Raw genomic sequence first — 112,723 nt, forward strand, 5'->3', positions numbered from 1 at the left:
CCGGTCCCGGGGAGGGACGGACTATACGGACCGGCGCGAATTCAAAGTTTCCACGAAAACCTAAACGGCAAAGTTTCCACGAAAGCCTGAACGGCAAGAACAAAGCTGCCAGTCGCGATTATTCGCGAAGCGCAAATACCGTAATCGCCCCACCACCGGTTGTTCCCACCCCGCTACGCTCCTAAAGTGAAACCCAACGACACTTCAATAACGTTCCAGGAGACAGCAATGACCGAGTCCTCATTCCACACCTTCTTTGGCTCGCTAGACGCCTACGACAAAGGCGAGATCGAAATCACGAGCGGCGAAGCCCGCCACTATGTCTTCTCCAATGTCTTCGAAGTGGCCTCACAGTCGGCGCCCTATGAAAAGGTCGTCGTCGGCAAGAACCTCGAATACGTGATCGAGACGCTGCGCACGGAAGGGCAGTCCGAATGGTTCGCCTGTGCGCACGATGAGTTCGTCATCCTCATGGACGGCGAGCTGCGCGTCGACTTCATCAAGCTCGATGCGCCGCCAAAGAGCGGCACAGGCACCGTCCGCGCTGGCGACGAGCCAGAGGGCAGGCCAATGGGCCATGTCGTGCTGCGCCGCGGTCATCAGGCGCTACTGCCGGCCGGCTGCGCTTACCGCTTCAGCGCGCGGAAAGCGGGCGTGGCGCTCGTGCAGACGATGCTCGGCGAGCTCTCCGTGCAGAAGTGGGCCGACATCTGCCTGCACTGAAACACGGAAACACCAGATCACTTATCCGCTGAGGGCCTGGAGTAAGCGCTAAAGCGCTAACTCCAGACAACCTCAGCATGGGGCCAGAGTAAGCGCTGAAGCGCTAACTCTGGCCGACAGGAGACACAACATGGCAACCCTTGAGTCCTTCGACCTGACAGGCGGCTTCGCCGCCGACACCGTGCGCGCGAGCGAGCCCGATGCCGTGACCGGCTATCGCCGCTTCACGCTCGGCGAGTTCGAGTTCACACGCGACGAGTACTTCGTCAAGATCCACTGGCCCGCGAAAGGCCAGACGCGCACCCACGCAATCCCCGCCGACGCGTTTCTGCGCGCGATGATGCGCGACGTCGCATGGGGTTTCTTCTACGGCTGGGTCAACTTCGACCACGTGTTCGGCACGCGCAATCACTACGGCAAGGTCGACGCGTACGCCGGTTCGTTCAACGGCATCATGAAAGAGGCAGGCGTCGATTACACGGAGACGTTCGAGACGCCGACGATCATGGCGACCTTCAAGGCGATCCTGCACGACTGGACCAACGAAGGCTTCGACCCGTTCGCGGCGCCCGAGGAAACCGGCACGGCATTCGGCCGCAAGCATGGCGAGAACGACGCCGCGATCGAGCGCACGCGCATCGCGACGCGCCGCATGCCGGGCCTCGAAGGCGACTCGCCACTGCGCGACGACCTGCCCGTGAATCGCGCGTTCGCCGATGTGCAGCAGGACGAGCCCGAAGTGCACGTCGAGCCCGGCTTCGAGGGCCAGCTGCACGCGTTCAGTCTGTTCAAGTATCTGTCGCGCTCGGACGTCACGTGGAATCCCTCGGTGACCTCGGTATGCGGCCAGAGCCTGTTCTGCCCGACCACCGAGGAATTCATCCTGCCGGTCTTTCATGGCAACGATCGCGTCGAGTGGTTCCTGCAGCTCTCCGACGAAATCGTCTGGGACATCGGCGACAAGAACACCGGCGCGCCGCGCGCACGCATCACGATGCGCGCGGGCGACATCTGCGCGATGCCGGCAGATATCCGTCACCAAGGCTATTCGACGAAGCGCTCGATGTTGCTGGTCTGGGAGAACGCGACGCCCGGCCTGCCCAAGCGCTACGAGAGCGGCGAGCTGAAGCCGTATCCGGTCGAATTCTGAAGCCGCCTCGCCTGCCCGCATCTACCAAGGTCCATCTATGCAAACCCAACTTTTCATCGACGGCCGCTTCATCGATGCCGTCGAAGGCGGCACGATCGACGTGCTCAATCCGCACGACGGTTCGCTGATCGCGAAGATCGCCGCAGCCACCGCCGCCGACGTCGATCTCGCAGTGAACGCCGCCGCGCGCGCGTTCCCGAAGTGGTCCGCGCTGGCCGCCGCCGAGCGCGGCCGTCTGCTACTGCGTCTGGCCGATGCCATCGAAGCAAACGCCGAAGAGCTCGCGCAGCTCGAATCGCTCGACACGGGCCATCCGATCCGCGACTCGCGCGCGCTCGACGTGCCCCGCACGGCCGCCTGCTTTCGCTACTTCGGCGGCATGGCCGACAAGCTGCAAGGCTCGGTGATTCCCGTCGAAACGGGCTTTCTCAACTACGTGCAGCGCGCGCCGATCGGCGTGGTGGGCCAGATCGTGCCGTGGAATTTTCCGCTCATGTTCACGAGCTGGAAGATGGGCCCGGCACTCGCGGCCGGTAACACGGTCGTGCTGAAGCCGTCCGAGATCACGCCGCTTTCCACGCTGCGCATCGTCGAGTTGATGGCCGAAGTCGGTTTTCCGGCGGGCGTCGTCAATATCGTTCCGGGCTATGGGCATACCGCGGGTCAGCGGCTCGCGGAGCACGAAGGCGTCGGCAAGATCGCGTTCACGGGTTCGACGGCGACGGGGCGGCGCATTGTCGAGGCGTCCCAGGGCAATCTCAAACGCGTGCAGCTCGAACTGGGCGGCAAGGGCGCCAACATCGTGTTCGACGATGCCGATCTCGACGCGGCGATCAACGGCGCAGCCTGGGCGATCTTCCACAACCAGGGCCAGGCGTGCATTGCCGGCTCGCGCCTCATCCTGCACGAGCGCATCGCCGACGCATTCCTCGAGCGTTTCACTTCGCTCGCTTCTTCGATCCGAGTCGGCAATCCGCTCGACCCCGAGACGGAGATGGGCCCGCTCACCTCGAAGCAGCATCAGGACCGCGTGCTGGCGTTCGTCGACGTGGCGCGCGAAGAGGGTGGCCGCGTGCTCGCGGGCGGCAGCGCCCCGCATGATGCGGCGCTGGCGAACGGCTACTACGTGCGCCCGACGGTGGTCGAAGCCGCCGGCCCGAACGACCGCGTGGCGCAGGAGGAAGTGTTCGGCCCGTTCGTGACGGTGCTGCGTTTTCGCACCGACGAGGAGGCGTTGGCCATTGCCAACGGCACGGCATACGGTCTCGGCAGCGGCCTCTGGACGCGTGACCTCTCGCGCGCGCATCGGATGGCCGGTCAGATTCATGCGGGCATGTGCTGGATCAACTGCTACAAGCGCGTCAATCCGGGCAGCCCGTTCGGCGGCGTGGGTCAGTCGGGCTATGGCCGCGAAATGGGCTTCGAGGCCATGCACGATTACACGGAAGCCCGTTCGGTCTGGGTCAACGTCGACGGCCACGTGCCGCCGCACTTCAAGCGCTGAGGCCGTCGATGGAGCACTTCGTCTATCAGGGCATGCCTTCGCGCGTGGTCTTCGCCTGGGATTCGCTCGCCACGCTGCCGGCGGAAGTCGAGCGGCTCGGGGTGCGGCGCGCGCTGATCCTGGCGACGCCCGAACAGCGTGCGCTGGCCGACCGGGTGGCGGATGTGCTCGGCGCGCGCGCAGCGGGTGTTCACGCGCAGGCCGTCATGCATGTGCCGATCGAGGTGGCGCGCGCTGCGCGCGACGCTGCAGCGGCACTCGATGCGGACTGTTGCATCGCCGTGGGCGGCGGCTCGACGATCGGGCTCGGCAAGGCGATCGCGCTCGAGTCGCCGCTGCCGATCGTCGCGGTGCCCACGACCTACGCGGGCTCGGAGATGACGCCGATCTACGGCCTGACAGAAGGGCGCCTCAAGCGGACCGGCCGCGATATGCGCGTGTTGCCGCGCACGGTGATCTACGATCCGTCGCTCACGCTTTCGCTGCCGGCCGACATCTCGGCGGCGTCGGGTGTGAACGCCATGGCGCACGCGGTGGAAGCGCTCTACGCCGAAGATGCGAATCCGGTTATCAGCCTGATGGCCGAGGAGTCGATTCGCGCGCTGGGCGAGGCGCTCCCCGCCATCGTCCGGGCGCCGGACGATGCGGCGATGCGAAGCCGCGCCCTGTACGGCGCATGGCTCGCCGGAGTGTGCCTCGGCGCGGTCGGCATGGCCCTGCACCACAAGCTTTGCCATACGCTCGGCGGCACGTTCAATCTGCCGCACGCGCAGACACACGCGGCGATGTTGCCGCATACCGCGCACTACAACCACACTGCGGCGCCGCAAGCGCTTGCGCGCGTGGCGCGCGCGCTGGGCGGCAGCGACGCCCCCGAGGCGGGGGCACGGCTCTACGCGTTGAACCGCGCGCTCGGCGTTCCGACGTCGCTTGCGGCGCTCGGTATGCCGGAGCAAGGGCTCGACGAGGCTGCGGATATTGCATGCAAAAGTCCGTATGCCAACCCGCGTCCGGTGGAACGCGAGGCGATCCGCGCGCTGCTCCAGCGGGCATGGCAGGGTGTGGCGCCAGCGTGAGCGCCGCGCCGATTGCATAGGAGAAGTCATGTCGACGAACGTCGTTCTGGATCGGAGCTGAAAGCGATGGGACGCTACTTCGCGGTTTTCGCAACCGACAAACCCGGCATGCGCGATGTGCGCGAGCGTGTCCGTTCAGTGCATCGCACCTACTTGCGGAGCGCTTTGAAGCACGGCGTGTTCGTCCGTCTCGGCGGACCCACGCTCGCACCGCAATGCGACGCGATGAACGGCACCTTGCTCGTGATCGAAGCGGAAGCCATCGACGACGTCATGGCGTTCGTCAGCAATGACCCGTACATGCAGGCGGGATTGTTCGAGCGGGTCGAAGTCCGCCCGTGGGATTGGAGCCTTGGCAATCCCGAGGGGAGGGTGTGAGGCGATGGACGCAATACCGTTGTGCCGTGTCGACGACGTTCCCGACGGTGGCGCGCGGGTCGTCGCGCGAGCGGAGGCGGAGCGCTCGATTGTGGTCGTGCGGCGGGGCGAGCAGGTGTGGGCTTACGTCAACCGTTGTCCGCATTTTTCGGTGCCGCTCGACTTCGAGCCTGGGGAGATATCGTGCTATCGGGCCCAAGTCTTGATGTGCGCGCATCATAGCGCGCTGTTTCGTTTCGAGGATGGGCACTGCATAGAAGGACCCTGTGCCGGGGCGAAGCTTGAAACGGTGACCGTCGAGGTGGATTCGGACGGTGAGATTTACGCCTAGGTTTCAAAGCCGGCCACGATCTCGTCGATCATCGCGCGGATGCGCGCGGTGTGGCGTAAGTCCTGATGCGTGACGAGCCACACCTCATAGGGCACGTTGCGTGTATGGCCCGGCCAAAGGTGCACGAGGCCGTCGCGCTCGCCGAGCGGAACCGGTATTTCGCCGATGCCGAGCCCCGCCTTGATCTGCGAGCGCAGCATCAGATTCGAATTGACGGCCGAGACGATCCGGCCCGCGTGGATCGGCTCGCCCGCGAGCGTCGGTGCGCGGTTGCCCGTCATGTACGGGTGATACATGACGAGTTCATGGCCGGCGAACGCGGTTCCAGGCTCCGGCTCGCCGTGCTTCTTCAAGTAGCTCTTTGATGCAAAGAGCCCCGTCGGCCAGCGCGCGAGCCGCCGCGCGATCAGATCGGGATTCTCGGGCTTCATCGTTCGCACCGCGATATCGGCCTCGCGCTTCGCGAGATTGAGCACCTGCGTCGACGTGCTCATCAGGACCCGCACATCGGGATGCTTGGCATGTAGGCGCGTGATCGCTGGAATCAGGAATTCGAGCGCGAGAGAATCTGTGGTGGTCACGCGGACATCGCCTTCGAGGCGCGTGTCGACGCCTTGCGTCTGGCGCACGAGATCGTGCGCAAACTGCTCCATTTTCTCGGCCGCTTTTAGCGCGAGCTCTCCGGCGGGCGTCAGCACGTAGCCGTCCGAGGTGCGCAAAAACAGTGTCGCGCCCAATACGCTCTCTAGCGCGGCGATGCGGCGTCCAACGGTGGCTTGATCGATATCGAGGGTTTTGGCGGCGCCTCTGAGCGTGCGTTCGCGCTGCACGGCGAGGAAGATGCGGGTGTCGTCCCAGTTCATGAGGGGGTCTCCGTGGGTGATGCGAATTTGCATCGATCAATGGGAGTATTGCAGCATAAATTCATCCTCTTGCGAACCTTTGCTTGCATCCCCTGCCGGAAGCAGCAATCGACGCTGCCCGAGTTTTTACCCAGCTTAACTTTACGATTGAATTCTGCTCCTGGGACAACCTCGGAGGCGAGCGTTTGATCAGTTTTCCTTTAGAACGGAAAGCAACGAATGCACACCGGCGGAGAGATTGTCACCACGCCACGCTGCGGCAATCTTGAGTTCGAGGTGCTCGGAATCATTGTCGAGATCCTTGTACACGACACCCGGGTTCGGGCTGTTTCGCACCTGTGCGGGCAGCAACGCGACACCCATCCCCGCAGCGACCAGGCTCACCATACTCGCCATTTGCCACGCCTCGTGAGCGATCCGTGGGCTGAATCCGGCTTGGTCGCAAGCCATCAGGAATTTCGCGTGGAGGCTCGGACTCTTGTCCGCTGGGAAAATCATGAACGGCGCATCTGACAGGTCCTCCAGGCGCAACGATCGGCAAGCAGCAAGCCGATGATCTCGCGGCAGGACCGCGATGAAACGCTCGACCTCGATGATGCGCATGTTGAGGTCGGCCGCGTTGACGAGCGGCACCCGGACAAGGCCAAGATCGAGCTTGCCGGCGTGCAGGCTCTCTATCTGTTCAACCGAGGTCTGTTCGCGCAGATCCACATGTATCGCCGGGAACTGTGTCCGGAACTCGCGCAGGATTCGCGGCAGTAACTCATAGCTCACCGATCCCATGAAACCGATCGCGATTCTGCCCGTGAGCCCTTCGCTTGCGCGCCGGGCGATATCGATCGCCCGCTGTCCGTGTGCGATCAATTCTCGTGCTTCCTCCAGGAATGCTCTCCCAGCCGGTGTCAGCGACACAGCATGTTTCGAGCGGGCGAGAAGTTGCACCCCGATCATTTCCTCCAGATTCTTGATCGCCTGACTGAGGGGAGGCTGCGCCATATGCAGTCTCGCGGCGGCGCGCGCGAAGTGCAGTTCTTCGGCGACGGCAATGAACTGGTTGAGCAGGCGGCCGGGAATCATGGTGAGATAAAAAAAATATTAAAAACTAGAAATTACGTATTGGACGAATCTTACCAGCTATCCGACACTGCAGTTCATCGAAACCCCATCAACGCTTCAAGACGCTTCCCGCGCCTTAGCCAGGGCAGCCGGAAACGCAGCGAGCAAAGGAGACCGTCCATGACATGCCGTTCCCTCACCCAGCCATGCATCGAACCGGAGTTCAGGCCATGAAGACCGGGCGTGGCGGGCCGCTCGCCGGCATCAGGATTCTCGACCTCACCACGGTGATCATGGGCCCATTCGCCACCCAGATCCTCGCGGCGCTCGGTGCCGAGGTCATCAAGATCGAGTCCCCCGAAGGCGACAACATGCGTCATGTCGGGCCGATGAATCACGCGGGCATGGGGCACCTCTTCCTGCACGCCAACCAGGGCAAACGCAGCGTCGTGCTGGATCTCAAGCAGCCAGCGGCGCATGAAGCGATGTTGAGGCTGGTAGACGGCTGCGATGTACTGATCTCGAACATTCGCCCCAAGGCGCTGGCACGTCTTGGCCTCGACTACGAGTCGGTGCGGGCTCGCAATCCTCGCCTGGTCCACGTGTCGTGCTGTGGCTTCGGGCAGGATGGCCCGTATGCGGCCCGGTCTGCGTATGACGACCTGATCCAGGGTGCGACGGGGTTGCCCTGGCTGATGAGCCAGTACGGCGCCGACACGCCTTGCTATGCGCCGGTGACACTGGCGGACCGCGTGACCGGCTTGCATGCGGTCTATGCGGTGACTGCTGCGCTTTACGAGCGCGAACGCTCGGGCATCGGGCAGTCGATCGTGGTGCCGATGTTCGAGGCCATGGCGCAGTTCGTACTCGGCGATCACCTTGGAGGGCTCAGCTTCGATCCGTCGAACGGCGACCCTGGTTACGCCAGGCTGCTCACAGCAAATCGTCGACCCTACGAGACGAAGGATGGCCATCTTTGCGTGCTGATCTACAACGACAAGCACTGGAAAGCCTTCTTCGCTGCAACCGGCCAGAGTGAACGTTTCGAGTGCGATACCCGCTTCTCGAATCACACGAATCGGGCCCAGCACATCGACGAGATCTATGCGCAGGTGGCCGAGCTGATGCGCACGCGCACGACGCACGAGTGGCGGCAACTGCTCGATGCCGCGGATATTCCCAACATGCCGATGAATACGCCGCTCGACCTGCTGGACGATCCGCACCTGAACGCGGTGGGATTCATCAAGCGAGTCGAGCATCCGACGGAGGGGTGCTTGCGCACCCCCGGCAATCCGACAGCATGGTCGCGCAGCGCGTGCCCCGACGTATCACCCTCGCCACGCCTTGGCGAGCACTCGATCGAGGTGCTCGAGGAACTGGGCTACTCCGCCGCACAGATTGCCGAGCTTCAGGCCTCTGGAGTGACCGGAGAGCGGACCTCAACCATGACCTCAGCATTCACTGAAGCACAGGAACAGAGATGAACTTCGAACTGACTGAAGACCAGGAACAGATCTGCGACGCAGTTCTGCGCGTGTGTGCCCCCTTCGACGCCGACTACTGGCTGCGCAAGGACCGTGAAGGGGGATTTCCGGAAGACTTTCACCGCGCGCTGGCCGACGCTGGCTGGCTCGGCATCGCGATGCCGCAGGAGTATGGGGGCGCCGGGCTGGGCATCACCGAAGCAGCGCTGATGATGCAGACCATCTCGGCGACGGGTGCCGGCCTGTCTGGCGCCTCAGCCGTTCACATGAACATCTTCGGCTTGCACCCTGTCGTCGTGTACGGCACGGACGAACAGAAGCGGCGCTGGCTGCCGCCACTCATCGAGGGCAGAGACAAGGCCTGCTTTGCGGTGACGGAACCGAATACCGGCTTGAACACGCTCAAGCTCAGGACACGAGCGACGCGGCGCGGCGACCACTACGTCGTGTCCGGTCAAAAGGTGTGGATCTCCACCGCGCAGGTGGCAAACAAGATATTGCTGCTGGCGCGCACGACCCCGATCGAGGAGGCGAGTGGGACACAAGGCTTGTCGCTTTTCTATACCGATCTCGATCGCGCTCGCATCGAGGTTCGGGAAATCGAGAAGATGGGCCGCAAGTGCGTCGACTCGAACCAGGTGTTCATCGATGAACTGATCATCCCGGTCGCCGACCGGATCGGCGAGGAAGGCAAGGGATTCGAGTACATCCTGCACGGCATGAATCCCGAGCGCATCCTGATTGCTTCCGAAGCGGTAGGACTCGGCCGTGCGGCTCTTCAGCGGGCCGCGCAGTATGCGAACGAACGCGTTGTGTTCGACCGTCCGATCGGAAAGAACCAGGGCATCCAGCATCCCCTCGCGCGCTCATGGATCGAGCTGGAAGCAGCGAACCTGATGGTGCTGAAGGCCGCGTCGCGATACGACGCTAACAGGACCTGCGCCGCCGAAGCCAACGCCGCCAAATTCCTGGCCGGGGAAGCCTGCTTCGACGCTTGCCAGAACGCGATCCTCACGCACGGCGGCATGGGATACGCGAAGGAATATCACGTCGAACGATACATGCGCGAGGCCTGGATTCCGCGCCTTGCGCCCGTCAGCCCGCAACTGATCTTGTGCTTCATTGCCGAGAAGGCATTGGGGCTGCCGAAATCTTACTGAGACCGTGTCATGAGCTATAGAAGCGCACAGCCACATGGGCTTGTCTTTGAATGGCAAGCAAAGGAAATCAAATGAAGGTGTTAGTTCCCGTAAAGCGGGTTGTCGACTTCAACGTGAAGGTCCGCGTGAAGTCGGACAACACGGGTGTCGACATTGCGAATGTGAAGATGTCGATGAATCCGTTCGACGAAATCGCGGTGGAAGAGGCGGTGCGCCTGAAGGAAGCGGGCGTGGCGACGGAAGTGATCGCGGTGTCGGCGGGCGTCGCGCAATGTCAGGAAACGCTGCGCACGGCGCTGGCGATCGGCGCGGACCGCGCGATCCTGATCGAATCGAATGAAGACCTGCAGCCGCTGGCTGTCGCGAAGCTTCTGAAAGCGCTGGTCGACAAGGAGCAGCCGCAACTGGTGATCCTCGGCAAGCAAGCAATCGACGACGACTCGAACCAGACCGGCCAGATGCTGGCTGCGCAGGCGAATCTGCCGCAGGCGACGTTTGCATCGAAAGTCGTCGTGGCTGACGGCAAGGCGACCGTGTCGCGTGAAGTGGATGGCGGTGCGGAAACGCTGTCGCTGACGCTGCCCGCAGTGGTCACCACCGATCTGCGCCTGAACGAGCCGCGCTACGTGACGCTGCCGAACATCATGAAGGCGAAGAAGAAGCCGCTGGAAACGCTGAAGCCTGAAGACCTCGGCGTGGACGTGAGCCCGCGCCTGAAAACGCTCAAGGTGGTCGAGCCGCCCAGGCGCAGCGCCGGTGTGAAGGTTGCCGACGTGAAGACGCTGGTCGAGAAGCTCAAGACGGAAGCCAACGTGCTGTGATTTTTCGGGCACACGGAGACGAATGAAATGACGATTCTGGTAATTGCTGAACAAGACAATACGGCGCTCAAGGCAGCGACGTTGAATACGATTGCTGCTGCACGGAAGATCGGTGGTGACGTGCACGTGCTGGTGGCTGGCCACAATGCGCAAGGCGCGGCTGACGCGGCAGCGAAGGTGGCAGGTGTGTCGATGGTGCTGCTGGCTGACGCGCCGCAACTGGCTGAAGGCCTTGCGGAAAACGTCGAGGCGACGGTGTTGAACGTAGCGAAGGATTACTCGCACATCCTCGCGCCGGCTACTGCCTACGGCAAGAACATCGCGCCGCGTATCGCAGCCAAGCTCGACGTCGCGCAGATCAGCGAGATCACGGCTGTCGTCAGCGCCGACACTTTCGAACGCCCGATCTACGCGGGCAATGCAATAGCGACGGTTCAATCACAAGACGCGATCAAGGTCATCACGGTTCGCGCAACTGGCTTTGATCCCGTCGCGGCCGAAGGCGGCAGCGCAGCCTTGGAGAAGATCGAAGCAGCGGCTGACGCAGGCATCTCGCAGTTCGTGAGCCGTGAAGTGACGAAGCTCGACCGTCCGGAACTGACGTCGGCGAACATCATCGTGTCGGGTGGCCGTGGTCTCGGCAGCGGCGAGAACTACACGCGGGTGCTCGAGCCGCTGGCGGACAAGCTCGGCGCCGCGCTGGGCGCATCGCGCGCAGCGGTGGATGCTGGCTACGTGCCGAACGACTATCAGGTCGGCCAGACGGGCAAGATCGTCGCGCCGCAACTGTATATCGCCGTCGGTATCTCGGGCGCGATCCAGCATCTGGCCGGCATGAAGGACTCGAAGGTGATCGTCGCGATCAACAAGGACGAAGAAGCGCCGATCTTCAGCGTGGCCGATTATGGGCTGGTAGGCGACCTGTTTGCCGTGGTCCCTGAACTGACGGCGGCACTGGGGGAGTAACAGGATGCACAGGAACGAGATAGTACGGATCGTGGAGGCGGGTCCCCGCGATGGACTGCAGAACGAGCCAAACCGCCGTTGAACTTTGGAAACGGCCATTGCTTTCATGAAGACTCGAACGACGTCAAGGAGTCTGCGAGGCGCCCGACAGATTGATGTCCCTTTGTCTGGTCTAGGTCTTAGGCGCTTAGCTGTTGTTTGAATGGCTGTACGTCAGCTCGCCGACCAAGCGTGGGTCCAGTTCGACGCTCGAGCGATTCCTTGCGTTTTTCTTCAGCGTTCGCAATGAAGTCGGACAGTTCGCGCTCCATGGCCGAATCTTTGACACCTGGCTTCCATGTCGCAGCTCCGTGCCGTCGGCGCGTGGTCCGAGCCAGTGCTAACGCTGCCATCGCGGCTTTCGCACATTCGTATTCGACCTGACCGCAAAGGTCGATCGGCTCACCGAATTCGCGGAATGCTTCCACATATTCCCGGGCGGCATGGGCCATTGCCGGGTATTCGCGCAACTCGGAGATCACTTTGCGGCTCAGGACATCCCACTGCAACTTGTCCGGGTAGGCAAAAGCGGGAATGGACACGCTCTTGCAGGCTTCGCCGCTCGCCGTGCCGACCGGCTCCGACGCCGCCCAAGCGGCCTTATGCATCATTGTCCGGCAGGTTCTGGCGTAGCTCTCGAGCGATAGCGCCAGCTCCAGTGCCGTGTGGTGTCGGCACCGCTTGCGCGCCCGGGCATCCCGCGCGGCGATCCAAAACAGCGTGACAACCGAGCCGACCGTCGCTGACGCTAGCGCCAAGGCTATCGGGGTGTTCCAGCTCAGTTGCCGGAGATATTCAAGCCATTCCTGCCGCATACGATGCGCCTCGAAAAGAGAGGTGCACAGAGTATAAGCAATCGTTTGCGGGCGTTCTCGGATCAAAAATGCGGCGTGTATTTTCGCCACAAACGCGTCAGTCGGGCGGCGCCTATCTTGACAGATCGGGCCGAACCGAGGCACTCGTCCGCCCAGCACCGAGGCACGAGTCGTCAAAGGTTTTAGGTTGATTCGCTGCTAACGCAGGCGGGTAGGCGACGTTGGCCCAGACGGCGGCAACGGACCCACCTGGTTAGGATAAGTTTTCCTGCCGGAACTTAGACATCGGAGTATTGAAGCGGAGGCCGTAGTTTCGTTCACCTGTCAGAGTTCCCAGTTACGTGTTTGGAACCGCCAAGTTGTAATGGCGCGAACTTATAACACGCCTTTAAGCCTTGCTACCGGGTCGTTCCCCAGTCGTATCCGGCAATCTGATCGACTGGGCGGAGCATTGTGCAATACAACGGTAAGTCAGAAATAAAAACGTAATAAGACATACCTGCATCCGTAATCGAGTTTAAACGCGGCATGGCCAATCGACGCGCGCCGCGGCAATTGCGGGAAGTGCATTCCATTCGGGGGACGTGATGGCAAGCGAGTCTGATGGGCAGCAATCGCGCTGGGCGCGCGACTACGTATTCGATGCACTGCGTGAGCTGGGCATTCACTACATCTTCGGCGTACCCGGGACCAACGAGATCCCGATCATCGACGGTACGTCTTATCCAGAGAATCAAGTCGAGTACATCGAGTGCCTGCACGAAAACATCGCCATCGGAGCGGCGATGGGTTCGGCGCGGATGACGAACAAGCCCGGCGTGGTGGTCGTCCATGTCACGCCCGGCATCGCGCATGCTGTCGGCAATCTCTTCAATGCGGCGCGCTCCCAAGTGCCGCTCGTGATCCTCTGCTGCCAGCAGCAGAACGAGTTGGTGACCCAGGAGCCGCTGCTCGCGTCCAATCTGGTCGATATCGCGCGGCAGTACACGAAGTGGGCCCACGAAGTGCGGGCCGCCGAAGAATTGCCGCTGGTGCTGCAGCGGGCCTTCAAGGAGGCGATGGCGCCGCCCGCCGGGCCGGTATTCGTGTCGATTCCGTGGGAGTTCACGATGCGCCGCATCGGCGACGCGGACCGCTTGCCCGGCATCACGCAGATCTCGCCGCGCTTCACCGCGGACGCCGAGGCCATCCGCGAGGCGGCGACGCTGCTCGCCCAGGCCAAGAATCCGCTCATCGTCGGCGGCGACGCGGTCGGCTATGCCGGCGCATGGCGCGAACTGCAGCAACTGGCGGAGCTGATCGGCGCGCCGGTGGTGCTGCAAAGCTTCAGCAGCCTCGCCAACTATCCGAACGACGACTTCCACTGGCAGGGCGAGCTGCCCGGCACCCAGCTGGGCGTCCAGCAGACCTTTGCCAAGCACGACGTCGCGTTCCTGGTCGGCTTCAGCAACCAGGCGCAGGTGACGATCTTCAAGTATTCCGACGGGCCGTTGATCCCGCCGAGCGTCAAGCAGGTCTACCTGACCAACAACACGTGGGACATCGGCAAGAACTATTTCGGCGAAGTAGCGCTGTTCGGCGACATCAAGAGCACGCTGCCGCTCCTCAACGATATCGTGCGCAGGAATCCGCCGCCCGGCGCCGGCGCGCGTAACGACCGGCTGCGCGAGCTGGACGCCGAGCGGCGTGTCAAATGGGACCGGTATCTCTCGCTCGCCATGCAGCAGGACGAGATCTGGGCCGTCGTCGTCGCCGATGCACTGCGCCGGGAGGTTCAGGCTCGCGGCCTCGGCAGGAAGTTCGTCTATGTCCACGAAGCCGTCTCCGATCCGGCGCCGTTCCAGTACCTGCTGCCGCTCGGCACCGAAGGGGCCGAGCCGATCAGCTACTACTGTGTCGGCGGCGGCTCGCTTGGCTGGTCGATGCCGGCCTCGCTCGGCATCAAGCTCGAGCGGGACGGCTGGCAGAGCATCGAGACAAGCCTGGTGGTGAACGCGATCGGCGACGGCTCGTCGCTGTTCTATCCGCAGACCTGGTGGACCGCCGGCCATCGCGAGCTGGGCGTGCTCTACATCGTCACCAACAATCACGAGTACCACACGCTGCAGCTGGGACTGCAGCAGGTGGTGCAGGCGTACGGCTCGGCGCCCGACTATGGCTGGAAGCCGAAGACGAACGATCCCGACTACTTGCGGATCCAGCGGCCCGCTCCCGACTTCGTGTCGATCGCGCAAGCCATGGGCGGCGTCGCCGGCGAGGTCGTCAAGCACCCGGAGAGCGTCCATGCCGCCGTGAAACGCGGCATCGACCACGTGCTGCAGTCGCGCCGTCCGTACGTGCTCGACGTGCGCACCGCCGGCGATCCGCCGCCCACGCCACCGATCCAACAGCAGGCCTACGCCAAGGCGCTGCGGCGCTTCATCGCCCAGCCGCCCCTCGACGTGTTCCACGAACAGGCGTCGTTCGCTCTGTCCGCGAACAGCGAAGGGTCGCAGCAGCTGCCGAACCTGCACTTGATCTTCTGACCGCCGGGCGCCCCCGCACGCGCCGTTCGGCGCCGGGGCGCAGTGCGCGCAATCGTCCGGGATCGGCGCCGGCCGGCTATCGAAGCACCCTCAATCAGGTTCCGACAATCAGGAGGCAGGACCATGGCTGACGAACATATCGACATCGCTATCGTGGGCGGGGGCGTATCGGGCGTCTACAGCGCCTGGCGCCTGCAGCAGGCCGATTCGAAGCACAAGATCGTCGTGTTCGAACAAAGCGAGCGCATCGGCGGACGGCTCCTCTCGGTCGCACCGCCGGATAATCCGCACATGGTGGCGGAGCTCGGCGGCATGCGCATCCTGCCGGCGGTGCAGCCGCTCATCAATAAGCTGCTCGATACGCTGAACCACACGCTGCCCCCGAGTCAGCAAATCGAAACCTACAAGTTTCCGGTCGACGAGGGGGTGAACCTCGCGTATCTGCGTGGCGTGCATCTGCGGCTGTCCGACTTCACCAATGAACCGTTCAAGGTCCCGTACCAGTTGTCCTTCCTCGATCGCGGCCAAACTGCGGGCGCCATCATCGTCAATGCGATCGAGCAGATCGTGCCGGGCATCACCGACGCGGGGCTGACCGAAGAGAAGCGCAGAGAGATGGCCCAGCAGGCGAGCTTCGACGGGGTGCCGCTCTACAAGCAAGGGTTCTGGAACGTGCTGATGCGCGTGATCGACGGCGAAGCGTATCAGCTCGGCGTCGATGCGGGCGGCTACAACACGACGCTGACCAATTGGAACGCGGCCGACGCGATTCCCTGGTTTCTGTCCGACTTCGGCGTCAATCCGGAGTACAGAGGGTTCAAGAAGGGCTTTCAGGAAGTGCCGACGACCGTCGCCGGGCTGTTCGTGAAGGCGGGCGGCGAGGTGCGGCTCGGCGCGTCGGTGTCGTCGCTCGAGTGGGTGGATGGCGCATTCGAGTTCAAGGCGAAGGGCAAGCGGGTGCGTGCGCGCAACGTCATCCTGGCCATGCCGCGGCGCGCGCTCGACCTGCTGGCGCAAAGCAGCCCCGTGCTCGGCGACGTGCAGGGGCTCACGTCGAGCGTGACGCCACGGCCGTTGTTCAAGCTGTTCACGACCTACGCCAACCCCTGGTGGCGCGCGGCGGGCGGCAATCAGACGGATGACAAGGGCAAGACGAGTTACGTTCCGTTGGAAGCGGGCAGGTCGGTGACGGACTTGCCGGTGCGGCAGGTTTATTACTGGCCGAAGTCGGACGGTCTCCCCTCGACAGGTGGACCGTCGATGCTGCTCGCGAGCTACGACGACGGCACCAACATCGGCTTCTGGGACGGCTTGCGGCCGCAGCGCCGGCAGCCCAAGCCGGACAACCGGGAAGTGGCGGAGCTGGCGGATCCATTCATCGGCGCCGACGGCGGCGACAGCGGCAAGCGCACGGAGTTGCCCTGGTTCGAGTACGCGGCGCCTCGGCCGATGGTCGCGGAAGTGGCGCGGCAATTGGCGACGATGCACGGCTTGTCGTACACGCCCGAGGTCAGGAATGCCGCGTTCCGCGACTGGGGCGACGATCCGTACGGTGGTGGATGGAACAGCTGGAACATCGGCGTGAAGAGCTGGGAAGTGAAGCAGCAGATCGTGCAGCCGATGGGGAACAAGCCGCTCTACATTTGCGGGGAAGCGTATTCGGATGCGCAAGGCTGGGTCGAAGGTGCCTTGCAGACGGCGGACCTCGTGCTGCGCAAGTTCGGCATCGGCGCGCTGTGATCGGCTTGACCAGGTGCTGATTTTTGCAATCGCGATAGCCCTCTGGTCCGATGCCGGGGGGCTCCGTCGCGGCGGCCACTACTGCCCACAGGAGGAGACGATGGCGCTGTTGCCAAGATTAGTATTACTCGCGTCTAAAACGGAGAATAGCCCTTCCTATTGGATTTCCTCGTACTAACGGATTCAGCATCCAGGCCGTACTGACCTCGAGTGTGTCTCCGTCAAGCTTGTAGAAGCGTTCCTGCTCAGTGCCGTTCCAGGCTTCATTCCAAGATGAGTCAATCTTTGTGATGAACCGATCCGCCTCTATCCGATAGCGTCCTGTATAGGCCATCGCCGTACGGAAAAGCGCCACCAGCTTCTCATCTGTATTCCCTGGCTCCCGCGCCCTTGCGGTAACCAGGACCATCATTCGCCCATCAGAGCCGAAAATAAGGTACCCGTTGGGGTCAGCGCCCCACGGTTGAGTGCGCTCCTTTGAATCCTGAAGCTCGGTATCAAAGGAAACCAACCGCCAGCAACCGTGGAGCTTTGTCGCGCGCTCAGACATATTCCCTCCTGTGATTGATGAACTCCCCTCATGAGTCTTAGCGCATTTTAGCGGCTAGTCGTCCGGCACCGTCGGCCGCACAATTTTTCGTCGTGTCATCCGCCATTTCGAAGCAAGGAGAAGTGCAGTCCAAGAAGCCTACCGCCGCGCGCCAGTTTATCTTCAGGAAGCGTTTTCGGAAGACAAGAGCTTGCATGTGCCGCGGGAGGCATTGGACCCTTATATCGCGTGAGGTGGGTTCATCCGGACCGATTGAGATGAGGCGGAGCCATGACTATCCACAAGCTGAGGGTTCGCACACTCGCGCTCTGCGTGACGCTCGCGTTGCTGGGCCAGAGCGCGGCATTGGCAGGCGAAGTCAAGGTAATGATCTCGGGCTGGTTTGCGCCAGCGTATCGCGAACTGGGACCGCAATTCGAGGAAGCGACCGGCGATACACTGGTCACCATCTGGGGGCCCGCGGTGGGCACGGCCGTGAATGCCTTCCCCGTGCGGCTTGCGCGTGGCGAGTGGGCCGACGTGCTAATTGTGGTCAGTTATGCGCTCGACGATCAGATCAAGGCCGGCACGGTGGCGCCTGACAGCAAGGTGGACTTTGCGCGCTCGCCAATCGGCATGGTGGTTCGCGAGGGGGCGCCGAAACCGGACATCAGCTCTGCCGATGCATTGCGCCGCACGCTGCTCGCGGCGAAGTCAATCGTCTATCCGGACAGTGCGAGTGGAGTCTATATCGGCAGTGAACTGTTTACGCGTCTTGGCATTGATGGGCTTGTAAAAAGCAAGAGCCGCATGGTTCCGGACGAGCGGGTGGCTATTATTGTGGCGAACGGCGAAGCGGAGCTCGGGCTTCAGCAGGTCGTGGAACTGTTGCCGGTGAAGGGAGTGACGGTGGTCGGCAGTTTGCCCGCGGAAATACAAAGCTACACGGTGTTCTCCGGGGGCATCGCCACCTCTGCGAAAAATCCAGCCGGCGCAGAGGCGCTGATCCGGTTTCTGTCGTCGCCGGAGGCGGCGCCGGCGATTGCGAGGACCGGGCTCGAACCGCTCACGGCAGCGCCTGCGAACTAAGCGAAGCAGCAGGGCTGCCGACAAGCGAGCACCGAAAGGGCTGCCGCCATGGGATAGATCAGCTTTTTCCGTCGGCGGCCGCACATTCTTCTGCGCTCGACTGCAGACAGTATGTTTGCACGATCATGGTGGGTTGACCACCAAACAGGGAGCGCTTCATGAAAACGAATTACAAAGTAGCTATCGCACTCGTCGCTGGCGCTGCTATCGGGGGCGCTGCGATCCAAGGACTTCATGCTCAGGCTAAGCCAATCGCCTACGTCGTTGCAGAAGTCGACGTAACAAACTCAGAGGGTTACGCGAAGGAGTTTCTTCCACTCGCGACGAAAGCACTTAGCGACGGCGGGTCCGGTTTCAAGGTGGTTGCTGGAGGGAAAAACGTCACGATTGAAGGCACACCGCCCAAGGCGCGCTATGTGATCGTCAGCTACGAAAACATGGACAAGGCTATCGCTGCCTACAATTCGCCGGCCTTCAAAGAGGCGAGAAAGATTGGCGACAAATATGCTTCCTCGTTCCGCGTCATCGCCGTAGAAGCCCCGCAATAGTTCGCGTTAGTCGCACTGCAGCTCGGCATGGTGATGCAAATCTGCATCAGTCAGTATGAAAATTGAAGCATAAATTCATCCTCTTGCGAACCTATACTTGCGTCCATGCATCAGCCGATGCTTTTAACGGTCACTTTAAGTAAGAGGATTCCATGTCGCAAACCTACAACCTGCCGTCCTCGATGACGGCAATCGAGATCAGTCAACCCGGTGGTCCCGAAGTGCTCACGGCAGTCACGCGCAACGTGCCGCAGCCGGGGGCCGACGAAGTGTTGATCCGCATCCACGCCGCAGGCGTGAACGGACCGGACGTCCTGCAGCGCAAGGGTCTCTACGCGCCGCCTCCCGGGGCCTCCGATATTCCCGGGCTCGAAGTGGCGGGCGAGGTGGTGGCCGTCGGCAGCGGCGTCACGCGCTTTCAGCCGGGCGAAATCGTGTCCGCGTTGATTACGGGCGGCGGGTATGCCGAATACACCGTGGCGAATGAAAATGCCACGTTGCACATTCCCAAGGGATTGAGCGTGGTCGAAGCGGCCGCGATGCCCGAGACCTTCTTGACGGTGTGGCTGAACTTGTTCGAGCGCGGCCGGTTGCAAAAGGGGGAAACCGTCCTGATTCACGGCGGCGCATCCGGCATCGGCACCACGGCGACGATGCTCGCCAAGGCGTTCGGCGCATCGAAGATCATCACGACCGTGGGCTCGGAAGCGCACCTGCAAGCGAGCCTGCGCCTGGGCGCGGACCTGGCGATCAACTACCACGAGGCGGATTTCGTCGAAGAGGTGAAGCGCTTCACCGATGGCAAGGGTGTCGACGTGATCCTCGACATCATCGCGGGCGACTACGTCGCGCGCAACTATCAGGCCGCAGCGATGCACGGGCGCATCGTCCAGGTGAGCGCGTTAGCCGGTCCTGCGAAGGACTTGAACATCTGGCCGCTGATGCAAAAACAGCTCACGCATATCGGCTCGACGCTGCGTGCGCGCAGCTACGCGGAGAAGGCGCGCATCATTCGCGATCTGGAGCAGAACGTGTGGCCGTTCATCGAAGCGGGGACGGTCAAGCCACAAGTCTTCAAAGCGTTCTCGCTCGAAGATGCGCGCAGCGCTCACGAGCTGATCGATTCGTCGCAACATATCGGCAAGATCGTGCTGACGACGAGCGCGTATCGCGCTGCGTGATCAGGGCCTGATTTGCCAATCAATGCGCGCCGCTCAATGCGGCTTGCCGAAAAAGGCCGTGGCCCCTTCGCTCGGCGTGAGGCCGACGCTGTAATAGCCTTCGAGCTTGGCGGCGGCCTCGTCTTTCAGCACGAACGGTGGCCGGACAAACCCCACGGCCACAGCATGATCGAACCACGCGCTCATCCACGCGCGCAGATTGGCCTCGTGCTCGCTGGAGGGAGCGGATGAATCGGCGAGTTGAGCGGACATGGACTCTCTCCTTCGCTGGGTGAGCGTCAGCAGGCGCTCATGGCAGGCCTTGTCGTCTCGGGCGGAATGACATGCCACGAACCGTCGTCGTGGCGAAAGAAAAATAGCATGAACATGCCGGCTGGCCGTTCGAGGTGAATGCAGACGCAGCGTCTTCGCCTGACTGACCCATGCACCATCAGCGATACGCGCACCGATGTCGCTCCCGTGCTGCCGATCCATTTGTCGATCAGCATGCGCAAGGACCTTTCCGCGACTGCCATCTCCGTCTCCAACCTGCCTAATGGGCCATGGAATCATCGTAGTCACGCACAATCCAAGTGCGAAGTCGGGGCAGGCGGAATGTCCCCTCGGAATAGCTTGTATCCGCTGTCAGGAAATCCTGACGGCGAATGTCAGCGTTCTGGCCCGTTATTCCGCGACGAGCCCGTGCTTGATTGCGTAGCGAATCAACTCAGCGTTGTTGCCGAGATTGAGCTTCTGCATGAGCCGCATTTTGTGCGTGCTGATGGTCTTGGCGCTCAATGCGAACGATTCGGCGATGTCGTTGATGCTCTTGCCGGCGGCGAGCATCTGCAAGACCTGGAACTCGCGGTCCGACAGCACCTCGTGCGGCGGCGCCTCGCCCGCATGCGTTTCGAACACGATCGCATCGACAAGTTTCGGATCGATGAACCGTCCGCCTGCCGCGAGCTTGCGGATCGCCGCGAGCAGGATCTCGGGGTCGCTGTCCTTGGTGACGTAGCCCGTTGCGCCGGCCCGCAACGCACGCGACACCACCTGTGCCTCGTTGTGAATGCTGAGCACGAGTATCGGCAGCGCGGGCTGTTCGGTGCGCACGCGCCGGATCAGCCCGATGCCGCTGATGCCCGGCATCGTCATGTCGAGCAGCAGGATGTCGACTTGCAAGATCCGCAGCTTGTCGATCACTTCGGCGCCGTGCGCCGCTTCGCCGGCCACGACGATGTCGGTCGTGGTGGCGATGATTTGTTTGAGGCCGCCGCGAACGATGGCGTGGTCGTCTGCAATGAGAATATGGATCATGTCGTAGAGCCGCCTGTGAGCGGCATATGGATCGAAACTACCGTGCCCGTGCCTGGCGCACTGTCTATTTGCAGCGAAGCCCCGATGAGCCGCGCGCGCTCCTGCATGCCGAGCAGGCCGTAGGAGTACCCCTTCTTCGCTTCGTCGGGATCGAAACCGCACCCGTCGTCGCCGATTTGCAGCGCGAGCGAGGCGCCGTCGTTGTCGAGCGTCACGTCGACGCGCGAGGCGCCCGCGTGGCGCGCGACGTTGGTGAGCGACGCCTGCACGATGCGGAACACCGCGGTCGCATGCGCGTCGTTCAGCGCCGGTTCGCCGCCGCGCACCCGGACGCGGCATGCGATGCCCGTGCGCCGGCCGAAGTCTTCGGCGAGCCATTCGAGCGCCGACACGATGCCGAAATTGAGCGCGGCGGGGCGCAGATGGCTCGCCACGTTGCGCACCATCCAGATCGTTTTTTCGACGAGTTCGCGCATGTCGTCCGATTTGCGTTTCGCCTCGGCGTCGCCGTCGCCCAGACGCATGCGCATGAGCGCCACGTCCATCTTCAGCGCGGTCAATAGTTGGCCGAGTTCGTCATGGATCTCCATCGCGATGCGCTTGCGCTCTTCCTCGCGAATGCCTTCCATGTAGTTCGAGAGTTCGCGCAACTGCTCGCGCGATTCGATCAGCTCCTGTTCGATGCGCTTGCGTTCGGTAATGTCCTGAATCGTGCCGACGAGCTTCGACGGCCGTAGTGTTTCGTCTGGCGCGTATAGCGCTTCGGCCTGCAAGCGCACGATGCGGATCGCGCCGCCTGGGCAGACGACGCGAAGATCGATGCCCTCCGCGCGGGTGCCGCGAACGAGCGCGCGCAGCGTCTGCCGCAACGCGTTGCGATCGTCGGGATGCACGGCGGAGACGAAGGTGCGATAGCTGGGCCGCGGCTTGTGCGCTTCATTGAGCGTCTCATCGAGCGTTTCAGTCAGGCCGAGAATGTTGTAGACCTCGTCGGACCAGTGCGTCATCCCCAAGCGCGCATCCCATCCCCAATCGCCGAGATGCGCGAGCCGCTGCGCGTTCGCCAAGCTCGCCGCGCTCTTGCGCAGCGCTTCGTCCTGCGCGCGGCGCGCGGTGACGTCGTTCATGCCGACGTAGATCGCCGGGGCGTCGTCGTAGGTCGCGACGCGCGCCGTGACGGTCGCCCAGAACATCGTGCCGTTCGGACGCTTGAACTGCACTTCGAAATTGCGAAACGCGCCTTCGCGGCGCAAGTGCTGCACAAGTTGATCGCGCAGCGCCGCATCGACGTAGAAATCGCCCATGTTGATGCCGCGGCTCGTCGTGTCTTCGAAACCGAACAACTGCCGCATCGGCTCATTGCTGAAGAGCAGCTCGCCACAGGGCATCGACGTGATGCAAAACGGCACCGGGCTCGTCTCGACGATCGTCCGAAAGCGCGCCTCGCTCGCCACGCGCTTCGCTTCGACACGCCGCCGTTCGTCGATTTCGAGCGTGAGGCTGGCGTTCGCGCGCGCAAGCTCCTCGGTGCGCTTGACGACGCGTGCTTCGAGTTCGTCGCGCACGCGCGAGAGCGCGATCTCGGCTCGCTCGCGCACGGCGATTTCGTTTTGCAGTTGCTTGTTCTGCGCGACGAGTTGCTTGTACATGGCGCGCAGCGCGAGATGCGTGCCGATGCGCGCCATCATCTCGGCGACTTGCACGGGCTTCGTGATGTAGTCGACGCCGCCCGCCGAGAAACCTTCGAGCAAATGCGCCGTGCCGGTCAGCGACGTCATGAAGATCACGGCGATATCGCGCGTGCGCGGATCGGCCTTGAGACGCCGGCAGGTTTCGAAGCCGTCGATGCCGGGCATCTTCACGTCGAGCAGAATCAAATCGGGCTGCGAGAACTGCGCGCGCTCGAGCGCTTCGTTGCCGTCGAGTGCGACCAGCACGCGAAAGCCCTTGTCGGCGAGGCTGTCCATCACGACGCCGAGGTTCGCGGGGGTATCGTCGACGATGAGGATCGACGGCGGTTCGGTCGTCACGTCGACCGCGATCGCTTCCACGGTGTTCATGATGTGTGCCCCTCATCGAGATGCCGCTCGACAAGCTGGAGGATCGCTTGCGATTGATAGCCCTTGGCGAGCGCGCGCAATTGCGAGGCGAACGGAAGATAGCGTTCGTCGAGCGACGCGACGCGGTCCGCCCATTGCTGGATTTCGCGCATGTTGCCGAGGCGCGCGAGGCGATGCAGCGTCTGCATCTCGGCGCCCGGAACGGTGTAGTGCTCGGTTGCGGGACGCGGCGCGTTCGAATCGGCGAGCGGCGCGTGCGTCCAATCCAATTGCAGCAGCAAGCCCATTTGCGCGACGAGCTTGTCGAAGTCGACCGGCTTGGAGAGGAACGCGTTCGCGCCCGCTTCGAGGCTCTTCTGCTCGTCGGCGCCGGAGGGGCTCGCCGAAACCGCGATGACCGGCACTTCGTCGAACCCGGGCAGGCGTCGCAGCCGCCGTGTCGCATCAAGGCCGTCGAGCACGGGCATCACGATATCGGTCAGCACGAGCGCCGGTTTTTCGGCGAGCGCCTGATCGAGACCTTCGAGACCGTTGACGGCTTCCGTCGTGACGAAGCCGAGCCCGTTCAGAAAATCGCGCGCGACTTTGCGATTGGTCGCATCGTCGTCGACGATCAAGACTTTCACGCGAGGCCCCTCGTAGCCGATGACGGTGCGCTCGGGTAGTTCGGCGGAGCCGGTGGAGACCTTCAGCGCCGGCATCAGCCGGAACCAGAACGCGCTGCCGCTGCCCACTTCGCTCTCGACGCGAATCTCGCCGCCCATTGCGCGCACGAGCTGGCGGCTGATCGCGAGGCCGAGGCCGGTGCCGTCGACGCGATGCCCGGGGCCGCGCGCCTGCTCGAACGGTTCGAAGATCGTCTCGAGTTGATCGGCGGCAATGCCGATGCCGGTATCGCGAACCTCGAAGCGCGCCGTGCCGAACGACGAGCGCGTCACGCGCAGGGTGATGCGGCCGCGCTGCGTGAACTTCACCGCGTTCGCGAGCAGATTGAGCAGCACCTGACGCAAGCGCCGCTCGTCCGCGCGCACGCCGAGCGGGGCATCGTCGGCGAGTTCGCACACGAATTCGAGCGCCTTTTGCTCCGCCTTCACGCCGATGATTTCGCGGATCATCGGCAACAGGCTCGCGAGCGGCACGTCGGACATCTCCAGCCGCAGCTTGCCCGCTTCGATCTTCGCGAAGTCGAGAATGTCTTCGATCAGCACGAGCAGATGCTCGCCGCTTTTTTGAATCACTTCGATGCCGTCACGCTGTTTCTCGCCCAGCGTGTTGTCGCGCCGCAGGATCTGCGCGTAACCGAGGATGCCGTTCAACGGCGTGCGCAATTCGTGGCTCATGCTCGCCAGGAATTCGCCCTTCGCGCGATTGGCCGCTTCCGCGAGACGCCGCGCCTCGCGCTCGGCCGCGGCCTCCTGCTCGTCGAGATAGGCGCGATAGAGCCGCGAGCCCATGCCGTTGAACGCGGTGACGACGCGATCGAGTTCGTCCGGCTGATGGTGCGCGGGCCGCTGCAGCGCCAGCGTTTGCGGCGGCTGGCGGAAGTCGTAATGGCCGACGAAGCGCGCGATCGTCGCGAGGTGGCGCGTGACGAGCACGTAGACGATCGAGATCGTGAAGAGCGAGACGAGAAACGTATTCGCGGCCTGGCTCATCAGGATCACGAACGCGGTGCGCTTGAGTCCGGCGTACAAGTCGGCGAGCGTCGCTTCGACGTGAAGCGTGCCGATCTGCTGCAGCTTGCCCGCCACGCGATAATCGAGCGGAAACTCGCGGACGATCGCCGCGCTCGTTGCACGCTGCCCCGCGGTGACCACCATCGGCGTCTCCGAGCCGGCCTCGCGTACCTCTGCTGCGCGGACGTCCGCGAGGCGCAAGATACCGTCGAGCTCGAGCTGCAGCTGGTCGCGGTCGAGCCGCCAGAGCGCCTCGCTGAGACTGTCGCGATAGCTGCGGTCGATATCGACGAGCTGGTTTTCAATCCGCGCCGCGCCGCGGTGATAATCGCGGTAGAGCTGCACAGCAGTCAGCAGCAGCGTGACGACGACGCTGAACAGCAACACGGTCGCGAGCAGCCGCAGCAGCACGCTATGGCGCGAGCGCTGGACCGGATTCCACAGCACGCCGAACGTATTGAGCGTCATATCTTCCCGCGAGTGTCCGGGTTATTTTTGCCATTATGTGCCACCTGCAAGCCGACTATCATGCGCAAAATGCTTTGCGGACTGTTGTTCTGGTCTCTCCTGAGTTCATCGGTGTTCGCGGCCGACGTGGTGCGTCCGCTGAAATCCGAGGAATACCGCGTTCGCTACGCGTATCCCTTCGAGCTGCTGACGGAGGTGCTGAAAGTCACCACGCCAACTTACGGCCCCTACGTCGAGATCCCCTATACCGATCCGATTTCGATCGCGCGCTCGCACACCGAAGCGCTAAAGGGGGATCGCATCAACATCATGATCAGCGACGCCGGCCATGAAGACTTCGACGAAGGGATGATTCCGATTCCCTTTCCGATCGACCGCGGCTTGCTCGGCTATCGCGTCGCGCTGATCGACAGGCACAGCCAGGCGAAGATCGACACCGTGACGACGCTCGAGCAGCTACGGTCGCTTTCCGTCGGCCAAGGCAGCAATTGGGGCGACGTGCGCGTGTATCAGTACAACCGCGTCCCCGTCACGACTGCCGAAACCTACGACTCGCTTTTTCTGATGCTTCTTCATGGCCGTTTTGATCTCTTCCCCCGCGGCGTTCTCGAGGCACCGGAGGAAGAGCGGGCTTACGGGCCCCGTTATCCGAATCTGGCGATCGACCGGCATCTCCTGATCAAGTACCCGTTCGCGCAGTTCTTCTATGTCAGCAAATCGCAGCCTCGTCTCGCCGCGCGAATCCGTGACGGGCTCGAACTGATGCAAAAAAACGGCAGCTTCCAGGCGTTTTTCAACCGGCACTTCGCCGGCCAGTTGTCGGACCTCGATCTGCCCCATCGGACCATCATCGAACTTCAAAACCCCTATCTGCCGGCTTGGGTGCCGCGCGAGCGCAAGGAACTGTGGTTCGATCCGGCCTCTTTGCGCTAGGCCCCAATCCGTTCACCTGTTCAGGCGTTCGCGGTGCGCCGCGTGCGCTCGGGCAAATAGACGAGGACCTCGTTCGCTCGGTCGACCAGTTCGGCAAGCGCCGGCGCCAGCCCTTGATCCAGCGTTTCAGGGTGGAATTTCTTCAATTCGGACAGCGTTTCGACGAGCCGCTTAATCGACGCCGAGTCGCTGTCGAGCAGCGGCCAGCAATGCATCAGGTAAACCAGCGGCGTCACGCTTCTGGATTCGCACCAGCTATCGAACAGACGCAGGCAGATGCCGTTGATGTGTTCGAGAGCCTGTTCGCGCTCGGACGGATGGAGAGTCATGGGGGCGACCGCGGATCAAGAGTGACCGTACCCGAATGGGCCAATCCCGACGGACCGTGCCGAGGCGCGGTCCGTTCAGGGTTGCATTCCATGGTAGGCGCGCTGGTATACGAATGCCGTCGGGAAACGCGGAAATCGGTTGAGGGGCATTCTGCAATTGAGGTCAGGAAATCCTGACACGCCGCCGCGAAAGTTGTTAACCGAGATGTTGCTGATAATGTCGTTGTTTGCCTTACAATCCAGTACTACCGTGACAAGTGGGCGTCTCCCCGTGATAACGACCGAACGCAAATCGCCCGGCATGCCGGGGCGCATCTACAGCGACATCCTGAACCGCATCATCGACGGCGAATACAAGGAAGGGGATCGCCTGCCGACCGAGCATGCGCTCGCCGAGCGCTTCGCCACCTCGCGCCCGACCGTGCGCGAGGCGCTCGCGCAACTGCGCGCCGACGGCATCATCGCGACGCGCCACGGCTCGGGCACGACGGTCGTGCGCCGCCCGGACCCGAACGTGAAGCGCTTCGCGCCGCTCGAAAGCCTGTCGGACATCAAACGCTGCTACGAATACCGCGTGGTGACCGAATCGGGCGCCGCGGCGCTCGCGGCCGAGAAGGCCGACGACGACGACATCGCCGCGATCCAGCATGAATGGGACAACCTGCAGACGGTGGTCGAAACCGAAGGCATCGGCGCGAAGGACGATTTCGCGTTTCATCTGGCCATTGCGCGCGCGTCGAAGAACCAGTTCTTCATCACGGCGATCTCGTTCATTCAGGAGCAGGTCGTGTTCAGCATGAACCTTTCGCGCAATTTGTCGCTGGTGAAATCCGTCGAGCGCCAGCGGCTCGTGCAACAGGAGCATCTCGCGGTGCTGGAGGCGATCCGCCAACGCGATCCGCAAGCAGCCGCGCATGCGATGCGCCAGCATCTCGAACGGGCGGTCGAGCGGATGTTTGGGTCCTGAGCGGGCCGGACCGCAGAAGTTGTAAGGGGGAGTTGCGCAGATGGTTGGATGTTGTTTGACGACATGGAATCGGCGGTGCTACCTTGAGGGCCGTCGCCCGCTCGACCTCCAGGCAACATGAACGGTTTCCCGATTGTTGAACAAGAAGCAGGCGAGTGAGACGAAGGCAATAAATCCAAGAAGATTTCCATCACGAGAAGTGAGGAGACGAAATGTCTTTTCCAGGCAGGTTGTCAGTCAAGCTGGCGGCCCTCGGCGCCGTCTTCGTTGCGGTGCTCGGCAGCGTTGCCGCCCACGCCGACCCGGTCACACTGAACATCGTCGACGTCGCGGGCAATCTGCAGCTCACGCAAAAGGGCTTCGAGGCGTTCAAGGCGAAGTATCCGAATCTTGTCTCCAACATTACGTATACCAATGCGCCAGCGCCGCAATTGCCGGGCAAGATCAAGGCGATGCAGGCGGCCGGGCGCTCCGATATCGATCTCGTCCTGACCGGCACCGACGCGCTCGCGGCCGGCATCGAACAGAACCTGTGGCTCAAGCTCTTGCCCGATAACGCCGGCGCGTTTCCGGGCCTGCTCGACAAATACGCGCCCGGTCCGCGCAAGATGCAGGACCTGGCGCAGGGCTACGGGATCGAGGTCGCGTATATGCCGGCCGGTCCGCTGATCGAGTACAACCCCGCCAAAGTCAGCGATCCGCCAAAGACGCCCGAGCAACTGCTGCAATGGTGCAAGGCGCATCCGAACAAGCTGATCTATGCGCGTCCGGCGAATTCCGGCCCGGGCCGCACGTTCCTGATGGGCCTGCCTTACGTGCTCGGCGACAAGAACCCACAGGACCCGATCAACGGCTGGGACAAGACCTGGGCGTTCCTCAAGGCGTTGAACGAGTGCATCCCGTACTACCCGGGCGGCACCTCGGCGGTGATGAAGGAGCTGGGCGAGGGCACGCGCGACATGACCGTGACGGTGACGGGCTGGGACCTCAATCCGCGCGCGCTCGGCATCGTGCCGGCCGACTTCAAGGTGCAGGCGTTCGACAACATGACGTGGGTGAACGACGCGCACTACATGGTGATTCCGAAGGGCGTGCCGAAGGACAAGGTTGCGGTACTCCTCAAGCTGATGAACTTCATGCTCGAGCCCGCGCAGCAGGCGTTGACTTACGACGACGGCTACTTCTATCCGGGGCCGGCTGTGAAGGACGTCACGCTGGCCCAGGCCTCCGCGCATAGCCAGGACGTGATCAAGAAGTACGGCCGTCCGGAGTACGACAAGTGGATCGCCGATCGTCCGCATCAGGTACCGCTTTCCGCGCAGGCGATGGTCGCCGCATTTCAGAAATGGGACCGCGAAATCGGCGCGCAGAAGACGAAGTAGGGCCATCACCATCATGAAGCATTCCTTCGAGCGGTTGCGGCTCGACTCGGTATGCCGCAGCTTCACGAATGCGGAAGGCGAGCCGGTCGCCGCGCTCTCCAATCTCGATCTGGAAATCGGGCGCGGCGAGTTCATCGCGCTGCTGGGGCCGTCCGGCTGCGGCAAATCGACGGCGCTCAATTGCATCGCCGGATTGCAGCCGCTCACGGCAGGCGGCATCTGGCTCGACGACGAACGCATCGACGTGCTGCCGCCCGAGAAGCGCGGCTTCGGCATGGTGTTCCAGAACTACGCGCTGTTCCCGCATATGTCGGTGCTGAACAACGTCGGCTTCGGCCTCAAGATGCGCGGCGTGCCGAAGGCGGAAGCGCATCGGCGCGCGCGTGAAGCGCTGCAACTCGTGCAGCTCGTCGGACATGACAACAAGCTGCCGGGGCAGTTGTCCGGCGGGCAGCAGCAGCGTGTCGCGATCGCGCGCGCGATCGTCATCGAGCCGCCGCTCGTGCTCATGGACGAACCGCTGTCGAATCTCGACACGAAGCTGCGCATCGAAATGCGCGCCGAGATCCGGCGCATTCACACGAGCCTCGAGCGCGCGACGATTTATGTGACGCACGACCAGGACGAGGCGCTTTCGATGGCGGACCGCATCGTCGTCATGAAGGAGGGCATCGTGCAGCAGGTTGGTATACCGCAGGCGGTATACGGTCGACCAACGAACCTGCATGTCGCGCGCTTCATGGGCTATCGCAACGTGGTGCCGTTCACGCTCGATGGGACGCTCGGGGAATACGTCACGATGTCGGCACAGGGCGTGCGGCTCGCCGGCGTGGCGATGGCCGGCTACGATCGCAAGGCGGTCGCGCTGGCGATGCGGCCCGACGACTTTGAACTCGCCGCGACCGGCGACGAAAACGCGTTCGACGTGCAAATCGAAACCGTCGAATATGGCGGGCGCGATTCGCTCGTGCTCGCGAATGCGCCGTTCGGCAAGCTGTGGGCGCGCATGCCGGGGGAATTCAGCGAAGGCGAGTGTGTGACGCTGAGAATCGCACCGTCGCGTGTGCTGGTCTACGAGACGGAAGCGCAACGATGAGCACGCTGCCCGTATCTCGCTCGCGGCGCGACGCGAAAGGCTGGCTCGTCGCACCGGCGCTCGCGTTCATCGTTGCGCTCTTCATCTATCCGTTCGCATACGGATTGATGTTGTCGTTTCAGCCGATGAACGGCGGTGGCGCGCTCGCGAACTACGTCACGTTCTTTACTGATACGTCGATGTGGCCGACGATCTTCGTCACCTTGAAGCTCGCGGTGCCCGCGACGCTCATCAACGTCGGCGCATCGGTGCCGGTCGCGTTCGCGCTCCGGCGCAAGTCGCCGTATCAGAAGCTCGTGACCACGCTGCTCGTGATTCCGGTCACGCTCGGCACCGTGCTGATCGCGGACGGCATGCTCACGTACTTCGGCCCGAACGGCTGGTTTTCGCAAGCGGTGACGGGACTGCATCTGGTGTCCGACGAGGTGCGGCTCACGCACAACTATTGGGGCGTGTTGATCTCGCTCGTCGTATCGGGTTTTCCGTTCGCGTTCTTGCTCATGCTCTCGTATGTGACCGGTATCGATCCGACGCTCGCGCGCGCCGCGGCGACGTTGGGTGCGAGCCCGTGGCAGCAGTTCCGGCAGATCTATTTGCCGCTCCTGGTGCCGGGGCTGACGATGGCCGCATGCTTGTCGTTCGTGCAGGCCTTCTCGGTGTTTCCGTCGGCGGTGCTGCTCGGTGCGCCGGCGGGGCCGACGCGCGTGATGTCGATTGCGGCGTCCGAGGCCGCGTTCGAGAGCTACGACTACTCGCTGGCCTCGACGATCGCGATCGTGATGGGCTTCGTGCAGTTGCTCGTCGTCGTGGCGATGCTCGGCGCGCGGCGCTTCTTCTACGCGGGTCCGGTGAGCGGAGGGAAGGGCTGATGGCGATCGACGGCCTCATCGACCGAGCGTGGAAGACGCTGGTCTGGGCCGCGGTGGTGTTCTTCCTGCTGAACATTCTGATGTTGATCGCGACGGTCGCGGTCAATTCCGTCGCCACGCGCTGGTTCGGCACGCCGCTGCCCGAGGGCTTCACGCTGCACTGGTACGGGCAGGCATGGAGCGACTTCCAGCTCGCGAGCGTGCTCTGGGTGACGCTCGAAGTGGTGGGCGCGGTCGTGGTGCTATCGATCGTGCTCGGTGTGCCGGCTGCTTATGCGCTTGCGCGCGTCCGGTTTCCCGGCAAGCGGCTTGCGATGCTCGTATTTCTGCTGCCTTTGATGGTGCCGCCGGTCACCTACGGCATTCCCATGGCGACGGCGATGTACAAGTTCGGTCTCGCAGGCACGCTGCCCGGCGTGATTCTCGCGAACCTGGTGCCCGCGCTGCCGTTCGTGGTTCTCGTGATGACGCCGTTCATCGAGCAGATCGACCCGAATCTCGAATCGGCCGCGCGCATTTTTGGCGCGAATACATTCCGCTATTTCATTCATGTGCTGCTGCCGCTGCTCGTGCCCGGCATGCTCGCGGCGGGCTTGCTCGTGCTCGTGCGCACGATCGGCTTGTTCGAACTGACCTTCTTTACCGCCGGGCCGACCACGCAGACGCTCGTGGTCGCGCTGTACTACGCCGCATTTTCGACCGGCGTGCGCGCCCCGCAATCGATTGACGCGATGGCGATGATCTATATGGCGATCACGCTGATCTGGGTGCTGATCGCGCTGCAATTCGTCAGCCCGACGCAGCTCGTGTCGCGAGTCAACGAACAGCGCTGAGGGACGTATTGCGCGCACGTCGCGCCCGAGTCGTTCAGCGCGGATCGCCGCCTCTTGTCCAAAACGGCCACGTGAATCAGAGCCGCACGCGTAGTACAGCGTGCGGCTCTTGCCGTTTGCAGCCAGCACTCGACGCCGCCTTGCGCCGCCGCTCATGTGCGGTTGCAACAACTTGGCGGAATCGATCACGAGCGTGACGGAATTTGACATTCACGTTCCCGTACGCTTCCAGCCTGACAGAACTGTTTGCGGCAAGTGATGCAAGCGCTTGAAATAAGGCGCTTTCGTGACTTGCGGAAATTCCGATTCGCCTCGCACGAACGCGTGACGAGGCGGACTCCAAAGCGTCGCCGCACCGCACGCGAATCAGCGCGCTGGTCGCCGGACGGCCGCGCGAGTGCTTCGCGCGGTCGCGATAACAGCATGCATAGGAGTACAGAAATTGAGCCAAGAGATCGAGAATGTTCAGACACGCGCTGACGGGCATGCGGACGCGGCATTGCGCATCGCGCCGGTCGTGCTTGCCGGCGGCTCCGGAAGCCGCTTGTGGCCGATGTCACGCGAACAGTTTCCGAAGCAGTTGATCGGGATCGTCGGCCCGGCATCGCTGCTGCAATCGACGGTGCAGCGTATGCGCGATTTCTCGGGCGCACGTGATGTCGTGGCCGCGCCGATTGTGGTCTGCGGCGACGACCATCGTTTCGTGACCGCCGAGCAGCTTCAGGCGAGCGGCGCGCAGGCCCGCATCATCGCCGAGCCCGCGCGGCGCGGTACGGCGCCGGCATTGACGCTGGCGGCGTTGGCGGCGTGCGCGAGCAGCGGCGATGCGATTGTGGTGGCGATGCCCGCCGACCACGCAATTTCGGATACGCCCGCATTCCAGCGTGCGATCGAACGCGCGGCGGACCACGCCGAACGAGGTGCGGTCGTGACGCTCGGGGTGCCGCCTGCGCGTCCCGATACGGGTTTCGGTTATATCCGGCTTGGCGCGGCGCTGGACGGCGGAGCGCACTGCATCGAGCGCTTCGTCGAGAAGCCCGCCGAAGAGCTGGCGGCGCAATACGTCGAATCGGGCGAGTACTGGTGGAACAGCGGCATTTTTGTCGTGCGGGCGAGCATCTGGCTGGACACGCTCGAGCGGCTTCAGCCGCAGATGCACGAGGCGTGCGTCGCCGCGTTTGCGAACGGCCAGGGTGACGGTCCCTTCTTCCGTCCGGCGCTCGAGGACTTCGAGCGCTCGCCGTCCGACTCGATCGACTACGCGGTGATGGAACACCTCGGCTCGAACGCGGCGCCCGCGCAAGGTGTGGTTGTGCCGCTCGAAGCGGGCTGGTCGGATCTCGGGTCATGGGACGCCGTGTGGGACGCGCTCGACAAGGACGCCGACGGCAACGTGGCGCGCGGCCGCGTCGTGTTCGAAGGGTCGACGGCAAGCCTTGCGCATTCCGAGGGACGCCTGGTTGCGTGCGTTGGCGTGACCAACGTCGTGGTGGTCGAGACAGATGATGCGGTGCTCGTCGTCGACCGTTCGCGCGTGCAGGACGTGAAGGGCGTGGTCGAGCGCATCAAGGCAGGCCACGGACCGGAAGCGAACGCGCATCGCAAGGTACGGCGCCCCTGGGGCTACTACGACTCGATCGATCAGGGCGAGCGCTTTCAGGTAAAGCGCATCGTGGTTCAGCCAGGTGCGCGTCTCTCGCTGCAGTTGCATCACCACCGTGCGGAGCATTGGATCGTCGTGCGCGGCACCGCGCTCGTCGTTCGCGGCGAAGAGCAGTTCCTGCTGAGCGAAAACGAATCCACGTTCATTCCCCTGGGCATTCAGCACCGGCTCGAGAACCCCGGCAAGGTGCCGCTCGAGATCATCGAAGTGCAGTCAGGCTCGTATCTGGGTGAAGACGACATCGTGCGTTTTGACGATACCTACGGGCGCGCGTGACGCACGAACGTTGCGGCACACGTTTCCAACCTTGTCAAAGGACAACGGAAAAATGCACGGACCTCGAGGGTTGATGACGCGCGTCCTGGACGTCGTCTTGGTGGTCGGCGGCGCGGTGGCGGCGTCCCAGGTTCGCTTCGAGGACCTGACCGAAAGCCATTTCGATGCGGCGTTCATTGCGTTTGCCGCCGCGTTCGCGCTCGTGCTGTTTCCGGCGTTCGGCGTCTACCAGTCGTGGCGAGGCCGTTCGAAGCTCCGGCTGACCGGGCAAATTTCGCTGGCCTGGCTCGTGGTCCAGGGGTGCGGCTTGGCGCTGATGTTCGCGCTGCACCGGACCGACCTGATTTCGCGGCTGTGGTTCGCGTATTGGACCGGCACGACCGGCGGCGCGCTGATCGTGTCGAGGCTGACCGCGCATACGGTTCTGGCTCGCATTCGCTACGCGGGCTTGAATTTGCGCAAGGTCGCGATCGTTGGCTGCGGTGCGCATTCGGCGCTCGTCATGCACAAGCTCGACGCCTCGCCGGCGAGCGGTTTTCGTGCCTGCGCGATTTTCAACGTGCGCCCTGAGGCTTGCGTCGCGAAGAAGGACGTGCCGGTGTTCGACGACCTTGGCGCGTTCGGCGCGCACGTACGCGCTGAAGGCATGCAGGAGCTTTGGCTGACGTTGCCGCTTTCGGAAGAAAGCACGATCTTGCGCGTGGTCGACGAGTTTCGAGACGACCTCGTGAATATCCGCTACATGCCGGACGTCAGCAGCGTGGCGCTCTTCGACAGCAGCATGACGGATCTGATCGGCGTACCCGCGATCAACTTGGCCGCATCGCCGTTGCCGCATCACGCGATGCTGAAGAAAGAAACGTTCGACCGCGTATTTGCCGCAGTCGCGTTGATGTTGCTGACGCCGCTGCTGATTGCGATTGCGCTTGCCGTCAAGTGCTCGTCGCGCGGCCCGGTGCTCTTCACGCAAAAGCGCAAAGGCGCGGATGGACGCGTGTTCAAGATCTACAAGTTCCGCACGATGCGCCTGCATAGCGAAGAGAAAGGCGTCGTCAAGCAGGCCACTCGCAACGATGTCCGCATTACGCGTGTCGGCGCGTTCCTGCGGCGCACGAGTCTCGACGAGCTGCCGCAATTCTTCAACGTGCTGCGCGGCGAGATGTCGGTGGTCGGACCGCGCCCGCATGCGATCGAGCATGACGAGCTCTATCAGAAGATCGTGAGCGGTTATATCCATCGCTATCGGATCAAGCCTGGCATCACGGGGTGGGCGCAGGTGAACGGCTATCGAGGCGAGACTGATCGGCTCGAGAAGATGCAAGGGCGCGTCGAGTACGACCTTTATTACTTGAGGAATTGGTCGTTTGCGCTGGATATGCGGATTGTGATGGCGACGATCGCTAAAGGCTTCATACACCGTAACGCTTATTGAAGCTGACGCGATGTAACAGAAATCGCTGCGGCGGTTAAAGCAGCGAAATTGCAATATGGGGGAATAACCAATGGGGTTGCTGTACGAAAGGCTTTTCGAGAATAAGCGGACTTTGGGTTGTCGCTGTAGCGGTTTCGTGATGGGCGCCTTGGCAAGCGTGATGCTTTCGGCGTGCGCGATCGCGCCCGGGATGCGGATGGCCACACCTGCCACGCTGCCCGTCACGAGCGGAGACAAGGATACGCCGCCGGCCGAGTTGCAGATTCCGGTGGCCGATATCAACGCCGCGTTGATCAGGCAAATGCGCGATGCGCAGGAACAAGCGAACGCCAATCAGATTCAAGGGCTGATCGCCAAGGCAAGCCCCTATACGCTCGGCGCCGGCGACGTCCTGCAAATCACGGTGTGGGACCACCCCGAATTGGTGGCGGCGCTCGGCGCTCAGCCGCAGACGAACAGCCGTCCCTACGATCCCGCGCAAGGGTTCTTGATCGACGACAACGGGGATGTACAGGTGCCTTACGCCGGCAGCATTCATGTTGGCGGCTTGCGCATTGAGCAGGCTCAGCAAAAGATTTCCGCAGCGTTGTCGAACGGGGTCTACAAGGACCCCCAGGTCACGGTGCGTGTCGCGTCGTTCCGCGCGAAGCAGGTCTATGTCGACGGCGAGGTGCATACGCCCGGCGCCGTGCCGATCAACGACGTGCCGATGACGCTCTATGAGGCGGTCAATCGCGCAGGCGGATTCAGTCCGACGGCGGACCAAAGCCGTCTCGTGCTCGTGCGCGACGGCGTGTCCTACAAGCTGAATCTGCCGAGCATGCTCGATCGCAACGTGAGCCCGTCCAGCATCTTGCTGAGAAATGGCGACTTGCTGCGCGTCGTGTCCCGCGACGACAACGGCGTCTATGTGATGGGCGAGGTCAACAAGCCCGTCACGGCAATTCCGATGAAGGACGGCAAGCTCACGCTGAGCGACGCCATTTCGCAAGCGGGGAGTTTGAACACCAGCACGGCCGACGCCGCGCAGGTCTACGTGGTTCGCGGCGCGCTCGGCACGACGCCGCAAGTGTTCCACCTCAACGCACATTCGCCCGTTTCGATGGTGCTCGCGAATCAATTCGAGCTGCAGCCGAAGGACGTTGTGTACGTGGACGGCAACGGTCTCGTTCGGATCAGCCGCGTGCTGAGCTTGTTGCTGCCGGCGATCAACGCGGGTCTGACCGGGGCGGTGCTAACGAAATGATCGACAGCATTCTCGTAGTGTGCGAGGGCAACATCTGCCGCAGCCCGATGGCGCAAGCGTTGTTGGCGCGTCGGCTGCCGGGCGTGCGCGTGATGTCGGCCGGATGGGCCGCGCTTGCCGGACGCCGCGCCGACCCGATCGCCGTGGAATTGATGGCAGAGCGCGAAATCGACATCGGCGGGCATGTCGCCGCGAACTTGAACCTTCATCAAATGCGCGCGGCGCAATTGGTGCTCGCGATGACGCGAGCGCAATGCCAAAGGATCGAAAAGAGCTATCCGTTCGCCAAGGGCAAGGTCTATCGCATCGGCCAGTACGAGCGCATCGACATAGACGACCCGTACCGCAAAGGACGTGAAGCGTTCGAAATCGCCTTGGCGCAGATCGAGCACAGCTTGGCGCGCTGGTTTGAAGCATTGGTCCGACTGACTCACTAATCGCATGGCATCCATCAATCAACCTCGATTCATCGATTCGTCGACCGGCGACGAGATTCACCTGTCCGACTATTTGTCGGTCGTCGTCGAAAGCTGGAAGCTGATCGCCGTCGTGGCGTCGACGGTGCTTCTGCTCGGCATCCTCTACGCGTTTGTCGCGAAGCCCGTTTATCGCGCGGACGCCATGATCCAAGTGGAAGACAACGCCAACTCGACCAAAGACGCGCTAGGCGAATTGGCCTCGATCTTCGACACGAAGCAGACCGCCGACGCCGAAATCGAACTGATCCGCTCAAGGCTCGTCGTGGGGCAGACGGTGCAGACGCTGCACCTCGATATCAGCGCCCAGCCGCGCTATTTCCCGATCATCGGCCCCATGCTGGCGCGTCGCGCCGGCAGCGATACGCTCGCTTCGCCGCTGTTGGGCATGGCGCGCTTTGCGTGGGGCGGGGAACGCATCGAGGTGACGCAGTTCGATGTGCCCAAGGTCAGATACGACGCCAAGTACACGCTGATAGTGCGCGAAGGCGATAGCTTCGATCTGCTCGACCCGGAGGGCAATGTCGTCCTGCATGGAAAGGCAGGCGAAACGGCTCAGGGCGTCGACTCGCAAGGCGCTGCCGTCCGCGTGCTCGTCGCACGCTTGAGAGCGCGGCCCGATACGCAATTCATTCTGAAGCGGGCGTCGACGCTCGCGACGATTTCGGAGCTGCAGGATGCGCTCGTCATTGCGGAAAAGACCAAGCAATCGGGTGTGATCGGCGTTTCGCTCGACGGCGCGGATAGCAAGCGCACGGCGGAGATCATCAACACGATCGCCTCTGCCTATGTTCAGCAGAACATCGATCGCAAGTCGGCGGAAGCCGAGCATACGCTCGCGTTCCTCGATCAGCAGCTGCCGCAGCTGCGCGCCCAGCTCGATCAAGCCGAGGATCGCTATAACGCATTCCGGAACCACAAGGGCACCGTCGACTTGAGCGAGGAAAGCCGCTTGCTGTTGCAGCAGATCGTCGACGGCAAAGCGAAGCAAGTCGAATTGGAGCAGCAGCGGATCGAAATGACGCAACGCTTTGCCGCCACCCACCCGGCGGTGACGGCGCTGAACTCGCAGATCGCCGCATTGCAGGCGCAGCAGGATCAGCTGAATCAGCGCGTATCGGCGTTGCCGGATACCGAGCAATCCGCGCTGCGCTTGTTGCGCGACGTTCGGGTCGACACCGAGCTCTATACGAACCTGCTCGACAGCGCTCAACAGCTGCGCATCGTGAAGGCGGGCGAAGTCGGCAATGTCCGCGTGGTCGACTTCGCGGTTGCCGAAGATACGCCGGTCAGGCCCAAGCGTCCGCTCGTCATCGCGTTGGCGCTTGTCTTGGGCTTGATCGCGGGCACCGCGGCGGCGTTCGTCAAGCGCGCACTCTTCGGTGGAGTCGAGCATAGCGAGGAAATCGAGCAGGCGCTGGGCTTGCCGGTGTACGCGACGGTGCCGCACAGCGAGACGCAAGTGCGCCTCCAGCAGAACGTGCGGCGCGGCAGCGGCGGGCAGCACGTGCTGGCATCGGTGGCGTCGCACGACGTGGCGATCGAAGGGATTCGCAGCTTGCGCACCGCGTTGCAGTTCGGCTTGCTCGATACCGCCAATAACGTGGTCGTGATCACCGGGCCCAAGCCGGAGGTCGGGAAATCGTTCATGTCGGTGAATCTGGCGGCGGTGCTCGCCAGTGGCGGAAAACGCGTCTTGCTGATCGACGGCGACATGCGGCGCGGCGACGTGCACGGCTATTTCGGCTTGACGAGGCAACCGGGTCTTTCGGACGTGATCGCCGGACTCGACAGCGACGCCGCCGTGATGCGCGATGCCTTGCCGGATGTCGACGTGCTGCCGCGCGGCTCGCTGCCGCCCAATCCAGCCGAGCTGCTGATGAGCGAGCGCTTCAAGAAGCTGCTCGACGATTTCTCGAGCCGCTACGACGTCGTGATCGTCGATACGCCGCCTGTCCTGGCCGTGACCGATTCGGCGCTGATCGGCAAGCACGCGGGCGCAACGTTGCTGGTGGTGCGTCACGGCCGCCATCCGATGGCGGAGATCGTGGAAACCAGCACGCGTTTGCGCAATGGCGGCGTGACGCTCAAGGGCGTGCTGTTCACCGACGTGCCGCAAAGGCGTATCGGCTATGGCGCGTACTACTCCGGTTACTACGGCTACGAAAGCGCTTCGGATTAACGGCCTAAAGCCAAAAAGCCCTAAAGCCAACTACGACGAATTGAAGGATCGCGCAGGAACGCGTGCGGCGCATCGACTATGAGGAGCATCAAATCATGAAACGAAAAATCGCCCTGATTACCGGCGTGACCGGTCAGGATGGTTCCTATCTGGCCGAGCTGCTGTTGAACAAGGGCTACGAGGTTCACGGCATCAAACGGCGCGCGTCCTTGTTCAATACGGACCGGATCGATCATCTGTATCAGGACCCTCACGCGTCGGACGGCCGCTTCGTATTGCATCACGGCGACCTGACCGATTCGACGAGCCTCGTGCGGATCATTCAGCGTGTGCAGCCGGACGAGATCTACAATCTCGCGGCGCAAAGCCACGTTGCCGTGTCGTTCGAGGAGCCGGAATATACCGCTAACGCAGACGGCATCGGCGCGCTGCGCATTCTCGAAGCTATTCGGATTCTGGGCCTCGAAAAGAAGACGCGGTTCTATCAGGCTTCGACATCGGAACTCTACGGGCTCGTGCAGGAGACTCCGCAGAAGGAGACGACGCCTTTCTATCCGCGCAGCCCGTATGCCGTGGCGAAGCTCTACGCCTACTGGATCACGGTCAACTACCGCGAGGCATACGGCATCTACGCCTGCAACGGCATTCTGTTCAATCACGAATCGCCGGTGCGAGGCGAGACGTTCGTCACGCGCAAGATCACGCGAGCGATCGCCCGCATTGCGGCGGGCCTGCAAGATTGCCTCTATCTCGGCAACCTCTCCGCCCTGCGCGATTGGGGGCACGCTCGCGACTACGTCGAAATGCAGTGGCTCATGCTGCAACAAGAGCAGCCCGAAGACTTTGTGATCGCAACCGGCGTGCAGTACAGCGTGCGTCAGTTCGTTCAGTACGCGGCCGCGGAGTTGGGCATCACGGTGCGCTTCGAAGGCGAGGGCGTCGACGAGATTGGGATCGTCGAGAGCGTCAGCGGTTCCGAAGCGAAACTGAAGCCTGGCAGCGTAATCGTGCGCGTGGACCCGCGTTACTTCCGGCCGACCGAAGTCGAGACGCTGCTCGGGGACCCGACGCGCGCTCACGAAAAGCTCGGCTGGGCGCCGGTGACGCCGTTCGAGTCTCTCGTCAAGGAAATGGTGCGGGCCGATTACCAGGTTGCCAAGCGCGACGCGCTCGTAACGCTGGCCGGTTTCCAGACCTTCGAATACAACGAGTGAACGCCATGGACAAAAGCGCTCGAATTTTCGTGGCGGGACACCGGGGCATGGCCGGCTCGGCGCTGGTGCGCACGCTTGCCGCGCGCGGCTATGACAACGTCGTGACGCGCGGCCGCGCCGAATTGGATCTGACCCACCAGACCGCCGTGGAAGCGTTCTTCCGCGAAGAGGCAATCGACGTCGTGCTGCTTGCGGCCGCTAAAGTCGGCGGCATTCTTGCCAACGACACCTATCCGGCAGATTTCCTCTACCAGAACCTGGCCATTGAAACCAATGTGATCCAAGCGGCCTATCGGGCGGGCGTCGATAGGCTCGTGTTTCTCGGCTCGTCGTGCATCTATCCGCGCGATTGTCCTCAGCCGATCAAGGAGGACTATCTGCTGACCGGCCCGCTTGAAAGGACGAATGAAGCCTACGCCATTGCCAAGATTGCCGGCATCAAGCTGTGCGAGGCGTTCAACCGTCAACACGGCACGCGCTATGTCTCGCTGATGCCGACGAATCTTTACGGACCGAACGACAACTACGACTTGAAGACGAGTCACGTTCTGCCGGCGCTGCTGCGCAAGGCGCATGAAGCGAAGCAGAGCGGAGCCGGCAGCTTCGAAGTTTGGGGCACCGGGCGTGTCCGCCGCGAATTCCTGCACGTCGATGACATGGCCGATGCCGCGGTGTTCGTGCTCGAGCGCGGTATCGAATCCGGCTTGTTCAACGTTGGTTGCGGAGAGGACGTCACGATCGAGGAGCTGGCGCGCGCGACGATGCGAGCGGTCGGTTTCGACGGCCGCATCGTGTTCGACACCAGCAAGCCGGACGGCACGCCGCAAAAGCGCTTGGACGTCAACAAGCTGGGCGAGCTTGGCTGGCGTGCTCAGATCGGCTTGGAGGAAGGTTTGAGAGCGACCTACCAGGACTTTCTGGGCCGCTTTGAAGAGCCAGTCCTCGAACGGGCCTAGTCACATTCGAAGGCCAAACGCTAATGATTCGACTAGACGAAAGCAGTGCGACTTGGGTCTTCGCGCAGCAGGCGGTGTCGCGCTTGCTGGTGGCGTTCAAGTTCTTTTTGCTCGCGCGCTTGCTGGGTCCGCATTCGATCGGGTTGATCGCGGCTTGCCTGATGGCGCTCTCGATTGCGGAGTCGCTGACCGAAATGGGCATGAGCCATGCCTTGATTCAGCGGCGGGAATTGCTCGATCCAAAGAGCCTCGACGCACTATGGACCGCGACCGCGGTGCGCGGCGTCTTGCTCAGCGCCGTGCTGTTTGCGGCATCTGGGTGGATTGCGAGGCTGATCAATATTCCGGAGGGCACCACCGTCTTGCAGATGGTCGCACTGGTGCCGCTCGCGCGATGCCTGGTGAGCGTGCGGGTCGTGATCGCGCAGCGCGAGCGGCGCTTCCGCACGGTCGGGCTGTTGACGACGACGTTTGTCATGGCCGACTTCGTCATGTCATCCGTGGCTGCGCTCGTGTATCGCGATGTCGTCTGGGTGCTCGCAGCGCTGCCGCTCTCCGAATTCATGAGGGCGGTCGCGTCCCACATCGTGCTGAAGACGAGGCCGCGCCTGAACTTCGACACGAAACCGCTTGGCGAAATCATGGAATTTGGCCGATGGGTATGGGCAAGCAGCTTGCTCACCGTGATCGTCAATCAACTGGACCGCATCATCACCGTCAAGGTATTCGGCGTGCAGACACTCGGGCTTTACCAGACCGCGAGCCGTCTTGCGCAATTCGGCGTGGCCGACTTCGGCATCGCGCTGAGTCAATACCTGTTTCCGAATTTTTCGGAGATCGCGCGCCGCGATAAAGGCCGCGCCGTGAGTCATGCGCTGGCCTTGTTCAGTCACCTGGGCACGATCGCGCTGGTCGTCGCGACGTTTCTTGCCGTTGCCGCGCGCGACATCATCCGGCTCGCGCTTGGCGCGCAATGGGACGGCGCCGTGCCGTTCTTTCGCGTGTTCGTCTTTCTCATGGCGGCCGGCGTGCTGGTCGGATTGCTGACCGCGTACTTGCGCGGCACCGGCAAGCCAAGCCGCGTGACGCGCGCAACCGTCGTGCAATTGGCGGTGCTGCTCGCGATGTCGGCGGCTCTGGTGCCGTGGCTGGGTGCGATCGGCGTGGCGATCGCCGCGGCGGTCTCGGTGTTTTCGTGCGCTGTCTTGATGCTTTGGGACGTGATGGCGGATGCGCGCGGACAAGTGCGGCACCTGCTGCCGATCGCCACGCTGGGCTTGCCCGTGACGGCGATGATCGTCGTGCTTGACCAGCTGCTGTCATCCATCCCTTACCACGCAATCGGTCTCGGGCTGGTCAGCGCCGCTGCGCTCATCTTGCCGCTGCAGCGATTGCGGGCGGGTTTTTCGTTAACGGCTTGAGGAACGATACCGTGCGTATTTTGCATGTTGTCCTGACGCCTCGACATTCGGGAGCCGAAGTGCTTGCGGCCGCGCTGGCTCAGGCGCACGCGGCGAGCCGCTTTGGCGCCACGGGGGTGCTTGGGGTGAATCCCTGCGAGGAACGCTTCGAGCCGGTCTGGGCGGAGCTCAAGGAACAGGGCGTCTGGTGCGAGGCGCCGGCGAGGAAACTCGGGCGCTTAGGGCGGGTTCGCTACATGTTGTCGGCGCTGCGCGCCTTTCAACCCGATGTGGTCGTCGCGCATTCCGTCATTCCGGCGGCTTATGCGCGCCTTGCCACACGATTGACCGCAGCGGTGCCGGTGGTGACCGTGCTGCACGCGGCCACCAACGACGATTACGCGGGAACGCTTCTAAGGTGGAGCGAGCGTGTGCTCGGGCCGTTGGCGGCCGCCGTCGTCACCGTGACCGAGACGGCGGCGAGCAACTATCGCGTGCGATGTGGACAGCCGCGCAGGCTCATGACCATTCCGAACGGCACCGATCTCGACCGCTATGCCTTCGATGCCAAGGCGCGAAGCCGGCTGCGTTCGGAGCTTGGCGTAAGCGACAACACGCAGGTCGTGCTTCAGGTAGGGAGGCTTACGCCGGTGAAGAATCAGGCGGCCAGCGTTTTGGCGCTGAAGGAGGCCGTTCGTGCAGGCCGGCCGATGGAGCTTTGGCTGGCGGGGTTGACCGAAGACGCGGCTTACGAAGCACAGGTCAGGCAGTTGGTTGCCGATCACGAGCTGCAAGGACGAGTCCTGTTTCTCGGCAGCCGCACCGATGTCGCCTCGCTGCTGTCCGCCGCCGACGTGTACGTCATGCCGTCGGAGCGTGAAGCGCACAGCGTGGCGATGATCGAAGCACTGGCGAGCGGTGTGCCGATCGTGGCGTCGGCTATTCCCGTCTTCGAGTTCGCCCGGCGCTTCGAAGGCTTCTCGATGATCGATCCGGACAATCACGCGGCGTTTGCACAGGCGATCGATCGCGCTAGCGCCACCGGTTACGCGCGCTACGAGCGCGATTTGTTTTCGTATTCGATGACTCATGTCGCCAATCGATACGCCGCGTTGTTTCGTGAAGTGACTTCGCCGACGCTAATCGATGCCCACGCTAGAGAGAGGGTGATGTGACGAGGCTACTCATTGTCGAACCCGAAGCGACGGGACATCGAATGGTGCTGTACGTGCGCCTGATCGCCGAAGAGGCGTTGAGTCGCGGCTGGCACGTGACGCTGATGACGACGGAGTCCGCGCGTCAGCATGCCGCGTATTGTGCGGTGAAATCCGCGCTGGGCGATCAGCTGAACGTTGTAACGATGCCTGAGCGCGTGCAGGGCACGGGCAGCGGGAAGCTCAAGTTCCTTTTCGGGCAGCGCGCTTATCTGCGTGCGTTCGAACAGGGCTACCTCGAATTTAAAAAGGCAGCGACGGCCGATTTCATCTACGTTCCCTACCTCAACTACATCGACAAGATCGCCGGACTGTCGGGGTCACCGTTCGGTGGCACGTCTTTCGGCGGCATGATTCTTAGCGCGAAGTTTCATCATCACGAGTGCGGCATCGCCGGGCCGAGCGGCAAGCAGGACGTCCTGAGCAGAATGCTGTTCCAGCGCTTGCTTCGTCTGCGAACGCTTTCGCTCGCGACGACGATCGACGAACCGCTTCCGCAGTATGTCGAGCAGAGGATGCCAGCCCTCGCGCAGAAAGTCCGATACGTACCCGATGCGTCGTCCATTCATCGGCCGTCCGGGCGTCGCGAAGGGAGGCAGGCGTTGGGTCTGGACGACGATCACTTCGTCGTTGCCGCATACGGCTCCCTTAGTCCCAGGAAAGGTCTTTCGCGTTTGATGAGCCTATTTTCCGCCTCGGACCTTCCGAAGCATTTTCGGCTCGTGCTGGCGGGCTTGCAGGATTCCGGCGCGGCGCGGATCGTTCAGCAGTTCATGCAGACAGCGGGCGAGCGGCGCGCTCAGGTGATCGTCCTCGACCGGTTTTGCTCCGAGATCGAGGAAGGGCAGGTATTCGCGGCGGCGGACGTCATGTGGATCTGCTACGAAAACTTCAGCGGAATGAGCGGTGTGCTGATTCAGTCCGCGCAGGCCGGGCTGCCCGTCATCACCGCCAACTACGGCCTGATCGAGCATTACCGGGCGAATCGATCGCTCGGTTTGCGCTGGGACGATATTGCCCATGCAGGGGCTCCGGCGCCTCGTTTCGACTGGGAGAAACTGGAGGCTCTCGTGCGCGCCATGCGAGGTTCGGCGAGTCTAGCGGCATTCGCGGCGGAACACAGTCCGGATCAATTCGGGCGCAACGTGATCAATGAAATTGCGGAAGCATGTATTCGAGAGGGGGTACTCCGTGAATTTGCGTAGCCCCGAGATTCGCACGCGGTATTCGCTCCCTTCCGCGGGCCGAGAGCAGAGCGGAAAGCGGCGCCTTCGAGTCGCCATCGTGTATCACTTCTTCCCGCACTACCGAAAGGGTGTGTTCGATGCGATCCATCATCTCGATGTCGATCTGACCTATTTCGCCGATCCCGTCGAACGCTATCAAGGGATCCCTTCGTTGCACTTCGGCGCCGATCGGGATTTCCGGCCGGCCTCTGTCAGTGCGCTCAAAAGCGTGTCGTTTCAATGGCGCGCGGTGACCGCGGCATTGTCACCGGAATTCGATGTGCTGGTGCTGCTGGCTAATCCGAACTTTCTGACCACGTGGCTCGCGGCTCTGGCCGGGCGCGTGACCGGGAAGCGCGTGCTGTTCTGGGGGCACGGGTTCCTGTCTGCGAAGCGTTCGATCAAGAACTACGTCAGGAAGCTCTTCTTCTCGCTTGCGCACGGGCAGTATCTGTACGGGTACCGCGCCAAATGCATTGCGCAGGAGTTCGGCTTTCGTTCCGAGAATCTGTACGTCGGATTCAACAGCTTGGACTATCAACTGCAGCTGATGGCGCGTCGTCAGTTGCTGGGCAATTGGAAATCGCGCGAACCGACGGAGGAGGTCAGGCTGCTCGGCGTGTCCCGCTTGACGGATCGATGCGAATACGACCTTTTGTTGAACGCTCTTTCGCTCGCTGAACGCAGGTCGGGACGCAAGTTCAATCTCACGCTTATCGGCAGCGGGCCGGCGGAAAAGAAGTTGAGAGAGTTGGCGGTAGCACTCGAGCTGAAGGTCACGTTCGTCGGCGAGCTCTACGACGAAAACGCCGTCGCGCAGCATATCTTCGAAGCGGATGCGGTGGTGTCGCCGGGGAAGGTCGGCTTGACGGCGATGCACGCGCTGATGTTCGGTACGCCGGTCATTACCCATTCCGATATGGATCGCCAGATGCCGGAGGTTGAGGCGATCGTGCATGGCATATCCGGGCTGATGTTCGAGTACGGCGACTTGCAAGGACTTGCCGAGTGTCTGATATCCGTTCCGGACGTGTTTCCGGAACGGGACGCAGCGCGTGAGCAATGCTTCAGAGTCGTGGACGAAATCTACAATCCGCGCAAGCAATGCGAAGTGCTTGCCGATGCGATCCATGGAAATCCCGCGCGCAAAGGCGACGACATGCATTGCCTCTACGGGCCCGCGTATGACTGACATGCTACGTGGACTGTTTCGCGCCACTCGAAGAATGCTGTGGCGCAGGCTGATGCGGCTCAATCGCGTGCATTCGACGGTGCTGTTCGGCGGCTACGGCGATATCAGCCGTGATTTCCGCGCGGATGAATACGTCTATGTGGGACCGGGCTGCCGCATCAATCCGGGTGTGAGCGTCGGGCGCTATTCGATGCTGGGGCCGGACGTGCAAATCATCGGCAACGATCACGTCTTCGATCGTCCCGGCGTGCCGATCATCTTTAGCGGAAGGCCGGCGTTTCGCCAGACGGAGATCGGCAAAGACGTGTGGATCGGCGCGGGCGCAACCATTCTTTGCGGAACGACGATCGGCGACGGCGCGGTCGTCGCCGCGGGGGCGGTGGTCACTCGCGACGTCGAGCCGTTCACGGTCGTGGCGGGGGTTCCGGCGCGCGTCATTAAAAAACGCTTCGAGAGCTTGCAAGACGAGTTGACTCACACGGGGATGCTGGAAGCGCCGGCGTCGTCCGGCGCGTATTGCACGCCTGTATCGGCCACGCAAGAGGTTTGACGGATGATTCTGCAAGGTGTGGATTCAAAGACCGCGCCGTCGTTTTCGCTGGGAAATCGACTGGCGCGTGTGGTTTGGGGCGTGGCTTATGTGCTGCTGTTCCTGCCTTCGCCGCGTATTTGTCACGGATGGCGCCGAGGCATCTTGCGGCTGTTCGGCGCCAAGGTGGGCGCCGGCGCGCATGTCTATCCGCGCGTGAAAATCTGGGCGCCGTGGAATGTATCGGTAGGCGCTTTGGCGGGGGTGGCCGACGGCGTCACGCTTTATTCGATGGGAAGAATTTCGTTGGGTGAGCGTTGCGTCATTTCACAAGGATCGCATCTGTGCGCCGGGAGTCACGACTTCAATGACCCGTTGTTTCAATTGATCGCCGGACCGATCACCGTCGGCCGGGACGTTTGGGTTTGCGCTGAAGCGTTCGTCTGCCCCGGCGCGGAGATCGCCGACGGTGCCGTAGTGGGAGCCAGATCCGTGGTCACACGCAGCCTTCTCGATCCGTGGACAGTCTATGCCGGCATGCCGGCCAAGAAAATTGCCAACCGTTCCAGGCCGGGGGAAACACGATGAGCCGCTTCTCAGTGCTCGTTTTGACGAAGGACGAAGAGAAAGATCTTCCGGGGTGCCTCGAGAGCGTCATCGAGTGGTGCGATGACATCCACGTCTATGACTCGCTCAGTACGGATCGCACCGTTGAGATTGCCAACCGGCTCGGAGCGAAGGTCACCTCGAGGAAGTTCGACAATTGGGCCGCTCACCAGAATTGGGGGCTGGCGAACATCACGTTCAAGCACGACTGGGTGCTTTACATCGATGCGGACGAACGCGTGACGCCTGAATTGGCTCGCGCGGCGCTCGAGATCGTGGAGCGATCCACCGATTGCGTTGCGTTCGAAGTCCGGCGCCGCGATTTCTTCAACGATCGCTGGCTCAAGCACGTCCAGGTCTCACCTTATTACGTGCGCTTATTCAAGCCGGCCTACATTCGATACGAACGGGTCGTCAATCCGGTTACGGTTGTCAACGGCCAGACGGGCCGGCTTGAGGCATTCCTCGATCATCATCCATTCAGCAAGGGCATCTCGCACTGGCTCGCGCGGCACAATTCGTATAGCTCGCTTGAAGCGGAGCAGTTTGCGATCAATGCGGAAAAGGGTGAGAAGTTCAAGCTGTCTCAAGCATTGCTGGCGAAGGACTTTCAGGTGCGCCGGTACCACCAAAAGGGCATTTTCTATAAGCTGCCTTTCCGCCCGCTCGTCAAATTTCTGTTGCTCTACGTAGTCAGGCAAGGGTTCCTGGACGGAAGGCCGGGCTTCGTCTATGCGGTTTTGCAGTCGGTGTACGAGTATTTCATTGTGTTGAAAGTGAGAGAGCGAACCAGGGCATCGAAGGTGTGACCATTTCTTTATTCGATACCAGAGGTTACTTTTCTCACGGCGCAACGCAATGAAGATACTGATTTATGGGCTCAACTACGCCCCCGAACTGACCGGCATCGGGAAATACAGCGCCGAGATGGCGGAGTCGCTTTCAGCGTGCGGCCACGAAGTGCGGATGGTTTGCGCGCCCCCTTACTATCCGGCCTGGCGAATTGGCGAGGGATATTCGGCATGGCGCTATCGAAGCGAGAAGCGTGGGGCGGTGCGCGTGCTGCGCACACCCGTCTGGGTCCCCCGTCAGCCCAAGGGGCTCAAGCGCATCTTGCATCTTGCGAGTTTCGCCGCTTCGAGCCTTCCGATTGTGCTGACGCAAGCGTTCTGGCGGCCGGACGTCGTCATTGCCGTCGCTCCGAGCTTGCTGAGCGCACCGGCTGCCTGGCTCATGGGCCGGCTGGTTCGGGCTCGCACCTGGCTCCATATACAGGACTATGAAGTCGACGCCGCGTTCGACCTTGGCATGCTGAAAGGGCAACGCTTGAGGTCGGTTGCCCTGAGCTTGGAAAAGTCGCTGATGCGCAGATTCGATGTCGTGTCGACGATCTCGGGAAAGATGATCGAACATGGACGGAGAAAAGGTGTCGATCCGAAAAGGTTGTATGAGCTGCCCAATTGGGTCGACGTCGACGCCATTTTTCCGCTCGATCGGCCGAGCCGATACCGGGAGGCGCTGAACATACCCGAGGGCTCCATCGTCGTTCTTTATTCAGGGAACATGGGGCAAAAGCAGGGCATCGAAGTGCTGGCACAAGCGGCGCAGTCGCTCGCGTCGCGGGAGGACATCCACTTTGTGTTTTGCGGGGAGGGTCCTTCACAAGCGAGCCTTGTGTTGCAATGCAGGGATCTTCCAAATTGCCATTTTTTATCGCTGCAACCGCTCGAACATCTGAACGATCTGTTGAACCTGGCGGATATTCATGTGCTTCCTCAGCGGGCCGATGCCGCCGACCTCGTGATGCCTTCGAAGCTCACTGGAATGCTTGCGAGCGGCCGGTCGATTGTCGCGATGGCTCGGCCGGGAACGGAGCTGTTTGACGTGGTGTCGCCGAGAGGGGTGGTGGTGGAGCCGGAGGATGTGGGGGCGTTGGTTGGAGCGATTGAGCGGCTGGTGGACTGCGTGTCGGATCGAACTCGGCTTGGCGCTGCTGCGCGTGAATATGCTGAAGCCGCGTTGGCGCGCGGGACGGTGATGCAGAGGCTGGACGGCAAGGTGCGGATGCTATGCCGCGTGGGCTCCTTTGACGCAGTGCAGGAGCTTCCGCAGCCGAACGTTGGACAGGCTGCGAAACAAGACAATGCGCCGGTGTCCTCGGCGACATCCGATTGAGGCCCTCATGCATCGAAGGATTTTTGATGTCACTTTTGCGCTGGGTCTGATTTGCTGGACATCGCATGCCAGTTCTCAAGTGGCTCACTCTGACCGGCCCAAATCCGCAGCATCCGAGGAATCAGACGCCACGGTTTTGATGCCCATGCGCTTTGGCGCACGGGGAGATGGATCGAGCGACGACACGGCGGCGCTGAACTCGACGTACGCAGCGGCACGCGAGAAGCACGAAAACGTATTTCTTCGTGGCCGGCTATACAACGTCAGCGGACAAATCGACGCTCGCGGTGTCTCAACTATCGGGGAAGGCGCGACGCTTGTCTTTAGGCTAAACAGCGCAAGAAGCCCAAATGCATTTGTATGGGGTGGCTCCGACACGGTTGTCACCGGCGTGAGGTTCGATCTATCGAACAGCGGTGCAGCGACTATGCAGGGGATCTTGGATCCGGTCGACGACGCGGCCGATCAGCGCTTCTATCAAAATCGCATCGTGTGCCATACAACCGATCAGTCGAGCGTCAAATCGAATATCTACGGCTTGTGGATAACCGGAAGTGGCTTGAGCGGGTTGGATGTAGAGGACAACCAGTTCGACACCTGCACGTACGGTGTCCAGGTGAACATTCAAAACGGCATGCAGCAAGATGTCCGGACGAATCCCCTAGGTAAGCCATCTGCGAACATCCACATTTCGAACAACACCTTTACTGACGCGACGTTGGGTGTCAACACACCTCACATAGAAGTGTCCGACGTTGTGATCGAAGGCAATGTGATTGCTCCTCGGAAGCTCCGGCTCGATCTTCCCCTCAATGTTGCGCACGTCACACGTCTTGCGATTATCGGTAACACGGTAACGTCGAACGCTTCGAGCGCCAATGGCACGTTGCACGTTGAAGACGCGAGCGGAGCAGTAACCATTACTGGAAACGTTGTAGTCGCGCAGGGCAAGAACAATGGTATCCAGGTCGGCGTCGATCCCAGTGTTAGTCACGACTTGCCGCCGACGAATCGCGTCACGATCACGGGAAATCACGTAACTGGACCGGGAGCGGACATTGTGGACTCGGTCGGCATACTCTTGCCGGATAAAAATACGATCGACACCACGGTATCGGGAAACTACATCGCAGATTTCGCGCAATGCGTCACGGCTTCGGGTCAGTCAAACATAAGCGGCAATACGCTGGTTCGTTGCCCTACACCCGTGAAAAGCCCAAAGAGCCAGGTTTTTACAAACATGGTCAAAGAATAGGCGCGGCAGTCTTTGGAGCTACGCGGCTAGCCGGTAGCTGCGCCAATTCGGCTTTGCGCCGATGAACAAGTGCGGGTACGGAAGCCATCACCAGAACGTACGTCATTCCTGAACCTGCTATTGGCTGTGAGACTAGCGCCGTCATCATTAGAGGAAAGCAGAGGATCGCTTGAGGATTGTTGATCTTGGCTCCCGGCCGATACCCGGAGAGCAGGGCAAACTGAATCAGGAATCCGACTACGCCGATTGCCGCGATCGCAGCGATCAAACAAATGCTATCACCGCTCTCCTTTTCGCTGAACAGACCGGTGCCTAGCGGATCGCTTAATATCGCGGCGGCACCTCGACTCATGGCATCCGATCTGTCTGTAACAGATGTTCCGTGGGTGTCAAGTTTATCTGCGAGGCCAACCGCAGGAGTAAACACAAGAGCGAGGCAAGCGACGATACCGAACACTCCCAGCGAAGCGATCCGCAAAATACTCAATCGCCGCCTTGCGACATAAACTAGGCCACCGGTAATCGGCAACAGAACTAAGCCGAGCGTCGAGAGCGTCGACAATGCTCCCGCGACGAGGCCCAGCGTGACGAACAAGGAACGACGCGTGAACCGCTCGTAAGCGAAGCAGAAAATCGAAACGGCCTGGTAAATACCCGCTTCGCGAAAGAAGTTCGAATAACGGTTTAGCTGCAAACTTCCAGATGTGTAGACACTGTAGAGCATCGAAAACGGGAAATAGACGGCGCCAGTCGTCGAACTATCGCCGGCGATTGCTGCACTGTCGTAGCCTTTTACCGTGACCGGGAACAGGTATAAATGATCCAGACCGACGATGCCGGAAAGGACGAGTGTCACGACACTTGACCAGCCGAGCAGTGCCACGACAGTCGTGAAAATCCGGAAAAAAGCATTGTTCGTCTTGTCCTCCATAAGAAAGATCGCGTAGCAGAAAACCACGACCAAACTCGAGAAGAAGTCCTTGGCCAGCAATACATCATCGGCGCGCTGTGTCAGACTAAGTGGAACCTCATATAGCCAGTAGATCGTGACGAGACATGCCACGAACATGATGTCTTTGCGGCTACTCGATGAAACAACGCGCGCGCCTCGACCGAGTATCAGGAGATAGGCTGTTACCAGCACGAGACTCAAAACCATGGCAACGGAAACGTATTGTTGGCCAAGCGCCGCGGGGCGAAGCAGGAATGTATTGAGAACTAGTGCCGCGCTAAAGATCCATCGAAGAGAAGATTTTTTCATGCTGCTGAGGTGATCCACGCGAGAGGATATAGAGCAATTAGGCAATCTTGAGCGTACATGACCGCAGAGATGACAGCGCGGTAATGGATTGGAGTAATCCGCCAATCTATTGCGTGTATCCGCCACCGGCGCAAGGTACACACCATAGATGCGGTGCCTATTCGTATATTGCTCTAATAAGTGGCGGAATGCCGCTATAAGGAATCTACGTTTTTTCAAAAATACCTCAACAGGCCACGCTCTCCCCCGAAGCCTTCCTAACGGTAATCACCTCCACCCCTCTGATAGCGATCGACCTGATCATCGAGAACAACGAGGGTCGCTACCTTCTCGGCCGTCGCGTCAACCGGTCTGCTCAGGGCTTCTGGTTCGTTCCCGGGGGACGCATTCGAAAAAACGAGCCCATAGACGACGCCTTTCGGCGCATTGCGCACGACGAACTCGTTAGGCGCTTTAATCGAGCGGGCTTTGAAGTAACCGCTCACCAAGGCGAACGATAGATCGCCGAGGCCGGATCCATACGCGCTTGCCCGCTTAGCGCACGAAGTGAGGTGGCAGCGGACAGGTTGGTTTTGTTTGTTGCCGTTTCCCGCTCTTGAGAATTGCCATGCAACGAAACAACACTCGAGCCCGTGACCGTTTTCCGCGGAGCGGTGTCTTCCGACGACGAACTGGAATCGCCGGAGGAGTCAGGGGACGCCAACTGCTCTACCGGCGTGAGCCTATAACTCGTCAACTGCGCTTCCGAAGCTTGCCCGCGACGTCCGCTGTCACTCTTCGAGAGATAACTGTCTTCATAGTCTTCGGGGGCGCCGAGCACGGGACTCAGTGGCGATGCGGATGTCGCTTCTTCGCCGCGCCGTTCGCCGCCGCGCGATGAACCGTGGTTCTCCGTCGAATGTGAGACGCCGAGGCTCGAGAGGTAGCTGTCGTCATAGTCCCGAGGCGCACCCAGTAGCGGGTTCGCAACCGCCTCGGAAGCCGCGCGCGGACTTTGCCCCGCGCGATGTGCGGCAGACCGGACCTGTGCGGGATTGAGGCTCTCTTGCGCTGCGGCCGACGCACAATAAAGCGCGCATGCCGCAGCAAGGAGCGCTGCGTACTGGGTCGTCTTTTCCATAAGCGCTTGTCGTGTCAAGACGTGCAAAGGAGACGGCCGATCGCCGCGCGGGTTATCACCACGAGCCGTTCTTCGCAGCATCGCGTCCGATCGTGTAGTAGGTCCAGCCGTCTCTCTTCATCGCAACCGGGTCGTACAGATTCCGTCCGTCAAACACGACGGTGTCTTTTAGTGCGGCCTTCATATGCTCGAAGTCCGGGCTGCGGAACTCCTTCCACTCGGTCAGAATCACGAGGGCGTCGGCATCGTGCAGGGTGGCATCGCGGTCCTTCGAGAAGCGGATGCCCTCATAGGTATCGGGGTCGAGATCTACCGCGAGCGCCCGCCTGGCCTCGTCCAGTGCCACTGGGTCATACACGCTCACCGAAGCGCCCGCGCGCAGCAACTCCGCAATCAGCGTCCTGCTGGTCGCCTGCCGCATGTCATCGGTATTGGGCTTGAAGGCGAGACCCCAAACGGCAAAGCGTTTACCTTCGAGCTCGCGATTGAAGTGACGCCGGATCTTGTCGAACAGCACCATCTTCTGCTGCTCGTTGACGAACTCCGCCGACGCCAGGATGTTCAATTCCATATCGTGCTCACCGGCCGTATGCATCAACGCGCGCACATCCTTTGGAAAACACGAGCCGCCATAGCCGCATCCCGCATAGAGAAAGCTATAACCGATACGCGGATCGGAACCGATGCCCCTGCGGACTTGCTCGATGTCGGCGCCGACGCGATCGGCGAGGTTGGCGAGCTCGTTGATGAACGAAATCCGCGTCGCCAGCATCGCATTGGCGGCGTATTTGGTGAATTCGGCCGAGCGCACCTCCATGAAAAGCGTGCGCTGATGATTGCGATTGAATGGCGCGTACAGCTGCTCGATCAAGCTCTTCGCGCGCAAACCGGGCACGTCGGCATCGCAGCCGATCACGATGCGATCCGGACGCATGAAGTCTTCGACCGCGGCCCCTTCCTTCAGGAACTCGGGGTTGGAGATCACCGCGAACTGCAAGTCGACGCCGCGCTCCGCCAGTTCGGCTGCGATGACATTGCGAACCTTGTCTGCCGTGCCCACCGGCACCGTCGACTTATCGACGATCACTTTGAAGCCGGTCATATGCCGTGCGATGCTGCGCGCGGCGGCGAGCACATACTGCAGATCGGCTGAACCGTCCTCATCCGGCGGCGTGCCCACGGCGATGAATTGGATATCGCCGTGCGCGACGGCCTCGGGAATGTCGGTGGAAAAGCGAAGACGTCCTGCATCGCGGTTGCGCTCGATCACATCCGACAATCCGGGCTCGTAGATCGGTACGACGCCGTTATTGAGCTGATCGATCTTGGCCGAGTCGACATCCAGACACAGCACATCGTTGCCTAATTCCGCCAAGCATGCTCCGGTGACGAGCCCGACATAGCCTGTTCCGACAATAGTGACTTTCATGTGTCCGAGGTGCAAAAAGAAGGGATGGCGAGGAGTAGCGGGCTGCTCTATGTCCGCTGCTCGTGAATACGAATAGAAGACCGACAAGCACGCATCTTTACCGAAAGAATTGGCGTTTAGGGCAGGGTGGCGAAAGGAGACCAGATATTTTCATTTTTCGCCAAATCCACCGCCATGGCTGCGAATGGAGATGTCGAAAAAGACAAGAAAATTCGCATAAGGATATTTCCAAAATTTATAAAAAAAACCCGCCGATGAAACTGGCGGGCAAAATGGGGGAAATGGACCCCTCTGGAATAGCAATCGCTGGGCGCCTGATTGGCGGGCGTCCTACGTGGATTTCGCCATCGGCCGTTTGCTCGCGCGGTATTCCGTCGGTGTCGTTTCGAGGTGCTTGCGGAACAGCTTCGAGAGACGTCCACCGCTGCCGATGCCGCAACGCCGTGCAATCTTGTCGACCGGCAAATTGGTTTCGACGAGCAGGCGGCAGCTCATGTCGAGCCGCACGTACAAGAGGTAATCGGATGGCGTGACCCCCATCTCCATCTTGAAGCGCCGCAGGAAATTGCGCTCGCTCATAGCGGCGATTTGCGCGGCGTCGTCGATGGCGATGGGCCGGTCGCCGTTTGCCTCGAGCCACCGAGCCGATTCCTGGATCTTCTCGCTGACGCAAACCGACGCGTTCTTGCGCACGATGGAGGTGAATTGCGTTTCAGCAGGAGGCGCAACCCAGTTCGAGATCTGGCGCGCGGTCTCCGCGCCGAGGTCCTCTTGAACCACCGACAGCGCGATACGCAGCGGGTCCGCGGGCTCAGCCATTGGGGAGGCGCTGGCGACATTGCGCAAGGACTTGGCGACGCGCTCGCCATACCCCCGCCCATTGGCGGCCTGTCCGAAACCGGCAGCTTCGAGGAGCAAGCGGCCTTCGGCGATCGGGAATATCAGCTCGGTGCGGGGATAGGCGCGGCGCAGCCACGTGACCAGCCGCTCGTCGCGCAATGCGTTGGCTGCTCCGATGCCGCCGACGATGAAGAGCGCGTGGAAATCGTCGGTATTGCGCAGTGTCTCGACGCTGTCTGTCCAGACGAAGACAGACGACGCGCTGGCGATTCTTCCGCCGGCCGCTGATAGCAAACAGACTTCGTAGCGCGCGCTACCACGCTGCGCCGAGCCGGCAAAGGCATTTGCCGAGTGGAATACCTCTACGATCGCTGCCGCACCGGGAAGTGCAAAGCCGTTGAACAACGCCACGCCAATACGCTTTGCAAAGCGCGTGTCAGGCAGGGCAATCGGCAATACGGAATTCCGTTGAATTTCGGCAAAGCACTGCATCTGACTTTCCCCGGCAAATTGGTGGTCTCGTTCCGATCGTCTTTGAGTCGGATTAATCGAACGAGGCGATCCTACCTAGGGATAGCCCTTATCAATATTTAATGGCCGAAATTGCCAACAAGTTGTCGGATAGCGTCAATCCATAAAAAAATGGCAATTCGCCTCGTAAATCAATGCGCATAAGTGATGTTTAAAATTGCGCGCAAACGTTTTCGTAATAATTCGAAATATTTGTTTTCGGCTTTACATCGCTTTAGAACTACTAATCTAGCGTGGTCTCTTTGGATGCACACAACGAAGGTGCGATGAAGGAACGCACCGATTCCTGGAGGCCAGCCAGAAAGTCGTATAGGTAGGCATTGAACTCGGCGTTCACTTCCGGGTGCCTTAGCGCAAATTCGACCGTTGCCTTCAAGTAGCCGAGCTTGCTGCCGCAATCGAAGCGCGTGCCGTGGTACTTGTACGCAAGCACTTGCTCGTCGGCGAGCAGCGACTGGATCGCGTCGGTCAATTGCAGCTCACCGCCCGCGCCCGGCTTCAACGCGCGCAGGTGATCGAAGATGCGCGGCTTCAGCACATAGCGGCCCACCACGCCCAAATTCGACGGCGCGACTTCAGGCGTCGGCTTCTCGACGATGCCGGTCATTTTGATGATCGAGTCTTCCCATTTCTTACCCGCCACGATCCCGTACGATTTTGTCTCCGACGGCGGGATCTCTTCGACGCCGATCACCGAGCTGTGATAGTGGTCGAACATTTCGATCATCTGCTGCATCACGGGCGGCTCGCCATACAGCAAGTCGTCCGCGAGGATCACCGCGAACGGATGGTCTCCGACGAGCTTCTCGGCGCACAGCACCGCATGGCCGAGGCCGAGTGCTTCGGGCTGGCGCACGTAGAAGCAGTCGACATGGCTCGGCTTGATGCTGCGCACGAGCTCGAGCAGCTTGTCCTTGCCGCGCGCTTCGAGTTCGGCTTCGATTTCATACGACTTATCGAAGTGGTCCTCAATGGCGCGCTTGCTGCGGCCCGTGACGAAGATCATTTCGGTGATGCCGGCGGCCATCGCTTCTTCGACCGCGTATTGGATCAGCGGCTTGTCGACGACCGGCAGCATTTCCTTCGGGCTCGCCTTGGTCGCAGGCAGGAAGCGGGTACCGAGTCCAGCTACAGGAAATACGGCTTTCTTAACCTTGAACATGCAAGTTCCCGAATGTCGTCACCGTGATTGAAACCGGAAGCGCGCTTGCGTGTGCCTATGCCATGGCAAGCCCGGATTCCGGAAATGTGCCGGTCAAGCGGTCAGTGTTCACACGCTTGCCGTAAGAGCCGGGGTGAGCATAGAACGTTAGATGGGGGCTCGTGCTGCATGTGGCGGAAAGCATGCCGATTTTGACGGAAACGGCCACAACGCAGATTTAGCGAAGGAAAGAATCGGTAAGCGAGCGAGCCTTAGGCATGGTCGGCAAGCGAAATGGCCGAAAGGAAGCGCTTGCGGAATACGCTAAGCAGGCGATCCTGAGCGAGGCGGTCAAGAGCGCCTCTTAACGCGGTCATCTCTTGGATCGAAAAGCGATGCAGGAACTCCACGCTATTCGTTATCTGCCGCATGGCTTCTCTATCGAAGGCAACGCCAAAACCGGCGGTGCGGGCATGCAGCGCACGTGACGAAGGTGCCTTGGCGTGCGTGGAATCGCTGAGCTGTGCGCTCTCGAGCGCAACGGTGCGAGGTATGAGTACGACGTCCGCGGCGGCCAAGAGCCACCGGTGCTTGGCGTCGTCCGATAGCGAGCCCATTTGCGTGACCCGGTTGCCGAAGCTCTCGAGCATCGGTTGATGGGCCATCTCGACGCGGCCGACGAGCGCGAGATGCGTATGGGGTGATCTGGCGAGTATTTGAGCGGCGCGGACCCATGGCGCCGCATTGCCGGTCGAGGATGGTTCGGTAAATGCCACCATGACCAGCGTCTCGTCAGCAAAGCCGAACAGCTGGCGCGCCCGGTTACGCTGTTCGGGCGCCAGGTGTCCGTGCCATGGATCTGGAAGCACGATGACGGGGCGGCGTCCTATCGCTTGCCCTTCCAGACTCTCGTGAAAGGCAATCAACGTGACATCGGCGTCGGCAAGCGACGCAATCGCGTCCTTAGCGATGCGGCTCGATTCCGCAGGCGTGCGCCGAGCTGCAAACAAGTCTTCGCTGCGGTGTCTGACGGCGAAGCAGTGAGCCTTTGCAAATCGCTGCTTCAGCGCCGCTGCACTGGCAACGAAGGCATCGAAGTAGTCATCCGCACTCAAGAAGATGAGGTTGGCGAGATCGTCAGGGCCAACGATTTCTGAGCAGGTGTCAAGCAACGATTCGAACTGCGCGAGTTCGAGGGGGCCTGTAGTGGCGCTCAGATCGACACTCGACGGGATGAAATGGAGATTCGGGCAGGCCGAATCCAGCCATTTCGTCAATTCGGCCGTAGCGTAATCCGCGCGAGTAACGATGTAAATCGGGCTGGTTGAACGTTTGCGCAGTGCCGATATGGCATTGGAAAGGATCTCAAGGCGAACGCCGCGTGCCACCGGTTCAATCAGTATTGTTGGAGCGATCACGGTGAGTTCCACTATAGCAATTCCGCAACAGAGCAGTTGCGCATTGTTTGCTGATATGTAAAAAGGAATCTGACGCGCGCGAATAATAGAATGGCGAGCGCCATACTTTTTTTGATCAATTAAGGGTAAGCCAAAGCAATTGCCTTATTCAGACAAATTGTTGCCGATTTCTCCCGCGCTATCGAATCGAAGCCTTGACATTGCCGGTCCGGTTTTTTCGATGAGGCAGGTGCGGCGCCGGGCCGCTCGGTCGTCGCGTCACGTTGCCCAGAATGCAGTGCTCCGCGCAAACGGCGCTGGTTCTCATCGCCCTGCGAAGCGAAAGTGGGGTTGCGCCTGAAATTCAATAAGGCGGTGAATTTAATTGCGGTTTCTTTCGGAATCAAGGGTTTAACCAATTCGGACAAAACCTTGCCAAATGTCGCCAGCTGCAATCGACGGCATTGGCGGGGTGGGTAAGATGCGCTTCACAAGAAAAGAGGAAGCTGATCGATTGCGCCACGGGGGCAGTATGCAAGCACAAACAAGCCACACGAGATATCGCCAAGCGATATCGCAATGCTCGGCGCCTCTTGCCCCAGAGGCCGAGTCGAAGATCGCAGTAGTCGTATTCGATGGGTTTTCGGTGATGGAGGTTGGCCTGGTCGTCGAGGTTTTTCATCGCGCAAACCGGGCCAGCGAGACCATGTCCATGCGACGGGGAGACAAGCAGTTCTCGGTCACGGTGTTGTCCGTCAGAGGCGGGTACGTGATCGATTCGTTATCGATTCAGGTGTGGACCGAGTCGATCCGCGACTGGCCGGCGGAGAAGCTGGATGGCGTCTTCGTGATCGGAGGCGGCCATGCGTCGCGCGCGGCCGAGGACCCGCACGTCATTGAATCCTTGCGCCGATTCTTGGCAAAGGCGGGTGTCGTCAAGTGGGACCGCGACGGGAAACTGCACGCGGCGGTGACGTCTACGGTGGCCGTGACGGCAGAAGCGGCAGCGCCAGTCGGCCCGCCTGTGAAGCGTGTGCGCAGCCGCGCGGGCGGGCGGACCTTTCCCTTTGGCGGCGACGTCGAGAGTTCTCTTGCCGTTGCACTGTCGCTCGTCAAAGGCGATCTGAGAAAGCAAATCGAGTCGCAGATGCTGCAGCGAATGAAATCGCTGCACGTCGGCGTGGGCGAGGCTGGCCCGAGCGAGCGCGATGAATCGGATTGGACGGACCGCATACGGGCTGGCGCGAAGTGGCTGCGCGAAAACTACAAGCGGTCCATTTCAATCGCGCAAGCCGCGGAGGGCGCTGGCATGAGCGAGCGCACCTTCTTGCGCCGCTTTAAAGCTGAGACCTCAATAACGCCTTCGGAATATTTGCTAGGCATTCGTCTTGAGGCGGTGTGCCGCTTGCTGATCGAGACCACCTTGCCGGTGGACAAAATCGCGCGTCGCTGCGGAATGGGCGGCGGCGAGCGGCTGTCGCGCGTCTTTAGGCGCCGGTTTTCGCTAACGCCGACCGAGTATCGCGCTGCCAATTCGGGCGTGACCGATTCGGAGCAACCAGACGCGGCATGACGGGCAGCACACGCAATCGAATGATGTGCCGTGCTTGCCGTCATTGCGCCGTCTTTCTAGTTTGACGACAAACGTGGCGTGCCTCGGCTTAGCGGCCGATATCGGCCGTTGATCAAGTCGCCAAAAGATCCCGAGAGATCGAGTAGCCACGTTATTCCTGACAGAACTACCAGTTGCGCAACGAAGGAAAAAAACCATGCGTCGATTCCTGCCGCGCTTAGCGTGTGGGTGACGGCGGCATTCACCACGCCGTTGAATCCGAGAATCGGCAACGTGTGTCGTCCTAGCCACCGTAGCGTGCACATGCGATGCAGGATGAGAGCGAGATAGCGCAGCATCAGCGCGCCGACAATCGCCGCCGTAACGTTCACAACGACGAACGGCAACTGCGTGCCGAATGTGCTTGCCGGCATGTTCACCGGATCGCCCGACGAAAGCACCAAGGCTGCCCAGATCGCGCCGGTGAGGCACAGACCTTCTGCTTGCCGTGCAGTCAGTCCGCCCGGAGAAAACGGCAATGACCCGGTGAGCCGTGCCAGCGAGCCCAAGCCGAAGAACAAGGCCGCGGAAACCGCAATGTGCAAATCGAATGCAATGAACGGCAAGAGGCGCAAGCAGCACGTGCCGACTGCGCCGGCCGCGATCAACACGAACGGGGTAAGCGCAAGGGAGAGATGGGTCAATGCGGCAGCGGCGACTTCGATGCTGAACAAGCAGAACAGAAACCAAAGAGGCGAGCAAAGAAAATTGCCTTGCTCGTAGGGGTCGCCAACGGCCGTGCCAATCAACAACGAGAAGAACGTGTGGCCATCGATGTCGCCGGCGACCAGCTTGGCGGCAAAGATCAATCCGCAAATCGCGCCGATTGTCCATGCCGGTGCGATAAGGCGCGCAAATCGGCGCCTTATATATTCGACCGCTGCGTGATTCGCCAGCTCAGCATTGAACAAATATCCCGAGAGCAGGAAGAACGCCGGAATATGAAACGAATAAATGTAGCGATGAAGTTCGGCGGGCAATCCTTTAGTGTCCCCGAGCACGGCAAGCAGAATGCCGAGGCCGCGGAACGTGTCGATCGCACGGTTGCGCTTCGTTGCCACTGGCTTGCCCCGTATCGTGTAGCGATTGAGGGATGCTAGACGAACGCATGGCGGAATACGTCATGAAAACCGCATATGACGGATTGCGCCAACTGTTTGACTGAATAGGCCCTATCTCGCCTTTTACCATGCGAACCGTTATCCGCATTTATCGTGCAACGCATCAATTGTTGTACGCGAGGTCGGGCATACGCATATTTCGGGCGCTCATTCGATGTGCTCATGCGAATGCCAATGCGTTGGACTGGTTGAAACTTTAAAGCGTGTCTCGGTGAATTGGCTGCCGCTGAATGGCGGACCGTTCGGTTGCGGGCACGATGAACTCGAGATAGTTCCCCATTCCGCTTGTCGGCGGCACTACGGCCGCGTGGACTCGCTTTGCCGGCTCGGAACGAGGGGGACGGTCGATCAACGTAAGCAACTCCCAGGATAGATGCCTAATAGATTGCGCGCACAACGACCACCCTCGGCACCGAAAGCGCTGGCTCTCGGGGCGGCCTTGGCGCTTTCGGCGTCGGCACATGCCGCCGACCCAGCGCTGAATGCCTTCGGTCAAGCCGGCGGATTGGTGATTCCGTACGCGTTTGGCTTGCCTGAGGGCGTTGCGGAGGGGCAGTACAACAACTACATCGATCCGCGCTACGGGAAGCAGGCTACGAACTCGCAGGTCTACTGGGGTGCGGTCGGCTTGCTGCCTTACGTCGAAGCGTCCGGCGGATTGGTGAACTATCCGGGCGATGTGACCGCGCGTTTGCCCGGTGCCGACCACATCGTCCTCCGGCACTTGATGGCGAACGTCAAGCTCGAGGTGCCCAAGTTATTCGAGTACCAGCCGGCGATCGCGTTTGGCATGACGGATGTCGGTGGACAGACGCACTATTTCCGCTCGACGTATGGCGTCGTGTCGCAAACCTTTGGTCCCGCGACGCTGACGGTCGGCTACGGCACGGGCGATCGCCTAAACGGCGTGTTCGGTGGCGCGCAACTGTCGCTTTGGAACACGGGCATTTCGCTGCTTGCGGAAGACGACTCGAAGACCCCGTATGCCGGCGTACGCTATCAGTCACCTGCAATCCACTGGCTCGCGGACGCGAGCGTGGTCGGCACGGTCATGCGTTCGATTCGAAAAACAGACGGCGTAGCGCCTCGCACGTCGTTCTCGATCGGCATTCAGATCCCGCTCGGCAAGCGGTTCACCGCACAAGGTTGTGAGGACGGTCTTTGCAAGGTGACGCAGGCCCGGCAGAACGTCGACGTGTCGAACTCTTATCAGGCAGAGACGCTTAAGCTCGGGAAGCTTCCGCTCCCCGCTGTGTCGACGGTCACGGCCGATGCGGGCACCCTCACGCAAGACGTGAAGCCGTCCGTGCCAACAACGCAATCTTATGCCTCGACCGTCGTCAACGACGCAACGCCGCAGATTGCCGACGCTCGCACATCACCGATTCCCGACGCGCTCGAAAGTTCGGCATTCGACTCGATCTTCCGCAAGCTGACTGGTGCCGGACTGGAGCGCGTGCGTGTCGGCGTCAGCGGCAAGGATTTGATCGTCGAATACGAAAACCACCGCTACAACCAAAATGAAGCCGACGCGCTAGGTATCGTGCTGGGCGTGGCGAGCGCCAACGCGCCGATTGGTATCGAGCGGATTCACGCGGTGATCAAGAAGGCCAATGAACCGCTTGGCGAAGTGATCGTCGACCGTGCCGCGTACGCGCAATTCATCGCAGGAGGTGCAGCGGGTCCGGCCAGTACTTCGATGACGATGACGACTCGCCTGACCTACGACGCCAGTTCGATCGTGTGGTACGGCAACGAGCATGCCCACGGACTGACGCGCATTCGCATTTCACCGATTGCGAGCTATCTGTACGGCACCGAGTACGGCAATTTCGACTTGTCGCTCGGCGCGAACATCGAAGGGTTCGTACCGCTTTGGCGTGGTGCGGAACTTTATGCGAACTACGTTGCGCCGCTTTACAACACAAAGAACATGGACGCCGGCCGCGTCTTTAGCCAATACCGCTTGAAAGGCGGGCTCGAGTCGGTCGCCTTGACACAAGGCTTCTGGGTGATACCGCAGATCTTCAACTTGGCGGCTGTCGGCAAGTTCGACTACAGCTATGTCGGCGTCGAAAACGAGACCACAGCGTTCGTGCCGGGACGTCCCGATCTCGTGCGTCTGCGCCTCGCGTATCTGCATCACGAGCCGGGTCACGACGCGCTGCCGAGCGAGAAAAATGCCGAGCTCACTTACCGCTGGGTCCAGCCTTCGTGGAAGGTCTGGGTGGAGGCGGGCGTCGCGCGCTACGTCGGCGGAGACAAAGGTCCGCTCATTACGCTCACACGCTGGTTCGACGACGTCGCGATCAGCGTGCATGGCGAGCACAGCGGTCAAGGCAGCTTCGTCGGCGCGACGATCAGCTTCCCGCTCACACCGCGCCAGGGCATGAAGCCCGGCATCACTCAGGTTTCCGGAGACGAGCAGTTCTCGCTCGACTTCCGCACGCGGGTCGGCTCGACCAACTACTTGAGCGGCAACGCCGCCGAGAACCTGAGTTTCGCGTACAGCACGCAACAGAATTTGCTCAATCAAGGGCGCTTCAGCGGCGCGTATTTCAGCACGCAGATGTACCGGATGCGCGATGCGTATTTGCGCTACGCCGCGCCAAACGGCGACGCGCCGAAGCCGGACGTGCATCCGGCGACGCTCGATGGATCGATTGCTGCCGAGTCATCGCACGGCTGTGGCGGCGGTTTGCAAGGTGTAGGCGAGGGGCAGGCGCGGGTGCCTGCCAGTTGCAAGTGATTTCTTCCTGGGAGAGAAACGATGAAGCTTTTTCATGGTGCTAAGCAGCGCACGCTGCAGCTCGGGGCCGTTGCGCTCGCAACCAGTTTGCTGGCCGCTTGCGGCGGCGGCAACAGCAGTGGAAGCGCGCCGTCGGCCACGGTGAGCGGTACGGCGGCAGTTGGGGCGCCTATGGCCAATGCGTCGATCACGCTGAGCTGCAAGAGTGGCGCGTCGAGCGCGACCGCCAATTCCAACGGGGCCTATACGGCGACATTCGCGTTCGACGGCCCGTGCGTGATCACGGCGACGAATGGCACGGCCACGCTGCACTCGTTCGCCTCGGGCGCCGGAACATACAACGTGACGCCGCTGACGGAGCTGCTGTTGAGCTATATGGCCGGACAGCTCGGCACGACGCTCAACGGGCTACTGGGCGCAATCACGACGAATACGACGTATCAAAGCGCTTTGACGAACAGCACGGTGATCGCCAACGCGCAGAACAGCGTCGCGCAGCTCATCAAGACCCAGTACGGCGTGACGCTCTCGACGAACTCGTTCCTGACGGTGTCGTTCACGCCGGGCCAGGCGGGCGCCGACTCGGATCTCGACACGCTGCAAACGAAGGGTGCAATTACGAGCAGCGGGCAGCCGGCATCGAGCTTGTCGAGCGCTGCTGTTTCGGCTGGCGCATCGTCGCCGCTCGGCAGCGGTTCGAGCGGCGGCACGACGGGCTCGGGCAGTGCGACGGGCGGCACGGGCGGAACCGGGACGACGGGCTGACGGGCTGACGCGCTTGCGCTCGGCAATACGTCGATTCTGTTTGTCAGGCCCGCCTTCCGCTCACGAAGGCGGGCACATCAACACACGTTGTGCAACATTCTGACTAGCTGAACCTTGCTGGCACGCCGATTCCCGGGCGGCCGGAGAACTCACATGCGCATCGGCAAAATGGAAGATCGCGTCGCCCGCCTCGAACGAGGCATCGAGCATTTAGCGGCTTGCCTGGCGGTGCAGGCTGCATTCGCTCAGGCGCTCGCCGAAAACTCCAATCAGACCGCGCAAGTCGCGCAAGTATTCAAGCACGCTGTCGATATCCTGCTTTCAATGCAGGACGAACGGCCGGTCTCCGCGGATTTCGAAGAGACGGTAGCGCTTCAAGCCAACGCGTTACTGGAATCCCTCGCCAAGTCGCGCGGCGCACCTAAAGGCAGGCCCTAAGAAGGCCAAGCTGTACTGTGACGCTAAACAGAACGAGTCAAGCGTGAGCGGCTTGGGTTTTGACGGTGCGCCGCGAGACCCTCCCGATCGTCGCTTGCGGCAGCGTCGCAATCAACGTGTGCAACGTGAAGTCGAAGTCTTCCGCAGCGATGTCGAAGGTCACGCGCACGTCGCCGCGTATGGCTTCGATGCCTGCTACGTACACGCCAAGCGGGCAGTGCAGCAGCGCCCGGATTTGCGCGCGCGATTGTTCGGGCGACGCAAAGTGGAGGCTTACCGGCAACAACACACGCTGAGATGAAGGAAACGGGATGACGTTGTTGCGCGAGACCGATTGTGCCGGCACGCTGGATTCAGCGTGGACGACCTTGAGCAATTGTGTGGAAGCCATGGTAGGTAACGAAAACGCCCTGGTTGATCAGCTTGATTTCAGAGTACGCACAGCCGGATAAACGTGGTGCAAAAATGCGGGCGTTGCATGGAAAAATGCGGTACCGCTCCCGTCAATACTTCAACGCGGCCGGTGTTGCGAAGGCGTTGTTGCGTGCCGTAGCGCTGAAAGCCGTCTTAATCACGCTCATGCGATCGGACACTCTTCTAGCGTAGCCTCTCGCACCACCGCTATAGCGAACCAGCGCGTCGTGGACATCGCCGTCCGATGCCTCGATATAGTCGCGCAGGATCGTGGACCCGATGCTGACGTTGGTGCTCGCGTCGGTGAGATCGGAGGTGCGCTGCACGAGGTCTCGATGCTGCGAAGGCAGCACTTGCATGAGGCCCTTCGCGCCGACCACGCTTACCGCAAAGCGGTCGAAATTGGATTCGACCGCAATCACCGCGAGCAGCAGCAATGGCGAAATCGTGTCGCGTTTCGCTGCGTTCAGTACCGCATGTCCGATTTTCAACGACTCCTGCAGGCCGATATGAAACCGGACGTTGAGTACCGTCGCGATGTCTTCGGCAGTGGGAAGGCCGTCTTGCGACGTGTCGGATGCCGGCGCGAGCGGTGAGCTCGAGGGCGACGCGATATCGGATGCGGCGGCACCCGATGTATCCGCGCCATAACTGATTCCGTGACTCAAGCTGACGGCTACGATTGCCGCAAAAACAAAACTGCGAAGGCTGCGCGAACGCGCGCTTAGCCGATCGCCGAAATTGTTGTTCATGGGTGATAGCGTTTTCGTCGATGTAACTGACGAAAACATTACCCGCCGATGCCGATCGATTTCAGAAAAAGGCGGCCGTCGTTCGCAAAAATTGCATAAAGATTTCAATGCGCGGCGGCATTGTTTACACCGGCTTTACGGTCCATCAGCGAGTCTTTACGAATTCCCCATTCGTCCAGGGCGAGAATGTCTCTCATATCGTGGGGGAAAGTCATGCTGGGCCTGACGTTTTGGAAGTACGCGAGCGAAGAGAAGGACCATGAAAATGGTGGCGGGTCGCCGGCGCCGCTGTCCCCACTCGCAGCGAAGCACCGGCGTCAGCAGAAACTGCGAGTGCTCGTCTTGACGGGCGCGGCCCTTGCCGCTGTCGCAATCGCGCTCGGATTGCCGGTGATCGGCCTGACCGTCTATCTCATGGCGACGCTGCCGTTCATCCTCTTTGCCTCCTGACTGCGTCTTCTGATCCTCCATCCGTTCCATCGCCTAGATCGCTGATCGCGACGCTCTAGCAGGGTGTCGCGATGCGCGCGTCTGACTCGCACGCCTGCCAATCCACAGCCGTTCATCTTTTCGAGGCCGACGCTGAACCCCGCGTGGCGTTGTTTCTATGCGCCGCTTCCGGATGCGTCCTGCCTTGCCCTTCACGCACTCGAACCCGTTTCCGGCACCCGTTCAGCGTTTTCCCTTAGTGCCGTGCGCTTGCTTTCGCGCGTAAACAACTTATGATCTATAACGAATATCAAAAATAACTATATCAGCCGGGACAACGATTGGAGACGCTCACATGAACCTTAATCCGCAGCACGACACTGCCTACGAGCGCAAAACGCTCATCCTTCTGGCGCTGGGCTTCGGCCTCGTCGGCCTCGACCGCTGGATCGTCGCACCGCTGTTTCCGCACATGATGCGCGACTTGGGGCTCGATTTTCAGCAACTCGGCAGCCTGATCGGCATTCTCAGCGTCGCATGGGGCGTATGGGCGATCGCGATGGGACCCGTGTCCGATCGGATTGGACGCAAGAAAATTCTCGTCGTCACGATGATCGCGTTTTCGCTGCTGTCGAGCCTGTCGGGTCTCGCCGCAAGCTTCGGAAGCCTGATGCTGATCCGCGCGGTCATGGGCGTCGCGGAAGGCGCGTTCACGCCCGCAAGCGTGGCGGCCACCGGCGAGGCGTCGCTACCGTCACGGCGCGGCTTCAATCAGGGCTTGCAGCTAAGCATGTTCTCGCTGCTGGGCCTGGGCGTCGCGCCAATCATCGCGACGCAGCTCCTGCGCGTCGTGCCGTCGTGGCATTGGGTCTTCATGATCTCGGCGATACCGGGACTGATCGTCGCCGCGTTGATTGCGGCCATGCTGCGGGAGCATCCGAAGAGCGAGTTGCCGGGATCGGAAGCGGGGCACGTCAAGCCGCGCTGGATTGCGCTCTTCGGCAGCCGTAACGTTCTGCTTGCGACGCTCGCCATTCTCTGTGCGATGGCCGGCATCTTCGTCGTCAGCGCGATGGTGCCTACGTACCTCGTCGAAGTGCTGCATCTCGACACGCAAAGCATGGGTTTTGTCGTATCAGCAATCGGCTTTGGCGGCTTTATCGGCTCGTTCGGCGTGGCGGGCGTCTCGGACTTTATCGGGCGGCGTGCCGCAGCGTTCATCGCGTTCGTCGGGGCCGCGGTGCTGCTCTACGTCTTCTCGCAGACTGGCGCCAATCCGCAGCTTCTGTTCGCGCTGTTGTTCGGTATCTCGGTGTTCGCGCTCGGTTTGCTGGGGCTGTTGAGCGGGCCTATTGCGACGGAAGCGGCGCCGTTGGGGCTCGTTGCGTCGTCAGTTGGGTTCGTGTCCGGCACCGGGGAGATTTTCGGTGGCGGTATGGCGCCTGTGATCGCGGGTTATATCGCGCAGCATTTCGGGCTTGCGTTCACGCTCGACTTTGCGCTCGCCGGGCTGATCGGCGGCGCGGTGGTGTCGCTGTTTCTCGTCGAAACGGCGCCGCGCAAACGCGAAGCCCACCTTGCCGAAACGCTGGGCGTGTCGCGCGACACGGTCTGAGCCGCACGCGCACTAGCGCGAATCATCGCATGCAGGGTAATCGATAGCCCGCGCTTCGCAGCGATCCACACGTTTTTCCAAGCAAGCAGTTGAAGCGGCCTGAGCCGGACTGCGGCGCACTCGCGTGCCCGCACGGGCCGCTTCGTCTCATCGAAATCGCACCAAGCACCAGGCACTAAGCAAACCGGCGGCGAACGACTGCCGGACTTTCATATCAGGCAAGGAGAATCCGATGAAGTTGAAAGCAGTCTGTGCGGCGGCCTGCGCGCTGTTCGCGTGCCACGCGTTCGCGCAGAGTAGCGTGACCTTGAGCGGCTTGATCGATGGCGGCGTTTCCTACGTCAGCAATCAAGGCGGAAGCAGCGTCGTCAAGTTCGACGACGGGATCGAAGTGCCGAATTTGCTCAAGATCGACGGCAGGGAAGATTTGGGTGGCGGTCTGAAAGCGGTGTTCGATTTGACGAACCAGTTCACGCTCGGCACGGGTTCGTTCATGCCGGGGCAAAGTCTCTTCGGACGCAACGCTTACGTCGGTCTCGACGATCAGCAGTGGGGGCGCATCACGCTCGGCAATCAATACGATTTCATGACCGATTCGCTGTTCTTCGGCCTCGACGACGCGGCGTTTTACGCGCAAGGGATCTATGACTTTCGCAACGGTCCGTTCGCGAAGCTTGCGTTGCCAAACAATCCGACCGGCGCGTTCGACTGGGACCGCATGGCCGGCGAGCGAGTGCAGAACTCGGTGAAGTACCTGAGCCCCACCATCGGCGGATTTTCGGCGGGCGCAATGTACGGCTTCGGCAATGTGGCCGGATCGATCGGCGCGGGCAATGCGCAAAGCTTCGGGCTCAACTACGTGAATGGGCCGTTCGGCGCCAACGCGGCATACACGCTCACGAAAACGGCAGTCGACGGCGTGCAGGACAGCGTGCGCAACTGGGGCGTCGGCGCGCACTATCACATCGGCAATGTCGTCACGACCGCGCTTTTCACGACGGTGCACAACAATCTGAACGGTGCGGGCGTGTGGCAGGTCGAGGTGGGCGCGGCGTATTCGTTCAACAGCCCGTGGCTGATCAGCGGCGTGTATTCGTACATGAAGGGCAATAGCGTCGTCGACGACAACCACGCGCATCAGGTGACGGCGGAGGTGCAGTACAACTTCTCCAAGCGCACCAACGTGTATGTCGCGGCCGTCTATCAGCGGGCCAACGCAGGAGCGAACGCGCAGATCAACGACGTGATGGTCGCGTCGAGCTCGCCGTCGCAGTTCATCGGGCGCATCGGCTTGCAAACGCGTTTCTAACCACGCACCCGCAAACTGAACCCGCAATCCGCCTTCGATCACCAGTCAATGCCGAAAGGCTGGTTCTCGAAGGCAGCTTGCCGTTTATTCCGTGAAGATCTTGCGCAGTAGGGCTTTTAATTGTGCGCGTTCGGAGTCGCTGAGTTTTTCTATTGCTGTATCGTCCGCGCTTGCCGCGGACCTCAGTGCGCGCCCATAGAGCCGCGCGCCTTGCGTGGTCAATCCAACGTGCTGGACGCGCTTGTCATCGGTGCTGCGCTGGCGGGTCAGAAGGCCGCGCGCTTCGAGACGATCGAGCAGGGTCGCGAGGTTGGGCGGGGCCACCGCGAGCGCTTCAGCGAGGGCCCTCTGGTTGATGCCGGGATTACCCTTGAGGACCGACAACACGCTGAACTCCGCCTGCCGCAGATCGTGCTTTTCCATCTCCTTGTCGAACAACGCCTGGATCACGATGTAGGCGCGTCGAATGTTGTAGCCGACGAGATCGAGCAATTCGGATTGATCGGCTTGCCCGCTGGCATCGTAGTCGGAGGAGGGCGGCATCGAGGACATGGAGTAGGCGAGTTGGCAGAAAAGCATCGGGAAGAACGCGCCGATCATAACACGCAGCCCTAAAAGCGAAGCGGCCTGACGCGTGTCGCATACCGTCGATTTCTTGTTGCCAAAATAGTTATGTGATATAACAATAAGCACGGTAACCGATACTCGATTGGTGATGAATATGACGCAACCCTCCTACGAATTCTTGAAGGTCGAATACGCCGATCCTTTAGCATTCGTTTGTCTGAACCGCCCCGCGAAGCGCAATGCGATCAGCGATCCGCTGGTAGCCGAACTGCGGCGCGCGTTCGAGACGATGCCGGACACGGTCCGCGCAATCGTCCTCCACGCCGAAGGCGAACATTTCTGCGCCGGGCTCGACCTTTCCGAAATGCGCGAGCGCGGCACCGTCGAAGCGATGCATCACTCGCGGATGTGGCATGCGGCGTTCGAACAGATCCAGTTCGGCCGCGCGCCCGTCGTCGCTGTGCTCAAAGGCGCGGCGATCGGCGGCGGGCTCGAGCTGGCGTCGGCGTGTCACGTGCGCGTCGCCGAGGAATCCGCGTTCTTCGCGCTTCCCGAGGGCAGCCGCGGCCTGTTCGTCGGCGGCGGTGCATCGGTGCGCGTACCGCGCCTGATCGGCGTCGCGCGCATGGCCGACATGATGCTGACCGGCCGCGTGTACGACTCGCGCGAAGGCTACGACGCCGGCATCGCTCAATACCGGGTGAGCAACGGCGAAGGGCTCGCGAAGGCGCGCGAACTCGCGGAGCGCATCGCTCAGAATTCGCGAACCACCAACTACGCGGTGACACACGTGCTGCCGCGTATTGCCGATCAATCGATTCAGGATGGCTTGTTGACCGAATCGCTGATGGCGTCGGTGGCGCTATCCGATCCGCAGACACAGGACCGGCTCGCCGCGTTTCTCGAGCACAAGTCGGGCCGCGTGTGGCCGAAGTGAATCGGTTTTGAACGCGACGCGCTAAACAAGACGGCAAGCAAGACCGCGGCAATTAGCAAAGAAGACGGAGACATTCGATGCAAGCACACCCTTATCGACGCGTGGATTTCGGCGTCGGCCCCATCGACGTGACCGAAAACCGCGATGGCACGTTGCGCGTTCGCTCGACGACGCCGCTCGGTGCATTTCCGGCACGCGTCATCGATCGGCTGTTCGAACATGCGGCGGCCGCGCCGGAGCGCACGTTTATCGCGCGTCGCGGCGCGGACGGGCAGTGGCAGCGCGTGAGCTACGAGGAAGCCGCGCGCGCGGCGCGCAGCATCGGCGAGGCGCTGCTGTCGCGCGGGCTGAGCGCCGAGCGTCCGGTGGCGATTCTCTCGGGCAATTCAATCGAACATGCGCTCATCGCGCTCGGCTGCTTGTGTTCGGGCGTGCCCTATGCGCCGGTGTCTCCCGCGTATTCGCTGCTCGATAAGAGTTACGGCAAGCTGCGCCATATTCTTGCGCTGCTTACGCCGGGCCTGGTCTTTACCGACGACGGCAGCCGTTTCGCCTCGGCCATCGCCGAAGCCGTACCGGCCGATGTCGAAATCGTGATTGCGGATGCGCCAGGTGCCGCTCGCGCGAGCACGCCGCTTGCCGCATTGCTGGCAACGCAGCCGAGCGCCGCCATCGATGCCGCGCGCTCAGCGACCGATGCCGACACGATCGTCAAATTCCTCTGCACGTCCGGTTCGACGAAGATGCCGAAGGCGGTGATCAACACGAACCGGATGTGGGCGAGCAACCTCGTGATGGAAACGGCGGCGTGGCCGTTCCTCGCGGACGAGCCGCCCGTCTTTCTCGACTGGCTGCCGTGGCATCACACGTTCGGCGGCAACCAGAACTTCGGGCTCACGCTCTTTCACGGCGGTTCGCTCTACATCGACGACGGCAAGCCCACTGCCGACGGCATCGCCACCACGCTTGCGAATCTGCGTGAGATTTCGCCGACGGTCTATTTCAACGTGCCCAAGGGCTGGGAAGAAATCGCACGCGCGCTGGAAGTCGACGCCGCGCTGCGCGAGACCTTCTATCGCCGCTTGCGCATGCAGTTCTACGCGGGGGCGGCGCTCGAGCAGCCGGTCTGGGATCGCCTTCACGCAAGCGCAATCGCGCACTGCGGCGAGCGGATCGTGATGAACACGGGCCTGGGGATGACCGAAACCGCGCCGTCCGCGCTGATGGTCGTCGAGACCGAAGTGATGGCGGGTCAGATCGGCGTGCCGCTGCCGGGTACGGAGCTCAAGCTCGTGCCAGTCGGAGACGGTGCGAGCCGCAAGCTCGAAGTGCGCTATCGCGGCCCGAACGTGACGCCTGGCTACTGGCGCGCGCCTGAGCAAACCACCGAAGCGTTCGACGAAGAGGGCTTTTTCCGCTCCGGCGACGCGGTGCGCTGGCTCGATGCGTCGCGGCCGAATCGCGGCTTCGTATTCGACGGACGCGTTGCGGAGGATTTCAAGCTCAGCACGGGCACCTGGGTCAGCGTCGGGCCGCTGCGGCAGCGCGTGATTGCGGCGGGCAGCCCGTATGTGGCCGACGTGGTGGTCACGGGTCACGATCGCGATGAAATCGGCGTGCTGATCGTGCCGAATCTGGCGGCGTGTCGCGCGCTGGCCGGCTTGCCCGAAGCAAGCGCCATGCAGGTGTTTGCGCACGCAACCGTTGCCGAAGCGTTTCAGACGATGCTCGATACGCTGTACGCGGGGGGAACGGGCAGCGCGAACCGGGTCGCGCGTGCGGCGCTGCTCGACCCGCCGCCGTCGCTCGCGGCCGGCGAAGTGACCGACAAAGGATCGATCAACCAGCGCGCCGTGCTCGCACAGCGTGCCGCGACGGTCGAAGCGCTGCACCGGGGCGGCGGCTCGCTGACCGTCTGGCTGCCGAGCCGGTAGAGACATCGTTTGGGAGAATGCTGAGGCGTAGTCAATATGAAGGAATGCAAAATATGGAGACGATGAGATGGATATCGACAACCTGATCGCAATCGATACGCACGTTCATGCGGAAGTCTCATGCTGTCAGCCCCCCGATCTGTTCGGCAAGGAATTCGATGACGCGGCGGACAAATACTTCGGCACCGTATTGCGCCAAGGGCGGCGTCCCACGATTCCCGAAACGATCGAGTACTACCGTGAACGCAAGATCGGTTTCGTGATGTTTACGGTCGACGCCGAAAGCCAGATGGGCCGCCGCCGCATACCGAACGAGGAGATCGCCGAATTCGCCGCAAATAACCGAGACATCATGATCGCATTCGCGAGCATCGATCCGCACAAGGGCAAGATGGGTGCGCGCGAGGCGCGGCGCTTGATAGAGGAATACGGCGTGCGCGGCTTCAAGTTTCATCCGACCGTGCAGGGCTTTTACGCCAACGACCGGATGGCCTATCCGCTTTACGAGGTGATCGCCGAATACGGACTGCCGGCGGTGTTTCATAGCGGGCACTCCGGCATCGGCAGCGGCATGCCGGGCGGCGGCGGCCTGCGGCTCAAATATTCGGAGCCGATCCATCTCGACGACGTAGCGGCGGATTTCCCCGACATGAAAGTGGTGATCGCGCACCCGTCGTGGCCGTGGCAGGACGAGGCGTTGTCGATCTGCCTGCACAAGCCGAACGTGTACATCGATTTGTCCGGATGGTCGCCGAAGTATTTTCCGCCGCAACTCGTGCAGTACGCGAATTCGCTGTTGAAAGAGCGGATGTTGTTCGCCTCGGACTTTCCATTGATTCGCCCTGACCGATGGCTCGACGACTTTCAGAAGGCGGGTTTCAAGCCGGAAGTGCATCCGTTGCTGTTGAAGGACAACGCGGTGCGTTTGCTCGGGCTGGGCAATGCAACGCCGGCGCAGGCGGCGTGATCGATACCTGATCGACTTACTGTTGAGGACACTCCATGCAAGCAAAAGGACAGGCGGCGCTCGTCACTGGGGCAGCGTCGGGATTGGGCGCGCAGACGGCGCGCGCGTTGGTGGCGGCAGGCGCGCGGGTGACGCTGCTCGACGTAAACGATGGGGCGCTGGAGGCGCTTGCCGAAGAGCTCGGACACGGGGTGGCGCTCGCACAGCGATGCGATATCACCGATACGGCGTCGGTCGAAGCGGCGCTGGAAGCGGGCGAACGCGCACACGGTACGGCGCGCATCCTGGTGAATTGCGCGGGCATCGGCGGCGCCAGGCGGCTGGTTGGACGGGACGGCGCGGCGATGCCGCAGGAAGATTTCGCCCGGATCATCAATGTGAATTTGCTCGGCACGTTCAACATGATCCGCCTTGCGGCTGCGCGGATGACGCGAACGGAACCGCTCGAAGACGGTGAACGCGGGGTGATCGTCTGCACGGCGTCGGTCGCGGCGTATGACGGGCAAGTGGGGCAGGCTGCCTATGCTGCGTCAAAGGGCGGGCTCGTGTCGCTGACTTTGCCGCTGGCGCGCGATCTGGCGCAGTTCGGCGTGCGCGTCGTGACGATTGCGCCGGGGCTGTTCCTCACGCCGTTGCTTTATGCGTTGCCCGAGGACGTGCAGCAATCGCTCGCGGCTTCGATTCCGTTCCCGAAGCGTTTGGGCAAACCGGAAGAGTTTGCGGATCTGGCCTTGCACGTGGTCGGCAATGCGGCGTTGAATGGCGAAGTGATTCGACTCGACGGCGCGCTGCGGCTGCCGCCGCGGTGAAATCAATCGAACACTGCGCACTCGTTGCCTCGATGCCCGCCGGACGAATAGCGTTGCGGCGGGCATCGAGCATCACATCCTCACAATCGGCTTGATCGTCCGCCCCTCGAGCGAATCCGCAATCGCGACATTGATGTCCTTGAACGGATAGAACTTAACCATCCGCTCGAATGGGAACATCCCTAGCTGGTGCAATTTGATCAACGTGGGAATGAACGTATCGGGTGCCGACTCGCCTTCAACGATTCCCATCAGCCGCCGTCCGCCGCTCATGAAATGCACTTCGTCGAGCACGATCTCCGTACCCGGTGCGGAAGCGCCAAGCACGCCACAGGTGCCGCGCGGCGCGAGCGCATCGGTGGCCTGCCGAATGACTTTGGCGACACCGGTCGTATCGAGCGCATAGTCGATGCCATACCCGGTCAACTCGATCAGTGCGGCGACCACATCGTCACGCGCCGGATTCAGCGTATGCGTCGCGCCCACGCTGCGAGCGAAATCCAGCCGCTCGTCGTGCAGATCGATGGCGACGATCGTCGTTGCCCCGACGACACGCGCGGCCATGACAGCCGACAGCCCGACCGACCCCGCGCCAAACACCGCAAACGAAGCTCCCGCGGCCACACGCAGCGCGTTCATCACGGCGCCCGCGCCGGTCTGCACCCCGCAGGCGAGCGGACCGAGAAATTCGAGCGGCGCGTCGGAAGGCACCTTGACGACATTGCTTGCGCGGCAAAGCGCATGCGTCGCAAACGACGACTGCCCGAAGAAATTGCCATGAATCCGCGTGCCGTCTTTCGATAGCGCGCTGCTGCCGTCGGGGCGCGTAGCAAAGAAGTTGCGCGGGAAAAACGCGTGGCAATAGCTTTGCGCGTGTGCGGCGCATGCGGGGCAACTGCCGCACGAATCGTAGGTCATGACGACGGCGTCCCCCGGCGCGACCTTCGTGACGTTGCGCCCGACGCGCTCGACGATGCCTGCGCCCTCGTGCCCGAGCACGACCGGATGCGGTGTCGGCAGCAGGCCATCGCGCACGACGACATCGGTGTGGCACACGCCGGTCGCGACGACGCGCACGAGAATCTCGTCGTCGCGCGGCTCCTCGAGCTCCAGCGTTTCGATCGTGAGCGGCCCGCCTTTTTCGCGGGCGACCGCGGCTTTGATCTTCATTTTTCGTCTCCTGTCGTGATGCCCAATGTTTTCGCGCTTCAAAACGGCGTGCGCTCGGCCGCTTCCTTGACCGTCACCCATTGCCATTGCGTGTATTCGTCGACATCCGCGGGACCGCCCATGCTGCCGCCGTTGCCCGAGTCGCCGCGTCCGCCGAACGGATTCACGCACTCGTCGGCGACGGTTTGGCCGTTGATGTGCAGGAGGCCGCATTTGAGCCGCTCGCCGATGGCGTTCGCGCGCTGGACCGACGCACCGATGACCGCGCACGACAGGCCGTATTCGGTCCGGTTGGCAAGCGCAATGGCTTCGTCGTCGCTGTCGAACGGCGTGATCGCGGCGACGGGGCCGAAAATTTCCTCGTCGAACGCGCGCATGCCGGGCTGCACGTTCGACAGCACGGTCGGCTTGTAGAACAGGCGTTCGTGCGTGCCGCCGGCTTCGAGCACCGCACCGGCCTCGATCGACGCACGGACGATCGCATCGACGTTCTGCAGTTGCCGCGCGTTGATGAGCGGCCCGAGCGCGACGGTGCCGCTCGCCGGGTCGCCCACGGGCAGCGTGTTGGCCTTCTCGACGAGGCGCCGCGTCAACTCGGCGGCGATCTTGCGATGCGCGACGATGCGGCCGGTCGCCATGCAGATCTGCCCTTGATGAAAGAACGCGCCGAACGCGGCGTTGCTGGCCGCGATGTCGAGGTCCGCGTCGTCTAGCACGATCAACGTGTTCTTGCCGCCGAGTTCGAGCGACACCTTCTTCAGCAAGCGTCCGGCGAGCTCGCCGACCTTGCGGCCCGCGGCCGTCGAGCCGGTGAACGCAATCATCCGAACCTCGGGGGCTTCGACGACGGCCGCGCCCGCATCGGCGTCGCCCGGCAGCACTTGCAGCACGCCTGGCGGCAAGCCGGCTTCCTCGAACGCGCGCGCGATCAGAAAGCCGCCGCTGACCGGCGTCTGCGGATCGGGCTTGAGCACGACGGCGTTGCCGGTGGCGAGCGCCGGTGCGACTGAGCGCATCGACAGGATCAGCGGAAAGTTGAACGGCGAGATCACGCCGACGACCCCATGCGGCACGCGCCGCGCGTAGCTCAAGCGTCCCGCGACGGACGGCAACACGAGCCCCTGCGGTTGAAGTGGCAGGCCGGCGGCGATATGCAGTTGCGTCGCGGCTTCGGCCACTTCGAGTTGGGCTTTCGCCAGGATGCCGCCCGTTTCGCGCGCGATATAGCGTGCGGCGGGCTCGAGGTCGCGCTCGAGCGCGGCGGCCGCGCGGCGCAGGATGGCGGCGCGTTCGCGCGGCGCGAGCGCGGCCCATGCCGGCTGGGCGGCTGCCGCGGCTTGGGCGGCGCGAGCCACGTCCGCCGCCCGCGCCAGGCCGACTTGCGTGAGGCGCTCGCCGGTGGCCGGTTCGATGACATCGCGTATTTCGTGTGCGGTATACCAAATACCATCTGCGCCGCCAAAAAGGCGGCCGGCCCAGGCGTCGTGATCGATGAGCGGCTTCGCCGGACTGTCTGTCATGTTGTTCGTCTCCGTGTTTGAAGTGTCGTGAAGTGCCCGGGGGTAGCCGCGTGCACGGCGCTTGTCTTTGCAATCGGCGTGCCATCGGCGCCGCGCGAGTGGGATTGCTGTACTGCGCAAGGACGCGAGCAGCCTCGGCAGGCAAGGGATGGATGGACTTTCGAGCGCGCGGCCCATGGCCGCGGATGCTGCCTTGCAGTGTCCTTTGCGGGCTCTCCGCAACTTGCGCATTTGATAAAAGTTATATCAAATAATAAATATTGAATTTGATCATTTCATCCAATAACGATCTATCTGGAGACTTCATGAACGGCACGACGCCCCCGCTGGTTTCCGATCCGTCGCGCGTGTCGCTAGCCGACGCCGCGCGTCTGTCGGGCGCGCTCCTGCAACGCGGCCACAGCGCCGAGTTCGATACCGGCGCGGCGCCGACGCTTGCCGATCTTGCCGAGTGTCTGTTCTTCTCGCCGGGCGATGGGCGCATCTGGCTCAACGACCAGCGGATGCTGCTCGTGCATGCCGCCGCGATCGGCACGTTGAGGCGCGAGTTGATCGATTGCGTCGGTTCGCAGCGCGCGCGGCGGCTCTTGACGCGCGCCGGCTACGCCTCGGGCGCGCGGGACGCGGAGTTGGTGCGGCAGCGCTGGCCGAACGCCGACGGCGCGTCGATTCTCGCCGCGGGCACGCGTCTTCATGCGCTCGAAGGCGTCGTCAAGGTGGAACCCGTGCATTTCTCGTTCGATGCGGCCAGTGGCCGCTACGATGGCGAGTTTCTCTGGCATCACTCTTCGGAGGCGGACGAGCACATCGCGGCTTATGGCATCGGCACCGAGCCCGCGTGCTGGATGGAGCTTGGCTATGCGATGGGCTACGTCACAGGGTTGACGGGGACGCTCGTGATTTTTCGGGAGGTGGAGTGCCGCGCGATGGGCAGCGCGGCGTGTCGTGTGATTGGCCGCAACGCCGCGCGTTGGGAAGATGTCGCGGACGATCTGCGCTACCTCGATCTACCTGCGGCGAATGCGGACGAGCACGTTGCAGACGAGGCCAAGCGCTTGAACGCAACCGTGCGCGCGCCATTCGCGAGGTCCAAGGGCGACCCCGATAGCGCCTTCGGTTTCAAGGCGCCGCTTCAGCCCGCTTCGGCCCCCGCACCGAGCGAGCCCCACCGGGCACAGGTCGCGGAGCGCCCGGGCCTCGTCGGCCGCTCAGCCGCCTTTGCCGCGTCCTGCGATGCGCTGATGCGCGTCGCCCCGACCGACACGGCCGTGCTGCTGACCGGCGAATCGGGCGTCGGCAAGGAGCTGTTCGCCGCCACGCTGCACCGGCAGAGCCGGCGCTCGGCGCGGACATTCGTCGCGGTGAACTGCGCGGCGCTGCCGGATACGCTCGTCGAGGCCGAGCTGTTCGGGGTCGAGCGCGGCGCGTTCACGGGCGCGCTGCAGGCGCGCGCGGGGCGGTTCGAGCGCGCGTCGGGCGGCACGCTGTTTCTCGACGAAATCGGCAGCCTGCCGTATCCCGCGCAGGGCAAGCTGCTGCGCGCGCTGCAGGAGCGCGAGATCGAGCGTGTGGGCGGCGGGCAGACGCTGCGCGTCGACGTTCGCGTGATCGCGGCGACCAACGTCGACCTTCGTGAAGAAGTGCGGCGCGGGCGTTTTCGCGAGGACCTGTTTTTCCGGCTCAACGTGTTTCCGATCGTGATTCCGCCGCTGCGCGAGCGGCGCGATGACATCGCGCTCCTGATCGACAGCTTCCTGCAGCAGTTCTGCCGCGAGCACGGCCGCTCGACACCCGGCCTCACGCAGCGCGCGCACCGCGTGCTCTTGAACTACGCATTTCCGGGCAACATCCGCGAACTGCGCAACATGATGGAGCGCGGCGTGATCGCGGTCGACGACGGCCAGCCGATCGATCTGCCGCATCTCTTTCGCCACGAGCCCCTGCCGGTTGCGGAGTTGTATGCCGTCAGCGACGGCGCGCTAAAGATCGAATCCGTGACCGGTCACGAGACGGCGCGAAGCGCGCCATCAACCGCGCATGGGGTTGCCGCAGCGGCGATGCCCGCGCCCATGTCGATCGATGCACTCGAAGAGCAGGTCTTGGCCGAAGCGCTCGCACGCACGCGCGGCAATGTTTCGGCGGCGGCGCGGCTGGTCGGTCTCACGCGCGCGCAATTCGCCTATCGAACCAAGAAGCGAGGCGGCGCAGGTAAAACGTAGGGCGTTTTCCGGCCCGTGAGAACGCATAGTTGTTTACCCGGGTTCGAATTCAAACGAGTAGCCAATCTCAAATCAATGTATACAATCGGAGCCGAGGTTGCCGCTCGGGCTATTAGAGTGAAAGCCCTGACGAGCCAATAATTCCCAATATAAAGCAACATTCTGGCCGGTGGCTAGCGGCGACGCGCACGGCTGCATGAACAATTCGATCAAAATTGTATACATAGGAGGAGAGATGTTCCTGAAAAACACGTGGTACGTCGCCTGTACCCCGGACGAAATCGCGGGCAAGCCGCTCGGCCGCCGGATCTGCAACGAGAAGATGGTGTTGTTCCGCGGCGCTGACGGCGCGGTCGCCGCGCTCGAGGACTTTTGCCCGCATCGCGGCGCGCCGCTCTCGCTCGGCTTCATGCGCGACGGCCAACTGGTGTGCGGCTATCACGGCCTCGTGATGGGCGCCGAAGGCAAATGCGCGTCGATGCCGGGCCAGCGCGTGGGCGGGTTTCCGTCGATCCGGCGCTTTCCCGCGGTCGAACGCTACGGCTTCATCTGGGTCTGGCCGGGCGATCCGGCGCTGGCCGATCCCGCGGCGATCCATCATCTCGAGTGGGCCGACAACCCGGAGTGGGCGCACGGCGGCGGCCTTTATCACATTCACTGCGACTACCGCCTGATGATCGACAACCTGATGGACCTCACGCACGAGACCTATGTGCACGCGTCGAGCATCGGGCAGGCCGAGATCGAGGAAGCCGCGCCGCAGACGAAGGTGGAAGGCGACAGTGTCGTCACGAGCCGCTTCATGGAGAACATCATGCCGCCGCCGTTCTGGGCCGCCGCGCTGCGCGGCAATGGCCTCGCGGACAACGTTGCGTGCGATCGCTGGCAGATCTGCCGCTTCACGCCGCCGAGCCACGTGATGATCGAAGTCGGCGTGGCGCTCGCGGGACACGGCGGCTATCACGCGGATGCACGGCACAAGGCGTCGAGCATCGTCGTGGATTTCATCACGCCGGAAACGGAGACCTCGATCTGGTACTTCTGGGGCATGGCGCGCAACTTCAAGCCGCAGGACGCGCAGCTCACGGAGACGATACGCGAGGGCCAAGGCAAGATCTTCGGCGAGGATCTCGAGATGCTCGAAGCGCAGCAGCGCAATTTGCTCGCCAACTCCGAGCGCAATCTGCTGAAGCTCAATATCGATGCGGGCGGGGTGCAGTCGCGCCGCGTGCTCGACAGGCTGATCGCGCAAGAGCAGCAGGCGGCTCAATCCGTTCCAGCCGTTGCGCGAGGTTGAGCATGCAAGTCAGAATCGCCCGTAAATTTCCGGTCGCCACCGACATCTGCGGGTTCGAACTCGTGCATCCGGATGGCGCCGCGCTGCCGGGCTTCTCAGCCGGCGCGCACATCGATGTGCAGCTCGACGGCGGCATCGTTCGCCAGTATTCGCTGTGCAATCGACCTGGCGCGACGCATCGCTATCTGATCGCTGTGCTGCGCGATGCGAATTCGCGCGGCGGTTCGCTCGCGATGCATGCGTTGGAGGAGGGCAGCTTGCTCGAGATCAGCGAGCCGAGGAATCACTTTCCATTGAGCGAGAACGCGGGACACTCGTTGCTCCTCGCAGGCGGCATCGGCGTGACGCCGATTATGTGCATGGCCGAAGCGTTGGCTCACGCGGGCGCTTCGTTCGAGATGCACTATTGCACGCGCAATGCTGCGCGCACCGCGTTTCAGGAGCGGCTCGCCGATGCGCGGTTTGCTGAGCGCGTTCATCTATACTTCGACGACGCTCGCGACGAGGCCCGTATCGATCTCGACGCCTTGCTTGCCAAACCCGCACCGGATACGCACCTCTACGTTTGCGGTCCATCCGGTTTCATCGCAGCGGTGTTGGATGCCGCCAAAGCCGCGGGCTGGAACGCTGCATGCGTGCATCGCGAATTCTTCGCAGCGGCGCCACAGGAAGGCAGTAACGGCGCGTTTCAAATCAAGCTGTCGAGCGATGGCCGCGTGATCGAGGTTGCGCACGACGTGACGGTTGCCTCCGCACTCTTGGCTGCCGGAGTCGATTTGCCGACTTCGTGCGAGCAGGGCGTATGCGGCACGTGCCTGACCCGCGTGCTCGCCGGCGAGCCCGATCATCGCGATTGTTATCTGACGGATGACGAGAAGGCCGCGAACGACCAGTTCCTGCCATGCTGTTCGCGCTCGAAGTCGCCGCTGTTGGTGTTGGATCTGTGACGGCGCGAGCCTGAAGCGGTTAATAGAGGGCGCTTGTAGTCACACAACGATTGAGGGTTTCGATGGAGCAACACGACGCGATGCCAGGCGACGCAGGAACATCGGCGGCATCGTCGCAAACGGTCAAGGCGCAGTTGGGACTGCGCGAGCTGATTCTCGCGGGCGAAGTCGCGCCCGGCGCTCGCATCACCGAACTGTGGGCGGTGGACCGGCTCGGCATGTCGCGCACGCCGGTGCGCGCCGCGCTGATGCGTTTGCAGGACGAAGGTCTGCTGGACCCGGTGCCGTCGGGCGGCTACGCGGTGCGCTCGTTCAGCAGCGCCGAGATCTACGACGCCATCGAATTGCGCGGCACGATGGAAGGCATGGCCGCACGGCTCGCGGCGGAGCGGGGCGTGGAACCCGAGTTGATGGTGTCGCTGCGCGAATGCGTGTCGGACATCGACCTCTTGCTCGAAGACCCAGCCATGACCGAAGCGAAATTTTCGCAATACGTTGAGCTCAACGAGCGGTTTCATCGCTTGCTTGCGTCGGCGTGCAACAGCAGCGTCGTTGAACGGCAGCTCGCGAAGGCGATGGCGCTGCCGTTCGCGTCGCCGAGCGGGTTCGTCAAAGTGCAGGCGGTCGCGCCCGACGCTTATCAAGTGCTCGTTGTCGCGCAAGCGCAGCATCGCGCCGTGCTCGATGCGATCGAGCGCCGCGAAGGGGCGCGCGCCGAAGCGCTGATGCGCGAGCATGCGCGTATCGCGCACCGTAATCTGGAGAACGCACTGAAGAATCAGACGGCGTTGTCGCAGTTGTTCGGGGCCAATCTGATTCGGCAGTGGAGTGCCGCGGTTTGAAGCGCATGACCGGCCCCCAGCTGATTGGGGGCCGGCCGCGTGAATTCGCGCTGACTGAATTTAGCCGTCGCGGAAGATAAAGCTATAGGCGCTCAAAGCGGGAACCCCGCCGAGGTGCGCATACAGCACTTTCGAGCCCTCCGGAAACTCGCCGTTGCGCACCATGTCGATCATCCCGTGCATCGACTTGCCTTCATAGACCGGGTCCGTCAGCATGCCTTCGAAGCGCGCGCATAGCCTGATGGCTTCGAGCGTGCCTTCGTTCGGCAAACCATATTCCGGACCGCCGTAGCGCGTATCGAGAACGACATCGCGCTCGGTGATGTCGCGCTTGAGATCGACCGCCTCGGCCGTGCGCTTGGCAATCCGCAGGATTTGCTCGCGCGTCGCTTCGGGCTTGGCGGATGCGTCGATGCCGATCACGCGCTCGGCGCGTCCGTCTTCCGCGAAGCCGACGATCATGCCGGCCTGCGTGCTGCCCGTCACCGAGCAGACGACGACATAGTCGAACTTGAACCCGAGCTCCGCTTCCTGCTGGCGCACTTCCTCCGCGAAGCCGACGAAGCCGAGGCCGCCCAGCGGGTGGTCGGAGCAGCCTGCCGGAATGGCGTAGGGCTTGCCGCCTGCTTGGCGGACGCTCTCCAACGCGTCTTCCCAACTCTTGCGAAAGCCGATGTCGAAACCGTCGGGCACGAGGCGCACGTCCGCGCCCATCATGCGCGACATTTGGATGTTGCCGACGCGGTCGTACACGGCGTCGTAGTAGTTGACCCAGTTCTCCTGCACGAGCACGCACTTCATGCCGAGATGCGCGGCGACGGCGGCGACCTGCCGGGTCTGGTTCGATTGAATGCCGCCGATCGAGACGAGCGTGTCGCAGCCTTGCGCGAGCGCTTCGGGAATCAGGTATTCGAGCTTGCGGGTCTTGTTGCCGCCGAACGCGAGGCCGCTGTTGCAGTCTTCGCGTTTGGCGAACAACTGGACTTTGCCTCCCAGGTGATCGCTCAGACGTTTCAACGGCTGAATGGGCGTCGGGCCGAAAGTCAGCGGATAGCGCGGAAATCGTTGCAGGTTCATGGCGGGTCTCACTCGGGTGGGAATGAGGAAATGATAGGGAATGTGCCGCGAAATGAGGTTGCGAAATAATTTTCGAAGGCGTACTTTGACCGCTATCAAAGCCGCATCGACCTAATTAAATTTCTAGAAGAAAGCCATGTGCGCAACAAAACGACGTAACGAATCGACGAGCGAGACCGACGCGTTCCAGCAACTCGACCGTATCGACCGCGCGATCCTCAAGCAGCTCCAAATCGATGCCTCGATCTCCAACGTCAGCCTTGCCGCGAAGGTCAAGCTCAGTGCGCCCGCATGCTTGCGGCGCGTGGAGCGCTTGAAGGAGATGGGGCTGATCCGGAGTGTGGTGGCGCTGCTCGACCCGAAAGCACTCGGCGCGGGGATGCTCGTCGTGATCGGCGTGGTGCTCGACCGCTCGACGCCGGAATCGTTTGCGGAGTTCGAGAAGGCGGCGCAGAAGGTGTCCGGCTGCATGGAGTGCCATGTCGTGACCGGAGAGTTCGATTACTTCATGCTCGTGCGCACGCGCGACAGCGAGAGTTTCAATCGCCTGCACGCGGAGCAATTGCTGTATTTGCCAGGCGTGCGCCAGATTCGCAGCTTCATGGTGCTCAAGGAAATTCTGTCGACGACGAAGATCCCGCTTTAAATCGGCTACGTCTCATCCTCAACGGCTGCGAGACCACGGATGAGTCCGGACAACGCCTTGGCCGGCTCGCTCAGATTCGGGCTCGCGCGATGGACGAGTCCGATTTCACGGTGAAACGTGTGAGGCCCAAGGTCGATCGCACGCACGGACGCGGGCCAGCGGCTGCGTGTCGCTTGAGGTATCAACGCGACACCCAAGCCGTTTGCCACCAACTTCACGATTGCCTCGAGTTCATCGACCTCGCAGACTTCACGCGCCGTGAAATGCATGCTGCGCAGGAATTTGTCGACCTGTCGACCGCCGAATGAGGAGCGGTCGTAGCGGATGAACGGTTGCGTCGAAAGCAACGCTTCCCAATCGTCACCGCGCACGCCGCGAGGGACGAGCAGGCGGTAGGGCTCGCTGGCAAGCAGCGTCCAACGCAGATCCTTTTGCAGCGAGAAGGGCGGCCGGATGATGATCGCCATATCGATCTCGCCGGCGTCGACGACGTTGACGAGTTGCGCGGAGAGCCCGGGGATGACGCGGCTCCTGCATTGCGGATACTGCTTATGGAACTTCGTCAACGCGTCGGGAAGCAGGGACCGCTGGACCGATGCGATCGCGCCTACGCTAACGAGCACGGACGGCGCTGCGCCGGCGGCGGGCGCGCCCAGATTGTCGTATAGACGGATCAGCTCCTGCGCCTGGAGGAGTATCTGCTGCCCGGCAGAATTCAGGCGAGCCGAGCGTCCCTGGCGGTCGAACAGCGCGACGCCGAGCTCCGACTCCAGCCGCTGCATCTGCGCGCTCACGGCGGCCTGCGTCAGTCCGATTTTGTCGGCTGCCGCAGCGAAGGTGCCTTCGCGAGCGACCGCGACAAGGGTCTTGAGCTCTCTGAGCATAGACAAATCCTATTTGTGGTTTTCACAAAAATATATTGATTTTATTTAATATGGACCATCTTTACGATGGCGGGAGAGGAACCCGGCCATTTCATTCTTACGGAGCATTCGATGAGTCTTTCCCCGTTCCACCTGGCGATTCCGGTCTATGACCTCCCGGCCGCACGACGCTTCTACGGCGAGGTGTTCGGCCTCGAAGAAGGCCGCTCGGATACACAGTGGGTCGATTTCAATTTCTTCGGCCATCAGTTGGTCATTCACGAGCAGGCCAAAACCGCGGCGCAGGAGCGGCCGTCGTCGAACCCGGTCGACGGCCACGATGTGCCTGTCCCGCACTTCGGCGTCGTACTGGAGTGGGATCAATGGGAGGCGCTGGCGGAACGCCTGAAATCGTTCGGCACCGAGTTCGTCATCGAACCCTACGTTCGTTTCAAAGGGCAGGTCGGCGAGCAGGCGACGATGTTCTTGCTCGATCCTTGCGGAAACGCGCTCGAGTTCAAGGCTTTCAAGGACATCGGTCAGCTGTTTGCGAAGTAAGGCGCTGGCCGATTGTGTCGATACCGTGTCCGCGATGCGCAAAAAATGCGCATAACGTCCGTTGTGCGTGAACGGATTGCCTACAATCAATTCACGCGCACGGCGGTTTCGTAAGCAACACGGTAGTCATCAATGGCGGGTCCGCTTTGCGTCTTCCGTTCCCATCGCAAGGAGGGCTGCCATGGCGACCTATGTGGTCCTTTTCAAATTCACGGATCAGGGCATCCGCGCCGTCAAAAACACCTCGCAAAGGGCCTCTCAGGCGGCCGAAATGGCCAAGAGTTTCGGCTGCGAAATGACGAGCATCTACTGGACGCTGGGCGAATACGACATCGTCGCGACCGTCACCGCGCCCGACGATCAGAGCCTGTGCGCATTCGGCCTGGCAATTGGCTCGGCGGGCAACGTCCACACTCAGACGCTGCGCGCATTCACGAAAGACGAAATGGGCGCGATCCTTGCGAAGCTGCCATAGGGCGTTAGCCCATTTCAACCGTTTCTCTTTGCCGCGCCGGTTTTCCCGCGCGGCATTTCCGTTATGGAGGTCACGATGAATGCAGAAACTCACGCAGACTTGAAGGCGTTCGTGCAAACGGCCGAACGCTCGGGTGGATTCGTCTGGGTAATCGCGCTGGTCGACTTTGCCGCGCGCGACGTGAGGCGCGCGCTGGTGTCGGATGAATCGTATTCGACGTCCGCCGCCGCCAAAGATGCGGGTGTGGCGCGCTTAGCCGCGCTGACGGCCGATCGCACAGCGCACGCATAGCGCAGACTTGTTTTTGCGCCACAACATACTAACTTTCATCATATGAGGGTCGGAAAGAGGAGACGGTCATGTCCTCCACGCCACGCGCTTCGGATTCCGCTTTTGGCGCATCGGTCGAAGCCGGCAGTTTTCGCGTGAACCGGCCGCAAAGCGCGGGCGACGTGATCGAGTTGCTGGGCAAGCGCGGCATTCAAATCGTCGATCTGAAATTCACGGATCTGCCGGGGCTTTGGCAGCATTTCTCGATCACGCTCCCCGAGGTGCACGCAGGGCTTTTCGAGGCCGGCATCGGCTTTGACGGCTCGTCGATTCGCGGCTTTCAGGAGATCCACGAATCGGACATGCTGCTCAAGCCCGACCCTGCCACCGCGTTTGTCGATCCGATTTGCGGCACGCCGACGCTCTCGATGATCTGCGACGTTGTCGACCCCGTGCTGCGCCAGCCGTACTCGCGCGATCCGCGCTATGTCGCGAAGAAGGCCGAGAACTATCTGCGCCAAACGGGCATTGCGACCACCTGCTATTTCGGCCCGGAATTGGAGTTCTTCATTTTCGATTCGATCCGCTTCGGACAGGAGCCGCATTGCGGCTTCTACTATGTTGAATCGGCCGAAGGCGATTGGACGACGGGGCGCGACGAAGGCGCATACGGCGGCGGCAATCTCGGCTACAAGGCGCGCTACAAAGAAGGCTATTTTCCGGTGCCGCCGCAGGACACCCTGCAGGAAATCCGTTCGGAAATCGCGCTGACGCTCCAGCACGCCGGCGTGCAGGTGGAGGTGCACCACCACGAAGTGGCGACCGCCGGACAGAACGAAATCGACATGCGCTTTGCGACGCTCACGCGCATGGCCGACAACGTGATGATCTACAAATACATCTGCAAGAACATCGCGCGGCGGCACGGCAAAGTCGCGACCTTCATGCCGAAGCCGCTCTTTGCCGACAACGCGAGCGGCATGCACTGCCACCAGAGCCTCTGGAACGACGAACACAATCTCTTTTACGACGCGAGCGGCTGGGCACTGACATCGGAGACTTGCCGCTGGTATATCGGCGGGCTGTTGCAGCATGCGCCCGCGCTGATGGCGTTTTGCGCGCCGTCGACGAATTCGTACAAGCGTTTGGTTCCGGGCTATGAGGCGCCGGTGAACCTCGCGATGTCGCAGCGCAATCGCTCGGCCGCCGCACGCATTCCGATGTATTCGGATTCGCCGAACGCGCGGCGCGTCGAGTTCCGTTGCCCGGACCCGTCGGCGAATGCGTACCTGGCGTTTGCCGCAATGCTGATGGCGGGAATCGACGGCATCGAAAACAAGATCGACCCGGGGCCTCCGCTGGACCGGAACATCTACGACCTGCCGCTAGAGGAAGCGAAGAACATCCGCCAGGTTCCAGGCTCGCTTGAAGCCTCGCTTGCGGCGCTCGAAGTGGATAACGCGTTCTTGCGAAAGGGCGACGTGTTTACCGAAGACATCGTCGAGACCTGGATTGACTACAAGCGCAAACACGAAATCGATCCGGTGAAGTTGCGCCCGCATCCATGGGAGTTTTACTTGTACTTCGATATTTGATACGGGGCGCCGCGTTCGATTCAAGGCTTCCAAAGATGTTCGATGACGGCGTCGGCCACTGCGTGCGGCGCCTCCCTTAGCGGGAAATGCCCGGCGCCGTCGATGACGATGCGCCGATACCCCGCGTCGAAATAGCGGTCCTGGCCTTCCGACGTTGCGGGCTCGTCGCATAGATCCGAGCCGCCTTGAATCATCAGCGTGGGGACGTGGACCTTATCGACAGTGCGCAATTTCGCGTGCAGCGCGTCGTACCGCGGATCGGACAGTTCGTCTTGGCGCCATCTGCGCCGATAGCCGTTCAGCGTGATCGCCACCCAGTCGGGATTGTCGAAGCTCTCAGCGGTGCGAGCGAATTCGTCCTCGTCGAACCAACCGGCGGGCGACCACGTGTCCCACTGAATCCGCGCGAAGCCTTTGGGGTCGCGACGCACTGCATCCGGGCCGCTGTCGAGCGACATGAACCACTGATACCAGAAGCGTCGCGCCTGCGAGAAATCGGGTAGAACGAAAGCGCCTTTCGGTTGAAACGCTAGCGCGATAGCGGCGATGCGCTGAACGCGATCGGGGAAGAGGGCGGCCATCGTGTACGCGGCGCGTGCGCCCCAATCGTGGCCGACTACTTGGAATTGGGTGAAGCCGAGCGTGTCGGCTAATTCGAGCGCGTCTTGCGCGAGTGCGACGCCCGAGCCGTCGCGTACCGTATCGGGCGACAGGAACGATGTTTGCCCGCTGCCGCGCAGGCTTGGCGTGACGGTTTTGAAACCGGCTTGATTCAGGCGGGCCGCTACGGGAGTCCACGCGCGTGCTGCGTCCGGCCAGCCGTGCAGGAGGATGACGGGCGGGCCGTCGTCGGGGCCGGCGATTTTATAGGCGATGTCTAATACGTCCGTTAGTGCGTGTTCGAGGCGCTCGCTCATCTTCGACTCTCTTAGGCCGACGTGTGGAGGTTTAGCTTACTGCTAAGCGGTGAGTCGTGTGCGGGGTGTTGTTGTTGTTGTTCGCTAAGGCTTTCGCGAAAACTTTGATTTCGCGCCGGTACGTATAGTCCGTCCCTCCCCGGGACCGGGGTCACTTTGGTCCTTGCCCAAAGTAACCAAAAGCGCGTCCTGGGCGGACGGCCTTAGCCCGGAGGCACTCAACCCTGTTAGTACCGGTGTCCCGAGCGCAAGCGTGGGAAACCGTTACCACTCGCCGTACGTCCCATCAGCACGCGGCACAGAATTGCGCCCATACGAATCAAACTGAAGCTACTGATTTGGGCACGCCCCACGTTGCCTACGATTGGAAGCAAGCCCAGCGCATGGGCTCATTGCAAGACAGCCTCTTTGACTCTCCTGACCTTCAGCGCCGATTTGACGCGAGCGGACTTCATTCCGTGCCGCGTGTTACTGGGCCGTGCGGCGAGTAGTAACGGTTTCCCACGGTTGAGTTCGGGACACCGGTACTAACAGGGTTGAGTGCCTCCGGGCTAGGCCGTCCGCCGAGGACGCGCTTTTGGTTACTTTGGGCAAGGACCAAAGTGACCCCGGTCCCGGGGAGGGACGGACTAAACGGACCGCCGCGAAATCAAAGTTATCGCGAAAGCAAAAGTCACCCCTCGTCCTCGGCCAGAATGCCGATCAACACCGCCCCACCCTCGACGCGCACCGGATACGTGCGCAACCGCTCGCATACGGGCGCGCACAGCGGCTTGCCGGTCGCAATATCGAAACGCCCTTGATGGCGCGGACATTCGATCTCGTTGCCGAGCACGAACCCGTCGGCAAGATGCGCTTGTTCGTGCGTGCACCAGCCGTCGGTCGCGTGGAAGTTGCCGTCGATGCGATAGACGGCGAACGTCGCGCTGCCGTGGTCGAAACGGATCACGTCTTCTTCTTCGATGTCGTCCGTGCTGCACGCGACGACCCACTCTCGTTGATCGAGCATTTCGTGTCTCCTTTAACGTTATCCGTTGTGGCGTTGCGCCAGGTTTCGCATCAAGCGGCAGGGCGCTGCGGGTCGCCTTCTTTCACTTCGCGTCGAATGAAGTGCGAGCTGTCGCGCGTCTGCCTGATCAATGCGGGCACCATCTCGCGATACGCCGACCATAGGGTCGGATACGGCGCCGGCGTTTGCGAGCGGACCGCTTCGTGCAAGCGAGGCAGCGCGTGGTACGGCACCATCGGAAACACGTGATGCTCGAGGTGGTAGTTCATGTTCATGTAGAGAAAGCGGAACACCGGATTGATGTAGACGGTGCGCGTATTGAGCCGATGGTCGGTCACGTTCATCGCGAGACCCGCGTGTTGCGTGAGCCCAAGTGTTTGATGGAACCAGCCGCAATAGAAGCGCGGCGTCCACACGAACAGTAGCGGCAGGATGCTTTGGATCGACACGCACCATGCGATCAACGCGACGACGATGGCGACGTACGCGCGGCTCGTCCAAATCAACTTGCGGCGCTCGCTGACCGGCACGAAGTCGGCGATCTCCGGCGCGATCGCGCCGCATGCGTGGCGGACGATCTTGATGATTTCCTTGGTGCCGCCCACGAGATAGAAGAAGTCGAGTGCGATTTCGAAGAGCCGCGGCGGACGCTCGACTTGAATCTCGGGATCGCGGCCCGTGATGATCGTATGCGTGTGATGGCGCGCATGGCTCCATTTCCACAACGTCGCCTCGCGGATCGTCATGAACGAGCACAGCTGATAGAAGACCTGGTTGAGCCAGGTCGTCTTGAACGGCGTGCCGTGGCTCAGTTCGTGCCAGCGCGCGTCGCTCGAGCAATAGATCGTGCCGTAGACGAAGAGCGCCGGAATCGCCCACCACGTGCCCCAGCTATAGATGGCTAGCGCACCCGAAGCGATGAGCAGCACACACCACAGGCTGAAGTTCTTGAGGCTTTCGGCGTCGCTGCGCTTCATCAGCTGCTTCAGCGCTGGACGGGCAATGGCCGGGCGGAACCAGACTGCTTCGCCGCCTTCGATGCCTGCGGATGGCGCCGGTTCGGCTGTGCGGGCCGTGCCACCGGGTGCCGTGGCGCGGTGTGGTGTGCTCATCGCCCCTGTCTCCTGAGATTTTCGATTTCGGATGTGTGCAGCGTAGGTCCGCCGAGCGGCCTTCTCAACGAAAAGATTGACGATTTTTCGTCAAGCTCTTAGCGTCACGGAAAAACACATCTAGGTCGGTGCGCCACATCACGGAGCGCTGAAAACAAACCGAAAGCTTTGCAAGGGAAATGAGACAAACGTGAAGAAACCCGGCGAGAGCAAGCCCCGCACACGGCGCAAACGCAGCGCGCGTTTCGAGGAGATCGGCGCGGAGGCGGGCGTGAGCGTCGCGACCGTCGACCGCGTGCTCAACGAGCGCGGCAGCGTATCGGCGACGACGCGTGCACGGGTCGTCGCCGCGGCGAAGCGGCTCGCGGTGCCGCGCATCCTGCCGGACACCCGGCATGGGCTGCTGCACATTGACGTGCTGCTGCCGAACAACAGCTCGCCGTTCTTTCAGCGCCTGACGCTCGCGCTGCAGCGTTCGATGCAGATGCTCGACAGGCGCATCGTCGTGCATCGGACGCTCCTTCCCGAGGCCGACGACGCCGTGATCGCCGCCGCGATTCTCGAGCCTCGCCACAAGCGCGCGGGGCTGATCGTGACGACGCACGACACGGCGCCCGTGCGCGATGCGCTCGCCGCCGTGATCGAGCGCGGCGAGCACGTGGTGACGATGGTGACGGACGTCGCGACACCCGGACGCCTCCACTACGCGGGCATCGACAATGTCGCGGCGGGCCGCACAGCGGGCTACTTCGTGGGACGTCTCGCGAAACGTCCCGGGCGTGTGCTGCTGCTCGCGAGCCGCATGGACTATCGCGCGCACATCGACCGCATCGGCGGCTGTCGTGCGGCGCTCGAGGCGTTCCCGGAGTTGGAGTGCACGCCGCTCGTCACCGAGATGTACGACGATGCCGACCGCTGCTATCGCGCGGTGGTGGCAGCGCTCAAGGAGGGCGGGCTTACGGGCATCTACAACAGCGGTTACGGGTCGCCGGGCGTGGAAGCGGCGCTACGGCAATACGGCGCGCACGGCGACGTGGTGTGGGTCGGCCATGAAATGCTCGACACGCACCGCGCGTATATCGAGGAAGGGCTGATGGATGTCGCGATCGATCAGGACCCGGACGGACAGGTGATTTCAGCGCTGCAACATCTGTTGCACGCATGCGGCGTGGTCGAGGATGCGCCGCCGGAGGGGCCGGTGGAGTTTCGTATCTTCTGTCCCGCGAATGTGAGGCGCGGCGCTTATTTGCCGGCGGCTTAGTGCGAAATCAGCGCCCAGTCTCCGTTACGCAAACCTCGCAGGCCGATACGGACGCGCGTCGGTAAACGGCGTTTCGCCCGTCATCATCTCCGCGAGCAAGCGCCCTGTCACAGGTCCCAGCGTCAAGCCATGATGATTGTGGCCGAACGCGAACCATAAACCCCGATGCCTCGGCGCGGGGCCAATGATTGGGCGCATGTCGGGCGTGCACGGCCGTCTGCCGAGCCACGGCTCAGGATCGATACGATCGCCAAGCCCGAACAGCGGTTTGGCGAGCCGCTCGGCGCGTTCGAGTTGAATGCCGGTCGGCGGCGCGTCGCGCTTGGCGATTTCGACGCCGGTGGTGAGACGCAGCCGGCCGCCTTGCATCGGGGCGACCACGTAGCCCTGTTCGATATCGACGACCGGCATCGACAGCATCGTCCGCGCCGGCTGGTAGTGCATGTGATACCCGCGCTTCGCGCGCAGCGGAATGCGGTAGCCGAGCGGGGCGAACACGGTGTCCGACCATGGGCCGAGCGCCACGACGATTTCTTTCGCGCTGATGCGGCCTTCGTTCGTGTCGAGCGTCCAAACATGGTCGCCTTCGCATAGCGACGCGGCATCGCCTCTGAGCAACGTGCCGCCCTCGGCGACGAAGAGGCGCGCATAGCCTTGCGTCAACGCGCCGGGATTCTGTACGCTCTTCGGGTCCTCCCAATGCAGCCCGCCATAGAAGCCTTCACCGATCGCAGGTTCTTTCGCGCGCAGCGCGGCCGCATCGAGCGGCGCCATTCTCAGGCCATGCTCGCGCGCGACGGCCTCCAATACCGGCGCTTCGCTTTCGAACGCCTCGCGCGAGCGAAACGCTTCGATCCAGCCGCTGTCGCGCACGAGTTCGCCAATACCCGCGCGAGCGATCAGCGCATCGTGCTCGATCACGCTTTGGCGAATCAACGGCAGCATGTCGCGCGCGGCGGCGGCGAGCCGCTCAGGCGACGACTCCCACCAGAAGCGCGCGAGCCACGTCGCAAACGAGGGCAGCGCTTTGTAATCCCAGTAGAGATCGGTCGAGTGATTGCGTGCATAGCGCAGCAGCGTGCCGAGCTTGCGCGGGAACGCATACGGCACGACCGACGAGCGCTCGATCAGGCCAGCGTTGCCGAAGCTGGTTTCCTCGCCTGGACCGCGCCGGTCGACGAGCGCGACGCGCCGTCCGCGGTCCTGCAGATGCAGCGCGGACGATACGCCGACAATGCCTGCGCCCAACACGATGACGTCGAAATCCATAGGTTCCTTCAACTGGTACTGATCGAACGCTGCGAGACGGCTGCTTACTTCGCGATGATGTCACGCTGGAAGTACTTCTGCGAGAGCGCCGAGAGCGTGCCGTCTTTCTTGAGCGCATCGAGCGCGCCGTCGACCTTCGCCTGGAGCGCCTTGTCGCCCTTGCGCATGCCGAAGCCCGTGCCTTCGCCGAGCGTCGCCGGGTCTTGCAGCGGATCACCCGCGATCACGTAATCGTGGCCCGCGGGCTTCTTCAGGAAGCCGTCCTCGGCGGTCTGCGCTTCCTGCACGGCGGCGTCGAGTCGTCCGGCGACGAGATCGGCGTACACCTGGTCCTGATCCTGATAGGAGACGACCGTCACGCCTGCGTTCGCCCAATGGGCCTTGAGGAAATCCTCTTGCGACGACCCCTGCAGCACGCCGACGCGCTTGCCTTGCAAGCTCTTCGTATCCGGCATGAGCGGCGAGCCGCGCTTGGCGATCATCACGATCGGCACGACATAGATGGCCGGCGTGAACGTGATGCTCTCCTTGCGCTTCGCGGTGATGTTCATCGCCGAGTTGATGACGTCGAACTTGCGGGCCTGCAGCGCGGGAATCAACCCGTCGAACGCGTTCTCGACCCACACGCACTTCATTTTCAGCTTGGTGCAGACCGCATTGCCGATGTCGATATCGAAGCCTTGCAACTGGCCCGACGGCGACTTGCTTTCAAACGGAGGGTACGAGGCTTCGATGCCGAAGCGCAGCGTATCGGACGACTGGGCGTGGGCGGCGCCGGCGATGCCTGCGAACGCGGCGGCGATGCAGAAAGTGAGCTTCAGGTTCATGGCGGGTCCTGTCTTGGGTAGGGGTACGGCGTAGGCAGAATATAGACGAAGTGTCTACGATGGACTATAGGGGATACGATAATTCCGGGCAACGTTTGGTCAAAAAAGACGGCGTTGGCGCTACGCGAACCGGGAAAAAGAGCCAGAACGCCGGGTCTTTTGCGTCGCTCATCGAGAAAAAGACGGGTACACGAAGATCGCAATCCGCGGTTTTTCGGTGTAACCTAGAAAAGTCTAAATTGGACTGAAAGTCCACATTCACGCATCATGGAGAGAACCGCATGAAAGCAACCGCGACCGTCAATACCGCTCCGCTGCTGGTCAACGAAGAGACCGTGCGCAGCGCGCTTTCCGCGCTCGACATGCGCGGCGCGCTGACGCAAATGTTTCGTGCGCTCGGCAGCGGCAACGCCGTGCAGCCGTCGCAAACGCTGACCTTGTTCCCCGCGAACGCGGGCGACTTCATCACCTACGCGGGCGCCATCGCCGACGCGAAAGTCTTCGGCGCGAAGCTCTCGCCGTATATCGTGACGGGCGCGCGGCCGATCGTGACGGCCTGGACGGCGCTGATGTCGATGGAGACCGGTGAGCCGCTGATGTGGTGCGATGCGGGCTTGCTCACGATCGAGCGCACGGCTGGAACGACTGCGCTTGCCGTCGATACGCTCGCACGCGCCGACGCGCGCCGGCTGGCAGTGGTGGGCGCGGGTGCGGCGGGTCTCGCGCATCTGCGGCACGTTGCGCCGTTGCGCGCGTGGGAGTCGATTCGCGTGTTCTCGCCGGGGCTTGCGCAGGACGCGGAAAAACAAGCGGCGGTATCCAGCATCGATGCACGCGCGGTGGCGAGCGCGAGCGTCGAAGACTGCGTGCGCGATGCCGATGTCGTGATGCTGTGCACGTCGTCGGGCACACCGGTGCTCACCGACGGCATGCTCACGCATCCGGCGCTCGTCACGTCGATCAGCACGAACGTGGCGAACGCGCATGAGATTCCGCCCTCATGGCTGCCCGGCATGGACGTGTATTGCGACTACAAGCGCACGGCGCCCCTTAGCGCTGGCGAGATGAAGCTGGCGACGCAGCATCACGGCTGGCATGCGGAGAAAATCGCGGGCGACCTGCCGGATCTCGTCACGGGCCAGTGCGAAAAACCCGCGTACCAACGGCACGCGTTCTTCCGCTCGATCGGCCAGGGCCTAGAGGATGTCGCGATCGCCTACGAGCTGTACCGCTATTTGACACGGTAGTATTACGGCCGGCTCTCCCGTATCCGCTCACCGAAGACACGCCATTTCCAATGCGCAAGAAAAAAGTCTCGCCCGTCAAAGACCTGCTGCTGACCCGCTATGCGCCGATCGCGGACGGCATCGCCACGCTGTTCTTCCCCTATGCGGAGGTCGTGATCCACGACCTGCACGACCAGACGGTGCTGTACCTTGCGAACAATCTGTCGAAGCGCGAAGTCGGCGACGATTCCGCGCTAGAGGAAATCGATCATTCGGCGCGTGAACGCGTGATCGGTCCTTACGAAAAGCTCAATTGGGACGGCAGGCGCATGCGTTGCGTGAGCAACGTCTTGTTCGACGATCGCGGGGTGCCGGCCGGCATGATGTGCATTAACTTCAACATCGCGGTGTTCGAGGAAGTGCGCTCGACACTCGATCTCTTCATCAAAGGCGCGGGCATCGTCGCGCCGCCCGAAGAACTGTTCCGCGACGACTGGCAGGACCGCATCAACACATTCCTGCACAACTGGCTGCGCGAGCGGCAGATCGGCCTCAACGGTCTGACGCGCGAGCATCGGCGCGAACTGGTCGAAGCGCTCTATGCCGAGGGCGCGTTTCGCGGCAAGAGCTCCGCGAACTATGTCGCCAATGTGCTCGGGATGGGGCGCGCCACTGTCTACAAACATCTGAAGCAGATGAAGGAAGGCGGCGAGTAGCGAGGCCGCGAGGGGCCGCGAGCAAACGCCTTACGCGTAAACACCTACGGTCGCAACGGGTTGTCTATACAAATCGTTGCGGGTATTTTGTCTGCTTTGCATTCGATGCGCATCGACAACAAGCCCATGGCCGACAACAACCCCACCCCGAGCCGTTCCTTCAGAGAACGCCGCACGATCGATTACATCCCGGATAGCGAACGGCACGGCACACTCGCGAGCCAGTTCACGCTATGGCTCGGCGCAAACCTGCAGATCACCGCGATCGTCACGGGCGCGCTCGCGGTCGTGCTCGGCGGCGATGTGTTCTGGTCGCTGATCGGCTTGCTGGTCGGTCAATTGCTGGGCGGCGCGGTGATGGCGCTGCACGGCGCGCAAGGCCCGCGCCTCGGCTTGCCGCAAATGATCTCGAGCCGCGTGCAGTTCGGCGTGTACGGCGCGATCGTGCCGCTCGTGCTGGTCTGCATGATGTACGTCGGTTTCTCGGCGAGCGGAACGGTGCTTGCCGGGCAGGCGATCGGCGCGCTCTTGGGCGTCGAGAACGCCGCCGGCATCTTGATCTTCACGGCGATCGTCGTCGTGCTGACCGTGCTCGGCTATCGCACGATTCACACGCTTGGCCGCGTGACGAGCGTCGTCGGCGTGCTCGCGTTCATCTATATGTTCGTGAAGCTGATGGCCGGGCACGATGTCGGCGCGCTGCTCGCGATCCGTCACTTCTCGCTCGCGAATTTCCTGTTGGCGATGTCGCTGTCGGCGTCGTGGCAGATCGCGTATGGCCCTTACGTCGCCGACTATTCGCGCTATCTGCCGCGCGCCACCTCCGCGCGCAAGACGTTTTGGGCCGTGGGGCTCGGTTCGGTGATCGGCTCGCAAGCTTCGATGGTGTTCGGCGTGTTCGCCGCGGCGCTGGCGGGCAAGCAGTTCTCGGGGCACGAGGTCGCCTTCGTCGTCGGGCTCGGCGCGAGCGGCGCCGCAGCCGCGCTGCTGTACTTCGCGATTGCGCTAGGCAAGCTGACGGTGACGACGCTCAACGCGTACGGCAGCGTGATGTCGATCGCCACGATCGTGACGAGCGTGGGCGGCCGCAAGCAGATATCGGGCCGCGCGAGGCTCTTGTTTATTCTCGCGATGGTCGTCTGTGTGGCGTGGCTCGCGCTGGCGGGACGGCACGCGTTCCTCAAGGAGTTCTCCGCGTTCATCCTGTTCCTGCTTGCGTTCTTCACGCCGTGGAGCGCGATCAATCTGGTCGACTACTACTGGGTGACCAAGGAGCGCTATGACGTGCCCGCGCTATACGACCCGAACGGGCGCTATGGACGCTGGAATGTGCCGGGCGTCGCGATCTACGCGATCGGCGTGCTCGTGCAGATGCCGTTCATTTCGACGAGCTTCTATACCGGGCCGCTCGTCGATCAGCTAGGCGGCACCGATATTTCCTGGATCATCGGGCTCGTCGTGCCGGGCCTTTTGTATTACGTCGTCGCCAAGCAGCGCACGGCCCATATTCCTGATCGGCTGATTCTTCCGGACGACAGCGGCGACGCGGCGGCGCCGGAGTGGGAGACGTCATCGCTTTCCGATGCGCGCCGCGATAAGGTGCGATGACTTATTGACGCGGCTGTTGTCCCTTGAGGAACGGCACATAGCCATTCTGAGTGCGCAGGATTTTGTCGGCGCACTTGTCATAGTCCGACCCTCTCGCGTTGTCCGGACCATACATATCGCGGCATTGCGCGAAGAGGGTTAGCCGCGCGCCAGAACCTTTCGCAACCCGCGTTGCAGAGAAGGAGACGTCGCCCGAACTCGAAGGCACGGCGGTATCGATTGCAACCGCATCGGCGCGCGTCACTTTCGTGTCGGAATGCTTCTCGATGTAGCGCTTGGTGAGCGTCCACGCGGCGTCGCACGTCGCCGGATCGCTGCACTCGACCACCGCATTGCGCTGAGCATCAGCCAGGCTGGATTCGTTGTGGATGAATTCCTGAGCCTGCTGCGCTTGTTTTTCGGCGGACGAGCAAGCCGTGAGTAAAAATGCAACAAGCGCGCAGGCGGTGATCTTTTTCATGAGTCAATTTTCCCTAGCCATGTTCGAGCGCGACGATTATAGCGGTGCGCGAAAGGCGCTTACCGATTTGTGCGCGATGGGCACGAATAGGCCATTGAAAAAGCCGCTCCCGCGAGGACAAATCATCCTATGCTGAGAAGGATCGCATAGCGATGGAGCAAGACGATGAAGATCCTGATGGTAATGACCTCCCACGATCAGTTGGGAAATACCGGCAAGAAAACCGGGTTCTGGCTCGAAGAGTTTGCCGCCCCTTACTACACGTTCCTCGATGCAGACGCGCGTGTCACGATTGCGTCGCCGAAGGGCGGTCAGCCTCCGGTCGATCCGAAGAGCGACACGCCCGAGGGCGAGACGGACATGACAAAGCGGTTCAAGTCGGACCCCGCCGCGCAGCAAGCGCTGGCAAATACGGTCAAGCTTGCTGACGTGAAAGCAAGCGACTATGACGCCATTTTTTATCCAGGAGGCCACGGTCCGCTGTGGGACTTGGCCGAAGACAAGCACTCGATCGCTTTGATCGAAGCTTTCACCAAAACGAAGAAGCCCGTAGGCGCGGTCTGCCATGGACCCTGTGTTTTACGCCACGCCGTGGTCGACGGTCAGCCGATCGTCAAGCACCGGCGTGTCACGGGTTTCACGAATACGGAAGAAGAGGCCGTGCAGTTGACGAACGTCGTGCCGTTTCTCGTGGAGGATGAGCTCAAGCGCCTCGGCGGCATCTTCGAGAGAGGGGACGATTGGCAAAGTTTCGCGGTCACTGACGGCCTCTTGGTGACGGGACAGAATCCGGCTTCGTCGACTGAGGGTGCAAAGCAATTGCTGGCGCTTTTGCGTTGACGCACCAAGCTCACGCTCGGCGAGCGACTCGCCGAGCGTCGATCTGGCGAATGACGTTTCAGTGCCCGAGCGCAAGCGCCGACAAGAACCGCACCATGTGCCCGGCGATTTCGTCGCTCGCTTCGTCGAGCGCGAAATGGCTCGCGTCGAGCAGATGCACCTCGGCATCGGGCACATCGCGTTGATACGCCATGGCGGCATCGACCATGAACGATGCGTCGTGCCTGCCCCATAGCACGAGCGTCGGCGGCCGATGGTCGCGCAAGTAGCGCTGCCACTGCGGATAGCTTTCGACGTTGGTCCGGTAGTCGTAGAAGAGTTCGAGTTGAATATCGACTTGGCCCGGACGCGAGAGGAACGCGAATTCGTCAGTCCACGTGTCGGGGTCGTAGCGTTCCGGATGCGGACTCGTACCGACGTGGCGCAAACGCGTCGCTTCGAACGACAAAAAGTTTGCGCGCACCTTCTCTTCATGCGCGGCGCGATCTCTCCAGAACGCCTTGCGCGGCTCCCATAGCGGCCCGAGCCCTTCGATGTGCGCGACCGCGTTCTGCACGATCAACGCAGAGACCCGCTCGGGATGCGCCTGCGCGAGCCGGAAGCCGACCGGGCCGCCGTAGTCCTGCACAAAGAGCGTGTAGCGCTTGAGTTCCAGCTTGTCGGTGAATCGCTCGATCACCTGCGCGAGCTGATCGAACGTATAGCGGAATTCGCTTGGCGCGGGCGCGCTGCTGTGACCGAAGCCGGGATAGTCCGGCGCGATCAGGCGATAGCGGTCCGCGAGCAGAGGCAACAGCGTTTCGTACATTCGCGATGAAGACGGAAAGCCGTGGAGCAACAGAATGACCGGCGCGTCGCGCGGGCCGGCTTCGCGGTAGAAGATGTCGAGCCCGTCGATCTGCACGGTCTGGTAGCGAATGCTTGCGCGGCTGGATTGCATGTTGACCCTTCCGGTTGAGTGTGGGGTGCGAGCGTGGTGATGGCGAGCGTATCACCGAGCGCACCGCCGACGAAGAACAGATCGGTATCGAGTCCGTTCACGCGTCCTATAGCGCCGCACGCGAAATCGATAGCACGAAAACTTGGTTGGTCCGGCAAGTCGCGGTCCCTACACTGCGAATCATCTTGTTATGACAAGTTGATCGATGCCGCTGCCAGCCCAAACAAATAGAAACGTTGTGCCGCCGATTGTGCGGCCTCTCTACACGCAAATCAAAGACGATTTGCGCGCACGCATCCTCGATGGCCGCTATGCGCCTCACAGCCGGATGCCTTCCGAAAGCGAACTCTGCGCGATGTTCGACGTGAGCCGCATCACCGTGCGGCAAGCGCTCGGCGATCTGCAAAAGGAAGGGCTCGTTTTCAAGCTGCATGGCAAGGGCACCTTTGTGTCGAAGCCGAAGGCGTTTCAAGACGTCACGTCGCTGCAGGGTTTCGCGGAAGCGATGTCGTCGATGGGGCATGAGATCGTCAACCAATTGCGCGGCGTGCGGTTCATCGAGGCCGACAGCCATGTGGCGAGCCGCCTCGCGCTGCCGGAAGCCGCGAAGGTTGCCGAGATTCATCGCGTGCGCTTTCTGAATCGCGAACCTGTTTCGCTCGAAGTGACCTATGTGCCCGAAGCGCTTGGCGTGCGCCTCGCCGCCGCCGACCTGATTGCGCGCGACATCTTCTTGATCATCGAGAACGATTGCGGCGTGCCGCTCGGCCACGCGGACGTGTCGATCGACGCGATGCTCGCGGACGACGAAATCGCGGCTGCGCTCAACGTCGGCGTTGGCGCACCGGTGTTGCGCATCGAACGCTTGACCCACAGCGCCGACGGCAAGCCGATCGACTACGAGTATCTTTATTTTCGCGGCGACGCTTTTCAATATCGCTTGCGCATCGACCGCCGCAAAGCCAAGGACTCCAAACATTCCAAGCAGACCCAGCAATCGAAAGGAACGAAGCGATGAACACGCATGTGCTCGAATACGACGTGGTGGTGGTCGGCGGCGGCACGGCCGGGCCGATGGCCGCTGTCAAAGCGAAGGAACGCAACCCTAAGCTCAACGTGTTGCTGCTGGAGAAAGCGAACGTGAAGAGGAGCGGCGCGATCTCGATGGGCATGGACGGGCTCAACAACGCGGTGATTCCCGGCCACGCGACGCCCGAGCAATACACGAAGGAAATCACCATCGCGAACGACGGCATCGTCGATCAGCGCGCGGTCTATGCGTACGCGAAGCACAGCTTCAAGACGATCGAGGAGCTCGACCGTTGGGGCGTGAAGTTCGAGAAGGATGGCACGGGCGACTATGCGGTGAAGAAAGTGCACCACATGGGCTCGTATGTGCTGCCGATGCCGGAAGGCCACGACATCAAGAAGGTGCTGTACCGGCAGTTGAAGCGCTCGCGCGTGGCGATCACGAATCGCATCGTCGCGACGCGGCTCTTGACCGATGCAGAAGGGCGCGTGAGCGGCGTGCTCGGCTTCGATTGCCGCACGGCCGATTTCTATGTGGTGCGCGCCAAGGCCGTGATCCTGAGCTGCGGCGCGGCGGGGCGCCTAGGCCTGCCCGCATCGGGCTATTTGATGGGCACCTACGAGAACCCGACCAATGCCGGCGACGGCTACGCGATGGCCTACCACGCGGGCGCCGCGCTCGCCAATCTCGAGTGCTTCCAGATCAATCCGCTCATCAAGGACTACAACGGGCCAGCGTGCGCGTACGTGACCGGACCGCTCGGCGGCTTTACGGCGAACGGCAAGGGCGAGCGCTTCATCGAATGCGATTACTGGAGCGGACAGATGATGTGGGAGTTCTATCAGGAGCTGCAAAGCGGCAATGGCCCGGTGTTCCTGAAGCTCGACCATCTCGCCGAAGAAACGATCCAGACGATCGAGCAGATCCTGCACACGAACGAACGCCCGAGCCGCGGACGCTTTCACGCGGGGCGCGGCACCGACTATCGGACGCAGATGGTCGAAATGCACATCTCGGAGATCGGCTTTTGCAGCGGGCATAGCGCGTCGGGCGTCTACGTGAACGAGCGCGCGGAGACGACCGTGCCGGGGCTTTATGCGGCAGGCGACATGGCGGCGGTCCCGCACAACTACATGCTCGGCGCGTTCACGTATGGCTGGTTCGCGGGCGAGAACGCGGCGGACTACGTCGCGGGCCGCGAGCATGCGCCGCTCGACGAAGCGCAGGTGGCCGCCGAACGCGCGCGCGTGCTTGCGCCGCTCGAACGCGAGTCGGGGCTCGCGCCGGCGCAAGTCGAATACAAGCTGCGGCGCATGGTCAATGATTACCTGCAACCGCCGAAAGTCACGCGCAAGATGGAAATCGGTCTGCAACGTTTCGCCGAAATCGCCGACGACATCGACGCGATCAAAGCGAACAGTCCGCACGAGCTGATGCGCGCGGCCGAAGTGCGCGCGATTCGCGATTGCGCGGAGATGGCGGCGCGCGCGTCGCTCTTTCGCACCGAGAGCCGCTGGGGGCTGTATCACCACCGCGTCGACTACCCACAGCGCAACGACGCCGAATGGTTCTGCCACACGCATCTGCACAAGGACGCGGACGGCAACATGACGAGCATGAAGCGTCCCGTCGAACCCTACATCGTCGCGCTCGGTGAGCGCGAAAGCGATGCCTACCGAACCCTGCGCATCGACGCCAACGCCGGCGAGCGTGCGCTTGCTGCTTGATTGCTGCTTGATTGCCGCTTAATTGCCGCTTGAGGAGTCCACGATGTCCTATACGCCGCACGATATTTTTCAGCGCAGCGCCGCACCCGTCACGATCGACGCCGACAAGTGCATTGCCGATAAAGGCTGCACGGTCTGCGTCGACGTATGCCCGCTAGACCTGCTTGCGATCGATATCGAAAAGGGCAGCGCCTATATGAAGTTCGACGAATGCTGGTACTGCATGCCGTGCGAGAAGGATTGCCCGACGGGCGCCGTCAAAGTCGATATTCCCTATTTGTTGCGCTAACCCCTTTCGAGCAAACGCCGATGACACATTCCGCGCCCCCCCTGAATTTCGATCCCGCCGCGCTCGACGAAGATGCGGCCGCGTTGCTGCCGCGTCTGGCGTCGAACGATGCAGCGGTGCGGCGCATCGCGTTGATCGAGCTGGCCGATCTCGAAGACGAGCGTCTGATCGAGCCGATCACCGCCGCATTGCGTAACGACGCTGCGGAGCAAGTGCGCGCCGAAGCGGCTCGCCTGCTCGGCGCGTGGGAACGCGATGACGTCGTCGAAGCGCTGTGCGCGGCGTTGGTCGATCCATCGCGAGAGGTTCGCGAAGCCGCGGCCCACAGTCTCGCCGAAGCGAAGCACGCGCAATCGGGTGCGATTCTCACGCGCTGGAGCAGACATGCCGACGCGTTCGTGCGGGGCGCTGTGCTGCGTGCGCTTCGCGAGCTTCGCCATGCCGGCGCGTTCGATCCGGCGATGTTTGCGCTTAGCGATGACGATGCAACGGTGCGTCTCGAGGCAGTCGGCGTGCTCGGCTGGCTGAAGGACGAGCGGGCGCTGCCCGCGCTGACGGCGTTGACCGTGACCGAGCCGAACGCGCAGATCCGCCGTGCCGCGATCGGCGCGCTTGGGTTTGCGGCTGCGACGCAGGCTCCGGTGGCGGCGGCCGTCGATGCGCTTTTAGTCGCGTTGCGTGACTCCGCGTGGCAGGTCCGCGAGGAAGCCGCGGCGACGCTCGGCAAGCTGCACGCGCAGGCGGCACGCGACGCCCTGATCGCCGCGCTCGACGACGAATACTGGCAAGTGCGGCTGCAAGCGGCACGCGCGCTCGGCAAACTGCGCGACGCGTCTGCGAGCGAACCTCTCGCGGCGCTGCTTACGCACGCGATCAGCAATTTGCGCAAGGAAGCCGCGCTGGCGCTCGGTGAAATCGGCGCGCGCAGCGTGTTGCCGGCGCTGCACGCAGCGGCGTCGGACGCGGACCCGGAGGTTCGCAAGGCGGTGCGCATCGCGCTTGCGCAGATCGAAACAAGCAACCGGTGAACACGCAGAAATGGACGCTCCCCAACGCATCGCGCTGAACAGAACGGCGCGCACCCTCACGGTCCATTGGCAAGACGGGCGAGTGGACGAATTCAGCGACTCGACGCTGCGCGCGAATTGCCCATGCTCCGTGTGCCGGCGCATTCGTCTGCGAGGCCGGACGATCGCTGCGCCCGACGATGTGGCGGTATTCAGCATTCAACCGATGGCATACGGTATACAACTGGTGTTCAGTGACGGCCACGAGCAGGGCATCTACCCGTGGGCCTATCTCGACGCGCTTGCGGCGCGTGCTTCGGTGCTCTGCGCGTAAAGCGCTTCCGGTTGGGCGAAGACGCGCGGAACACGCCGGCGCGCCAAGCGGCGTAGAATCGGCAGGGCCGCTTTAGGCGGGGCCGCTTTCGGCGGTATGTTGTATACCCGATCCGCCATACCATGCCCGACTTGCTTCCCGTTGCCGCCGCATCCCATTCGCTCGACGCATTGCACGACTTCGTGCGCCGCCATCCGCGCCTGTTCGTGCTGACCGGCGCCGGCATCAGCACCGATTCCGGCATTCCCGGCTATCGCGACGAGCACGGTCGATGGATGCGCTCTCAGCCGATTCAATTGCAGGAATTCCTCGGCTCGGATCAGGCGCGCCGGCGCTATTGGGCGCGCAGCATGGTCGGCTGGCCGGTGGTCGGCAAGGCGCAACCGAACGCCGCGCATCATGCGCTCGCGAAGATCGAAAGGGCGGGGCACGTCGGCCGCCTCGTCACGCAGAACGTCGACGGCCTGCACCAGCGCGCGGGCAGCGCCGAAGTGATCGAACTGCACGGCAGCATCGGCCATGTGGCATGCCTCGATTGCGGCGCCGAGCACACGCGCGCGGCGATCCAGCCGCGCCTCGAAGCCGACAATCCCGCGCTCGTCGACGCCGTCGCCGCGCCCGCCGCCGATGGCGACGCCCACCTCGAATGGCACGACCTCGACAACTTCCGCATTCCCGCGTGTCCGCATTGCGGCGGAATGCTCAAACCGTCCGTCGTGTTCTTCGGCGAAAACGTGCCGCGCGAACGCGTCGACGCCGCTGCGGCATCGCTGGAAAAAGCGGATGCGATGCTCGTCGTCGGCTCGTCGCTGATGGTGTACTCGGGGTATCGCTTTTGCGTGTGGGCTGAAAAGATGGGCAAGCCGATCGCGGCCGTGAATCTCGGTCACACACGCGCCGACGCATTGTTGACGCTGAAGGTGCCGGCCCCTTGCGGCCATGTGCTGACGGCGCTCGCCGCGCGTATCAGCGGCGAAGACGCCTAGCCACGCCGCCCACCAGACGCCCACCCAGGAAAGCAAGGACAACCACCGTGCCGGACGACTCCCTCTCGACAGCGCGCCAAAGCGCACCCGCCGCGGAGCGCAATCGCGATCCGATCCTCGCCGTGTTGCGGCGCGTGTTGCCGCCGAGCGGTCTCGTGCTGGAGATCGCGAGCGGCACGGGCCAGCACGCCGTGCATTTTTCCGCGGCGCTTCCCGAGCTCGAATGGCAGCCGAGCGACCCAACGCCGGAAGCGCGCGCATCGATCGAAGCCTGGCGCACGCACACCGCGCTGTCGAATCTGCGCGCGCCGCTCGATCTCGACGTGACGCGCGAGCCGTGGCCGATCATGGCGGCGGATGCAGTCGTCTGCATCAACATGATCCACATCGCGCCGTGGGCCGCGGCGCAGGCGCTGATGGCAGGCGCGGGGCGCGTGCTCGGCGCGGGCGGCGTGCTGGTGTTATACGGGCCGTATCGACGCAACGGCGCGCACACAGCGGAGTCGAACGATGTGTTCGACAAGCAATTGAAAAGCCGCAACCCCGAATGGGGCGTACGCGACATGGAGGCCGTCGCGGATCTCGCGGCGCAGGAGGGCTTCTCGGTGAGCGATGTCGTCGCGATGCCCGCGAACAATTTCAGCGTCGTGTTTCGCAAGGAAGCGTACGGCGATTGAGGTGGAAACAGGCGGCACGTAAAGCATGCGCCGTGCTCTGCCCGCACGACATCGGCGGCGCATTTCTTTTATCCTTGTCGCTGCGCCGTGTGCTGACCGGCGAAGCACGGGTTTCAACTGGAGATTTCGACAATGGGCAAACAAGCAATCGGCGTAGTCGGTCTGGCGGTCATGGGCCGCAACTTGGCGCTGAACATCGAGAGTCGCGGGCATGCCGTGTCCGTCTACAACCGCAGCAGCACGAAAACCGACGAACTGATCGCCGAGTTTCCCGAGCGCAAGCTCGTGCCGACGTACACGCTCGAGGAATTCGTCGAATCGCTGGAAACGCCGCGCCGCATTCTGCTGATGGTCAAGGCGGGCGAGCCGACCGACGCCACGATCGCCGCGCTCAAGCCGCTGCTCGACGAGGGCGACATCCTGATCGACGGCGGCAACACGCACTTCACCGATACGATCCGCCGCAATCAGGATCTTGCGAAATTGAAGCTGCATTTCATCGGCACCGGCGTGTCGGGCGGCGAAGAGGGCGCGCTGAAGGGCCCGTCGATCATGCCCGGCGGCCCGCGCGACGCGTATGACCTGGTCGCGCCGATCCTCACCGAGATCGCCGCCAAGGCGCCCGACGGCGAGCCGTGCGTCGCGTACATGGGCCCTGACGGCGCGGGCCACTTCGTGAAGATGGTCCACAACGGCATCGAGTACGGCGACATGCAATTGATCGCCGAGAGCTATTCGGTGCTCAAGAACGTGCTCGGGCTGTCGAACGCGGAACTCGGCAAGGTCTATACCGAGTGGAACCAGGGCGAGCTCGACAGCTATCTGATCGAAATCACCTCGAAGATTTTCAGCAAGAAGGATGAAGAGACCGGCCAGGATCTCGTCGACGTGATCCTCGACCGCGCCGCGCAAAAAGGCACCGGCAAGTGGACGAGCCAGAACGCGCTCGATCTCGGCGTGCCGCTGCCGCTGATCACCGAATCGGTGTTCGGGCGCGTGCTGTCGTCGCTGAAGACCGAGCGCGTCGCGGCGAGCAAGGTGCTCACCGGGCCCGTCGCGAAACCGTTCGCAGGCGACCGCGCGGCGTTTATCGAAGCCGTGCGCCGTGCGCTCTATTTCAGCAAGGTGATTTCGTACGCGCAGGGCTTCGCCCAACTGCGCGCGGCTTCGGCGGAATACAACTGGAATCTCGAGTTCGGCGGAATCGCCAAAATCTTCCGCGCGGGCTGCATCATCCGCGCGCGCTTTCTGCAGAAGATCACCGACGCCTACGCGAAAGATCCGGCGCTCGCGAACCTGCTGCTCGATCCGTATTTCAGCGAAATCGCGGCGAACTACCAGTCCGCTTTACGCGACGTGGTGACCTCGGCGGTGGCGGCCGGCGTGCCGGTGCCGGCGTTTGCGTCGGCGATCGCGTATTTCGACGGCTATCGCTCGGAGCGCCTGCCCGCGAATCTGGTTCAGGCCCAGCGCGACTTCTTCGGCGCCCACACGTTCGAGCGCATCGACCGCGCGGGGAGCTTCCACGCCAACTGGTCCTGATTCTCGCGGCACTGCAGCACGACCCAGCAAGCGATGCGGGGCGGATTCGCCGAAAGGCGGGACCGCCCCGCGTTTTTTTCGACGACCGCCGCGAAAATGCGCCCTGATTACCTATATCCGCATCGGTAAAGAGGATTTTGATATCTCAATTGTTTCGAATTTTGGAAAACTGTTTACGTGAAATGGGGGTTTTCCCTAGGCGAGTGAGTGACTAGACTTTCGTCAATCGCTGCAGACATGTTGTGTGCAGTGAATCAAAAAAACTTGGAGGTAATGTCATGAAATCGCTCGTTTATGCTGTCGTCGCTGCTGCCGCCGTGTTCGCTGCTCCGGTCGCTTCTTTCGCACAATCGAACCAACAGCCGCTGACTCGCGCTGAAGTGAAGGCCGATCTCGTCAAGGTCGAGCAAGCCGGTTTCAACCCCGCCGCGCACAGCCCGTACTATCCGGCCGACATCCAGGCCGCTGAAGCTAAAGTGAACGCGCAAAGCGGTGCTCAAGTTCAAGCGGTCGCCGATACCAGCGGTTATGGCGGCAGCACCGGCGGTGCGACGCAATCGGGCGCGATCGCTCGTCCGATGAATGTCGACGGCGTGCATCCGCTGTACTTCGGCCGTTAATCGTCGAGGTTGGTCGCTGAATGTCATGCAGTTGAAAGGCGGATGGGCGTGTAAGTCATTCGCAAGCTGTACGAAGCAGTAAGCCGACTCAACTGGCTCGCCGCTCTCCCGCAAGGGAAGAAGCGCGAGCCAGTTTCTATTTGTGCACCCCGTGTGCGCCCCGTGTTTGCCCCGTTCTGGGGGCGTCGAATTTTTCTTGCATGCTCGCCCCCGCATGCTGATCCCGCGCAGAGACACGACACCGAGACCCTGCGAGAATGCGCGGCTTTCGGCCAGTTCGGACTCTCGCCGGCCTTCGAACCAACCGGCGTGTCAGGTGTCATTCTTGCGACGGCTCTCGCTACGGCGGTTACCATACTTGGCGCATGGTCTCGGAGCTGGCTTCATGACGATTATTCGTGGATAGGGGCAAACATGAGAACGACAAGCTTCTTCGCGCGCGGACACCGCGCACTGGCACGAACGGCGCTGCTTCTAGCGGGCGTGGCCTTGATCGGCGGCTGCACGAGCACGCCGTGGAACGAGACGTTCGCTCCGCGCCCGTCGCCCGCGCCCGTCGCGGCGGGCTACTACCGTGTCAATGCCGGTGACACGCTCGCGAGCATCGCCGCCGCTTACGGCCAGCGCCCGCAGGACCTCGCGAGCTGGAACCGCATGCCGGTGAACGCACCGGTCGTGCCGGGGCAGGTGCTGCGCGTGGCGCCGCCCGTCGCCGGAGCGGTTGCGAATCCGGTGGCGCCGCCGGGACCGGCGCCCGCTGGAACCGCGCCGATTCACTTCTCTTGGCCTGCGCGCGGTGCGGTCGTCGTGCGGTTCGAGGCGGGCAAGTCGAAAGGGATCGTGATCGCCGGGGCGCCGGGCGAAGCCGTCACGGCGGCGGCGGATGGGCGTGTCGTCTACGTCGGCACGGCGATTCCGGAATACGGGCCGCTGATCGTCATCAAGCACAGCGACAATCTCGTCTCCGCCTACGGACACGCGGGCAAACTGCTCGTGAACGAAGGCGATGCGGTGCGAGCGGGGCAGCCGATCGGGGAGATGGCCACCGACGCCAACGGCCGCGGCACCATCGAATTCGAAATCCGCCGCGACGGCACGCCGGTCGATCCGCTCAATTACTTGCCGCGCGCGGGCGGTTGAGTGACGGCTGAGTAAGGCGTTCGGCGCGCAGCACGCCTTGCTTCGCGAGACTTCGTCGTCGCCAACGCGCCGTCGCCAAACGCGCAACGCGAAATTGCGTACACTTCCTAGCTTGCGTGCATCGAGACGCGCAGCGGCCTTCCGTGCCGCTGCGCCGCCGCAAGCGTGCCGCCGACTTTGCGATCGCGCCGACGCGATCGCGTTCATCGCCATCCACAGGAAGTGCCACATGATCGACCTCCGCAGCGATACCGTTACTCGTCCCAGCCCCGCCATGCTTGCCGCGATGAGCGCCGCCGAAACCGGCGACGACGTCTGGGGCGACGACCCGACCGTCATCCGCCTGCAGGCAGCCGTTGCCGAGCGCACTGGCAAGGAAGCTGGCCTCTTTTTTCCGAGCGGCACGCAAAGCAATCTCGCGGCGCTGATGTCGCATTGCGAGCGCGGTGACGAGTACATCGTCGGCCAGCTTGCTCACACGTACAAATACGAAGGCGGTGGCGCGGCGGTGCTCGGCAGCATTCAACCGCAGCCGATCGAGAACGCCGCCGACGGCTCGCTGCCGATCGACAAGATCGCGGCCGTGATCAAGCCGATCGACGATCACTTCGCGCGCACGCGTTTGCTTGCGCTCGAGAATACGATCGGCGGCAAGGTGCTGCTGGCAGGCTACGTGACGGAGGCGACGGCGTTTGCGAAGAGCCGCGGACTCGCCACGCATCTGGACGGCGCGCGCGTGTTCAACGCGGCGGTCGCGTCGGGGCGGCCGGTCGCCGAGTTGGGCGCGTCGTTCGATTCGATTTCGATCTGTTTTTCGAAGGGACTGGCCGCGCCCGTCGGCTCAGTGCTCGTCGGGAGCCGCGCGTTGCTCGAGCGAGCGCGCCGCTGGCGCAAGATGCTCGGCGGCGGCATGCGGCAGTCAGGCGTGCTGGCGGCCGCTTGCTTGTATGCGCTCGAGCACAACGTCGAGCGTCTCGCCGAAGATCATGCCAACGCCGAGCATCTGGCGCGCGGGCTCGCGCAGATCGAGCAGGTCCGCGTCCAATCGCAGGCGACCAACATGGTGTTCGTGCAGTTTCCGCAAGAACATTGCGCGCCGCTCGAGGCGTGGCTCAAGGAGCGCGGCATCCTCACGCAAATGCTGTACGCGTCGCGCTTCGTCACGCATCGCGATGTGACGCGCGGCGATATCGATACGTTCGTTGCGGCAGTGAAGGACTATTTCGCGCAGTGAACGCGCGGTAGGTGCCTACCGCGTGGCCCCTTCCGTACCCGCGCATGGCATGCGGTATACCGAATGCAGGATTGGGTATACCCAATCCTGCATGCCGCTATCGCGCCTGCCGTCCCGCGCGATGGTCCGCCGCGAAGAGACGCAGGCTGCTCGCCACGGCGGCCAAGCCTGAGAACACGGCGCCCGCCGCCAGCGCGAGCGTCGGGCCGTGCTGGCCCGCAATCCCGAATCCCAACGCGACGAGCGCCGCGCCGGTCGCTTGCCCGATGAGCCGCGAGGTCGCGATGATGCCGCTCGCGCCGCCGCTGCGCTCGGGCGGCGCGCTGGACATCAGCGCCTTGAGATTCGGCGATTGGAAAAAGCCGAAGCCCGCGCCGCAAATCGCCATGCGCGTGATGATGTCGGCGACGGGAGGATGCGCCGGCAACAGCGCGAGCGACGCCATCCCCGCCGACAAGATCGCGAGCCCGATGCCGCCGAGCAGCCCCGGCGGATAGCGGTCGGACAGACGCCCCGCGATCGGCGCGGCCAGCGCGACGACGACGGGCCAGGGCGTCATCAGGAAACCGGTCTCGACTTGCGTGCGGTGCAGGATCCCCTCGAAATAGAACGGCAGCGAAACGAACGCGAGCCCTTGCGCCGCGAATGAACAGACCGCGGTGAGCGCCGACAGCGTGAACACTGGCCGCTTGAACAGATCGACGGGCAGCATCGGCGCGGGGTGTCCCGCTTCGCGGCGGATCAGCATCCAGCCGAACACGAGCGTGACCGCCGCGGCCGCGAGCACGAAGCGCGTATCGGCGCGCTGCGCGGCGCCGCCGAGCGCGAGGATCAGCGCCGCGAACGTGACCACGTTCAACAGCGCCGCGCCGATGTCGAAGTGGTGTTTGCCGCGCGGCGTCTGCGGCAGCGACGGCAACGCGAACGCGAGCGCCGCGATCCCGATCGGCACGTTCACCGCGAACAACCACGGCCAATTGGCGACCGACAAGATCAGCGACGCCACGGTCGGCCCCACGGCAAATGCCACGCCGACGATGAGCGCGTTCATCCCGACGCCGCGTCCGAGCCGGTGCGGCGGATAGATGAAGCGGATCAGCGCGATATTGACGCTCATGATCGCGCTCGCGCCGAGCCCTTGCAGCACGCGCGCGCCGGCAAGCGTCGGCAGCGACGAGGCGAGCCCGCAGACGAGCGATGCCCCCGTGAAGATCGCGACACCCGCGATATAGATGCGCCGGTGGCCGACGATGTCGCCGAGCGCCGCGAGCGGCAGCAGCGTGGCGACCATCGCGAGCTGATAGGCGTTGACGATCCACACCGACGCGGCAGGGGAGGCGTGCAGGTCGACGGCGATCGTCGGCAAGGCGGTGTTGGCGATCGCGGTATCGAGCGTGGCGAGCG

General features: G+C 62.4%; 106 protein-coding genes and 1 pseudogene (1 of these 107 cut by a window edge). 74 read left to right on the forward strand and 33 right to left on the reverse strand.

The window, feature by feature from the left end:
- Positions 1-228 precede the first annotated feature (228 nt).
- The 6 genes from AAHK20_RS27765 (at position 229) to AAHK20_RS27790 (ending at position 5,162) form a co-directional block, all read left to right on the forward strand.
- Positions 229-723: a cupin domain-containing protein gene (locus AAHK20_RS27765; RefSeq protein WP_449184700.1), complete on the forward strand. Its 495-nt coding sequence runs from the start codon at positions 229-231 to the stop codon at positions 721-723.
- Between the two features lie 130 nt (positions 724-853).
- Positions 854-1,873, forward strand: coding sequence for a hydroxyquinol 1,2-dioxygenase (locus AAHK20_RS27770; RefSeq protein WP_449184701.1), 1,020 nt, complete (start codon positions 854-856; stop codon positions 1,871-1,873).
- Between the two features lie 37 nt (positions 1,874-1,910).
- A complete protein-coding gene (locus AAHK20_RS27775; RefSeq protein WP_449184702.1) occupies positions 1,911-3,377 on the forward strand; it encodes an aldehyde dehydrogenase family protein in 1,467 nt (488 codons plus the stop codon).
- Positions 3,378-3,385: 8 nt separating this feature from the next.
- Positions 3,386-4,453 (forward strand): maleylacetate reductase, encoded by a 1,068-nt coding sequence (locus AAHK20_RS27780; protein ID WP_449184703.1) that lies wholly within the window; start codon positions 3,386-3,388, stop codon positions 4,451-4,453.
- A gap of 66 nt (positions 4,454-4,519) precedes the next feature.
- Entirely contained in the window at positions 4,520-4,831 is a 312-nt protein-coding gene (locus tag AAHK20_RS27785; protein WP_449184704.1) for a YciI family protein, read from the forward strand.
- A gap of 4 nt (positions 4,832-4,835) precedes the next feature.
- Positions 4,836-5,162: a Rieske (2Fe-2S) protein gene (locus tag AAHK20_RS27790; protein ID WP_449184705.1), complete on the forward strand. Its 327-nt coding sequence runs from the start codon at positions 4,836-4,838 to the stop codon at positions 5,160-5,162.
- Here the strand turns inward: AAHK20_RS27790 and AAHK20_RS27795 are convergent.
- Together AAHK20_RS27795 and AAHK20_RS27800 are read right to left on the reverse strand one after the other, a co-directional pair.
- On the reverse strand, positions 5,159-6,025 hold the full coding sequence (locus AAHK20_RS27795) for a LysR family transcriptional regulator (RefSeq protein WP_449184706.1): 867 nt from the start codon (positions 6,023-6,025) through the stop codon (positions 5,159-5,161). The two genes, AAHK20_RS27790 and AAHK20_RS27795, sit on opposite strands and share 4 nt — an antisense overlap.
- A 189-nt stretch (positions 6,026-6,214) precedes the next feature.
- Complete coding sequence (locus AAHK20_RS27800; RefSeq protein WP_449184707.1) at positions 6,215-7,102, reverse strand: LysR family transcriptional regulator; 888 nt, start codon at positions 7,100-7,102, stop codon at positions 6,215-6,217.
- A gap of 209 nt (positions 7,103-7,311) precedes the next feature.
- On the opposite strand from AAHK20_RS27800, the gene AAHK20_RS27805 reads away from it, so the two are divergent.
- From AAHK20_RS27805 to AAHK20_RS27820, 4 genes are all read left to right on the forward strand, one after another.
- Positions 7,312-8,568, forward strand: coding sequence for a CaiB/BaiF CoA transferase family protein (locus AAHK20_RS27805; RefSeq protein WP_449184708.1), 1,257 nt, complete (start codon positions 7,312-7,314; stop codon positions 8,566-8,568).
- Complete coding sequence (locus AAHK20_RS27810) at positions 8,565-9,728, forward strand: acyl-CoA dehydrogenase family protein (RefSeq protein WP_449184709.1); 1,164 nt, start codon at positions 8,565-8,567, stop codon at positions 9,726-9,728. Before AAHK20_RS27805 ends, AAHK20_RS27810 begins: the two co-directional genes overlap by 4 nt.
- Positions 9,729-9,799: 71 nt before the next feature.
- The gene (locus AAHK20_RS27815) at positions 9,800-10,549 is read left to right on the forward strand and encodes an electron transfer flavoprotein subunit beta/FixA family protein (protein ID WP_449184710.1); all 750 of its coding nucleotides are present in this window, start codon (positions 9,800-9,802) and stop codon (positions 10,547-10,549) included.
- A 27-nt stretch (positions 10,550-10,576) separates the two neighbouring features.
- On the forward strand, positions 10,577-11,515 hold the full coding sequence (locus AAHK20_RS27820; protein WP_449184711.1) for an electron transfer flavoprotein subunit alpha/FixB family protein: 939 nt from the start codon (positions 10,577-10,579) through the stop codon (positions 11,513-11,515).
- A 179-nt stretch (positions 11,516-11,694) separates the two neighbouring features.
- On the opposite strand, the gene AAHK20_RS27825 is transcribed toward AAHK20_RS27820, so the two are convergent.
- Positions 11,695-12,369, reverse strand: a complete 675-nt coding sequence (locus tag AAHK20_RS27825; protein ID WP_449184712.1) for a hypothetical protein — start codon at positions 12,367-12,369, stop codon at positions 11,695-11,697.
- Between the two features lie 587 nt (positions 12,370-12,956).
- Between AAHK20_RS27825 and AAHK20_RS27830 the strand changes: the two genes are divergently transcribed.
- Positions 12,957-14,894, forward strand: a complete 1,938-nt coding sequence (locus tag AAHK20_RS27830; RefSeq protein WP_449184713.1) for a thiamine pyrophosphate-binding protein — start codon at positions 12,957-12,959, stop codon at positions 14,892-14,894.
- 123 nt (positions 14,895-15,017) lie between these two features.
- Positions 15,018-16,634 (forward strand): flavin monoamine oxidase family protein, encoded by a 1,617-nt coding sequence (locus AAHK20_RS27835; protein WP_449184714.1) that lies wholly within the window; start codon positions 15,018-15,020, stop codon positions 16,632-16,634.
- Positions 16,635-16,758: 124 nt separating this feature from the next.
- Here the strand turns inward: AAHK20_RS27835 and AAHK20_RS27840 are convergent, their stop codons facing one another.
- A complete protein-coding gene (locus AAHK20_RS27840) occupies positions 16,759-17,184 on the reverse strand; it encodes a lipocalin-like domain-containing protein (protein WP_449184715.1) in 426 nt (141 codons plus the stop codon).
- Positions 17,185-17,454: 270 nt separating this feature from the next.
- Here AAHK20_RS27840 and AAHK20_RS27845 point away from each other — a divergent pair, with 270 nt between their 5' ends.
- From AAHK20_RS27845 to AAHK20_RS27855, 3 genes are all read left to right on the forward strand, one after another.
- The gene (locus AAHK20_RS27845; RefSeq protein WP_449184716.1) at positions 17,455-18,252 is read left to right on the forward strand and encodes a substrate-binding domain-containing protein; all 798 of its coding nucleotides are present in this window, start codon (positions 17,455-17,457) and stop codon (positions 18,250-18,252) included.
- A 158-nt stretch (positions 18,253-18,410) separates the two neighbouring features.
- Positions 18,411-18,800 (forward strand): DUF1330 domain-containing protein, encoded by a 390-nt coding sequence (locus AAHK20_RS27850; RefSeq protein WP_449184717.1) that lies wholly within the window; start codon positions 18,411-18,413, stop codon positions 18,798-18,800.
- A 152-nt stretch (positions 18,801-18,952) separates the two neighbouring features.
- Complete coding sequence (locus AAHK20_RS27855; protein ID WP_449184718.1) at positions 18,953-19,981, forward strand: NAD(P)H-quinone oxidoreductase; 1,029 nt, start codon at positions 18,953-18,955, stop codon at positions 19,979-19,981.
- Between the two features lie 33 nt (positions 19,982-20,014).
- Here AAHK20_RS27855 and AAHK20_RS27860 read toward each other — a convergent pair whose 3' ends face one another.
- The 5 genes from AAHK20_RS27860 to AAHK20_RS27880 form a co-directional block, all read right to left on the reverse strand.
- A complete protein-coding gene (locus tag AAHK20_RS27860) occupies positions 20,015-20,233 on the reverse strand; it encodes a hypothetical protein (RefSeq protein ID WP_449184719.1) in 219 nt (72 codons plus the stop codon).
- 26 nt (positions 20,234-20,259) lie between these two features.
- Complete coding sequence (locus tag AAHK20_RS27865) at positions 20,260-20,496, reverse strand: hypothetical protein (RefSeq protein WP_449184720.1); 237 nt, start codon at positions 20,494-20,496, stop codon at positions 20,260-20,262.
- 148 nt (positions 20,497-20,644) lie between these two features.
- The gene (locus AAHK20_RS27870) at positions 20,645-21,277 is read right to left on the reverse strand and encodes a response regulator (protein WP_449184721.1); all 633 of its coding nucleotides are present in this window, start codon (positions 21,275-21,277) and stop codon (positions 20,645-20,647) included.
- Positions 21,274-23,337 carry a hybrid sensor histidine kinase/response regulator gene (locus tag AAHK20_RS27875; RefSeq protein WP_449184722.1) on the reverse strand — a complete coding sequence of 688 codons (2,064 nt, stop codon included), beginning with the start codon at positions 23,335-23,337 and terminating at the stop codon, positions 21,274-21,276. The genes AAHK20_RS27870 and AAHK20_RS27875 overlap by 4 nt, the downstream gene beginning before the upstream one ends.
- The gene (locus AAHK20_RS27880) at positions 23,334-25,481 is read right to left on the reverse strand and encodes a hybrid sensor histidine kinase/response regulator (protein WP_449184723.1); all 2,148 of its coding nucleotides are present in this window, start codon (positions 25,479-25,481) and stop codon (positions 23,334-23,336) included. Before AAHK20_RS27880 ends, AAHK20_RS27875 begins: the two co-directional genes overlap by 4 nt.
- Here AAHK20_RS27880 and AAHK20_RS27885 point away from each other — a divergent pair.
- Positions 25,428-26,414, forward strand: a complete 987-nt coding sequence (locus AAHK20_RS27885; protein WP_449184724.1) for a transporter substrate-binding domain-containing protein — start codon at positions 25,428-25,430, stop codon at positions 26,412-26,414. The two genes, AAHK20_RS27880 and AAHK20_RS27885, sit on opposite strands and share 54 nt — an antisense overlap.
- Positions 26,415-26,434: 20 nt before the next feature.
- Here the strand turns inward: AAHK20_RS27885 and AAHK20_RS27890 are convergent, their stop codons facing one another.
- Positions 26,435-26,743 (reverse strand): hypothetical protein, encoded by a 309-nt coding sequence (locus tag AAHK20_RS27890; protein ID WP_449184725.1) that lies wholly within the window; start codon positions 26,741-26,743, stop codon positions 26,435-26,437.
- 301 nt (positions 26,744-27,044) lie between these two features.
- On the opposite strand from AAHK20_RS27890, the gene AAHK20_RS27895 reads away from it, so the two are divergent.
- From AAHK20_RS27895 to AAHK20_RS27995, 21 genes are all read left to right on the forward strand, one after another.
- The gene (locus AAHK20_RS27895) at positions 27,045-27,710 is read left to right on the forward strand and encodes a FadR/GntR family transcriptional regulator (RefSeq protein ID WP_449184841.1); all 666 of its coding nucleotides are present in this window, start codon (positions 27,045-27,047) and stop codon (positions 27,708-27,710) included.
- Positions 27,711-27,922: 212 nt separating this feature from the next.
- A complete protein-coding gene (locus AAHK20_RS27900) occupies positions 27,923-29,092 on the forward strand; it encodes an extracellular solute-binding protein (protein WP_449184726.1) in 1,170 nt (389 codons plus the stop codon).
- Between the two features lie 13 nt (positions 29,093-29,105).
- Positions 29,106-30,188 carry an ABC transporter ATP-binding protein gene (locus AAHK20_RS27905; RefSeq protein WP_449184727.1) on the forward strand — a complete coding sequence of 361 codons (1,083 nt, stop codon included), beginning with the start codon at positions 29,106-29,108 and terminating at the stop codon, positions 30,186-30,188.
- Complete coding sequence (locus AAHK20_RS27910) at positions 30,185-31,057, forward strand: ABC transporter permease (RefSeq protein ID WP_449184728.1); 873 nt, start codon at positions 30,185-30,187, stop codon at positions 31,055-31,057. Before AAHK20_RS27905 ends, AAHK20_RS27910 begins: the two co-directional genes overlap by 4 nt.
- Positions 31,057-31,890 carry an ABC transporter permease gene (locus tag AAHK20_RS27915; protein ID WP_449184729.1) on the forward strand — a complete coding sequence of 278 codons (834 nt, stop codon included), beginning with the start codon at positions 31,057-31,059 and terminating at the stop codon, positions 31,888-31,890. Before AAHK20_RS27910 ends, AAHK20_RS27915 begins: the two co-directional genes overlap by 1 nt.
- A 442-nt stretch (positions 31,891-32,332) precedes the next feature.
- A complete protein-coding gene (locus AAHK20_RS27920; RefSeq protein WP_449184730.1) occupies positions 32,333-33,829 on the forward strand; it encodes a mannose-1-phosphate guanylyltransferase/mannose-6-phosphate isomerase in 1,497 nt (498 codons plus the stop codon).
- Between the two features lie 52 nt (positions 33,830-33,881).
- Entirely contained in the window at positions 33,882-35,261 is a 1,380-nt protein-coding gene (locus AAHK20_RS27925; RefSeq protein WP_449184731.1) for an undecaprenyl-phosphate glucose phosphotransferase, read from the forward strand.
- 139 nt (positions 35,262-35,400) lie between these two features.
- Positions 35,401-36,507: a polysaccharide biosynthesis/export family protein gene (locus tag AAHK20_RS27930; RefSeq protein WP_461859104.1), complete on the forward strand. Its 1,107-nt coding sequence runs from the start codon at positions 35,401-35,403 to the stop codon at positions 36,505-36,507.
- Positions 36,504-36,944: a low molecular weight protein-tyrosine-phosphatase gene (locus AAHK20_RS27935; protein WP_449184733.1), complete on the forward strand. Its 441-nt coding sequence runs from the start codon at positions 36,504-36,506 to the stop codon at positions 36,942-36,944. Before AAHK20_RS27930 ends, AAHK20_RS27935 begins: the two co-directional genes overlap by 4 nt.
- 4 nt (positions 36,945-36,948) lie before the next feature.
- Positions 36,949-39,165: a polysaccharide biosynthesis tyrosine autokinase gene (locus AAHK20_RS27940; protein WP_449184734.1), complete on the forward strand. Its 2,217-nt coding sequence runs from the start codon at positions 36,949-36,951 to the stop codon at positions 39,163-39,165.
- A 95-nt stretch (positions 39,166-39,260) separates the two neighbouring features.
- On the forward strand, positions 39,261-40,379 hold the full coding sequence (gmd, locus tag AAHK20_RS27945; protein WP_449184735.1) for a GDP-mannose 4,6-dehydratase: 1,119 nt from the start codon (positions 39,261-39,263) through the stop codon (positions 40,377-40,379).
- 5 nt (positions 40,380-40,384) lie between these two features.
- Positions 40,385-41,335: a GDP-L-fucose synthase family protein gene (locus AAHK20_RS27950; protein ID WP_449184736.1), complete on the forward strand. Its 951-nt coding sequence runs from the start codon at positions 40,385-40,387 to the stop codon at positions 41,333-41,335.
- A gap of 23 nt (positions 41,336-41,358) precedes the next feature.
- Positions 41,359-42,756, forward strand: a complete 1,398-nt coding sequence (locus AAHK20_RS27955; RefSeq protein WP_449184737.1) for an oligosaccharide flippase family protein — start codon at positions 41,359-41,361, stop codon at positions 42,754-42,756.
- Between the two features lie 11 nt (positions 42,757-42,767).
- A complete protein-coding gene (locus AAHK20_RS27960; RefSeq protein WP_449184738.1) occupies positions 42,768-43,910 on the forward strand; it encodes a glycosyltransferase family 4 protein in 1,143 nt (380 codons plus the stop codon).
- The gene (locus AAHK20_RS27965) at positions 43,907-45,154 is read left to right on the forward strand and encodes a glycosyltransferase (RefSeq protein WP_449184739.1); all 1,248 of its coding nucleotides are present in this window, start codon (positions 43,907-43,909) and stop codon (positions 45,152-45,154) included. The genes AAHK20_RS27960 and AAHK20_RS27965 overlap by 4 nt, the downstream gene beginning before the upstream one ends.
- A gap of 79 nt (positions 45,155-45,233) precedes the next feature.
- Positions 45,234-46,367 (forward strand): glycosyltransferase, encoded by a 1,134-nt coding sequence (locus AAHK20_RS27970; protein ID WP_449184740.1) that lies wholly within the window; start codon positions 45,234-45,236, stop codon positions 46,365-46,367.
- Positions 46,360-46,917, forward strand: a complete 558-nt coding sequence (locus AAHK20_RS27975) for an acyltransferase (RefSeq protein ID WP_449184741.1) — start codon at positions 46,360-46,362, stop codon at positions 46,915-46,917. The genes AAHK20_RS27970 and AAHK20_RS27975 overlap by 8 nt, the downstream gene beginning before the upstream one ends.
- 3 nt (positions 46,918-46,920) lie before the next feature.
- Complete coding sequence (locus AAHK20_RS27980; protein WP_449184742.1) at positions 46,921-47,484, forward strand: LbetaH domain-containing protein; 564 nt, start codon at positions 46,921-46,923, stop codon at positions 47,482-47,484.
- A gap of 11 nt (positions 47,485-47,495) precedes the next feature.
- Positions 47,496-48,311 carry a glycosyltransferase family 2 protein gene (locus tag AAHK20_RS27985; protein ID WP_449184842.1) on the forward strand — a complete coding sequence of 272 codons (816 nt, stop codon included), beginning with the start codon at positions 47,496-47,498 and terminating at the stop codon, positions 48,309-48,311.
- A 49-nt stretch (positions 48,312-48,360) separates the two neighbouring features.
- The gene (locus AAHK20_RS27990; RefSeq protein WP_449184743.1) at positions 48,361-49,677 is read left to right on the forward strand and encodes a glycosyltransferase WbuB; all 1,317 of its coding nucleotides are present in this window, start codon (positions 48,361-48,363) and stop codon (positions 49,675-49,677) included.
- Positions 49,678-49,684: 7 nt separating this feature from the next.
- Positions 49,685-50,932 carry a right-handed parallel beta-helix repeat-containing protein gene (locus tag AAHK20_RS27995; protein ID WP_449184744.1) on the forward strand — a complete coding sequence of 416 codons (1,248 nt, stop codon included), beginning with the start codon at positions 49,685-49,687 and terminating at the stop codon, positions 50,930-50,932.
- Here AAHK20_RS27995 and AAHK20_RS28000 read toward each other — a convergent pair.
- Positions 50,922-52,193 (reverse strand): hypothetical protein, encoded by a 1,272-nt coding sequence (locus tag AAHK20_RS28000; RefSeq protein WP_449184745.1) that lies wholly within the window; start codon positions 52,191-52,193, stop codon positions 50,922-50,924. The two genes, AAHK20_RS27995 and AAHK20_RS28000, sit on opposite strands and share 11 nt — an antisense overlap.
- A 221-nt stretch (positions 52,194-52,414) precedes the next feature.
- On the opposite strand from AAHK20_RS28000, the pseudogene AAHK20_RS28005 reads away from it, so the two are divergent.
- Positions 52,415-52,636: pseudogene (locus AAHK20_RS28005) on the forward strand (NUDIX domain-containing protein); the annotation flags it as partial.
- A gap of 38 nt (positions 52,637-52,674) precedes the next feature.
- Here AAHK20_RS28005 and AAHK20_RS28010 read toward each other — a convergent pair.
- The 6 genes from AAHK20_RS28010 to AAHK20_RS28035 all read right to left on the reverse strand — a co-directional run bounded on the left by AAHK20_RS28010 (position 52,675) and on the right by AAHK20_RS28035 (position 59,079).
- Positions 52,675-53,313 (reverse strand): hypothetical protein, encoded by a 639-nt coding sequence (locus tag AAHK20_RS28010; protein ID WP_449184746.1) that lies wholly within the window; start codon positions 53,311-53,313, stop codon positions 52,675-52,677.
- A 55-nt stretch (positions 53,314-53,368) separates the two neighbouring features.
- Positions 53,369-54,742, reverse strand: coding sequence for a UDP-glucose dehydrogenase family protein (locus AAHK20_RS28015; RefSeq protein ID WP_449184747.1), 1,374 nt, complete (start codon positions 54,740-54,742; stop codon positions 53,369-53,371).
- Between the two features lie 330 nt (positions 54,743-55,072).
- Positions 55,073-56,074 (reverse strand): helix-turn-helix domain-containing protein, encoded by a 1,002-nt coding sequence (locus AAHK20_RS28020; protein ID WP_449184748.1) that lies wholly within the window; start codon positions 56,072-56,074, stop codon positions 55,073-55,075.
- 262 nt (positions 56,075-56,336) lie between these two features.
- Positions 56,337-57,275: a UTP--glucose-1-phosphate uridylyltransferase GalU gene (galU, locus tag AAHK20_RS28025; protein ID WP_449184749.1), complete on the reverse strand. Its 939-nt coding sequence runs from the start codon at positions 57,273-57,275 to the stop codon at positions 56,337-56,339.
- A 251-nt stretch (positions 57,276-57,526) separates the two neighbouring features.
- Entirely contained in the window at positions 57,527-58,684 is a 1,158-nt protein-coding gene (locus AAHK20_RS28030) for a hypothetical protein (RefSeq protein WP_449184750.1), read from the reverse strand.
- 107 nt (positions 58,685-58,791) lie between these two features.
- Positions 58,792-59,079 carry a hypothetical protein gene (locus AAHK20_RS28035; RefSeq protein WP_449184751.1) on the reverse strand — a complete coding sequence of 96 codons (288 nt, stop codon included), beginning with the start codon at positions 59,077-59,079 and terminating at the stop codon, positions 58,792-58,794.
- Between the two features lie 11 nt (positions 59,080-59,090).
- Here AAHK20_RS28035 and AAHK20_RS28040 point away from each other — a divergent pair, with 11 nt between their 5' ends.
- Positions 59,091-60,224: a helix-turn-helix domain-containing protein gene (locus AAHK20_RS28040; protein ID WP_449184752.1), complete on the forward strand. Its 1,134-nt coding sequence runs from the start codon at positions 59,091-59,093 to the stop codon at positions 60,222-60,224.
- Positions 60,225-60,280: 56 nt separating this feature from the next.
- Here AAHK20_RS28040 and AAHK20_RS28045 read toward each other — a convergent pair whose 3' ends face one another.
- Positions 60,281-61,324, reverse strand: a complete 1,044-nt coding sequence (locus tag AAHK20_RS28045) for an acyltransferase family protein (RefSeq protein WP_449184753.1) — start codon at positions 61,322-61,324, stop codon at positions 60,281-60,283.
- A 433-nt stretch (positions 61,325-61,757) separates the two neighbouring features.
- Here AAHK20_RS28045 and AAHK20_RS28050 point away from each other — a divergent pair, with 433 nt between their 5' ends.
- From AAHK20_RS28050 to AAHK20_RS28060, 3 genes are all read left to right on the forward strand, one after another.
- Complete coding sequence (locus AAHK20_RS28050; protein WP_449184754.1) at positions 61,758-64,133, forward strand: YjbH domain-containing protein; 2,376 nt, start codon at positions 61,758-61,760, stop codon at positions 64,131-64,133.
- Between the two features lie 21 nt (positions 64,134-64,154).
- On the forward strand, positions 64,155-64,898 hold the full coding sequence (locus AAHK20_RS28055) for a carboxypeptidase regulatory-like domain-containing protein (protein WP_449184755.1): 744 nt from the start codon (positions 64,155-64,157) through the stop codon (positions 64,896-64,898).
- 153 nt (positions 64,899-65,051) lie between these two features.
- Entirely contained in the window at positions 65,052-65,336 is a 285-nt protein-coding gene (locus AAHK20_RS28060) for a hypothetical protein (protein ID WP_449184756.1), read from the forward strand.
- Between the two features lie 37 nt (positions 65,337-65,373).
- On the opposite strand, the gene AAHK20_RS28065 is transcribed toward AAHK20_RS28060, so the two are convergent.
- Together AAHK20_RS28065 and AAHK20_RS28070 are read right to left on the reverse strand one after the other, a co-directional pair.
- Positions 65,374-65,727 carry a hypothetical protein gene (locus AAHK20_RS28065; RefSeq protein WP_449184757.1) on the reverse strand — a complete coding sequence of 118 codons (354 nt, stop codon included), beginning with the start codon at positions 65,725-65,727 and terminating at the stop codon, positions 65,374-65,376.
- 112 nt (positions 65,728-65,839) lie between these two features.
- Positions 65,840-66,418, reverse strand: coding sequence for a lytic transglycosylase domain-containing protein (locus AAHK20_RS28070; RefSeq protein ID WP_449184758.1), 579 nt, complete (start codon positions 66,416-66,418; stop codon positions 65,840-65,842).
- Positions 66,419-66,688: 270 nt separating this feature from the next.
- Between AAHK20_RS28070 and AAHK20_RS28075 the strand changes: the two genes are divergently transcribed.
- The 3 genes from AAHK20_RS28075 to AAHK20_RS28085 all read left to right on the forward strand — a co-directional run bounded on the left by AAHK20_RS28075 (position 66,689) and on the right by AAHK20_RS28085 (position 69,855).
- The gene (locus AAHK20_RS28075; RefSeq protein ID WP_449184759.1) at positions 66,689-66,952 is read left to right on the forward strand and encodes a hypothetical protein; all 264 of its coding nucleotides are present in this window, start codon (positions 66,689-66,691) and stop codon (positions 66,950-66,952) included.
- A gap of 334 nt (positions 66,953-67,286) precedes the next feature.
- The gene (locus AAHK20_RS28080; protein ID WP_449184760.1) at positions 67,287-68,546 is read left to right on the forward strand and encodes an MFS transporter; all 1,260 of its coding nucleotides are present in this window, start codon (positions 67,287-67,289) and stop codon (positions 68,544-68,546) included.
- Positions 68,547-68,778: 232 nt separating this feature from the next.
- Entirely contained in the window at positions 68,779-69,855 is a 1,077-nt protein-coding gene (locus AAHK20_RS28085) for a porin (RefSeq protein ID WP_449184761.1), read from the forward strand.
- Between the two features lie 84 nt (positions 69,856-69,939).
- On the opposite strand, the gene AAHK20_RS28090 is transcribed toward AAHK20_RS28085, so the two are convergent.
- A complete protein-coding gene (locus tag AAHK20_RS28090; RefSeq protein ID WP_449184762.1) occupies positions 69,940-70,455 on the reverse strand; it encodes a MarR family winged helix-turn-helix transcriptional regulator in 516 nt (171 codons plus the stop codon).
- Positions 70,456-70,576: 121 nt separating this feature from the next.
- Here AAHK20_RS28090 and AAHK20_RS28095 point away from each other — a divergent pair, with 121 nt between their 5' ends.
- The 4 genes from AAHK20_RS28095 to AAHK20_RS28110 all read left to right on the forward strand — a co-directional run bounded on the left by AAHK20_RS28095 (position 70,577) and on the right by AAHK20_RS28110 (position 75,069).
- Positions 70,577-71,359 carry a crotonase/enoyl-CoA hydratase family protein gene (locus AAHK20_RS28095; protein WP_449184763.1) on the forward strand — a complete coding sequence of 261 codons (783 nt, stop codon included), beginning with the start codon at positions 70,577-70,579 and terminating at the stop codon, positions 71,357-71,359.
- 77 nt (positions 71,360-71,436) lie between these two features.
- Complete coding sequence (locus AAHK20_RS28100; RefSeq protein WP_449184764.1) at positions 71,437-73,293, forward strand: feruloyl-CoA synthase; 1,857 nt, start codon at positions 71,437-71,439, stop codon at positions 73,291-73,293.
- A gap of 67 nt (positions 73,294-73,360) precedes the next feature.
- Positions 73,361-74,260 (forward strand): amidohydrolase family protein, encoded by a 900-nt coding sequence (locus tag AAHK20_RS28105; protein WP_449184765.1) that lies wholly within the window; start codon positions 73,361-73,363, stop codon positions 74,258-74,260.
- Positions 74,261-74,295: 35 nt separating this feature from the next.
- Positions 74,296-75,069 carry an SDR family NAD(P)-dependent oxidoreductase gene (locus AAHK20_RS28110; protein WP_449184766.1) on the forward strand — a complete coding sequence of 258 codons (774 nt, stop codon included), beginning with the start codon at positions 74,296-74,298 and terminating at the stop codon, positions 75,067-75,069.
- 72 nt (positions 75,070-75,141) lie between these two features.
- On the opposite strand, the gene AAHK20_RS28115 is transcribed toward AAHK20_RS28110, so the two are convergent.
- Together AAHK20_RS28115 and AAHK20_RS28120 are read right to left on the reverse strand one after the other, a co-directional pair.
- Positions 75,142-76,239, reverse strand: coding sequence for an NAD(P)-dependent alcohol dehydrogenase (locus AAHK20_RS28115; RefSeq protein WP_449184767.1), 1,098 nt, complete (start codon positions 76,237-76,239; stop codon positions 75,142-75,144).
- Positions 76,240-76,277: 38 nt separating this feature from the next.
- A complete protein-coding gene (locus AAHK20_RS28120; RefSeq protein WP_449184768.1) occupies positions 76,278-77,759 on the reverse strand; it encodes a benzaldehyde dehydrogenase in 1,482 nt (493 codons plus the stop codon).
- Between the two features lie 305 nt (positions 77,760-78,064).
- On the opposite strand from AAHK20_RS28120, the gene AAHK20_RS28125 reads away from it, so the two are divergent.
- The 4 genes from AAHK20_RS28125 to AAHK20_RS28140 all read left to right on the forward strand — a co-directional run bounded on the left by AAHK20_RS28125 (position 78,065) and on the right by AAHK20_RS28140 (position 83,064).
- Positions 78,065-79,978, forward strand: coding sequence for a sigma 54-interacting transcriptional regulator (locus tag AAHK20_RS28125; protein WP_449184769.1), 1,914 nt, complete (start codon positions 78,065-78,067; stop codon positions 79,976-79,978).
- Positions 79,979-80,213: 235 nt separating this feature from the next.
- On the forward strand, positions 80,214-81,275 hold the full coding sequence (locus AAHK20_RS28130; RefSeq protein ID WP_449184770.1) for an aromatic ring-hydroxylating dioxygenase subunit alpha: 1,062 nt from the start codon (positions 80,214-80,216) through the stop codon (positions 81,273-81,275).
- 2 nt (positions 81,276-81,277) lie between these two features.
- Positions 81,278-82,222: a PDR/VanB family oxidoreductase gene (locus tag AAHK20_RS28135; RefSeq protein WP_449184771.1), complete on the forward strand. Its 945-nt coding sequence runs from the start codon at positions 81,278-81,280 to the stop codon at positions 82,220-82,222.
- Between the two features lie 62 nt (positions 82,223-82,284).
- Entirely contained in the window at positions 82,285-83,064 is a 780-nt protein-coding gene (locus AAHK20_RS28140) for a GntR family transcriptional regulator (RefSeq protein ID WP_449184772.1), read from the forward strand.
- 60 nt (positions 83,065-83,124) lie between these two features.
- Here the strand turns inward: AAHK20_RS28140 and AAHK20_RS28145 are convergent, their stop codons facing one another.
- Complete coding sequence (locus tag AAHK20_RS28145; protein ID WP_449184773.1) at positions 83,125-84,141, reverse strand: 1-aminocyclopropane-1-carboxylate deaminase; 1,017 nt, start codon at positions 84,139-84,141, stop codon at positions 83,125-83,127.
- A gap of 136 nt (positions 84,142-84,277) precedes the next feature.
- On the opposite strand from AAHK20_RS28145, the gene AAHK20_RS28150 reads away from it, so the two are divergent.
- The gene (locus AAHK20_RS28150; protein WP_449184774.1) at positions 84,278-84,787 is read left to right on the forward strand and encodes an Lrp/AsnC family transcriptional regulator; all 510 of its coding nucleotides are present in this window, start codon (positions 84,278-84,280) and stop codon (positions 84,785-84,787) included.
- Positions 84,788-84,792: 5 nt separating this feature from the next.
- On the opposite strand, the gene AAHK20_RS28155 is transcribed toward AAHK20_RS28150, so the two are convergent.
- Positions 84,793-85,671 (reverse strand): LysR family transcriptional regulator, encoded by an 879-nt coding sequence (locus tag AAHK20_RS28155; protein ID WP_449184775.1) that lies wholly within the window; start codon positions 85,669-85,671, stop codon positions 84,793-84,795.
- A 111-nt stretch (positions 85,672-85,782) separates the two neighbouring features.
- Between AAHK20_RS28155 and AAHK20_RS28160 the strand changes: the two genes are divergently transcribed.
- The 4 genes from AAHK20_RS28160 (at position 85,783) to glnA (ending at position 88,548) form a co-directional block, all read left to right on the forward strand.
- On the forward strand, positions 85,783-86,208 hold the full coding sequence (locus AAHK20_RS28160) for a VOC family protein (protein ID WP_449184776.1): 426 nt from the start codon (positions 85,783-85,785) through the stop codon (positions 86,206-86,208).
- Between the two features lie 181 nt (positions 86,209-86,389).
- Complete coding sequence (locus AAHK20_RS28165) at positions 86,390-86,683, forward strand: GYD domain-containing protein (RefSeq protein WP_449184777.1); 294 nt, start codon at positions 86,390-86,392, stop codon at positions 86,681-86,683.
- A 75-nt stretch (positions 86,684-86,758) separates the two neighbouring features.
- Positions 86,759-86,974: a hypothetical protein gene (locus AAHK20_RS28170; RefSeq protein WP_449184778.1), complete on the forward strand. Its 216-nt coding sequence runs from the start codon at positions 86,759-86,761 to the stop codon at positions 86,972-86,974.
- Between the two features lie 68 nt (positions 86,975-87,042).
- Positions 87,043-88,548 carry a type I glutamate--ammonia ligase gene (gene glnA / locus AAHK20_RS28175; protein ID WP_449184779.1) on the forward strand — a complete coding sequence of 502 codons (1,506 nt, stop codon included), beginning with the start codon at positions 87,043-87,045 and terminating at the stop codon, positions 88,546-88,548.
- A gap of 20 nt (positions 88,549-88,568) precedes the next feature.
- On the opposite strand, the gene AAHK20_RS28180 is transcribed toward glnA, so the two are convergent.
- The 3 genes from AAHK20_RS28180 to AAHK20_RS28190 form a co-directional block, all read right to left on the reverse strand.
- Positions 88,569-89,465, reverse strand: coding sequence for an alpha/beta fold hydrolase (locus tag AAHK20_RS28180; RefSeq protein ID WP_449184780.1), 897 nt, complete (start codon positions 89,463-89,465; stop codon positions 88,569-88,571).
- Between the two features lie 673 nt (positions 89,466-90,138).
- A complete protein-coding gene (locus AAHK20_RS28185) occupies positions 90,139-90,474 on the reverse strand; it encodes a non-heme iron oxygenase ferredoxin subunit (RefSeq protein WP_449184781.1) in 336 nt (111 codons plus the stop codon).
- A 50-nt stretch (positions 90,475-90,524) separates the two neighbouring features.
- A complete protein-coding gene (locus AAHK20_RS28190) occupies positions 90,525-91,586 on the reverse strand; it encodes a fatty acid desaturase (RefSeq protein ID WP_449184782.1) in 1,062 nt (353 codons plus the stop codon).
- A 190-nt stretch (positions 91,587-91,776) separates the two neighbouring features.
- Here AAHK20_RS28190 and AAHK20_RS28195 point away from each other — a divergent pair, with 190 nt between their 5' ends.
- Complete coding sequence (locus AAHK20_RS28195; protein ID WP_449184783.1) at positions 91,777-92,847, forward strand: LacI family DNA-binding transcriptional regulator; 1,071 nt, start codon at positions 91,777-91,779, stop codon at positions 92,845-92,847.
- Between the two features lie 24 nt (positions 92,848-92,871).
- Here the strand turns inward: AAHK20_RS28195 and AAHK20_RS28200 are convergent, their stop codons facing one another.
- Both AAHK20_RS28200 and AAHK20_RS28205 read right to left on the reverse strand, forming a co-directional pair.
- Positions 92,872-94,116, reverse strand: a complete 1,245-nt coding sequence (locus AAHK20_RS28200; RefSeq protein WP_449184784.1) for an NAD(P)/FAD-dependent oxidoreductase — start codon at positions 94,114-94,116, stop codon at positions 92,872-92,874.
- A 44-nt stretch (positions 94,117-94,160) separates the two neighbouring features.
- A complete protein-coding gene (locus AAHK20_RS28205; RefSeq protein ID WP_449184785.1) occupies positions 94,161-94,943 on the reverse strand; it encodes an ABC transporter substrate-binding protein in 783 nt (260 codons plus the stop codon).
- A 281-nt stretch (positions 94,944-95,224) separates the two neighbouring features.
- Here AAHK20_RS28205 and AAHK20_RS28210 point away from each other — a divergent pair, with 281 nt between their 5' ends.
- From AAHK20_RS28210 to AAHK20_RS28220, 3 genes are all read left to right on the forward strand, one after another.
- Positions 95,225-96,190: an ornithine cyclodeaminase family protein gene (locus AAHK20_RS28210; RefSeq protein ID WP_449184786.1), complete on the forward strand. Its 966-nt coding sequence runs from the start codon at positions 95,225-95,227 to the stop codon at positions 96,188-96,190.
- A gap of 50 nt (positions 96,191-96,240) precedes the next feature.
- Positions 96,241-96,885: a helix-turn-helix transcriptional regulator gene (locus tag AAHK20_RS28215; RefSeq protein WP_449184787.1), complete on the forward strand. Its 645-nt coding sequence runs from the start codon at positions 96,241-96,243 to the stop codon at positions 96,883-96,885.
- A gap of 126 nt (positions 96,886-97,011) precedes the next feature.
- On the forward strand, positions 97,012-98,493 hold the full coding sequence (locus tag AAHK20_RS28220) for a purine-cytosine permease family protein (protein ID WP_449184788.1): 1,482 nt from the start codon (positions 97,012-97,014) through the stop codon (positions 98,491-98,493).
- 1 nt (position 98,494) lies between these two features.
- On the opposite strand, the gene AAHK20_RS28225 is transcribed toward AAHK20_RS28220, so the two are convergent.
- On the reverse strand, positions 98,495-98,953 hold the full coding sequence (locus tag AAHK20_RS28225) for a putative periplasmic lipoprotein (RefSeq protein ID WP_449184789.1): 459 nt from the start codon (positions 98,951-98,953) through the stop codon (positions 98,495-98,497).
- Positions 98,954-99,118: 165 nt separating this feature from the next.
- Between AAHK20_RS28225 and AAHK20_RS28230 the strand changes: the two genes are divergently transcribed.
- Positions 99,119-99,793 (forward strand): type 1 glutamine amidotransferase domain-containing protein, encoded by a 675-nt coding sequence (locus tag AAHK20_RS28230; protein ID WP_449184790.1) that lies wholly within the window; start codon positions 99,119-99,121, stop codon positions 99,791-99,793.
- Positions 99,794-99,851: 58 nt separating this feature from the next.
- On the opposite strand, the gene AAHK20_RS28235 is transcribed toward AAHK20_RS28230, so the two are convergent.
- Entirely contained in the window at positions 99,852-100,733 is an 882-nt protein-coding gene (locus AAHK20_RS28235; protein ID WP_449184791.1) for an alpha/beta fold hydrolase, read from the reverse strand.
- Positions 100,734-100,938: 205 nt separating this feature from the next.
- Here AAHK20_RS28235 and AAHK20_RS28240 point away from each other — a divergent pair, with 205 nt between their 5' ends.
- From AAHK20_RS28240 to ltaE, 11 genes are all read left to right on the forward strand, one after another.
- Positions 100,939-101,751 carry a GntR family transcriptional regulator gene (locus tag AAHK20_RS28240; RefSeq protein ID WP_449184792.1) on the forward strand — a complete coding sequence of 271 codons (813 nt, stop codon included), beginning with the start codon at positions 100,939-100,941 and terminating at the stop codon, positions 101,749-101,751.
- On the forward strand, positions 101,748-103,490 hold the full coding sequence (locus AAHK20_RS28245; RefSeq protein WP_449184793.1) for a fumarate reductase/succinate dehydrogenase flavoprotein subunit: 1,743 nt from the start codon (positions 101,748-101,750) through the stop codon (positions 103,488-103,490). Before AAHK20_RS28240 ends, AAHK20_RS28245 begins: the two co-directional genes overlap by 4 nt.
- 43 nt (positions 103,491-103,533) lie before the next feature.
- The gene (locus AAHK20_RS28250; RefSeq protein ID WP_449184794.1) at positions 103,534-103,779 is read left to right on the forward strand and encodes a 4Fe-4S dicluster domain-containing protein; all 246 of its coding nucleotides are present in this window, start codon (positions 103,534-103,536) and stop codon (positions 103,777-103,779) included.
- Between the two features lie 20 nt (positions 103,780-103,799).
- Positions 103,800-104,807 carry a HEAT repeat domain-containing protein gene (locus AAHK20_RS28255; protein WP_449184795.1) on the forward strand — a complete coding sequence of 336 codons (1,008 nt, stop codon included), beginning with the start codon at positions 103,800-103,802 and terminating at the stop codon, positions 104,805-104,807.
- A 10-nt stretch (positions 104,808-104,817) separates the two neighbouring features.
- Positions 104,818-105,120, forward strand: coding sequence for a DUF971 domain-containing protein (locus tag AAHK20_RS28260; RefSeq protein WP_449184796.1), 303 nt, complete (start codon positions 104,818-104,820; stop codon positions 105,118-105,120).
- Between the two features lie 122 nt (positions 105,121-105,242).
- Positions 105,243-106,106 (forward strand): NAD-dependent protein deacetylase, encoded by an 864-nt coding sequence (locus AAHK20_RS28265; RefSeq protein WP_449184797.1) that lies wholly within the window; start codon positions 105,243-105,245, stop codon positions 106,104-106,106.
- 47 nt (positions 106,107-106,153) lie between these two features.
- Positions 106,154-106,783 carry a DUF938 domain-containing protein gene (locus AAHK20_RS28270; protein WP_449184798.1) on the forward strand — a complete coding sequence of 210 codons (630 nt, stop codon included), beginning with the start codon at positions 106,154-106,156 and terminating at the stop codon, positions 106,781-106,783.
- Positions 106,784-106,915: 132 nt separating this feature from the next.
- Complete coding sequence (gnd, locus tag AAHK20_RS28275; RefSeq protein ID WP_449184799.1) at positions 106,916-108,325, forward strand: NADP-dependent phosphogluconate dehydrogenase; 1,410 nt, start codon at positions 106,916-106,918, stop codon at positions 108,323-108,325.
- 278 nt (positions 108,326-108,603) lie between these two features.
- The gene (locus AAHK20_RS28280) at positions 108,604-108,945 is read left to right on the forward strand and encodes a DUF4148 domain-containing protein (RefSeq protein WP_449184800.1); all 342 of its coding nucleotides are present in this window, start codon (positions 108,604-108,606) and stop codon (positions 108,943-108,945) included.
- Between the two features lie 414 nt (positions 108,946-109,359).
- Positions 109,360-110,085, forward strand: a complete 726-nt coding sequence (locus AAHK20_RS28285) for a peptidoglycan DD-metalloendopeptidase family protein (RefSeq protein WP_449184801.1) — start codon at positions 109,360-109,362, stop codon at positions 110,083-110,085.
- 229 nt (positions 110,086-110,314) lie between these two features.
- A complete protein-coding gene (gene ltaE, locus AAHK20_RS28290) occupies positions 110,315-111,319 on the forward strand; it encodes a low-specificity L-threonine aldolase (protein ID WP_449184802.1) in 1,005 nt (334 codons plus the stop codon).
- A gap of 97 nt (positions 111,320-111,416) precedes the next feature.
- Here ltaE and AAHK20_RS28295 read toward each other — a convergent pair whose 3' ends face one another.
- Positions 111,417-112,723, reverse strand: partial view of an MFS transporter gene (locus AAHK20_RS28295; protein ID WP_449184843.1) — the 3' portion only. 49 nt of this gene lie beyond the right edge of the window; 1,307 of the gene's 1,356 nt are visible here — the last part of the coding sequence; the start codon falls outside the window, past its right edge; the stop codon is at positions 111,417-111,419.

It is taken from the genome of Trinickia camelliae (genome assembly GCF_053525655.1).

What these genes read in the sequence shown, in the direction of transcription:
- AAHK20_RS28215 (WP_449184787.1), top strand. Translation starts at nt 96,241, where the DNA reads ATGCGCAAGAAAAAAGTCTCGCCCGTCAAAGACCTGCTGCTGACCCGC.
- AAHK20_RS27975 (WP_449184741.1), top strand. Translation starts at nt 46,360, where the DNA reads ATGACTGACATGCTACGTGGACTGTTTCGCGCCACTCGAAGAATGCTG.
- AAHK20_RS27930 (WP_461859104.1), top strand. Translation starts at nt 35,401, where the DNA reads ATGGGCGCCTTGGCAAGCGTGATGCTTTCGGCGTGCGCGATCGCGCCC.
- AAHK20_RS27835 (WP_449184714.1), top strand. Translation starts at nt 15,018, where the DNA reads ATGGCTGACGAACATATCGACATCGCTATCGTGGGCGGGGGCGTATCG.
- AAHK20_RS28135 (WP_449184771.1), top strand. Translation starts at nt 81,278, where the DNA reads ATGCAAGTCAGAATCGCCCGTAAATTTCCGGTCGCCACCGACATCTGC.
- AAHK20_RS28020 (WP_449184748.1), bottom strand. Translation starts at nt 56,074, where the DNA reads ATGCAGTGCTTTGCCGAAATTCAACGGAATTCCGTATTGCCGATTGCC.
- AAHK20_RS28220 (WP_449184788.1), top strand. Translation starts at nt 97,012, where the DNA reads ATGGCCGACAACAACCCCACCCCGAGCCGTTCCTTCAGAGAACGCCGC.
- AAHK20_RS27825 (WP_449184712.1), bottom strand. Translation starts at nt 12,369, where the DNA reads ATGCGGCAGGAATGGCTTGAATATCTCCGGCAACTGAGCTGGAACACC.
- AAHK20_RS28170 (WP_449184778.1), top strand. Translation starts at nt 86,759, where the DNA reads ATGAATGCAGAAACTCACGCAGACTTGAAGGCGTTCGTGCAAACGGCC.
- gnd (WP_449184799.1), top strand. Translation starts at nt 106,916, where the DNA reads ATGGGCAAACAAGCAATCGGCGTAGTCGGTCTGGCGGTCATGGGCCGC.
- AAHK20_RS27860 (WP_449184719.1), bottom strand. Translation starts at nt 20,233, where the DNA reads ATGTCCGCTCAACTCGCCGATTCATCCGCTCCCTCCAGCGAGCACGAG.
- AAHK20_RS27840 (WP_449184715.1), bottom strand. Translation starts at nt 17,184, where the DNA reads ATGTCTGAGCGCGCGACAAAGCTCCACGGTTGCTGGCGGTTGGTTTCC.
- AAHK20_RS27855 (WP_449184718.1), top strand. Translation starts at nt 18,953, where the DNA reads ATGTCGCAAACCTACAACCTGCCGTCCTCGATGACGGCAATCGAGATC.
- AAHK20_RS28110 (WP_449184766.1), top strand. Translation starts at nt 74,296, where the DNA reads ATGCAAGCAAAAGGACAGGCGGCGCTCGTCACTGGGGCAGCGTCGGGA.
- AAHK20_RS27845 (WP_449184716.1), top strand. Translation starts at nt 17,455, where the DNA reads ATGACTATCCACAAGCTGAGGGTTCGCACACTCGCGCTCTGCGTGACG.
- AAHK20_RS28265 (WP_449184797.1), top strand. Translation starts at nt 105,243, where the DNA reads ATGCCCGACTTGCTTCCCGTTGCCGCCGCATCCCATTCGCTCGACGCA.
- AAHK20_RS27885 (WP_449184724.1), top strand. Translation starts at nt 25,428, where the DNA reads ATGGCGCGAGCGCTGGACCGGATTCCACAGCACGCCGAACGTATTGAG.
- AAHK20_RS28235 (WP_449184791.1), bottom strand. Translation starts at nt 100,733, where the DNA reads ATGCAATCCAGCCGCGCAAGCATTCGCTACCAGACCGTGCAGATCGAC.
- AAHK20_RS28255 (WP_449184795.1), top strand. Translation starts at nt 103,800, where the DNA reads ATGACACATTCCGCGCCCCCCCTGAATTTCGATCCCGCCGCGCTCGAC.
- AAHK20_RS28240 (WP_449184792.1), top strand. Translation starts at nt 100,939, where the DNA reads ATGCCGCTGCCAGCCCAAACAAATAGAAACGTTGTGCCGCCGATTGTG.
- AAHK20_RS28055 (WP_449184755.1), top strand. Translation starts at nt 64,155, where the DNA reads ATGAAGCTTTTTCATGGTGCTAAGCAGCGCACGCTGCAGCTCGGGGCC.
- AAHK20_RS28165 (WP_449184777.1), top strand. Translation starts at nt 86,390, where the DNA reads ATGGCGACCTATGTGGTCCTTTTCAAATTCACGGATCAGGGCATCCGC.
- AAHK20_RS27770 (WP_449184701.1), top strand. Translation starts at nt 854, where the DNA reads ATGGCAACCCTTGAGTCCTTCGACCTGACAGGCGGCTTCGCCGCCGAC.
- AAHK20_RS27850 (WP_449184717.1), top strand. Translation starts at nt 18,411, where the DNA reads ATGAAAACGAATTACAAAGTAGCTATCGCACTCGTCGCTGGCGCTGCT.
- AAHK20_RS28060 (WP_449184756.1), top strand. Translation starts at nt 65,052, where the DNA reads ATGCGCATCGGCAAAATGGAAGATCGCGTCGCCCGCCTCGAACGAGGC.
- AAHK20_RS28080 (WP_449184760.1), top strand. Translation starts at nt 67,287, where the DNA reads ATGAACCTTAATCCGCAGCACGACACTGCCTACGAGCGCAAAACGCTC.
- AAHK20_RS27800 (WP_449184707.1), bottom strand. Translation starts at nt 7,102, where the DNA reads ATGATTCCCGGCCGCCTGCTCAACCAGTTCATTGCCGTCGCCGAAGAA.
- AAHK20_RS27980 (WP_449184742.1), top strand. Translation starts at nt 46,921, where the DNA reads ATGATTCTGCAAGGTGTGGATTCAAAGACCGCGCCGTCGTTTTCGCTG.
- AAHK20_RS28105 (WP_449184765.1), top strand. Translation starts at nt 73,361, where the DNA reads ATGGATATCGACAACCTGATCGCAATCGATACGCACGTTCATGCGGAA.
- AAHK20_RS28015 (WP_449184747.1), bottom strand. Translation starts at nt 54,742, where the DNA reads ATGAAAGTCACTATTGTCGGAACAGGCTATGTCGGGCTCGTCACCGGA.
- galU (WP_449184749.1), bottom strand. Translation starts at nt 57,275, where the DNA reads ATGTTCAAGGTTAAGAAAGCCGTATTTCCTGTAGCTGGACTCGGTACC.
- AAHK20_RS28285 (WP_449184801.1), top strand. Translation starts at nt 109,360, where the DNA reads ATGAGAACGACAAGCTTCTTCGCGCGCGGACACCGCGCACTGGCACGA.
- AAHK20_RS28145 (WP_449184773.1), bottom strand. Translation starts at nt 84,141, where the DNA reads ATGAACCTGCAACGATTTCCGCGCTATCCGCTGACTTTCGGCCCGACG.
- AAHK20_RS28065 (WP_449184757.1), bottom strand. Translation starts at nt 65,727, where the DNA reads ATGGCTTCCACACAATTGCTCAAGGTCGTCCACGCTGAATCCAGCGTG.
- AAHK20_RS27940 (WP_449184734.1), top strand. Translation starts at nt 36,949, where the DNA reads ATGGCATCCATCAATCAACCTCGATTCATCGATTCGTCGACCGGCGAC.
- AAHK20_RS28040 (WP_449184752.1), top strand. Translation starts at nt 59,091, where the DNA reads ATGTCGCCAGCTGCAATCGACGGCATTGGCGGGGTGGGTAAGATGCGC.
- AAHK20_RS27910 (WP_449184728.1), top strand. Translation starts at nt 30,185, where the DNA reads ATGAGCACGCTGCCCGTATCTCGCTCGCGGCGCGACGCGAAAGGCTGG.
- AAHK20_RS28280 (WP_449184800.1), top strand. Translation starts at nt 108,604, where the DNA reads ATGAAATCGCTCGTTTATGCTGTCGTCGCTGCTGCCGCCGTGTTCGCT.
- AAHK20_RS27995 (WP_449184744.1), top strand. Translation starts at nt 49,685, where the DNA reads ATGCATCGAAGGATTTTTGATGTCACTTTTGCGCTGGGTCTGATTTGC.
- AAHK20_RS27925 (WP_449184731.1), top strand. Translation starts at nt 33,882, where the DNA reads ATGCACGGACCTCGAGGGTTGATGACGCGCGTCCTGGACGTCGTCTTG.
- AAHK20_RS27900 (WP_449184726.1), top strand. Translation starts at nt 27,923, where the DNA reads ATGTCTTTTCCAGGCAGGTTGTCAGTCAAGCTGGCGGCCCTCGGCGCC.
- AAHK20_RS27805 (WP_449184708.1), top strand. Translation starts at nt 7,312, where the DNA reads ATGAAGACCGGGCGTGGCGGGCCGCTCGCCGGCATCAGGATTCTCGAC.
- AAHK20_RS27950 (WP_449184736.1), top strand. Translation starts at nt 40,385, where the DNA reads ATGGACAAAAGCGCTCGAATTTTCGTGGCGGGACACCGGGGCATGGCC.
- ltaE (WP_449184802.1), top strand. Translation starts at nt 110,315, where the DNA reads ATGATCGACCTCCGCAGCGATACCGTTACTCGTCCCAGCCCCGCCATG.
- AAHK20_RS27775 (WP_449184702.1), top strand. Translation starts at nt 1,911, where the DNA reads ATGCAAACCCAACTTTTCATCGACGGCCGCTTCATCGATGCCGTCGAA.
- AAHK20_RS28010 (WP_449184746.1), bottom strand. Translation starts at nt 53,313, where the DNA reads ATGGAAAAGACGACCCAGTACGCAGCGCTCCTTGCTGCGGCATGCGCG.
- AAHK20_RS27875 (WP_449184722.1), bottom strand. Translation starts at nt 23,337, where the DNA reads ATGAACACCGTGGAAGCGATCGCGGTCGACGTGACGACCGAACCGCCG.
- AAHK20_RS27815 (WP_449184710.1), top strand. Translation starts at nt 9,800, where the DNA reads ATGAAGGTGTTAGTTCCCGTAAAGCGGGTTGTCGACTTCAACGTGAAG.
- glnA (WP_449184779.1), top strand. Translation starts at nt 87,043, where the DNA reads ATGTCCTCCACGCCACGCGCTTCGGATTCCGCTTTTGGCGCATCGGTC.
- AAHK20_RS27795 (WP_449184706.1), bottom strand. Translation starts at nt 6,025, where the DNA reads ATGAACTGGGACGACACCCGCATCTTCCTCGCCGTGCAGCGCGAACGC.
- AAHK20_RS28210 (WP_449184786.1), top strand. Translation starts at nt 95,225, where the DNA reads ATGAAAGCAACCGCGACCGTCAATACCGCTCCGCTGCTGGTCAACGAA.
- AAHK20_RS28205 (WP_449184785.1), bottom strand. Translation starts at nt 94,943, where the DNA reads ATGAACCTGAAGCTCACTTTCTGCATCGCCGCCGCGTTCGCAGGCATC.
- AAHK20_RS28090 (WP_449184762.1), bottom strand. Translation starts at nt 70,455, where the DNA reads ATGATCGGCGCGTTCTTCCCGATGCTTTTCTGCCAACTCGCCTACTCC.
- AAHK20_RS27865 (WP_449184720.1), bottom strand. Translation starts at nt 20,496, where the DNA reads ATGGCAGTCGCGGAAAGGTCCTTGCGCATGCTGATCGACAAATGGATC.
- AAHK20_RS28000 (WP_449184745.1), bottom strand. Translation starts at nt 52,193, where the DNA reads ATGAAAAAATCTTCTCTTCGATGGATCTTTAGCGCGGCACTAGTTCTC.
- AAHK20_RS28245 (WP_449184793.1), top strand. Translation starts at nt 101,748, where the DNA reads ATGAACACGCATGTGCTCGAATACGACGTGGTGGTGGTCGGCGGCGGC.
- AAHK20_RS27870 (WP_449184721.1), bottom strand. Translation starts at nt 21,277, where the DNA reads ATGATCCATATTCTCATTGCAGACGACCACGCCATCGTTCGCGGCGGC.
- AAHK20_RS28190 (WP_449184782.1), bottom strand. Translation starts at nt 91,586, where the DNA reads ATGAGCACACCACACCGCGCCACGGCACCCGGTGGCACGGCCCGCACA.
- AAHK20_RS28075 (WP_449184759.1), top strand. Translation starts at nt 66,689, where the DNA reads ATGTCTCTCATATCGTGGGGGAAAGTCATGCTGGGCCTGACGTTTTGG.
- AAHK20_RS28050 (WP_449184754.1), top strand. Translation starts at nt 61,758, where the DNA reads ATGCCTAATAGATTGCGCGCACAACGACCACCCTCGGCACCGAAAGCG.
- AAHK20_RS28095 (WP_449184763.1), top strand. Translation starts at nt 70,577, where the DNA reads ATGACGCAACCCTCCTACGAATTCTTGAAGGTCGAATACGCCGATCCT.
- AAHK20_RS27905 (WP_449184727.1), top strand. Translation starts at nt 29,106, where the DNA reads ATGAAGCATTCCTTCGAGCGGTTGCGGCTCGACTCGGTATGCCGCAGC.
- AAHK20_RS28200 (WP_449184784.1), bottom strand. Translation starts at nt 94,116, where the DNA reads ATGGATTTCGACGTCATCGTGTTGGGCGCAGGCATTGTCGGCGTATCG.
- AAHK20_RS28115 (WP_449184767.1), bottom strand. Translation starts at nt 76,239, where the DNA reads ATGAAGATCAAAGCCGCGGTCGCCCGCGAAAAAGGCGGGCCGCTCACG.
- AAHK20_RS27790 (WP_449184705.1), top strand. Translation starts at nt 4,836, where the DNA reads ATGGACGCAATACCGTTGTGCCGTGTCGACGACGTTCCCGACGGTGGC.
- AAHK20_RS27765 (WP_449184700.1), top strand. Translation starts at nt 229, where the DNA reads ATGACCGAGTCCTCATTCCACACCTTCTTTGGCTCGCTAGACGCCTAC.
- AAHK20_RS27935 (WP_449184733.1), top strand. Translation starts at nt 36,504, where the DNA reads ATGATCGACAGCATTCTCGTAGTGTGCGAGGGCAACATCTGCCGCAGC.
- gmd (WP_449184735.1), top strand. Translation starts at nt 39,261, where the DNA reads ATGAAACGAAAAATCGCCCTGATTACCGGCGTGACCGGTCAGGATGGT.
- AAHK20_RS27785 (WP_449184704.1), top strand. Translation starts at nt 4,520, where the DNA reads ATGGGACGCTACTTCGCGGTTTTCGCAACCGACAAACCCGGCATGCGC.
- AAHK20_RS28260 (WP_449184796.1), top strand. Translation starts at nt 104,818, where the DNA reads ATGGACGCTCCCCAACGCATCGCGCTGAACAGAACGGCGCGCACCCTC.
- AAHK20_RS27890 (WP_449184725.1), bottom strand. Translation starts at nt 26,743, where the DNA reads ATGACTCTCCATCCGTCCGAGCGCGAACAGGCTCTCGAACACATCAAC.
- AAHK20_RS27880 (WP_449184723.1), bottom strand. Translation starts at nt 25,481, where the DNA reads ATGACGCTCAATACGTTCGGCGTGCTGTGGAATCCGGTCCAGCGCTCG.
- AAHK20_RS27915 (WP_449184729.1), top strand. Translation starts at nt 31,057, where the DNA reads ATGGCGATCGACGGCCTCATCGACCGAGCGTGGAAGACGCTGGTCTGG.
- AAHK20_RS28150 (WP_449184774.1), top strand. Translation starts at nt 84,278, where the DNA reads ATGTGCGCAACAAAACGACGTAACGAATCGACGAGCGAGACCGACGCG.
- AAHK20_RS27955 (WP_449184737.1), top strand. Translation starts at nt 41,359, where the DNA reads ATGATTCGACTAGACGAAAGCAGTGCGACTTGGGTCTTCGCGCAGCAG.
- AAHK20_RS28155 (WP_449184775.1), bottom strand. Translation starts at nt 85,671, where the DNA reads ATGCTCAGAGAGCTCAAGACCCTTGTCGCGGTCGCTCGCGAAGGCACC.
- AAHK20_RS27820 (WP_449184711.1), top strand. Translation starts at nt 10,577, where the DNA reads ATGACGATTCTGGTAATTGCTGAACAAGACAATACGGCGCTCAAGGCA.
- AAHK20_RS28250 (WP_449184794.1), top strand. Translation starts at nt 103,534, where the DNA reads ATGTCCTATACGCCGCACGATATTTTTCAGCGCAGCGCCGCACCCGTC.
- AAHK20_RS28225 (WP_449184789.1), bottom strand. Translation starts at nt 98,953, where the DNA reads ATGAAAAAGATCACCGCCTGCGCGCTTGTTGCATTTTTACTCACGGCT.
- AAHK20_RS28160 (WP_449184776.1), top strand. Translation starts at nt 85,783, where the DNA reads ATGAGTCTTTCCCCGTTCCACCTGGCGATTCCGGTCTATGACCTCCCG.
- AAHK20_RS28100 (WP_449184764.1), top strand. Translation starts at nt 71,437, where the DNA reads ATGCAAGCACACCCTTATCGACGCGTGGATTTCGGCGTCGGCCCCATC.
- AAHK20_RS28085 (WP_449184761.1), top strand. Translation starts at nt 68,779, where the DNA reads ATGAAGTTGAAAGCAGTCTGTGCGGCGGCCTGCGCGCTGTTCGCGTGC.
- AAHK20_RS28120 (WP_449184768.1), bottom strand. Translation starts at nt 77,759, where the DNA reads ATGACAGACAGTCCGGCGAAGCCGCTCATCGATCACGACGCCTGGGCC.
- AAHK20_RS27895 (WP_449184841.1), top strand. Translation starts at nt 27,045, where the DNA reads ATGCCGGGGCGCATCTACAGCGACATCCTGAACCGCATCATCGACGGC.
- AAHK20_RS28130 (WP_449184770.1), top strand. Translation starts at nt 80,214, where the DNA reads ATGTTCCTGAAAAACACGTGGTACGTCGCCTGTACCCCGGACGAAATC.
- AAHK20_RS28185 (WP_449184781.1), bottom strand. Translation starts at nt 90,474, where the DNA reads ATGCTCGATCAACGAGAGTGGGTCGTCGCGTGCAGCACGGACGACATC.
- AAHK20_RS27810 (WP_449184709.1), top strand. Translation starts at nt 8,565, where the DNA reads ATGAACTTCGAACTGACTGAAGACCAGGAACAGATCTGCGACGCAGTT.
- AAHK20_RS28125 (WP_449184769.1), top strand. Translation starts at nt 78,065, where the DNA reads ATGAACGGCACGACGCCCCCGCTGGTTTCCGATCCGTCGCGCGTGTCG.
- AAHK20_RS27780 (WP_449184703.1), top strand. Translation starts at nt 3,386, where the DNA reads ATGGAGCACTTCGTCTATCAGGGCATGCCTTCGCGCGTGGTCTTCGCC.
- AAHK20_RS27990 (WP_449184743.1), top strand. Translation starts at nt 48,361, where the DNA reads ATGAAGATACTGATTTATGGGCTCAACTACGCCCCCGAACTGACCGGC.
- AAHK20_RS28140 (WP_449184772.1), top strand. Translation starts at nt 82,285, where the DNA reads ATGGAGCAACACGACGCGATGCCAGGCGACGCAGGAACATCGGCGGCA.
- AAHK20_RS28230 (WP_449184790.1), top strand. Translation starts at nt 99,119, where the DNA reads ATGAAGATCCTGATGGTAATGACCTCCCACGATCAGTTGGGAAATACC.
- AAHK20_RS27830 (WP_449184713.1), top strand. Translation starts at nt 12,957, where the DNA reads ATGGCAAGCGAGTCTGATGGGCAGCAATCGCGCTGGGCGCGCGACTAC.
- AAHK20_RS28180 (WP_449184780.1), bottom strand. Translation starts at nt 89,465, where the DNA reads ATGAGCGAGCGCCTCGAACACGCACTAACGGACGTATTAGACATCGCC.